Origin of the sequence: Myxococcus sp. AS-1-15 (genome assembly GCF_020037055.1) — a bacterium.
GTDB classification, from domain to species: Bacteria; Myxococcota; Myxococcia; order Myxococcales; family Myxococcaceae; genus Myxococcus; species Myxococcus fulvus.
The window spans coordinates 287,214-402,556 of the sequence record NZ_JAIQDF010000004.1; the positions used below are offsets into that span (position 1 = coordinate 287,214).

A 115,343-nucleotide genomic window follows, 5' to 3' on the forward strand; every position below is an offset into this window, starting at 1 on the left:
CGCGGGGCTGCGTTCAGGGAGCCAGCCCTCCGGCTCGACGACGAGCGGGGTCTCTCGCGGCGCCACCTCCCACGGCCACGGCGCGCCGCGCAGTCCCAGGCGGTGCACGTAGTGGAAGCGGCGTGGACAGGTGATGAAGTCCTGCACGGCGCTCACGGGCGCGCTGAGGGACGCCGCTGACTCGGGCAGGTCCAGCGTGCCGCCGCGCACGCGCAGCAACGCGGCCTCGACACGGGCCTCCGCGCGCGCCAGCGCCTCAGGTCCCGGCGGCTCCGGGTCCCTGGGTGGAGGCAGCTCGTCCACGTCCACGTCCGTGACGAGCTCGCGCGTGGTGACGTCCTCCAGCCGGGCGTCGACGAGGTGCCACCACGAATCCTTGCCCGCACGTGGCTCTTCTCCACCGGAGAGCACCAGCAAGTCCCTGGCGCGGGTGAGCGCCACGTAGAGCAGGCGGCGATACTCGGCGTCCTCGCGGGCCTTGAGCTCCTGGCGCACCGCCTCGAAGCGGTTGGACGTGTAGCCGTCCAGCGAGTCGGGCACCCAGGGGCGCAGGGCGATGCCGTGCGAGCGCTCGAAGTGCGCGCGGGCGGAGGTGCTCCGGCGTCGACCGCCCATGCCGGGCACGACGACGATGGGCCACTCCAGGCCCTTGGCGCGGTGGATGGTGAGCAGTTGCACCGCGCGCGGGTCTCCGGCGTCGAGCAGGTCCGCCTGGGCTTCGTTCGGGGAGGACTCGGCCAGCATGCGCAGCTCGCGGGCGAAGGCCACGCACCCGCCCGAGCCCCGCTCGTCGCGACGCGAGGCCAACGCGAGCAGCTTCTCCACGTTGGCGCTCGCCTGCTCCGCATAGGGAGAGCCCGCGAGCGCCTCGCGGTAGCCCGTCAGGTCCAGCGCGGAGAGCAACAGCTCCCTCACGCCCAACCGGTCCCGCTCCCGGCACAGCGCGGGCAAGGCCTCCAGGAAGGTCTTCAGGCGCTGACGTTCACGCTCCGGCAGGGTGGCGAGCACCTCGTCGTCCGTCAGTCGAGGTGACGCCAGCGACAACGGCTGCTCCCCGGCGAGCAGGAACAAGGTCGCGTCCGACAGGCCCACCAGCGGCGAGCGCAGCACGGCGGCGAAGGCGAGCGCGTCCTCCGTGTCCGCCAGCAGCGCCAGCAGCGAGGCCAGGTCGAGCACCTCCTGCGCGCCGTAGAACCCTCGTCCACGCAGCACCCGATGCGGCACACCGTGGCGGATGAGCGCCTGCCGGTACACCTCCAGGTGCGTGAAGGTCCGGAAGAGCATCGCCACGTCGCCACCGCGCGCGGGACGTGAGCCCTCGCCATCCTCGCGAGCCACCGTGGGGAGCGCACCGGGCGCGAGCAGGATGCGCAGCCGCCTCGCGGTGCAGTCCGCGTCCAGCCATCGCAGGTCTCCGGCGGTCTCCTGCTCCTCCAGGTGGAGTCGCTCCACCACGGGGGCCTCGGTGAGCGAGGCGCGCACGGGTGACAGGTCGTCCTCCTCGGGGACGTAGACGACCTCGAACGGACGGGGCGCGTGCGCATCCGCCGCCACCAGCACCCCGGCGAAGGCGTGGTTGAAGAAGGACAACAGGCCCGGCACCGAGCGGCGGTTGTGCTGGAGGAAGCCGCGCGTGCCGCCCTCCTCCTCCACCTTCTTCGACAGCAGCGTGAAGACGGAGACGTCCGCGCCACGGAACTCGTAGATGGACTGCTTGCGATCTCCCACCGCGCAGAGGAACGCGGGCTCCAGCGGCAGCGCGGACGGCAGGTCCATCTCCGGCGTCAGCTCGCGAGGCCCCCCCTCGCGCTTCTCCGCGAGCAGCAGCACCAGCTCCAACTGGAGCCGGTTGGTGTCCTGGAACTCGTCCACCAGGAGGGCGCCCACGCGCTCCTGCACCTGCCGGCGGAACTCGGGATGGTCTCGCAGCAGGTCGCGCGCCTTGACGAGCAGCGAGGTGAAGTCGAACACGTTGCGGCGGGCGAACTCCGCGTCGTGCCGGGTCTCCACGCGCCCCAGCAGCTCGCGGAAGGTCTCCTCGAAGGGCGCGGTGTGCCACGCGGCCCACGCATCGACGAGCATGCGCACCGAGCCGTCCGTCTTGCCCTTGTAGATGCGCCAGTACAGCTCGCGCACCGGCCCCGCGGCGCCCTTGCTGAGCCGCGCGATGTTGCGCGTGTCCGTCGCGAAGCAGGCGCGCAGCCACGGGTAGCGGTCTCCCTTCTGGAAGTTCTCCGCCGTCATCCCGTTGAGCGCCTTCTCCAGCGCACCCACCAACTGGCTCCACTCGCCCTTGGCGTCCAGCGCTCGCACTTCCATGCACAGGCGCAGGCACTCCTTCAGCGCGTCGTCGAACTCCTCGCGGGCCTGCGCCACGTCGGCCACCGCCGCGGAGGCCGCGCGCAGCCCTTCCTCGCGCAGCTTGCCGTAGACCGACACCAGCGCGGCGACCAGACCATCCGAGAACCCGGAGCCGGAGAACCCCAGCTCCTGACACAGCTCACGCACGCGCGCGTCGCCCGCCTCCAGCGCATCGAGCACGACGCGCTCGCACACGTCCTGCACGAGACTGGACGCCTCGAGTTCGTCGAGCACCTCGAAGCTCGGGTCGATGCCCACCGCCGGTGGCGCGCGTCGCAGCAACTGACCGCAGAGCGAGTGGAACGTGCCCACCGTGGCCGCGCCCATCTCCTCGCGCAGCTGGCGCCACGCCTCGGGCAACGGGAACGGGCGGTCCAGCCGGGAGAGCGAGGCGCGCAGCTCCACCTCCTGGTCCAGCTTCGCCTCGCCCTGCGCCAGCCCGTCCAGACGCATCCTCAGGCGCGCGCGCATCTCCGCCGCGGCCTTGTCGGTGAAGGTCAGCATGCACAACCGCGCGGGGCGTAAGGGGCCCCCCGCCTCGCGCGCGCCCGCGAGCAGGTGCAGCGTCATCGTCACCAGGCTGTACGTCTTGCCCGCGCCGGCGCCCGCCATGAGCGCCAGGTTGCGCTCCAGCGCGAGGATGGAAGGGGCCGTGCTCAACTCCCCTCCTCCGTCATCCGCCGCTCGGTGATGCGGCACACGGCGCGGAAGCCGCAAGAGCCACAGTCCTGCGGCCGCGCGGCGAACTGGCCCTCGCGCAGCGTGCGCACCAGCGACTCCACGGCGTTGGGCAGGTTGCGCCCGCCTTCCTTCTCCGCCACCTTCGCGCGCACCTCGGGGTCCGTGGACAACAGCTCGTCCAGCTCCTGCGCGGGGACCACCTCCGACAGGTGGATGGTGTTGCCCGTGCGCAGCGAGAACCACGCGGCCTGGCTCGCGTTCTGGTGGCCGCTCTCGCGCGCGGCGAAGAGGTACAGCGGCAGCTGGAAGTCGGATGTGAGCAGCCGCTTCTTCAGCTCGTTCTTGTCCAGGCGCCCGGACTTGTAGTCGATGACACCCACCTCCGAGCCGGACACGTCGAGCCGGTCGATCTTCCCCTCGAAGACGATGGCGTCACCGTCGATGGGCAACATGACGTGGCGCCACCGGTCGTCCTCGGCGGCGGGGCCGAACTGGAGCTCGAAGCCCTCCGGCACCATCCGCTCGAAGGGCAGCCCGCGCCGCTCATCCACCAGGATTCGACGCGCCATCGCCCGCGCGCGCTCGTGCGCCAGCTTCCACAGCGCGGGGTGCCCCACGTGGTGGAACTTCTCGAAGTGCGCCACCGCGGACTGGAGCGCGGAGTCCAGCACCTCCTCGGGGATCTCCTCCGGAGCCTTGCCAAGCAGTTGGTGCTGCTTGAGCGATTGGAAGACCTCCTCCACGACGCGGTGCCAGAAGGTGCCGCGCCCGCGCGCGTCGAACTCCTCGCCCGGGCGGTCCGGCTCCGTCACCTTCAGGCCGTACGTGAGGAAGCCCTGGAAGCCGCAGTTGCCGAAGCGCGCGAGCGCGGACGCGGACAGGGGCCGCGTCAGGTCGAAGCGGAAGGCCTCGCGCAACGACGCGCGCATCGTGTTGGCATCCACCGAGCCCGTGTACTTCCCGGGCTTGCGGTCCGGCTCCCCGAAGAAGTGCAGCCGCTCCACCTCCACCAGCGATAGCTCATGTGCGCCCGAGTACCAGGCCTCCCGGTCGAAGCGATGCTTGAGCCGAGACGCCGCCGGGTCCGGCTCGGTGACGCGCAGCTTTGGATGCGCCAGGACCTCGAGCGCCACGCAGCGCCGCAGCTCCGACTCGGTAAGCACCTCGTCTAGCGGCGGGATGGGCGGCAACGAGCGCGGCGTCCACTTCAGCGCGGTGAGCCGGCGCACCTCCTCCAGGAACGAGGACGGCACCTGCTCCTGTCCACCCGCTCCCTCCACCGCGAAGGACAGGCTCAGCGTCTCCTCCGCCGCGGCGAGCGCGCTGGCGAACAACAGGCGGTCCTCGGTGAGCCGCCACGCCGCGCGGTCCTCGAACTCGCCGCCGGTCAGTCGGAACACGTCACGGCCCAGGTGCTGATTGAGCGCCGAGCGCTCCGCGTCCGCGAGCAACGGCGAGGGCACATCCCGTCCCGGGAAGCGTCCCTCGGTGAGCCCCGCGATGAAGAGATGACGGAAGGAGCGTCCAGGAACCTCCGCCGCCTCCAGCACCTCCACCGCAGCGCCCCTGGGGCCTCGCGCGGGCAGGTACGCCTCCGACATCGCATCGCGCAGCCATCGACCGAACGTGCGCCGACGCAGCACCGGGCCACCGCCCACCGCCTTCATCGTCCGCAGCAGTCCCTGGACGCGCTGCCGCAGCGCCTCGCGCGCGGCCTCGTCTCGCGACCGCGCATCCAGCGCCCGCTCCGCCAGTCCACCTTCCGCGCGGGACTCCAAGGGCCCCTCGGAGTCCATCAACCCCAACTGCTCCACCACGTGCCACCACGCGGCCAACTGTTCAGCAACGGGCGCCTTCTCGGGAATGCGCCGGCAGGCATTCAGCAACAGGCCGCAGCGTTCACGCAGCACCCGCACCGACTGGATGCGCGCGCTGCCGTCCTTCTTCTGTGCGCCCTGGAGCGCCTGGAGACGACGCGCGAGGCCTTCGAGGCGCACGTCGTAGGCACCGCGTCCTCGCAGCGCGCCCAGGCGGTCGTCCCGCACGGCGGCCAGCGCGAAGAGGCTCGCCGGCGACTCCGGACCTCCGCGCGACAGGAGGTGCGCGTAGCGACTGCCCACCAGCTCCGCCACGCGCTCGGCGGGGAAGCCGTCCTCCACCAGCAGCGGCAGGTCCAACGCCAGACGCACCGGCCCGGCCAACGAGAGCGGCTCGCCCCAGGGCAGTCGCACCGGCACGCCCAGCTCACCGAGCGACTCGGCGAGCCACCCCGCCTCCGCCCCCAGCTCACGGTATGCAATCGCGATGTCCGACGGCGCGGCCCCTTCCGCGATGAGCCGGCGCACGTCCCTGGCCACCAGTCGCGCCTCCTCGCGCGCCGTGGCCGCGCTCCACACGCGAGGCTGGGTCTTCGCGTCCTCGAGCACATTGCGCGGCGCCCGGGGCGAGAAGGCGAAGCGCCCCAGGTCGATGAACGGCCGGGACTCGAAGGTGACGTCCGCCTTGAAGAGGTCCACGTGCGGCATGGACTCGCCGCGGTTCTCGAAGGCGCGGAACAGCGAGGCCAGGGCCGCGTCCGCGACCGGCGAGCCACCCACCGGCGTCTCCACCCGGAGCGTCACGCGTCGCGACTCACACGCCGCCGCCAACGCCAGCAGGAGCTCCAGGCCGGACGGGCGCACGTCGTAGACCCCGTGCAGCACCAGCGTCCCCACGCCGTCCCAGCTCACCGGCCATGCACCCCGGCCCAGCGCCTCGCGAGCCCCGCGCAGCACGTCCTCGCGGTCCGCGAGCCCCAGCTCCGCCAGCTTCTGCTCGTACAGGTGATACAGCCGGGCGAGCACCCGCACGTGCTTCTGCCGCTCGGGCGGGAGGACCTCCACCGCGTCCTGGAGCTCCCGGGGTGACAGGCGCCCGGCCTTCAGGTCCAGCACCACCTCCAGCCCCGCGCGCGCGAAGGCCGGCTCCCGGACGTACTCTCCGAAGTGCGTGTTGCCCAGCTGCGGCCCCAGCGAGGACATCACCGCGCGCGCCAGCACCGCCGGGCACGGACGCCGGTTCAGCTCGCGAGCCCCGCCCAGCGCGACGAGCAGCTCCTCCCAGGTGAGCAGGTCCCGGCCCACCGCCAGCCCCCGGGCGTTCCCTTCCGCGCGCAACGCGGCCTGACGCCGGCCGGCGTCGGGGAACACATGGAGGGTACGGACGGGGCGGGCCATGGATGCGTGGAGTCTAGAACGACCGGACGGGTCGCTTTCATGCTCGATTCCTCACTCCGCGCCCAGTGTGTTCGTGAGCCCGCCTGCCTGCCCACCTGTTTCCCACGGTTGGCCCGCGAACCGGACCTCCTTGACCGGCTTACCCAGAAGCCCTGGAGCTTCCGGGTGGCCCTTGCGCCCTGGAGCGGGTGCGCGTCAGAAGGTGTGCGCCAGTTCGAGCTGCGAGAGCGCCGGGTAGGTGAAGCCCTCGCCCAGGAAGAAGCGGTCACACAGGCCCTCGGGGACGATGGCGCTCACCGCCAGGGGCTTGCCGGGATGCGCGGCGGCCAGGGCCCTCAGCAGCCTCCTCCCGGCGCCCTTTCCTCGGGCCGAGGGCTCCACCACCAGCGAGCGCAGACCGAGCGTGGGCGCGGCGACATCCGCCACCACCGCGAAGGCGGGACCGAGTCGGAAGGCCTTCGCCGGGGACGACAAGCCCATCACCGTCGCCGCGTCGAGCTGCCATGGCAGGCCCGCGGGCAGGAGCTTCGCACACTCGCGCGGGTCCACTTCCTCCAGCGCTCCGGGCTCAGGCGTCGGCGTCCCCGTGAAGCCCACCAGTCGCCGCATGCGTCGGAAGCCCAGGCGCTCGTAGAGCTTCACCGCGGGCGCGTTCTGCTCGATGACCTCCAGCACCATCCGCGCATCTCCGCGCGCTCGTGCGGAGTCCAGCAAGGGACGCAGCATCTCCCCGCCCAGTCCCTGCCCTCTCCGGCTGGGAACGATGCCCATGCCCGCGACCCGGCTGACGTTGCCCCGTCGCGCCATCAGCACGAGCCCCACCGCCTCACCACCCACGCGAGCGACCCGGCTCTCCGTCAACGAGATGTGCTCGCTTCGCACGCGCGCATCGAAGGCTTGCGGCGCATCGGGCACCGGGACGAAGTAGCCCTCGAAGGCGCGCGCGAACAGCGTGGACAGCGACAGGAAAGACCCCTCGGACGCGGGAACGAGGTCCATGGCAATCGGCTCCGAAGCCTGAGGCTCGCGATTCATTCCACGCCACGCTGCCGCAGCGACACCCCGCCGGCAACCCCTTGCTTCCGCGCCCGACGGGGCCTCTTTGCTCCCGAGCGCTCCCAGGGTTCACCCGCCAGTCGCTCCGCGAGGAAGTCGACGAACACACGCGCCTTGGGCGCCACCAGTCTGCTGGGAGGATGCACGGCGAACAGGCCCACCTCCGGCAGGGCCCAGTCCTCCAGCATGCGGATGAGCCGGCCCGTCCGCAGGTCCTCATCCACCAGGAACGTGGCGAGCGCCGCGACACCACAACCGCCGAGCGCGGCCAGCCGCAGCGCCTCCGCGTTGTCCGTGCGCAAGACGGGATGGATGCGCACGGTGGTCCGCTCCACGCCACGCACCAGGGTCCACGTCTCTCCGTCCTGGAAATGGGAGAACTGGAGACACGGATGCGACGCGAGGTCAGCGGGCTGGGCCAGCGCCTCGCGGCCCCTCGGATAGCGCGGAGCCGCCACCAGGAATCGACGAATCGTCGCCAGCCGTCGAGCCACGAGGCTCGAGTCCGGCAGCGCGCCAATCCGAATGGCCACATCGAACTCCTCCTCGACGAGGTTGACGTAGCGGTCCTGGAAGGAGAGCTCCAACGTGATGCGCGGATAGCGGCGCATGAAGTCCGGAACGAGCGGCGCGATTTGACGCTGACCGAAGAGATTGGGCACGGCCACGCGCAGTCGCCCTCTCGGCGCTCCTCCGTAGCCGGACACCAGGGCATCCGCCTCTTCGAGGCGCTGGAGGACATCCGTGCATCGCTCCAGATACAGGGCGCCCGCCTCCGTGAGGGAGACCCGGCGCGTCGTGCGTCTCAACAACGCGGCGCCGAGCGCGGCCTCCAACCGAGCGACCCGTCGACTCAGCGTGGACGCGCTCACCCGCAGCTCCCGCGCCGCGTCCGCGAAGCTCAGCGCGCGCGCCACGGCCGAAAAGGCCAGCATGTCCTCCAGCCGATCTCTCAACTCCAAGCGCTCCACGCCTCCCTCCGATTGTTGCATCTCGCGCACGAGTGTCGTGCCCGGCGCCCCGATGATGCCGGGTCGCTCGCGGGCTATGCACCACGCGTCCTCCTGGGAGTCCATCTCATGTGCCCACTGCCGCTCGCGAGTGTCTTGTCGACGCTGCTGCTCACCACCTCCCCCGCGACCCCGCCGCACTCGAAGGCCCGCGCTTCGGGTGCCGTGACACCCGCCTCCGCGAGCACCACGCCCGGCCCGCATGGCTTCGAGCGCATGTCGCTCCCCTCGGGCTTCACGGTGCCCAACGGCATCGCCGTGGATGACCAGGGGACGCTCTATGTCGGCTCCGTGGCGGATGGCCGGGTGCTCCGACGTGTCGCTGGCGGTGACTGGACGGAGTTCTTTCCGGGCTCCGAGCAGGTGTTCTCCGTGACGAGCCTCCGTCTGGACGCGCCTCGAAACCTGCTGTGGGGGACGTCTCCCGACGCCATGGGACTGCTGAGACCCCAGGGCGTCGCGGGTGGACGGGGGGCTCGCGTCTTCGCGCTCGACGCTCGCTCGGGCGCGCTGCTCAAGGTCATCCCGCTTCCCGCGGGCACGCTCGGCAATGACCTCGCCGTGGCTCCGGATGGCGGCCTGTATGTCACGGATAGCCACCGCGCCGCCGTGCTGTACCTCCGGCCCGGCAGCGAGGCGTGGGAGACGTGGGTGATGGATCCACGCTTCAGCGCTCGCGGCCCCGGGATGAGCGCGGTGGGGCCAGCGGGGATCGCGCTCGCGCCCGATGGAAGCACGCTCGCCATCAACACCTTCGGCCCAGGTCGGCTCTTCGTGATTCGTCCTGGAGCCAGGGGACAGGGTCCGAGCGTCCGTGAAGTCTCGCTGCCGCGCCGCCTGGAGAATCCGGACGGCATGCGCTTCGCGCCAGACGGACGCCTGCTGCTCGTCGAGGGCGCGACACAGAGCGGCGACGGGCGGCTCGTCCGTATCGACGTCCTGGGCAAGTCCCGGGGCGCGAAGGTCCTGGAGGTGCTCGCATCGGGGATGGAGTCCCCGGTGAATCTCACCGTGTCCGACGAGGGGACGGTCTGGGTCACCGAAGCGAGACTCCGCGACCGCATCCTTCGAGGTCCGGAGGCCGCATTGCCCCAGGTCTTCTGGGTCGCCTCGCTGCCCCTTCCCCGCTGACACCGCCTCCACGGACGTGACGTCCGTGGAGGCGGAGAGGGGCCGCGTTACGACTCGGTGGTCAGCGAGAAGGTGATGCGGATGCCGCCCAGCAGGTACTCCTCGCCATCGGAGACCTGACGGCGCGCGATGCGCGTGTTGTCGAACCAGGTGCCGTTCGAGGACTTGAGGTCCTCGATGAAGACCTCGTCGCCGTCGCGCAGGATCACCGCGTGCTCACGCGAGACCCTGGCGGACTTCACCATCAGGTCCGCGCTGGGACCCCGGCCGATGATGAACCGCTCGCGAGCGACCAGCACCGGCTCGCCATCGTCGAGCTTCACGTGCACCTTCAGCTCCGGCGGAGCCTGCACGATGATGGTCTTGTCCGGCTTGCCCGCCGGCGCCTTCGGCTCGGGCTTCGCCTCCGTCACCAGGTCGGAGGAGTCTTCGTCCACGAACGCTGGCTCGGCGGAAGCTGCTGCCGCCTTGCCGACGGCGGGCTTGCCGACCGCGGCCTTGCCTGCGATTGCATTGGCTGGGATTGGCTTGCCTGCCGCCGCCTTGCCTGCGGCCGGCTTCGCATCCTCGTCTGCATCGGAATCGTCGTCCGAATCCCCGTCCGCATCGGAATCGTCGTCCGAGTCCTCGTCGGAATCGTCGTCGCCGGAGTCCTTCTCATCCGCGTCGCCATCCGAGTCCTCGTCGGAATCGTCGTCGCCGGAGTCCTTCTCATCCGCGTCGCCATCCGAGTCCTCGTCATCGTCCGAGTCCTCATCGGAATCGTCGTCCGAGTCGTCATCGGAACCATCGTCCGAGTCCTCGTCGGCATCGTCATCGGAATCGTCGTCCGAGTCCTCGTCGGCATCGTCATCCGAGTCGTCATCGGGCTTCGCGTCGACGGGCTCGACCAGACGGTCGACGTCACCCACGATGTCTCGGACGCGCGCGGCGACAGCTTCGCGCAGTTCGGCCTCGTCGACCGTGGGCTCCTTCTCCGTGGCGGGCTCGTCCTCGGAGTCCTCGGAACCCTCCGCTTCCTCGTCGTCGGAGTCCTTGGCGCTTCCGGCGGCCTTCGCCTCGGCACCCTCCGCGTCGTCGGCCCCGGGAGTTCCTTCGTGCTCCCCGGTCTTGGACTCTTCTTCGTCGGTGTCCGCGAGCGCGACGACCGGAGGCGGCTGAACCTCCACCGACTGGTCCACGGCGCGCACTACTTCGCGAACACGCTCGGCGACCGCTTCGGACTCGGCGCCCTTCGGAGCCTCTACCTCAGCGGACTCATTGGCCACGTCCGCGACCTTCGCGGAGGCAGGTGCCTTCATCGGAGGCACCGTCGCGGGAGGTGTGGCCACCGGCTCCGCTGCCGCTGGAGCAGCAGTCACCGCGGGCACTGAGACGGGGGCGCTGACCGCGGGCGTCGCCACTGCCGCTGGCGTCGCCACGGGCGTCCGCGCGACCACAGGCGCGGCCACCACGGCCGGCGCGCTGCCCGTCTCGGTGAGGCTCACCTGCGTGGGCTGGATGAACCCGAACTGCCGCGCGAGCGAGAAGAGCGCCTGATTGACGAGGACATCGCGGTCCACGCCCATCTCGCGGCTCATCGTCTCCAGCGCCTTCCACAGCGGGTCGGCGATCTCGACCTGTCGAGGCGTGCGGTTCATGGCTCAGCTCCCCCTCAGGTTGTCCTGCCAGGGCGAAACGTTGTGGCTGTCCGTCAGCCAATAGAACATCGCCTGCATCTCCGCATAGTGCTGCTCCGCGATGCCCAGGAGGTTCGGGTGCAGGGCGTCGATCTCCACGCCCGCGAACTCGAAGCCCGCCGCGCCCGACGCCTGCGCGCCACGGCCGCCCGTCACCTTGCGGTCCCGCACCCGCCAGTGTCGCTGGCTCGACATGCCCGCCGCCTGTCCGAAGTCCGCCGGAGGCGCCACCTTCTTCGGCAGCACCACCTTCGACTCCCCACAGGCCCACAACAGCCACGTGAGCGCGTTCCAGTCTCCACGCGCCAGCCGGATGAGGTCCGGCAGGCCCATGCCCGCCACGCTCAGCGTCTCGTCGACGGAGACCGAGTCCTCCCCAACCTCCACCTCCTCCTCGGCCAGCTCCACCGGCCCCGCCGGCAACAGGGCGGACACGTCCGGCGGCATCCACGGCAGCACGGCGCCGGGCTTGAAGCGCCCCAGCAGCGCGGCGCGGACGAGCTGCAGCCGCGTGGCGTACTTCTGGACGATGCGCACGATGGCGTCGAGCGTCTGCGCGGGCTTCTCCGGCAGGTCCTCGTAGGTCGACACCGGCTTCTGCTTCGCCGGCCAGAAGTCGAACACCGGGAACAGCGCCCGCGCGTAGGTCCCCAGGAACGTGGCCGTCCCCGGCTCCGCCTTCGCCAGCGCCTCCGCGTCCTTCAACGCGTGTGCGTCCATGCCCATGTTCAACAGGACGAGGCCTCGGGTGAAGAGGAACGCCGTGCGCTCCGGAGCGACCAGCAGCGCCGCGTTCACGAAGTCCAGCGCCGCCCTCGGCCGGTCCAGCTGGTCCAGCCGCACCGCATGGGCCCGCAGCAGCATGCCCGCGTCACCACCGCGCACCAGCGTCTCCGCCAGCGCCGAGCTGGAGTCCGCCGCGTTCTGCAGCGCCTCGCCCGCCGTGGCCTTCGCGTTGTCCGGCGTCCTCGGCAGCGCCACGCGCTCCATCAACTCGAGGAACGGCGCCACCTGCTGGTCCATCGCCACCGAGCGCGCCAGCGCCAGGAGCGCCTCGCGGTGCTTGCGCGCCGCCACGCACGTGGCCGCGTACTCACGCCAGGCCTCCGCGCTCCGGGGCACGTTGGAGAAGACCGGCGACGCCGACAGCTCCGCCTCCTCCTGCGCGACGCCCAGGTCCCGCGTCAACACCACCTGCCGGTCCGCGTCCAGCAGCGTCCACGTCCCACAGGCCACGTCCTGCTCGTACCGGCCCTCGTCGAACCTGACACGCGGGTCCAGGTACTCGTCCTTCGCCAGCGAGCGATAGGCGCCGTGGCGCTGCCCCTCGACGAACTCGCCCTCCCACAACAGCTGGCCGTCCTGGAGCCAGAAGCGCGCGAGCCCGTGGCGCTCGCCGTCGGTGTTCAGCTCGACGTGGGACCACTGGTTCAGGTCCTCGCGAAGCTCCGCCTCCAGCGGGATTCCCTCGGGACGGTCGGGGTACGGCTCGCCGGTGGACGGCACCACGCGGCGGTCCTGGCCGTCATAGTGCGTCACGCCGGTGACGCGGCCGTGCTCGTACACCATCACCGTCTTGCGAACGAGCGTGGAGACCCCGTTCTCGTGCATGCGCTCCGTGGTGAACTTCTCGGACGCGTACCAGGTGCGCGGCCCGTGAAGCTCCCCCTTCACGAAGTCGCCGTCCTGGGAGACCTCACCGCTCTCGTGGAAGCGCTTGAAGGGGCCGTGGGGCTTGTCGTTCTCGAAGCTGCACTCGTTGCAGAGCGTGCCGTCCGCGCGCCAGTACTTGTAGGGCCCCTGCTTGCGCCCCTTGGGGTCCGTGGCGCCGTACACCCATTCGCTGTCGCCCTCGTCCCACGTCGCCTCGGGGTGCACGCCGGGCGGGACGATGCCCTGCTCGGTCAGCTTCTTGTTCTCCTCGGCCTGCTTCGCGTAGGCGACGTCCAGCGTCTTGAGCGACTTGACCAGCGCGTCCAGCCGGCCCGGCGACATGGCTCCACTGGAGCGGTGCACCACCGTGCCATCCTTGAACGCCATCAGCGTGGGGATGGACTGGATCTGGAACCGGCCCGACAGCTCCTGCTGCGCCTCCGTGTCCACCTTGCCGAACACGACGTCCGGGTGCTTCTCCGCGGTGGTGGCATAGGTCGGCGCGAAGTTGCGGCACGGGCCACACCACTCCGCCCAGAAGTCCACCAGGACCAACCCTGGCTTGCCAGTCATCTGTTCGAAGGTCTCGGCCGTCAGGTCGACGGGGTGCGTACTCACGATGAAGCCTCGGATGCGAATGGGAGTCGGACGCTTGTAGTCAAACCCTTCGCGCCGCGCCAGCGTCGCCCTATGCTGCGCGCCGTGCGCCCGTCCTTTCCCATTCTCGCACTCACTGCGATCCTCGCGCTCTTTCCGCTGACTCCGGCCCTGGCCCAGCCCGCGGAGGACGCCCCTCGTCTGCACGAGCTGAAGTTCGACTGGGCTCGCGACGGCGTCATCACCGGCTCGGCCGCCGTGCTCTGGATTTCGAGCGAGGTGCTCTTCAAGAGCGACCTGGCGCCCGCGACATGCCGCTGGTGTGACCGGGCGCCGGACGGGACGGACCGACTCAACCGATTGGACCGCTGGGGCCGGGGACTCGCGGGGAACACGGAGGCGTCCCGGCACCGCGCGGGGCACTGGAGCAACATCATCGGCTTCGGCGTGCTGCCCGCCGGGGTCATGGGTCTGCAGTACGCGGTGGGGCGAGGCTCGGACAGCCCGAACCGGTTCTTCGCGCAGGACGCGACCATCATCCTGGAGAGCGCCATGCTGGCGACGCTCGCGAACCAGACGGTGAAGTTCCTGGTCGGCCGTGAGCGCCCCTTCGTCCACGTGCTGCCCGAGGACCAGAAGCGCCTCACCGACCAACCCAGCGACAACAACCTGTCCTTCTACAGCGGGCACACCAACCTGGCCTTCTCGCTGGTGGTGTCCGCGGGCACGGTGGCCGCGCTGCGCGGCTACGAGAACCAGGCGTGGATCTGGGCCGTGGGACTGCCGCTCGCCACCTCCGTGGGACTGCTGCGCATGGGCGCCGACAAGCACTACCTCACCGACGTGGCCACGGGCGCCGTGATGGGCGCGGCCTTCGGCGTCGCGGTGCCCCTGCTGTTGCATGGCCGGACCGGCGGCGTGGAGTCCAGCGCCGCGCGCCGCTCCCCGACCGCCGCCCGGCTGATGCCCGTCGCCGGCGCGCGCATGGCTGGCTTCTCGGGCGTGTTCTGAGGCCCGCCATCCGCGGGCGTCTCGGGCGGGCGTGGCGCGCGGGCGTGCTGGCGCTGGTGCTCGTCGCCGGCTGCAACTCCGCGAGCCGCTTCGCGCCCAGCTACCTGCTCGTGCCGCCCCAACCCTTCATCACCGCGCCGCCCATCTGGGGCCCGGTGGAGGCGGGGCATTGGAGCGTCGGGATGCGCGTGCAGGCCATCGCCGCCACGCCGGAGGACCCCTCGGCGCTCCAGCTCACGGTCTGGTACCCGACGCGGGAGAGCGACGCGGCGACGCGCCTGCACTATCGCGACTACGTGGGACTCATGGGCTTCGAGTCCGAACCCGAGACGCCTCGCGACGAGGCGCGCGCCACCCAGGCCGTCACCCTCTACGAGCAGCAGCTCATCGACCTGGGCGTGCCCGAGGAGAGCACCGCCGCGTGGCTCGACACGCCCATGACGGCCACGCCCCACGCGCCGCCCGCGCCGGGACGCTTCCCGCTCGTGCTGGTGGCGCAGGGCCGGCACCACTCCGCCCACCATCAGGCCGTGCTGGCCGAGTACCTGGCGAGCCACGGCTACGTGGTGGCCACCACGCCCTCGCCCACTCGCGCAGAGCCGCCCGGGCCGCTCGTCGACGTGCTCGCCACCGCGAGACGGCAGGCGCGGGAGCTGGAGCGCGCGCTGCGCGTGCTCCGCGCGGATGCGCGCATCGACACCTCGCGCGTGGCCGTCATCGGGCACAGCCTGGGTGCTCGCGCGGCCTTCCTGTTCGCGCTCGCGCATCCCGAGGCGGGCGCGCTGGTGAGCCTGGATGGGGGCATCGGGACCCGGCGCGGCAAGGGGTGGTTGAAGGGCCTGCCGGACTTCCAGCCGGAGCGGGTCCAGGTCCCCCTGCTGCACCTGTTCCAGGAGGACGACGCCGTGGTGGTGCCCGACTTCGAGCTGCTCGAGTCGCTGCGCGGCGCGCATCGGTGGATGGTTCGAATCCCCGGCATGCGCCACGTGGGCTTCACCAGCGTGGGCGCCGCCGCCACGCTGGCGCCGGGGGTGGTGTCGGCGGAGACGGCGAAGGCGGTGGCCCGGGGCTGGGCCACGACGGCGGACGTGACGCGCAGGTTCCTGGACGCCACCGTGCGACGCAGGCTCGTGCGGCCCACCGCGCCGCCTCCGTCCGCCAGCGCCCTGCTCACACCGGACGCGGACGCGCTGCTCGAGCACTGGGAGCCCGGCCAGCCCTGAGCCGCGCTACATCACGCCCGCGGGAGCCTCGTCGCCGTCGTGACCTCCCTCCACGACGGGCAGCCGGGACAAATCCCAGCGGCGCCCCGGCTCCCAGGCGACGGCGCCGGACACCCCCCAGCCGACGCGCACGACCTCCCGGCCCTCGTACTCCAGCCAGAAGACGGACTCCTCGGGGCGCGTGGCCTGGTCCAGGCAGGCGATGCGCGTCGCGGGGCGGCCCGCGCCCTCCAGCGTCACCGCGAAGGCCTTGTGCGAGTGTCCACACAAGAGCCACTTCGGCTGCACCGTGTCCACCAGGCGGCGCGTCACGCCATTGCCAATCCAGTACGAGGGCAAGGGCCGGGGCGGCGAGGGGTTCTCCTCCCGCGCGCGCTGGACGATGCCCCGGGGCCACTCGTGCACGAGCATCAGGTCCACGTCCCTGAGCGACATCACCCGCTCCACCTCCGCGGTGCGAAAGTAGCCCGCCTGCTTCATCAGGTCCTGCGTGACGGGGCGCTTCAAGGGCTGGTCGATGAAGCGCGGCGCGTGGATGCCGGACAGGAAGCCCACGCGCAGCCCGGAGAGTTCGCGCACGCCGGCGCGGCCCAGGTAGGTGACGCCCGGCGCCAGCTCGCCCCCGTCCTGGAAGTCGTGCAGCGCCTCGAAGTCCTCGTTGTTGCCGCCGATGAAGTACAGCGGCCGCTTCACGCGGCGGACGCCGTCCGCGTACTCGGCGAACTCCGCGGGCATGGTCCGCTTGGCGGCCTTGCGCCGATGGTCATCCGCGCGGCGGAACGCCTCCACGTCCCCCACCGCGAGCACCATCGACACCGGCCGACCACGCGACTGCTCCAGCGCGTCCAACCACGTCTCCACGCGGTGGAAGCGACCGTGGACGTCACCCAGGGCGGCAACCAGGAGGGGCTCCGGCATCACCCCGGAAGGCTGCACCCGCGCATCCACCCTGTCGAGTCATCCCTGTCCCATGGGACGCAAGGCTGACAGAAAACCCACACTTCAGCTCAACGCAGCCATGAAGGAAGCACTCGCCAGAATCAATCACAGACAAACGCCGCGCCCCTCCGAGGAGAAGCGCGGCGCCGTCACACCTTGGACTCACGTGAGCGCTAGTTGCAGCCCAGCGGGTACGTCACCTCCACCAGCGAGCCCGGCGCGGGAGCGGAGTCCCGGTCGAAGATGATGCTGTTGGTGCGCGCGTCGTACTCCCAGCCCGACAGCACCTGCACGCCGTCCACGTGGACCACGATTCGCGTGGTGTCCGCGGGCTCCTCGGACAGGGGGAACTTGCGGTTGGGGCCGAAGGCGCTGTTGGAGAGCTTCTCCAGGGACGCGGCCCAGTTGGGCGTGCAGATGCTCTCCACCACGCCGCCCGTGGTGTTCGCCAGCTGGATGTAGCGGCTGCCGGCGCTGCTCGACGTGGGGCAGGTGGCCAGGTCCATGGGGCCCACAATCGCGTTGATGCTGAGCTTCGCCTTGTCGTTGCCCTTCAGCGCCAGGAAGTACGTCTCGTAGAAGGACACCGGCTGCGAGCTGAAGTCCTCCTCGTCCGACAGGAAGATGATGGCCAGCTTCGCGTCCTCGCGCAGGAACCCGCCGTTGCCGTCGTTGGGCAGCGGCGTGCGGGTGTCATCCAGGTTGTAGAGCAGCGGGTCCGACAGGGCGCGGTGCGCCGCGTCCAGGCCCTGCTCGTTCCAGTGACACACGCCCACGCGGGTGTTGTCCGCGAACACCGCGGCCGCGTTGGGCGTGTCCGGCGTGATGATGCGGGGGCGCGAGCCGTCCACCGGGAACAGGCGGCCGTTCTCGCCGCCCTGCGCGCCGCCCGGGCACTCGGACCAGCCGCCCGGGGACTCATCCAGGCCCGTCGTGGTGACGCCGATGCGGTAGTCCACCGCCGCCGCGCTCGCCGCGCTCAGGAAGGCCGCGAAGTTCTGCCCCAGGCTCTGCTGCTCCTCCATCATCGAGCCCGAGTTATCCACCACGAAGAGCACGTCCACCTTCGCCTTCGACTCCTGGAAGAAGCGGTCCGTCTGCTCCGCCTTCGTCACGCCCCGGCCCAACAGGCCCGCCGTGTACTCGCTCCCATCCTCCAGCCGGAAGCGCACCGCCGCCGCGTCGTCGCCGTCGTCCGTCGGCGTGTAGCGCGCCGTCAGCTTTACCCGCCCGCCCGCGGCAATCGAGGACGGGAAGGCGCTCGCCGACTCCACCGAGAACTCCTCGCCCGCCTGCTCCAGCGTCATCCCGGCCACCTTCACCGGGCCGATGCACTCGTTGATGGCGACCAGCTCCCGGGTGCGAGGTCCACACGACAGCTTGGTGACGCCGAAGTCCACCGTCGTCGGCTGCAGCGCGAAGCAGCCCTTCACGCCCTCGCCCACGAGCGACACCAGCGGGTGCCCCAGCGTCGGGTGGTTCACCCACGCCTCCGCGAGGCCCTCGAAGGGCCCCTCCTCCTCCGGCTTGAAGCGCACCACCAGCGTGGCCTTCTGGCCCGGCTCGAGCACGTGGTTGGGCACCGACTGCCCGAGGAAGGACGGGTCCGAGCCCGCCACCAGCTGCATGGACGCCAGGTAGCACGCCTCCGTGCCGGTGTTGCGCAACGTCACCCCCAGCCCCACCTCCGCGCCCACCGGCACCTTCCCGAACTTCAGCTGCTGCGGCAGCGAGTACTGGCACGGCTTGAAGGCGCGCCCCTCGCCCTTGAGCGTCACGCCCTCCGTGGACGTGGTGCTCCCGGCGCGCACGCTCACCGCGAGCTGCCCCTCGCTCCGACCCGCCGCGCCCACGCGCGGGCTGAAGGTGATGCCCACGAAGGCGGACTGGCCCGCGGGCACCGTCACGCTGGCCGGCGCCTGCGCCAGGGTGAAGTAGCCCCCCTGCGCCGTCGTCAGGTTCAGGTTGTTGACGAGCACGCTGTCACGGCAGCGGTTGATGACCTCCACCGGCCGCGTCGCCGTCATGCCCTCGGCCACCACGCCGAAGTCCAAGTCACGCGGCTTCACCGCCACGCAGGACGTGCCGCCCTCGCCCGCGAGCGACACCTTGGGGCCCGGCGCCGAGGAGCCCTGCTCGCGCACGCCCACCTCCACGCGCCCCTCGCCCGCGCGCCCCAGCACCACCGGGGTGAAGGCCACGCGCACCTCCACGCTCGCGCCCGCCGCCAGGAGGCCGCCGCTGAGCACGGGCTCGCTCACCACGCGGTACACGCCGCCCGGGTTGAGCTGCAGCTCCACGCCGGACCAGCGCAGGGACTCGGTGCCCTGGTTGCGCACGGTGATGGACTGCTCCGCGCTGGCGCCCAGCGCCACGCGCCCGAAGTCCAGCCGCAGCGGCGTCACCTCCAGCTTGGACGCCACGCCCATGCCCTTGAGCGGCACCACCGCCGGCTCGCAGCCGTCGCACACGGCGATGTGCAGCTCCGCCGCGGCCGCGCCCAGCCGCCGGGGCGCGAAGGCCACCGACAGCACCCGCTCCTCGCCCGGCGCCAGCGTGGGCGCCTCGCCATGCTCCGCGGTGAACTGGTCCAGGTCCGCGCCCTGCACCGACACCGCCAGCGGCGTCTCCACGTCGGAGGGGTTCTTCACCGTCACCTGGCGCATCTCCACGAAGCCCATGGCCACGTTGCCGAAGTCCAGCTCCGTCAGCGGCACCTCCACGAAGGCCTTCACGCCCCGGCCCGACACCGGCACCTGCCCCTGGGCGTCCGCGTCCGTGATGAGCTCCAGCGAGCCCTGCACCGAGCCCTCGACCTCGGGCTTGAAGTGCACCTCGATTTCGCGCTCGGCGCCGGCGCCCAGCGTGAAGGGCTCGAACGGCGGCACCGTGACATTGGGGATGGTGGAGGTGGCGCCCTCCACGCGGTAGGACGCGCGGCCGCCGTTGGTCACCTTCAGCTTGAAGCTCTTGGTGCGGCCCAGCGCGGCGGGGCCGAAGTCGATGGTCTCGGGGCGCACCACGAAGGCGCTCTTCGCCCGCTGCGACGACGGGCGCTCACATCCCGTCCCCACCACCAACGCCACCGCCACCCACGCCACCCAGAACAGACGTCTCATCGTTGCTGCCTCCCCACGACTCCCGAGCCCGGATTCCGCACGGCCTCGCACCCGCGCGATTCCGGCGGAGGGGGCGCTTTGCAACCCAGGTGCCCGACGCATGGCGGCGACAGACGTCCACCGGCCAACGTGGCAACTCTTGGGCGTGGCTGGGAAAAGGGGTTCTCCGCCGTGGGAAGAACGTTTCCCTGGGGGCGGGTGGGACTGGAATTACTTCAGGAACGCCAGGTGACAGTCGGGACAAACCACCAGCCCGCCGTGGGCACCCGAGCGCCTCAGGGCGCGGGCTTCGACTGCGGGGCGCGCAGGCGCTCCAGCACGCCCGTTCCCCAGAGGACGCCCACCATGCACACCAGGGCGCCCGTCACGGCCAGGGGCGAGACGGCCTCATCCAACAGCACCGCCGCCAGCACCCACGAGAAGACCGGCGTCGACTGGGTGGCGACCCCGCCGGCCACCGCGGTGACGTAGCCCAGGGCATACGTGAAGGCCATCTGCGCCACCACGGAGGAAACCCCCACGCCCAACAGCGGAAGCACGACATCCCAGCCGAGCGGCCTCCAGTCCGCGAGCGCGAAGGGCAGGCTGAAGAGCAGGCCGAACAGACAGAAGGAGAGGAACACCGTGGCCGCGTCCGTCTCGTGCCTGAGCGCGCGGATGACCACCACGGCCGCGCCGCCCAGCACCGCCGACGCCATGCCCGCCCACGCGCCCAGCCCCAGGGTCAGCGACACGTCCTGGGCCACCGTGCTCCACATGACCAGCCCCGCGCCCGCCGTGGTGAGCACGAGGCCCGCCAGCAGCGCCCCCGTCACGCGCTCGCCCAGGAACATCCAACCGATGATGGCCGCGTAGATGGGCCAGCACGCGTTGAGCAGCACCGCGGGCCCCACCGACATCCGGTCCAGCGCCACGAAGTAGAGGTAGACGGCCGCGCCGCCGAAGATGCCGCGCAGCGCCCACAGGTGGACGCGCCCGAAGCGGGGCCTGCGCCGCATCAGCGGGAAGAACAGCGCGAGGAACAGCAGGCCGATGGCGAAGCGCCCGGACGCCACCTGCCCCGGGGACAGGCGGCCGGCCAGCAGGCGGGTGCACAGCGCCATGACCGCGAACAGCACGCTCGCGAACACGAGCAGCGGCGTGCCGCGGTAGCGCACGGGGAGGACCCAGCGAGAGGACATAGGAGGAGGCGCCCCTCTACCGGAATCCCGGTCGGGGCTCCAGCGGCCCCGGGTCGCCCGCTCGGGCGGCCGGCGCGGGTGGGAGTGGGCGCGCAACGCCACGCGTTGAGGACCATCCACCCTCCTCTCCAGGTTTTTCCACTACCGGAACACCTATTCAGTGGTAGATCGCCCGCCCATCATGTCCGAGCCCGACGTCATCTCCCTCCGAGGCGCCAAGGAGCACAACCTCAAGAACGTCTCCCTGGACATCCCCAAGAAGAAGCTGGTCGTCTTCACGGGGGTCTCCGGGTCCGGCAAGAGCTCGCTCGCCTTCGACACGCTCTACGCGGAAGGCCAGCGCCGCTACGTCGAGAGCCTCTCCGCCTACGCCCGTCAGTTCCTGGGGCAGATGGAGAAGCCCAAGTACGACACCATCCGGGGCCTGTCGCCCACCATCTCCATCGAGCAGAAGGCGGCCAGCAACAACCCCCGCTCGACGGTGGGCACCGTAACCGAGGTGCACGACTACCTGCGCGTGCTCTACGCCTCCATCGGCGTGCAGCACTGCCCCAACTGCGGCCGCAAGGTCGGCAAGCAGAGCGCGCAACAGATTGTCGACGAAATCCTGAAGATGCCCTCGGGCAGCAAGCTCCAGGTGCTGGCGCCGCTGGTGACGAACCGCAAGGGCGAGCACAAGGACCTGCTCACCGAGGCGCAGAAGCGCGGCTTCTCCCGCGCGCGCATCGACGGGGCGCTCAAGAGCCTGGAGGAGCGCATCGAGCTGGACAAGAAGTCCAAGCACGACATCGAGCTGGTCATCGACCGGCTGGTGCTCAAGGCGGACATCAAGACGCGGCTGACGGACTCGGTGGAGACCGCGCTGCGCGAGGGCAAGGGCACGCTCATCATCACCAACGAGACGGGCGCGGCGAGCGCGGACCGGGTGATGAGCGAGCTCAACGCGTGCCCCGCCTGCGGCATCTCCTTCGGGGATTTGACGCCCGCGTCGTTCTCCTTCAACAACCCGCTGGGCATGTGCACGGACTGCAACGGCCTGGGCACCCGGCCGGAGATGGACCCGGACCTCATCGTGCCGGACCCATCGCGCAGCATCCGCGACGGCGCGATTGAACCCTGGGCCAACGGGATGAACCGCGGCGAGGGCTGGACGGCGGACTTCGTGGAGAGCCTGTCCAAGGCGTTCAAGATTGATCTGGACGTGCCCTACGGGAAGCTGTCGAAGCGCGAGCGCGACACGCTGATGAACGGCGCCAAGGGCAAGAGCTTCACCGTCGAGTGGGGCGACAACGGCAAGTACAAGATGGAGTGGGAGGGACTCGTCGAGCGCATGATGCGCAACTTCAAGACGACGACGTCCGAGGCCCGCCGCACCGAGCTGCAGAAGTACTTCAGCAACAAGCCCTGCCCCACCTGCAAGGGCGAGCGCCTGCGCCCCGAGAGCCGCGCGGTGAAGGTCCACGCGCACTCGATTGTCGAGCTGAGCCGGCTGACCATCGCGGACGCGCTCGCGTTCCTGGGCGCGCTGGCGCTGTCCGAGCACGAGCGGAAGATCGCCACCGAACTGCTCAAGGAGATCCGCAGCCGCCTGTCGTTCCTGGTCGACGTGGGCCTGGGCTACCTGATGCTGGACCGCACCGCGTCCACGCTGTCGGGCGGTGAGAGCCAGCGCATCCGGCTGGCGTCGCAGATGGGCAGCGAGCTGACGGGCGTCATCTACATCCTGGACGAGCCCTCCATCGGCCTGCACCAGCGCGACAACGGCAAGCTGCTCACCACGCTCAAGCGCCTGAGGGATTTGGGCAACTCCGTCATCGTCGTGGAGCACGACGAGGAGACGATGGAGGACGCGGACTGGCTGGTGGACTTCGGCCCGGGCGCGGGGGAGCTGGGCGGCCAGGTGGTGTCCCAGGGCACGCCCAAGCAGGTGATGGCGGACGAGAACAGCCTCACCGGCGGCTACCTCTCCGGGCGGCTGGAGATTGAGGTCCCCGAGCAGCGCCGCGCGCCCAACCCCAAGCACCAGCTGGTGATTCAAGGCGCGAAGGAGAACAACCTCCGGGACGTGGACGCGGTGATTCCGCTGGGCATCTTCACCGCCGTCACCGGCGTGTCCGGCGCGGGCAAGTCCACGCTCATCAACGAGATCCTCTACCCCGCCCTGGCCAGGCACCTGTACGACAGCCGCGAGTCGCCCGGGAAGCACAAGGCGGTGCTGGGCTTCGAGCACCTGGACAAGGTCATCGACATCGACCAGCGGCCCATCGGCCGCACGCCGCGCAGCAACCCCGCCACGTACACCAAGGTGTTCGACTCCATCCGCGAGGTGTTCGCGATGACGCCGGAGGCGCGCGCGTTCGGCTACGGGCCGGGCCGCTTCAGCTTCAACATCAAGGGCGGCCGCTGCGAGTCGTGCGAGGGCGACGGCGTCAAGCTGGTGGAGATGCACTTCCTGGCGGACGTGTACGTGCCCTGCGAGGTCTGCAACGGCAAGCGCTTCAACGAGGCGACGCTGCGCGTGCGCTACAAGGGCAAGAACATCGCGGAGACGCTCGACATGAGCGTGCGCGAGGCCCAGGAGCACTTCGGCGCGCACAAGGACATCATGCGCGTGCTGCAGACGCTGGGCGACGTGGGCCTGGGCTACATCCGCTTGGGACAGCCCTCCCCCACCCTGTCCGGCGGCGAGGCCCAGCGCATCAAGCTGGCGCGCGAGCTGGCGCGCGTGGCCACGGGCCGCACGCTCTACATCCTGGACGAGCCCACCACGGGTCTGCATTTCGAGGACATCCGCAAGCTGTTGTCCGTGCTCAACCGGCTGGTGGCCGCCGGCAACAGCGTGCTCGTCATCGAGCACAACCTGGATGTCATCAAGAGCGCGGACTGGCTCATCGACATGGGGCCCGAGGGCGGCGCCGGCGGAGGCCAGGTGCTGGCCGTGGGCACCCCGGAGAGCGTGGCCAAGGTGCAGGCCAGCCACACCGGCCGCTACCTGGCGCACGTGCTGGGCAAGTCCCGGCGCGCCCGCGTGGGCAAGCGCGTGGCGGACCCGCGGCCCGCGCAACCCGGCGCGACGGGCTGATTACACACACACCGGCCGCTTCCAGAACATGGAGCGGGGGGCGGGGGTGCCTTCATTCACCCCCTACCCCCCGTCCACCTTGGAGGAAGACTTCACAGGTGGGGTGTGAGACGCGAAATCAGTTTCAGCCGCGTGTCACATGATAGGGCCTCATCAATTCCTGTCAAACAGGCCCAGCCCGCTTAAGTTGCATCAATAAACACGCACTCGCATCGGAACGCACGGGGCAAGCTCGCGCGAGAATTCCGGTGCGGCTGCGCCGAGGGCGTGGGGCGCGTGCCGCACGCCGCATCGCGGCAGGGGCAAGGCAGGCAGGCCGAGCCCGGGCCGCCCCACCGTGTGGGGAGGGGCCGCCCGGGGTAGCGGAGTGACGTGGGACGCGGGCCTTCGGTGGAGTCCGGCGCGCGCGTTGGGTAGGGTTGGGCCCCTTGCCTTCCAGGCGCCCCCACCTTTCGCCACCAGGGAGCACCCCGACTCATGGCTGAGAGTCCCGCGGTACCGCAGAACAACAAGTTCCCGCCGCAGATACCCTTCATCATCGGCAACGAGGCGTGTGAGCGCTTCAGCTTCTACGGGATGCGGAACATCCTCACGGTGTTCCTCATCGACTACCTGCTGCGCAACGCGGTGCCCGACGCGGGGCTGCGCGAGGCCCAGGGCAAGAGCCTGATGCACACCTTCATGGCGGGGGTGTACTTCTTCCCGCTCATCGGTGGGTACCTGGCGGACCGCTTCTTCGGGAAGTACCGCACCATCCTCTGGCTGAGCATCGTCTACTGCATCGGCCACGCGCTGCTCGCCGTCTTCGAGAACAACGCCACGGGCTTCTACACGGGCCTGGCGCTCATCGCCGTGGGCAGCGGCGGCATCAAGCCGTGCGTCGCGGCCATGGCGGGAGACCAGTTCAACGAGTCCAACAGCCACCTGGTGAAGAAGCTCTTCGCCATCTTCTACTGGACCATCAACTTCGGCTCGTTCTTCGCGTCGCTGTTCATCCCGCTGTTGCTCAAGAACTTCGGCCCGTCGGTCGCCTTCGGAATCCCGGGCGTGCTGATGTTCATCGCGACGGTCATCTTCTGGGCGGGCCGGCGCCACTACGTGATGGTGCCGCCGACGGGGGCCAACCCGCACTCGTTCCTCAAGGTGGTGAGCAGCGCGCTGAAGAACCGGGGCCAGGGCGGCCACTGGCTGGACGGCGCCAAGTCCACGCACCCCGACGAGGCCGTGGAGGGGGCCAAGGCGGTGTTCCGGGTGAGCGGGCTGATGCTGCCCTTCGTGCCCTTCTTCTGGATGCTGTTCGACCAGAAGGCGTCCACGTGGGTGGTCCAGGCGCGCTCCATGGACCTGAACGTGGCCGGGTACGAGTTCCAGCCCAGCCAGATGCAGTTCGTCAACCCCATGCTGGTGATGCTGCTCATCCCCTTCCTGACGGCGGTGGTGTACCCGCTGTTCCAGCGCTCGGGGTGGGAGCTGACGCCGCTGCGGCGCATGCCGCTGGGGCTCGTCTTCGGGGCGGTGTCGTTCATCATCGCCGGCTTCTTCCAGGTGGCGATGGAGGGCGGCACGACGCTGAACATCGCGTGGCAGATTCTGCCGTACGTGGTGCTGACGCTCGGCGAAATCCTGATGTCCACCACGGGCCTGGAGTTCGCGTACACGCAGGCGCCCCGGCAGATGAAGGGCACCATCCAGAGCGTGTGGCTGGTGACGAACACGCTGGCCAACGTGGCGGTGGCCATCGCCGCGGCGCTCAACGTCTTCTCCGGCTCCGGGCAGTTCTTCTTCTACGCGGGCATGGCCCTGGTCGCCGCCGTGGGCATGGCGCTGGTGGCCCGCCGCTACGTGGTGCGCGACTGGTACCAGACGTCCGCGCCGCTCCCCACCGAGGAGCGCAGCGCGGCGGGAATCACGGCGAAGTCGGCCTGAGAAAAACAGCGACGCCGGAGCCCTCCACCTGAGAGGCGCTCCGGCGTCGGGTGCATCGTCGAAGCCAAGGGGCGCGCTTCTCCTTTCCAGGGAGGCGCGCCCCTCGTCGTTTCCGGACTCAGGCCGCGGCCACCGAGGAGCCGCCCTGGGCCTGCTCGTGGGTGGCGGAGGCGGGCTTCACCTCGTCGGTGCCGTGCATCATCTTCTTCAGCACCGGCGAGACGACCAGGAGGATGAGGCCGGCGATGCCCGTGCCGATGGAGATGTAGAGGAACACGTCGAACTCGCCCAGCTTCTCCGAGTAGCCGCCGATGACGCCGGACAGCTTGTTGGCCGCCGCGTTCGCCAGGAACCACACGCCCATCATCGCGGAGACGATGCGCTGGGGCGCGACCTTGGTCACCATGGAGAGGCCCACCGGGGACAGGCACAGCTCGCCCATGGTGTGGAACAGGTACGCCAGGATGACCCAGTACGCGGCCGCCTTGCCTGCGTCCGCGCTCTGGTTGGAGGCGCCCAGCATGAAGACGAAGCCGACGGAGAGGAACACCAGCCCCATGCCCATCTTCACCGGGATGCTCGGGTCCTTGCCGCGCGCGGCCAGCCACCCCCACAGCCCCGCGAACACCGGCGCCAGCGCGACGATGAAGAGCGAGTTGAAGTTCTGGAACCAGGTGGTGGGGACCTCGGCGCCGAACAGGTGACGGTCCACCTTCTCGTTCGTGTAGAGGTTCATCAGACCGCCGGCCTGCTCGAAGCCCGCCCAGAAGGCGACGACGAAGAGGGCGATGATGAAGATGACGATGATGCGGTCGATTTCATCGCGGCTGAAGCCCTTCTTCTCCCCGCCGCCCTGCGCCGCCTGCGCCTGCGGCGTGGGCTTCACGGGCGCCAGGCCCACGTCGCCCAGCAGCTTCTTCTGCAGCGCGAGGAAGGCGATGAGGCCCAGGAACATGCCCACGCCCGCGGAGCCGAAGCCCCAGTGCCAGCCGACCTTCTCACCCAGCGTGCCGCAGATGAAGTTGCCGAGCATCGCGCCCAGGTTGATGCCCATGTAGAAGATGGTGAAGGCACCATCCCGACGGCCGTCACCCGGCGCGTACAGCCCGCCCACCATGGTGGAGATGTTCGGCTTGAAGAAGCCGTTGCCGATGATGAGGAAGCCCAGGCCCACGTAGAACATCATCACGCTGGGGAGCGCGAGGACCAGGTGGCCTATCATCATCAACACGCCACCGAGCACCACCGCCCGGCGCTGCCCCATGAAGCGGTCCGCGATGAAGCCGCCGACGATGGGCGTCAGGTACACCAGGCCGGTGTACGTTCCGTAGAGGCTGAGCGCTTCGCTCTTGGTCCACCCGAAGCCCCCGTTGACCTGGCTCGTGAGGAATAGGACGAGCAGGCCGCGCATGCCGTAATACGACATGCGCTCCCACATTTCGGTGAAGAACAGGAGGTACAACCCTCGCGGGTGCCCCTGACGGGCAGCGCCCGCGGCTACGGTTCCTTGCATGCCGAGGTTTCCTTCGGTGGGTGGATGGGGGTGTGACGTAAAGAGCACTTGACTGTAGCAGACCCAACGACAGCCGTGCGTGAGTGGACAACGGGGACGGCCGAGAATTCCCCCGCCCCCCGCCCCGCCCTCCGGACGTCACGCCGCGCCGAGTCGAGCCTCCGCCCGTGAAGGGGCTCAGCCCAGCCGGCCCACGCGGGGCTCGGACTGTCCCTCGGCGCCGCCGTTCGACGAGGAGCGCCCCGGCGGACGCAGGGGCAGTCGCACCTCCACCTGGGTGCCCTTGCCCGGCGCGCTGCTCAAGTGGATGCGGCCGCCGTGGCGCACGACGATGCGCCGGCTCAGGGCCAGCCCCAGCCCCGTGCCCTCCCCCGCGGCACGGGTGGAGAAGAAGGGCTGGAACAGCCGCTCCATGTCCTCCTGGCGGATGCCCACGCCGTTGTCGCTGATGGTGACGACGGCCTCGTCCCCCTGGCAGGAGGTGGCCACGCGCACCCGGCCGTGCTCGCCCACCGCGCGCAGCGCGTTGTCCAGCAGGTTGAGCCACACCTGGTTGAGCGAGCCCGGGTCTCCCTGCACCGGCAGCGTGCACTCGTAGGCGCGCTCCACCGTCACGCCCGAAGGCACGCGCCACATGAGCACGCCCAGCGTGGAGTCCAGCAGCGTGTCCAGGGACAGCATCACCGGCGTGTCGGTGGTGCGGGTGAAGGACAGCAGCGACTCGGCGAGGTGGCGGATGCGCTGGCCGCACTCCTCCATCACCTCCACCATGGCGCGGCTCATCTGCGCGTCCGGCGTGTCGGCCACCAGCACCTCTTTCAGCGGCGTCAGCGCGTTCATCAGCCCGTTGAGCGGGTTTCTGACCTCGTGCGCGAAGCCGGAGGTGAGCAGGCCGATGGCCGCCAGCCGCTCGTTCTCCGCGGAGCGGATGGCCGCCTCGCGCAGGCGCAGCTGCGTCTCGATTCGCGCCAGGAGCTCGCGCGGGCTGAAGGGCTTGCCCAGGTAGTCGTTGGCGCCCGTGCCCAGGGCCTCCACCTTCGCGGAGACCTCCTGGCGCGCGGTGAGGAGGATGACGGGGATGTCCACCGTCTGCGGATGCGAGCGCAGGGCCTCGAGCATCTGCAGCCCCGAGAGCACCGGCATCATCACGTCCGACACGATGAGCTCCGGCCGCTCGGCCAGCGCGCGCTGGCGGCCCTCCTCGCCGTTGACGGCCTCCATCACCCGGTAGTGCTGCTTGAGCAGCCCCGCGATGAAGCCGCGAATCTCCGCGTCGTCCTCCACCACCAGGATGCGGGGCGCGTCCGGCCCCGGCCCGGCGTGATCCCTGGCCGGCAGCGCGGAGGCGTTGCGCCCGTTGTCCGGCACGCCCGCGTCCAGCGAGGGGTACGAGCCCGAGATTCGCCGCTCGCGCCGCACCGGCATCTCCGCGCGGCGCCGCTCGCGCAGCTCCTCGCGGATGTGCGCTCTCCCCTTGGGCAGGCGCACGTGGAAGGTGGAGCCCTGGCCCAGCTCGCTCGTCACGTGGATGCCGCCCTCGTGCAGCTCCAGCGTCTCCTTCACCAGCGCCAGGCCGATGCCCGTGCCGCCGAAGCGGCGGGTGCCGCTGTTGTCCGCCTGGGCGAAGCGGTCGAAGATGACCTTCGTGTCCGGGGCGGAGATGCCCTGGCCGGTGTCCACCACGTCCACCCAGACGTCCTTCTCGTCCTCGTGCACGCGCACCGTCACCCCGCCGGCCTGGGTGAACTTCAGCGCGTTGGACAACAGGTTCTGGAAGACGATGTCCATGCGCTCGTGGTCCACCTCCACGGGCGTCACCGTCTGGCCCTCCAGCTTCAGCCACACGCCCTGCCGCTCCGCCATGGCGAGGAACGGGGGCAGCACGGTGCTCAGGAAGGCGTGCAGCTCCAGGGGCTGGTAGCGCAGCCGCGCCTTGCCCGACTCGAGCTGGGCCAGGTCGAGCAGGTTGTTGATGAGGCGCAGCAGGCGCTGCGCGCTGCGCTCCATGGTGGCCACGTGCTGCATGACCACCTCCGGGTTGTTCTCCTCGCCCCGGCGCTCCAGCGACTCGAGCGTCAGCAGGATGAGCGTGAGCGGCGTGCGCAGCTCGTGGCTGACGTTGTCGAAGAACTCGCTCTTGAGCCGGTCCAGCTCCTGCTGGCGCACCAGCGCGTCACCCAGCTTGCCGTTGGCCTCCTTCAGCTCCTGGGTGCGCTCGGCCACGCGGTCCTCGAGGGCCACGTTGGCGCGGAAGATCTCGTCGTAGCGCTGCTGCAGCTCCGACAGCGAGCCCATGATGGCCTGGTTCTGCGAGCGCAGCGCCTCGTCCTTGCCCTTCAGCTCGCGCCGCCCGTCCAGCCAGCCGCCCACCGCGAAGCCCGCCGTGGCGAGCGCCCCCACGCAGAACACCGGGTGGCCCAGCCCCACCGCCGTCGCGGCCAGGCCACACACCGTGCCCAGCACCAGGCCCAGGTGGTGCCCCCACAGCGACGGAGGGTCCGTCCACGTCAGGTGGTAGCGGCACGCGGGCGCGCCGTGCACCTGGCACTCCAGCTCCCGCACCTCCGCGGGCGCCAGCCCCCAGATGGTGGGGAACGACGCGAACTGGCCCATGCGCAGCTCGCAGATGTTGCGGTCCTGCTCGACGATGCTGCTGCGGTACGTCAGGTCCAGCCGCTCGCGCTCCAGCCGCTCCACGGTGAAGTGGCCCACGCGGTTGTAGCTGGGGGAGAACTCAATGGTCTGCCGGTAGCACATGCGCGGCGAGCCGACCGCGCGCAGCATGTAGAAGACGAAGCCGAGCGCCTGGGGCGACGCGGTGAACAACCCCGCCTGCCGCATGAACTGCGGGTCCCCCGACTCCTGCTGGAGCATCGCCGCCACGCGCTCCAGGAAGCGCAGCGAGACGAAGTTCGTCGGCGTGCGCATGTACTCCAGCGGCAGGCCGAAGCCGTGGCGCGCCCAGGCGCGCTGCAGCCGCTCACCGCCATAGCGCTGCTCGAAGTACAAGAGCAGCGTGGAGGTGGCGCGGGTCCCCACCTCGGGCGCGTTGTCGGGCGTCTGCGCATCCTCCCGCTGTGGGGCACTGTCACTCAAGGCCGGGTTCCCTCCGTCACCAGCGTCACCGCATACTTGAGTCCGGCGGGGTCCGCCAACATGGCCAGGAAGTCGCGGCAGTGGGCCTGGTACGGCTCCAGGCCTCCGAAGGCGGGCGCGGCCACCGGGGCCAGCGCGGCGAAGCGCACCTCCCAGTCCCGCATCAGCCGGGCGTCCGCGGCCCCGGCCACCAGGTAGAACGGCAGCAGGTGCACCTTCACGTCCACGAGCCCCGCCTCGCGGAACTCCGAGAAGAGCTTGCGCCCGACGTGCAGATCGAACCCCCTCGTGGCCAGCGCGTCGACGATGCGCTGGGTGCCGTCACGCAGCGCGTCGGAGAAGGGCCAGTTCTGGAAGCCCAGCCCGTCGATGTCCGACACCACCACCTTGCCGCCCGGCCGGGTGACGCGCATCAGCTCCGCGAGCGCCACGGGCCGGTCCGGCAGGTACTCGAAGACGTACTGGCTCCAGACGTAGTCCACCGACGCGTCCGGCAGCCCGGTGCGGCGGATGTCCGCCTGATGGAAGCGCAGCCAGGGACGGTGGGCGTTGCGCAGGGAGGCCTCGCGCAGCCGGTCCTCGTTGAGGTCCACGCCCGTCACGTGGCCGGTGGGGCCGACCAGGTCCGCCATCGTCTCGGAGATGCCGCCGGGGCCGCAGCCCGCGTCGAGCGCGCGCGCCCCGGTGCCAAGCCCCGTGGCGCCCAGGAGGGTCCGCATGTTGTCGGACGCGCCTTCCTGCGCGAGCAGCCGACGTCCCTCTTCCGTGGACTCCATCAAGTACATGAAGGGTCCTCGGGTGACGGCTGGGCGGAGGCGCGGCGCGGGCGGCTGAGCCGCTCGAAGAGCGAGCGCCACAAGTCACACCAGCGGCGGACCATGGAGCGGTGGAAGATCCACTCGCAGAAGCGCCCCTGCCCCACGAAGCCCATCGACGCGAGCAGCGGCGCGTCCTCGTCCGCCACCAGGCCCACCGCCGAGGGCCGGCCCCGCGCGCGGGCGTGGGCGATGCACCGGTGGACCAGGGCCTCCAGCGCCTGCTTCGCCAGCGGATGCGAGCGGTCCGCCACCTCCAGCCAGAAGCCGTTGGTGACCTCGATGTAGCTCAGGCCCGGCGAGGCCTCCTCCACCAGCGCCAGCGCCAGGGGGCCGTGCTCCCCGTCCACCACGAACATGCGCCGGTCCCGGTACAGCCCCGCGGCCGCGAAGCGCGCGCGCATCTGGTCCTCCGCGTCCGGCTCCGCCTGGAGGTCCTCCGCCAGCACGCGGACCACCTCACCCCGGGCGCGCAGGTGCGCCTCCAGCCAGGCGCGGTCCGCCTGCGTCCCCTCGCGCACCGTCAGCGTCGTCGCCGGGGCCTGGGGCGCCAGCTCCAGGGGCAGCCGCATGTAGTGGAAGGCGCGCAGCATGCTGAAGCCGCGGTTCTCCATGACGCGGGCCAGCCACGTGCCCAGCCGGTTGGGCCACCGGTTGTCGCTGCGCCACATGTAGCGCAGGAACTCCACGTCCTCGATGGCCTCGCCCATCTCCACCGCGAGCGCCGTCAGGTCGTTGGCGATCTGCTCGTGCCGGTGGTAGCCGGGCCGCACCGCCAGGTGCTGCACCAGCCACGAGCGCGAGTGCATCCTCAAGCCGCCCACGTGGCCCATGATGGCGCCCGCGTCCGCGTAGAGGATGGAGCGGCCCAGGTCCTTGGCCTCCGCGAGCCGCCGGTGGGTGTGCTCCAGCGCGTCCAGGTAGCCCGCCTCGCCGCCGAAGGGGTAGTCCGGATGGAAGGTGTAGTGGGACTCCTCCATCATCTTCCAGATGTCCGCCAGCTTCTCCTGGCCGCCGTCGCGCGAGGCCCCGCTGCGCGACGCCATGAAGGCGTCATGGATGGCGTCGCGAATCTTCGTCGGCACCTCGAGCAGCCGCACGCCGCAGCGGTACGGACGCAGGCTCCGGTCGAACCGGCTGTCGGTGTTGACCGCGTCCACCGAGCGGACCTCCGCGCGGCACGGCACCTCCGAGCCGTCCGGCAACAGGAGCGACACGTCCAGCTGGGAGCCGGCGGGCAGCACCTCGCAGGACGCGTCGAACGGGAACGCGAAGCCGCGGCCGCTCAGGTCCAGCACCGAGCGGGTGATGCGCTCGCCGTTGATGGGCGCGTGGAAGGTGACGAGGAAGCGGTGGTCGGGCCCCAGCCGGAAGCGCTGCAGGCCGCGGCGGTTCTGCAGCCCCACCGAGCGCGGCACGCTCAGCGCCACGTCGTTGTCGCCCCGGCGCAGCACGCTGGTGGCGCCCGAGTAGCTCTGCCCGCCGACCTCGAAGGAGAGCTGCAGCACGTCCCCCACGTCCGCGGGGAACGCGCCGTCATTGAAGCCGCGCAGCACCGCGCGCCCGTCCTGCAGCTCCACCACGGGCGCGTCCAGGCGGAAGTGCGAGGACGGGGTGTCCAGGTAGTGCAGCCAGATGGGCGTCTCGCGGCGCACCGCCTTGCGCAGGAGCGCCAGGACGATGACCGGGTCCCTCATGCGCGAGGACGGCGCCGTCACCGGCTCGTCCAGGCCCTCGCCCCAGGTGATGCCCAGGCGCAGGTAGGGCTGCTGGGTGGCGTGGACCTGCTGGGCGTGGCGGATGAACGCGCGCGGGACCTGGAGCACCGTCTTGCCGTGGCGCTCGAAGACCAGGTCCTCCAGCGCGGTGCCCTGGATGAACGCGCCGATGGACGCGGTGAGCGGCACGCGCAGCGCGGCGCCGAAGTTGCCCACGTCCAGGCAGCCGGCGGGGTACGTCACGCCGTTGAGCCGGAAGCGCACCGCCAGGGTGCTGGCGGGCGTCACCCGGGCCGAGGAGCGGTGCTGGAGGATGCTGGTGAGCCGGCGGCCCAGCTCCGACACGGTGAGGCTGTCATCCAGCGTATTGAAGACATGCCCTTCGGCCGCGGTCTCCACGAGCTCCTCGAGCCCCTGGCGGTCCGACTGCGAACAGACGAAGACGCGCACGGCCTCGGGCGCGGCCCGGTCGACATGTCTCAAGAAGCGCCGCGCGTTCTCCGGAGGAGCGATGATGAGGGTGGGCGCCGTGGACTCCATGCGCCGCGTGGCTTCCACCTGGGACTCCACCGCGACAACCCGGTGGACGCCCAGGACCTCGGCCAGCGCGGCGCGCCGGCCCTCGTTCGGATGCACAATCAGGACGTCCTGAGTGGGGACACTCATGCTCTCTCCTCGACGGGAAAGGCGTTCAAATGGAGAAGGGGCAGGGCCATTGCCTGCCCACGGCCACGGGTCCGGTGCCGCCCCCTCTCCACCAGCCGATCGCGTGTTCTCGACCCCGAATGTGTGGCTTGTCCAAGCTCGACAGCAAGGCGACTGCTCCCCCGGGCCGACCCGGAGGATTGCGCGCAGTCTACCCTCTCCGCGCCGTCAGGTGATGCGGGCATGCGCCTCGCTTGCACGAAGTGGGACGGTGGCAGAGTCGACCCAGGGAACGCCAGCGCCGGCCATCCGTCCGCCCGGCAGCCAACTTCCGACGATGTGGCCCAACCCCGCCGGGCGAGTTAAGTGTCGACCAGGCAAGGAGGTGCCATGGGCACCGAGGTGGATTACGCGCGGGAAATCGAGGAGCTCAAGCGTTCCATGAACGCTGTGATTCTTGCGCACTACTACCAGGAGAGCGAAGTCCAGGACGTGGCGGACTTCGTCGGGGACAGCCTCGCGTTGGCGCAGGCGGCGGAGCGCACCCAGGCGGACGTCATCGTCTTCTGTGGCGTGCACTTCATGGCGGAGACCGCGAAAATCCTGAATCCCTCGCGGCAGGTGCTGTTGCCGGACCTGAAGGCGGGCTGTTCGCTGTCGGACCGGTGTCCGCCGGCGGCCTTCAAGGTCTTCAAGGAGAAGCATCCGGGCGCCTTCGTGGTGAGCTACGTGAACAGCTCCGCCGCGGTGAAGGCGATGAGCGACGTCATCTGCACGTCCTCCAACGCGGTGAAAATCGTCAACCAGGTCCCCCGCGACCGGCAGATCCTCTTCGCGCCGGACCAGCACCTGGGCCGCCACGTCATGAAGCAGACGGGGCGGGACATGGTGCTGTGGCCGGGCAGCTGCATCGTCCACGAAATCTTCAGCGAAAAGAAGCTGGTGGAGCTGAAGGTCCTCCACCCGGACGCGGAGGTGGTGGCCCATCCGGAGTGCGAGGCGCCGGTGCTGCGGCACGCGGACTTCATCGGCTCGACGAAGGGCATCCTCGACCACGTCATCAAGAGCCCGAAAGAGAAGTTCATCGTCGTGACGGAGGCGGGCATCCTCCATCAGATGAAGAAGGGCGCGCCGCACAAGCACTTCATCCCCGCGCCGCCGGACAACGGCTGCGCGTGCAACGAGTGCCCGTACATGCGGCTCAACACGATGGAGAAGCTCTGGAAGTGCATGAAGGAGCGCACGCCGGAGCTGACGATGCCGGAGGACCTGCGGGAGGCGGCCCGCGCTCCGTTGCAGCTCATGCTGGAGTGGTCCAGATAGAGCGGAATCTGTCGTCACAGCGGACATTTGCCAACTCGCGTCTTGCGCCGGGAAGGCCAGGGTGCAATGGAGCATCCGTGGCCTTCCGATTTCTCGCAGTTCCGTCGCACCGACTGGTGGAGCATCCCCAGTCGCTGCCGGTCGATGAGCGCCTCGAGCCGGACCTGCCGCCGGTCCATGAGGCGGTGGAGCGCGCCCTGTCAGGCGCCGAGTTCCGTGACATGCGCGCGAAGGACCGCCTGCGCGCCCTGCTGCAGGGCGACAAGCCTCCGAAGCTGGGCGCGCCCGAGGCGGGGTTCGGCGCCTCGGCGGTGTTCGCGCAGCCTCCCCAGGATCTGCCGGCGCTCTTGCGTCTGGCGGATGAGCTGGAGGGCCTGGCGCGGCGCGAGGCCGGTGAGCGCGCGCTGGTGTGGAAGTGCGGCGACTGCGGCGCCCGGTACGCGGTGCCGGTGGCGCTGGTGCGCCAGGTGTCCATCCGCTGCGAGCGGTGCGGCACCCCGGTGGAGCTCAACGCCACGCGCAGCCTCGGCGAGGAGTCCCTCATCGACCCCTTCCAGGGCGCGGTGAACGACAGCCGCAGGGAGCTGGCCGCCTTCTTCCGCGAGGCGATGGCGCGGGGCTGGCCGGTGCTCGTGGCCGAGGACCGGCGCGTCACCCCTCCGCCGCCCCAGGCCTGACGTCCGGGTGCGGCACGCGCTCGTCCAGCTCCTTCGATGCCCCCGCTGTCGCAAGGGCGCGCTGCGTCCCGAGGCGCCCGCGCCGGTGTTGCTCTTCGGCCCGCTGCGTTGTCCGGAGTGCCGCACCAGCTACCCGGTGGCCGAGGGCGTCGCGGACCTGGTGCTGGAGCCTCCCGCCTCCGCCGGCCTGCAGCGCGGGCTGGAGAACCGCTGGGTGGCGCGCTCCTACGAGCGCTACGTGCGCCCCACCCTCCAACGCGCGCTCCTGCGTCAGCCGCTCGACGCGGACAGCGAGTACCTGCTCTACCGCAGCCTGCTGGGCACGCCCGACGGCCCGGTGCTGGATCTGGGCTGCGGCACGGGGCTGGTGGCGCGCAGGCTCGCGCGTGAGCCGGGCTTCCCGCCCGTCGCCGGACAGGACGTGAGCCCCGCGATGCTGGAGGAAGGCATGGCGCAGGCGCGCGAGGCGGGCGCGACGGTGGACTTCCTGCGAGCCCAGGCGCCCTACCTCCCCTTCCAGGACGGAGCGCTGGGGGCGGTGTTGATGGTGGACTCGCTCCACTACGTGGAGGACCTGGGCCGGCTGATGCTGGAGGTGGCGCGGGCGCTGCGGCCCGGGGGACGCTGGGTGGCGAGCACGTATGCGCCGCCGGGGTCCGCGTCGGGGCTGCTTCACCGTCGCGCGGGGCTCCACCCCAGGACCGAGGCCACGCTGCGCGCGGCGGCCGGGGCGGCGGGGCTGGTGCGCTTCGAGCGCGTGGAGCTGCCGCCGCTGCTGGTGCTCAAGGCGGAGAGGGCCTCCGCCGAGACGCTCAGATGAAGATGCCGGCGGACGCGTCGGTGCGGCGCGCCTCGTCCAGCTTCAGCTCCGCGGGCTGGCCGCGCAGCGCGTCCATCACCTGCCGCTTGGGCTTGCAGCGGGCGCACTCACACGTGCCCTTCTTGCACGTGCAGTCCGCCTTGCTGCCGCACTGACACTTCGCGGCCATCAGCGAGTCGAGCGCGTCGAGCGGCCGCTCCTGCTCGCCCGTGGCCGGACGGGCCTCGGCGGCCTTCGTGTCCGGGGCGGGCGTCCGGGCCTTCTCGGCCTTGGCTCGCGCGGCCTGGGCGTGGGCCTCGCAGGCGCTCGCCGCTCGGGGCGCGAGCATCAGCAGACCGCTGGCCAGCGCCGCAACCATCATCGTCGCGTTGCGTGTCATGTGCGCGCTCCTCGAGGGGCCCTCGCCCCCCGTGCTCCGGCGCCTATAGCGCAGGCCCCAACGACTGCCAAGGTCGACGGCCATACCTTTGTCTACCTCGCCGCGTCACGTCGAGCGGCTCTGTTGGCTGCTCGCCGGGCAGGGAAGCGGCGCGTACAGTCCTGCCCCTCTCGTGACGAACTCCAACGCTCGCTTTATTCACGTGACGGCCCTGGTGCTCGGCGCCCTGCCCCTGTGGGTGTCCCGCCACCTGCCCATGGTGGACCTGCCGCAGCACCTGTACCTCATCTCGGTGCTCCACCGGCTGGATGACCCGAGCACGCTGTACCCGCAGCTCTTCGAGGCGCGGCACGCCCTGACCCCGTACCTGGGGTACTACTACCTGGTCAGCGCGCTGAACTGGCTGCTGCCGCTGGATTTGGCCAACCGCGTCTTCCTCACCGCCTACGTGGTGGGCCTGCCGCTGAGCCTGGGCTTCCTGCTGCGCTCGCTGGGCAGGCCCACGTGGCCGTCGCTGCTCGCGCTGCCCTTCGCGTACGGAGACAGCTTCGGCTGGGGCTTCATCAACTACTGCGCCGCGCTGCCGCTGACGTTGCTGTGCTGTGGCTTCTTCGTGCGCGCGCTGGAGGACGCGCCCCGGCGCAGACGCTGGGCGGCGTGGCTGGCCGGGTGCCTGGTCGCGGTGCTGCTGTTCCATGTGCAGGCCTTCGGGTTCCTCGCCTTCGGGCTGCCCTGGCTGCTCGTCACCACGGCGGTGCCGGAGGACGCCACGGCGCGGGGACTCGTCGCGAGGCTGAAGCCCCGGGTGCCGGCGCTCCTGGGCGTGGTGCCCGGGGTCGCGCTGTTCCTCGGCTGGGTGGTGCTGCGCTTCGGTGAGCCGCCCGACATCCAGCCGGGGGCGCCGTGGAAGGCGTGGGGGCCGACGTTCTCGCCGCAGAACCTGGGGTGGAAGAGCTTCGCGCAGAACCGCGCGGAGCTGTTCGACGTGCTCGCCAACACCCTGCGGGATGGCTCGGACCGGTGGGCGATGTACGCGGTGGGCGCGGTGGCGCTGGCGGGTTGGGTGGCGGGGCTGGTGCGGCCGGAGGCTGGGAGCTCTCGGGGCTGGGTGACGCGCTCGCGGCTGCTGGGGTTGGGCGGGCTGGCGCTGGCCCTCTACTTCCTGCTGCCGTTCGACATCCGGGGATACGTCTACTACCTGAACACGCGCTATGCGCACCTGGCGGCCGCGCTGCTGGTGGCCACCGCGCCGGCGACGGTGGCGTCGTGGCGGGTGCCGCTGCGATGGGCCGCGGGGGCGTGCGCGCTGGTGCTGGCCGTCACGCTGGGCCGGGGCTTCCGCGCGTTCTCACGCGAGGCGGCGGAGTGGGAGGGGCTGGTGTCGGCGACGGCGTCGAAGCCCCGGGTCATGGGGCTCGTCTACGACCCGGGCTCGCGCGTGGTCCGCTTTCCGGTGTTCATCCACTCGGCGGCGGTGCTCGCGCGTGAGCGCGGGGGTGTGCCCAACTTCACGTTCGCGTCCACGCCGCACTCGCCGCTGAAGTATCGCGGCGAGGTGCCGCCCACCTTCCCTTCCGAGTGGCGGCCCCAGGACGTGGATTGGGACAGGCAGGGCGCCTGGTACGACACCTTCGTGGTGCGCGGCGCCCACCCGTCCCAGGTGTTCGGCGCGAGGCTCCAGTCGGAGTTCGCCATCGTCGGGCAGTCGGGCCGCAGCTGGCTGGTGCGCAGGCGCTGAGCGCGGGGTCCGAGGTGTTCGGCGCGAGGCTCCAGGTGAGGCGCGCCACCACCAGGTCGCGGCCCACAGGTGCGCTGGCGCGAAGCGCGGATTTCGAGTTGGTTGGCAGAGGGCTCCGCCTCGTGCTCACGCGCATCAGCTCGACGGGCCGCAGTCGGCGGGTGCGCAGATGCTGAGCATGGCTTCCCAGGTGGGTGGCAGAAGGCTCCGCCTGGCGCTCACGCGCATCAGCTCGACGGGCCGCAGTCGGCGGGTGCGCAGATGCTGAGCACGCCTTCCGAGGCGTTCAGAGCAAGGCTCCGCTCGACGCTCACCGACGTCGGCCCGGCGTCGGGCGTCGACACCACCACGACACTCGCACCCGAGCGCCGCGTCCCGCGCCGTCCCGAGTGTGGGCCAGTGGTCGCGCGCCCCGCACGGGCGATGCCCCGAGACACACGGCGCGCGGTACAAGGCCCCCATGAAATCCCCCGCCTCGGACCCTCGCTCCCTGCTGGACGCACTTCGCGCCGGCACCGCCCTGCCGGACCTCCCCGCCGACAAGGTGGAGGCCGCCCGCGCCCTCGCGCGCGAGGGCCACGTCGCCACGCCCGCCGAGGTGGAGGCCCTGCCCGAGCCCCTCGCCGCCGCCCTCCTCGAAGCCTCCGTGCTCGCAGGCCAGCCCGCGCTCGCGGAAGCCCTGTCCGCCTCCTCGGTGAAGCCGCTGGCCAAGCTCGCCAAGAAGGCCCTGTACCGCCTGCGCTCGCGCGGTGTCGCGGTGGCCGAGGCCCCGCGCGCCGCCCCCACCGAGTCCCCCACCCCCGCTCCCGCGAGCGACGCCCTCCCCGCCCTCGCCAGCATCATCACCGGCCGGGGCGAGCGGGCCCTCGTCCTGGGCCGCGCCATTCGCGGCGGCGGCATCGAGGTGGTGCAAGCCCTGCTCACCGACGAGCACGGCGTCATCCAGCTCCAGTTGGGCGAGAAGGGCCGGGGCGCGTGGCGCCGCGTCATCAAGGAGGGCCTGGAGCAGGGGGGCACCATGGAGCTGCCCGTGGATGAGGCCGCCGCCCTGCTCGCCGAGGCCGCCGGACTCAACCTGCGCACCCACACCCCGTTCCCCGAAGGCCTGGACGTCGCCTTGCGCCACTTCGGCGTCCAGCCGCAGCTCGAGCCCACCACCCTCCCCGCTCCCGAGCCCGACGATGTCCGCCGCTCGCGCGAGGGCGACCTCCTGCACGAGACGGCCGAGATGGCCGCGTGGCTTCCGCCCGAGCCCGTGGTGAAGCGCCTGCTGGCGAAGCTGGACGAAGTCGTCGTCAGCCCCCTGGCCCTCAGCGACGTGCAGCGACAGGACCAGCTCCAGTCCGCCGTGGCCTCCGTGGCGCGGGACTTCTTCTCCCCGGACATGGCCCGGCGCTACGCCCTGCGACTGTGGAGGATGGCGGACTTCTTCGAGCGCACCGAGCGGACCCGGGAGGCCGACGTGGCCCGGGGAGAGGCGCGGCGCCTGTTCCACGGCGCCGACCAGCCCTTCTCCCGCTTCGCCGAGCGCCTCTTCGAGAAGGTCGTCGGCCTGGTGGCGGCCGCGGGAGCCCGCGCCGAGACCGCCACCCAGCGAGCCCCCGGAGCCCGGGAGCCCACCGCGTCCGCCGAGGCCGCCCCCTCTCAGGAGCGGCGCAGTCCAGGCGGACTCATCCTCCCCTGAAGCCCCGGGGAGGCCCCGCGCCTCACTCCGGTGAGACGCGGGCGCGCAGCAGCAGGTCCAGGTTCTCCTGCTCCCAGGCCTGGGCCCGCGAGTAGTCGTGGAAGCGCTTCTCGTGCTCCATGAGCTCGGGCGGATGGATGCACCGCCGCCCGTCCTCACCCCGCCGGGTCCGGTAGATGTGGTGGAGCATCTCGTGGAAGACGATCCACTCCACGAAGTAGCGGGGCACCACCGGCTGGTCCAACGCCGGGTGGATGCGGATGACCTTCGAGTCCGCCGAGTAGGAGCCCATCTTGATGCTCTTGCGCGGCCCCTTCACCCGGGGCGCCGGCCCGTAGGTGATGGCCGCGTCGATGCGCCGGCCGAAGTACCGCTCGTTGAGCCGGTCGAAGATGCGCTCCAGATCGTGCGTCCGCCCCGTCGGCTCCAGCCGGATGCGCTTGCGCATCTGCGCCGGGGACAGCCGCCGGATGTAGCTGCGGTTGCGCTCGATGTAGCGGTCCAACAACGCGCTCGCCTCCGGGTCCCCCTTGCGCACGAAGCTGGCGAGCGCCTGCACCACGTCGTCGGGCGCCGCCAGGAACATGTGGTGCAGCCGAAGCCGCCACATCGCTCGCTGACGTTGGAAGGTCAGCATCGTGTGCGTGTTGTCGTGGACCTCCACCGCCACCTTCGCGCGCAGACGCGTGCGGAGGCGGCGTTCGAGCACGCGTCTCCAGACCTTCAAGAGCCGGTTCGGTTCCGGCGCGACAGGAAGCTGTCGCACTACCCGCCCGGCCGTGTAACTCCTCTTCGTCACGATGTTTTTCTGCTTCTTGAGGCGCGCCATGGAGCGCCGGATTCTACGGCCCCGTCTGACATGCGCAATGCGCTCGCCAAGCGGAAAACCTAGGAAATCCAACGACTTAATGGCACTCAAGCCCACCCGGTCCCACTTGTCCGCTCCTGGGGGAGGCCCGCCCATACGGGCAAATGCCCGTCCCGACTAGCGACGCGGTTTGCAGGGCACCGGGAGGACGAGCGGACCCGGGTTCGCCTGCTCGATGAGGTAGGATTTCGTCCCCCGTCCGGTCCTCCGGCCGGGGCAGTCAAAATCGACCCGGAGTGGGCCGGGGGGCAGGCTGACGAGCCGATTGACGGGCAGCCGCTCGCCCCCCTCCTGGCGCAGGACCGTCTTCGGGGGCCCCTCGAAGCGGACCTCCACCAGCGAAGGCGGTGCGGGCTCGACCTTCGCGGGGAGCTCGGGCGCGGCGGCGACGCCCGGTGTCGGGGCCGGCGCCTCGGGCGTCGAGGGCGCGGGGGCGATGCCCGCGGCGGGATGCGCGGTGACCACCGGGGCGGCGGCTACGGGCGGCGGATTCGCGGAGCGCACCGGCACCGTGACGGCCGACGGCTTCTCCTCGAGCGCCTTGTGGGAGAGGTCCCGCGGCGGGATGGACAGGGGCGTGGGGCCCTTGAGCCGGGTGTAGAGGCCCCAGCACACCAGGCTCAGCAGCACCAGCACCAGCAGCCCACCGACGACGACCAGCACCAGTCCTCGCGAGCCGGTGCGCGCGGGGGTCGCGCTCGTGTCGGAGTAGTCGTAGCCGCCGCCGTACCCCATGGTGGACTCGTCGTCCTCGCCATCGCGCAGCGAGGCCGTGGGGCTGGTGAGCGCGCCCGACATGCTGGAGTCGGTGTGGAAGTGGTCGTCGTCGTCCCCCACGGCCACGGCCGAGGCGCGCGCCGCGGGCATCAGCGGCCGGGAGGCGGCGCGGTGGCTCACCGTCGCCGGGGTGATGGACACCGACGGCTCCAGCTCCACCGAGGACATGCGCCGCATGGGCGTCGTCAGCGACACCGACTCGGACGTCTCCACGTCCACGGAGGACATGCGCCGCATGGGCGTCGTCAGCGACACCGACTGCGAGGCCTCTTCGTCCAGGGGCGACAAGCGCCGCATGGGCGTGGTGAGCGACACCGAGGCCTCCGCGTCCACCACCGACTGACGGCGGATGGGCATCGTCATGTCGCCGGGGCCGTCATCCAGGTCCCGCGGAACCGGCGTGGGCGAGCGGCGCGGCGGCGCGGCCACGGGCGGGGAGGACAGGCGACGCGCGCGCGCGTCCGTGGGCGTGCGGGGGACGGGCCCTTCCGCGAGCGCCGCCGCGCGCGGCGAGGGAGGAGGCTCCAGCGGCGCGACGGCGCGAGGCGGCGGCTCCACCGGCAGCGGCCCCGACGCCGCGCGCCTGGCGGGCGTGGGCGGCGCGGTGAGCGGCTCCGGGGTGATGGGGCCTCGCTGCGCGGAGGACACCTCCGAGTGCGTGCTGGAGCGCCGCGCGGGAGGAGGCGGCGTGCGGCCCCGGCTGCGCTGGGGAATGGTGGACTCGCCGTCACCGGCGTCCTCGTCCTCCTCGTCCCGGAGCTGCGACAGCACCGAGTACCCCGTGGGCGCCGTGCGCACGGCGGTGGACATCTCCGAGTCCACGTCCTCGTCCACGGGAGGCGCGCTCCGGGCGCCGCTCGGCAGCTCGCGCGGGCGCGCCATCTGCGTGGCCGGCTCGGGCTCGTCCCGGTAGCTGGCGGCGGGCAGCCCGTCCGCGGAGTTGCGACGCGGCGTGGGGCGCGCGGTGAGCCCAGGCGCGGAAGCAGGCGCCGGCTCCGCCATGGGCGTGGTGGAGGACAGCGTGGGCCCGGTGACCTCCAGCGGCGGCAGGCGCTGGGGCATGGACGAATCCAGCACCCGGTTGCCCGCCATGGGCACGGTGGCGTTCATGCGGCCCGCGGGCTTGGACACCGGGATGTGGAGGATGGTGCGCTCCTCCTCCTCGCCCATCAGCCGCGCGATGTAGTCGGCCACGTCCAGGCTCTGCTGCAGCGAGCCCGACGCGAGGAACGCCTCCAGCTCCGCGTGCACCACCGACGCGCGCGGGTAGCGCTGGTTGCGGTCCTTCGTCAGGCACCGCATGACGATGCGCGACAGCTCCAGCGGATAGTCCGGGCGCAAGAGGTGCGGCGGCGTCGGGTCCTCGAAGCGGATGGCGTAGAGGATTCCCTCCGTCGTCGGCTTGGAGAAGGGCTGCTTGCCGGTGGTGATTTCGTACAGCATGGTCCCCAGCGCGAAGATGTCCGCGCGGTGATCCAACCGCTCCTGCGACACCTGCTCCGGCGCCAGGTAGAGGAACTTGCCCTTGATGACGCCCGGCTTGCTGCGCTCCATGAACGCGCCGGCCTTGGCGATGCCGAAGTCGACCAGCTTGACGCGCCCGTCGTAGCCGATCATCACGTTCTGCGGGCTGACGTCCCGGTGGATGAGCTCCAGCGGGCGGCCGTCCACGCCCCGGCTCTGGTGCGCGTAGTCCAGCCCCGACGCCACCAGCGAGCAGATGCGCGCCGCCACGCCGCACGGCACCGTCGCCCCGAACTTGAACTCCTCCAGCACCACGTGGCGGAGGTCCACGCCCTCCACGAACTCCATGGCGATGAAGATGTTGTCGCCCTCCTTCCCCAGCTCGTGCACCTGCACGATGTTGGGGTGGTGCAACTGGGCGGCGATGCGCGCCTCGTCCAGGAACATCTGGACGAACTCCGGCTCCTCCGACAGGTACGGGAGGATGCGCTTGAGGACCACGAGCTCCGGATCCGGCGGACGCTGCGCCAGGAACAGCTCCGCCATCCCACCCACGGCGAGCCGCTTGATCAGCAGGTACTTTCCGAACGGGATGGCCGTCTGGGGCGAGCTCACGGAGGGAACGAGGCGTCTGACAGGGTGGGACAGGTTGGACTTTTCCCGAGCTTACCCACAATCAAAGGGTTGGGGGAGCCGGGGGCCCACATCGACCGGTAGCGGACACCGTCCTGGGGCGCCCGTCCAAAAAGAAGCCGCCCCTCCCGGCACGGGCGAGGGGCGGCGACTGCGCGGATCATCCCCGGGGGGATGGGCCTGGAACTACGGCGCCGCGACGGTGCCGACCATGTCCGGGTCGCAGTTCATCGGGTACAGCACGTAGGTGAACTTGTTCTCCGTGCCGGGGATGACGCCGTCGCCGTAGTCGTTGCACGTGAAGCGGGTGCCGGCGTCGGTGGTGGTCGTGCCGCCGTCCACGCACGGGGTGTTGGTGAAGGTCTCCCAGACGCCGCGGATGCCGTTGGGGAACGTCACCGTGCCGCCGTCATCCGCGGACACGCGCAGGTCGCAGGTCTGGTAGGTCTTGTAGTTCGCCACCAGCACGCCGCCGGTCACCTCGAAGCCCAGGTAGTTGTCGTTCGTCGGATCATCCGGGTACTGACGGAAGGCCGGGGGACGGGCGTTGGTGATGGTGATGGGGCCCGGGATGTGGACGCGCGAGCCGGCGTACTCGGGGTTGGGCTGGGCGGTGCCGCCCTCGGCGTTGCCGAAGTTCGCGGGCGCCTCGTTGTCCGCCAGCACCTGGCCGGAGCCGCGCTTGTTGAAGGCGATCTTCCCGGTCGCGCCACTCACGTTGAGGCGGAAGTCGTTCTTGATGACCGGACGGTACGCGTCACGGCCGGCGGGCACGTTGTCGTCCCCGTCCGGGAGGAACTCACGGTACAGGCCCGTGATGTCCAGCACGTCGCCGACCACGGGCTCGTACTTGCCCGCGACGGTGGTCTCGTGGTCGGTGTAGTACTTGTCGACGTAGATGCCCTCCTTCGGGAAGCACGGGCTCACCACCCAGAAGCGGGCGATGATGTCACCGGAGCTGCCCTTCTGGATGTTGCTCACCGCCGTCACCACCACGTTGTTCAGCGAGACCCGGTCGCCACGCTCCGCGGTGGTGCGCAGCACGCCGATGGGGCCCATGCCATTGACCGGGGCCGGACACGAGGACGGGCCCGCGTCAGGAGGGCCCGCGTCAGGGGGGCCCGCGTCGCCACATGCCCCCGTGCAGCCAGGACCGGAGTCGGGCGTACCGTTGTCGTCATCGTCACGACCAGAGCAGCCCGCCACGGAGGCCAGTACAGCCGTGGCGACCAGCGCCGCCGCGCCAAGCGTCTTGCGCAGTTGCATTTCTCGTTTCTCCATTCTTGTCGCGGCGCCAGGGGTTGATGTCGACGCCGGTCGGTCCGAGGATGTCGGCCTTATACCGGCGCCCGGAGGGGGCCGGCAAGGAACCCCCTCCCCCGCAGGTGACACCCGCGTGAAATCAGGGAACAACCCATGAGAGCCCCGCCCGCTTTTCTCCGAGGACTGCGGCCCACGCTGCACATCTCGCACCGCGGCGGCGCGCTGCTCGCGCCCGAGAACACGTTGGAAGCCTTCCGTCAGGCCGTGGAACGGTTCCGCACGGACATGCTGGAATTGGATGTGCACGTGACGCGCGACGGCGAAATCGTCGTGGCGCATGACGACACATTGCAGCGCTGCACGGATGGCATCGGACAACTGGCCGCGCTCTCGCTCTCCGAGCTGAAGCGATTGGACGCGGGGTATGGCTTTACCCCGGATGAAGGCCAGACGTTCCCGTTCCGGGGTCGGGGCGTGCGCATCCCCACACTCAGAGAGGTGCTGCGGGCCTTCCCGGGCCTGCGCCTCAACGTGGAGCTCAAGCCGGACGTGCCCGGGCAGGAGGAGCTGCTCGCCCGGTTGCTCGAGGACGAGGGCGCCGTGGACCGCGTCTGCCTGGGCAGCGAGCAGGACGCCGTGGGGGAGCGGCTCGCGGCGCGGCTGCCGGACGCGTGTCACTTCTATCCGCGTGAAGCGCTGGCCGCGCTGGTCATCGGGATGCGGAGCGGCGAGCCGCCGCCGGAGGACCCGCGCTACACGGTGCTCGACATGCCGCTGTACTTCGGCGAGGTGCGGCTGGTGGACGCGCAATTCCTGCGCGAGTGCGCCGAGCGCGGCAAGTGGGTCAACGTCTGGACGGTGGACGATGCGGCGGAGATGACCCGCCTCATCGAAGAAGGGGTCGGCGGCATCATGACCGACCGGCCGGACCTGCTGAGGCAGCGAATGGACGCCACCACCAAGCCGGGTTAAGCCCCGGTTCCATGCCTCGTTCCAGCTCGCGCCCGTCCCCCTCCCCGGCCGCTGCCCCGAAGCCCTCCGCCCCCCCCGCCGAGACGTCCGCGCCGCGCGCGCGCAACGCGGTGAAGACGGCGGCGAAGACGAAGGTGAAGGCGCCCAAGGGGCGGCGCTTCGTGGCGCTCGCGGGCAACATCGGCGCGGGCAAGACGACGGCGGCGAAGATGCTCAGCCAGAGCTTCGGCTACGAGCTGTTCGACGAGCCCGTCATCGACAACCGCTTCCTGCGTGACTACTACGCGGACATGTCGCGCTGGTCCTTCACGCTCCAGCTCGAGTTCCTCATCCGCCGCGTGGAGCACCACGAGCTCATCCACTCGTACCGCCGCAGCTGCGTGCAGGACCGCACGCTGTACGAGGACCCCGAAATCTTCGCCAAGTACCTGCACGGCCTGGGGCACATGACGAACGCGGAGCTGGACCTGTACTACGAGTACTTCCAGCGGCTGTCGCGCCACATCATCCGCCCGGACAAGGTCATCTGCTTCGAGGTGGGCAGCGTGGACGTGCTGCTCGAGCGCATCCGCACCCGGGGCCGCGAGGAGGAGAAGGGCATCCGTCCGCAGTTCCTGCGAGGGCTCAACGGCTACTACGCCTCCTTCCCCCAGGTGCTGCAGGAGAAGTACGGCGTGGAGACCCTGGTGATGGATGTCTCACGCCAGGACATCCGCAAGGGCCGCGGGCGCGAGGAGTTCCTGGACCGCATCTCCACCTTCCTGGCATGAGACGCGGCGGGGCCTTCGTCATGGGCCCGTCGTCTCTGTCTGGAAGGTGTGAGTGATGTCGGATTTGACGCCCAAGCGAGCCAAGGACACCGAGGTGGTGATGACACAGCTCATCCTGCCTCCTGACGCCAACAACCTGAACGCCGCGTTCGGCGGGAAGGTGATGGAGTGGATCGACATCTGCGGCGCGGTGGCCGCCCAGCGCCACTGCCGGCAGGTGGTGGTGACGGCCTCCATGGATGACCTGCACTTCCACGCGCCCATCAAGGTGGGCTGGGTGGCGCTGCTGCACTCGCGCGTGCTGGCCGCCTTCCGCACGTCCATGGAGGTGGGCGTCACGGTGCACGCGGAGAACCCGCTCACCGGCGAGCGCACGCTCACCACCAGCGCGCTGCTCACCTTCGTGGCCATCGACAAGGACGGCAAGCGCGTCCCCGTGCCGCCGCTCCTGATGGAGTCGGACACGGAGAAGGAGGCCTTCCGCGAGGCCGAGGCCCGCCGCGCGCAGCGGCTCGCGCGTCAGAAGGAGAACCAGTCCTGGTTGAAGGTGATGCAGCCCATCGCCGGGGCCTGAGGGCCCGCTCGGCGAAGCGGCGGACTCGACGAGGGCGGCGGTGCTGCCACCGCCCTCGCCGTGAGGACGTCGAGCAACGGATGCGGCTCAGGTCGTGAACGACGTGCCGCAGCCGCAGGAGGACTTCGCGTTCGGGTTGTTGAACTTGAAGCCCGCGCCCGTGATCGCGGAGACGTAGTCGATCTCCGTGCCGGCCAGGTACTGGCTGCTCATGCCGTCGGTGGCGAGCTTCACGCCGTCCTGCTCCCAGACGCTGTCGCCGGCCTTGGTCTCCTTGACCAGGTTCAGGTCGTAGCCCAGGCCGCTGCAGCCGGCGGGGACGACGCGGATGGAGAAGAAGTAGCCCTCGAAGCCCTGGGCCTTGATGACCTCCTTCACCTGCCGGACGGCGGCCTCCGTCAAACGCACCGCCGTCGGGGGCGCGGACTGGGGGGCCGTCGAGGTGGCGGAAGCGGGGGTCGTGGTCGTCGTATCCATGTCGGAAAAATCTCCTCTCGAACCGACCTTTATAACGCCCGGGGCCGGAAAATCCATGGGAGCGGCCGCTCGTCCGCCCCGGGACACTTCATCCCGCACGGGCCCGCCCCCGGGCCTCGGGTTATACCGGCCCCATGGCGCCCACCTTCCGAGAGCTGCTGGCCGGAGTGAAACAGGAGATTCGCGAAGTCACCGTGGACGAGGTGAAGCGCCTCCTGGACGCCCGGGCCCCGGTGAAGCTCGTGGACGTGAGGGAGGCGGACGAGTACGCGGGCGGCCGGCTGCCGGGCGCGGTGCACATCCCCCGGGGCTACCTGGAGCTGCGCATCGAGGAGCGCGCGGGCCGGGACGAGGACCTCATCGTCTACTGCGCGGGCGGCACCCGCTCGGCGCTGGCGGTGAGGACGCTCAAGGAGCTGGGCTACACGCGCGTGGCGTCGCTCGCGGGCGGCTACAACCGCTGGAGCGACGCGGCCCTGCCCGTGGAGAAGCCCTTCGTGCTCTCAGCTGAACAGAAGGAGCGCTACCGCCGCCACCTCATCCTCCCGGAGGTGGGCGAGGAGGGTCAGGCGCGCCTCTTGAAGTCCCGGGTGCTGCTGATGGGGGCGGGGGGCCTGGGCTCCCCGGCGGCGCTGTACCTGGCGGCCGCGGGCGTGGGGACCCTGGGCATCGTCGACTCGGACGTGGTGGACCTGAGCAACCTGCAGCGGCAGGTGCTGCACACCCAGGAGCGCCGGGGCCAGCCCAAGGTGGTCAGCGCCCGCGCCGCGATTGAAGCCCTCAACCCGGACGTGAAGGTGGTGCCCTTCCAGGAGCGCCTGACGTCGCAGAACGTGCTGCGCGTGCTGGACGGCTTCGACCTGGTCCTCGACGGCGGCGACAACTTCCCCACCCGCTACCTGCTCAACGACGCGTGCCTCATGCGCGGGCTGCCCAACATCCACGGCTCGGTGTTCCGCTTCGAGGGCCAGGTGACGACCTTCGTGCCGGGACAGGGCCCCTGCTACCGCTGCCTCTACCCCGCCCCGCCGCCGCCGGAGCTCGCGCCCTCGTGCGCGGAGGCGGGCGTGCTCGGCGTGTTGCCGGGCCTCATCGGCCTGCTCCAGGCCAACGAGGCCCTCAAGCTCATCCTCGGGAAGGGAGAGCCGCTCGTCGGCCGGCTGCTGACGTTCGACGCGCTGGGCACCCGCTTCCAGGAGCTCAAGCTGCGCCGCGACGCGCAGTGCCCCGTGTGCTCGCCCGGCGCGAAGGTGGAGCTCATCGACTACGAGCGCTTCTGCGCCACCGCCCACTGACACCCGCCATGCCCATCCCCGAAATCACCCCCGCCCGTCTCGCCCAGCTCCTCGAAGGCCCTGTCGAGACCCGCCCCGCCCTGCTGGACGTGCGCTTCCCGCATGAGCACGAGTACGTGGCGCTCCCCGACTCCGTGCTCATCCCGCTGCCGGAGCTGGACGAGCGCGCCGATGAGCTGGAGGCGCTGCGAGGCCGCCCCGTCGTCGTCTACTGCCACCACGGCGTGCGCAGCCTGGATGGCGCCGCGTACCTGCTGTCACGGGGACTGGAGGCGGTGTCGCTGCGCGGGGGCATCGACCTGTACTCGCTCCAGGTCGACCCTTCCCTGCCGCGCTACTGAAGTCCGGGGGCGCCCGCGAGCGAGCCGCTACCCGATGAAGGCCGACAGGTCCTGCGTCTCCTTCTGGACCGAGTTCGGCTTGATGTCGACCTCGAACAGGAAGGGCTCCTTGAGCGGCCCGCCGATGAGCTCGAGCTTGTGCTTGCCCTCCATGAGGTCGATCTTCAGGCCCTTGCCGCCGCCGCCCTGGTACAGGCCCACGTCCTGCCCCCGGCGGCGCACGGTGATGCCGCGCACCGTCTCGGGCTTGAGGAGCAGCTGCAGCGAGCCGCGACGGAACTCCTGGGTGAGCACCTTGGCCTCGCCCGGCACGCCGAAGGCCAGCGTGTCCGTGTCCTCGGTGTAGATGCCCTGCTGCTCGTTCTCCAGGATGAGCGTGTCCTGCAGGTGCGCGCCCGACACCAGCGTCAGCGGCGTCAGGCCCAGCTCGGTGACGGGCTGCGAGCTGCCGCAGCGCTCCGTGTGCCGCACGGACACCTTCACCCGCTCGTTGGTGTTGACGGTGAGCCGCACGCCCTGCCCGTCCGACGCCGTGGCGCTGAGCACCGCGAGGATGGGCTTGTGGAAGATGGCCACCACCGCGAGCATGCCCACGATGAAGCCCAGCATGGCGATGTTACGCCGGGCCACCGGCTGACCCGCGTGGCGGCGCGCGTCCTTCGCCAGCGCGCGGTCCACCTCGTCCTCCTCCCGCACCGCGGGCGCGGAGGCGAGCGAGACGCGGGAGCGTGACGGCGGCGGCGGCGAGGGCATCTCCGCGCGGCTGGAGGTGCGCCGACGCGGCGGGGCCTCCGGCGCGGACACCTGCGACTGCATCCCCGTGCGGCGGCGCGGCGGCGGCGAGGGCTCCGGCGGCGGCAGCATGGTCCGCTCGTCGTCGTCCTCGTCCTCCATCCGCGTGCGCTCGTCCAGGTCCAGCGACGCGGAGGTGCGCGAGCGGCGCGGCGCGGGCGGCTCCACGTCCACCACGGGCGCGGCGCGCGTCATGGAGCGGCGAGGCGGAGGCGGCGCGGGCTCGGGGGGCTCTCCCGGATTCGTCGTGGCGCTGCGCAGGTCCGAGCGCGAGCTGGTGCGGGCCACCTGCGTCACGTTGGCGCTGCTCGGCCGGCGCATCGAGTCCGACGTCCCACCCCGGCGGCGGTTCGGCGCCTCCATGACGCCGGACGGCGCATCCCACTCGCCCGGGTCCTCCTCCACCACCGGCTGCGGCACCGCGCCCGTGCGACGCGCGGGAGGCGGCGGCGCGGAGCGGGACGGCGCGGCGCGGCCCCGCTCGCGCGGAGAGGACGACTCACCCGGAGGCGCCTCCCAGCTCATGTCCGACGACGACGCGCGCCCCCGGCCCCGCTCCTGCTGCGGCGGGGGCGGCGCGGACGGGCCCGAGCTGCCGGACTCCTCGTCCGCCAGCACCACCTGGCCCTGGGCCTTCTCCTCGTTCAGGCGGTCCGCGAACAGCGTCTCCATCAGCTCGGAGATCTGCACCGAGCCCGCCACCCAGCGCTGGCCGACGAGGATCTCCTCGAGCGCCGTCTGGAACTGGCGCGCGTCCCGGTAGCGGTCATCCGAGCTCTTGGCGACGGCCCGCATCACCACCGGGTCCATCTCCTCCGGCACGTCCGCCACCTGCGACGGCGGCTGGATGGCGCACTCCATGGCGGCCTGGAGCGTGGCCAGCTCCGACTCCCGCTTCAGGGGACGCACGCCGGTGAGCAGCTCGTACAGCACCAGGCCGATGGCGAAGATGTCCGCGCGCCCGTCCAGGGGCTTTCCGGCCGCCTGCTCCGGCGCCATGTACGCGAACTTGCCCTTGATGGCGCCCGACTTGGTGAGCGACGCCTGATCCGCCGCCTTGGCGATGCCGAAGTCCACCAGCTTCACCGAGCCGTCGAAGCTGATGAGGATGTTCTGCGGCGAGATGTCCCGGTGCACCACGCGCAGCGGCCGGCCCGCGTCGTCCGTGCGGCTGTGCGCGTAGTGCAGGCCCTCGCACGCCGCGGCGACGATGCGGATGGCCAGGGGCCGGGCGATCCACTGCCCCGCGCTGGCCGCCTTGCGCATCACCCGGCCCAGGTCCTCGCCGTGGATGAACTCCATGGCGATGTAGTAGGTGCCGTTCGCCTCGCCGAACTCGTAGACCTGGGCGATGTTCGGATGGTTGAAGCGCGCCGCGATGAGCGCCTCGTTCCGGAACATCTCCACGAACTCACGGTCCTCCGCCAGGTGCGGGAGGATGCGCTTGACGACGAGGTTCTTGTGGAAGCCCTCGATGCCCGTCTGGCGCGCAAGCCACACCTCGGCCATGCCGCCGGTGGCAAGCTTCTTCAGGAGCTGATATTTCCCGAAAGATTGAGGGTTCATCCCGGGTCTCTGGCCGGGGGAGTTGGCTCAGGTGGAATGCGTCAGGGCTCGGCATCCTAGAGGACAGCGGTCGCCGAGGCAAAGGTGGCATGTGTGGAGATCGACTGGCGCGCTGATTGCCTGCCTGCTCACGACGGGTGCGGTCGCGGCCACTCCGGGTGCGGATCAACTCCGCACCGAGCGCCGCGGTGACGTCCTGGAGCTGCGCTGGGCGGACGCCGAGGAGCGGCTGCAGGGTACGCTTCACCCCGCCATGCCCCGCGAGGGCGAGCCCGCGATGCTGTCCCTGCACGTGGGCGCCTTCCAGGGCGCGGAGTTCACCGGGCCGCTGACGCTGACCCTGCACCTGAAGGACTCCCCCTCGCAGCTGACGCGCACGCTGACATACGACGGGGTCAACTGGCACACGCCGCTGGAGTTCGACGAGCCGGGCCTCTACGAACTGGAGGTCCGCTACCAGAACACGCGGCTCAAGGTCCTCACGGGCCACATCACCGTGGCCTCCACGCCCCTGCCCCGCGGCCTGAGCTGGGCGCTGGTCATCGGCGGCTCGGGCCTGGTGCTCGCGATGGGCGTGAGGGGCGCGCTCCAGCGCCTGCGGGGCACACCCCCGCCCACCGGAACGTCCGACGTCGGCGCTCCTCCCGCCGTCATCCCACCGGTGGAGGCGTCCTCGTCCACCGAGCCCCCCGACGCCACCGCACCGGCGCCGGATGCGGCGTCCAACCGGTAACTCCTTCCACCGGCTGATCGACATTCGTACAGGGATGGGTGCCCACGAAGTGGAACTTTCGTTCCCACCGAGGGCTTCGTAACGCCCGCGTCACGACGTTTTCGAGCCCTCTGACGGGCTTGCGTCGCCCACCGCCGTCCGCCACCCGACGTTGTCCAGTCGGGCACCGCTGTTGCACAAGCGCTCTGCCGGCTGCGACGGGGAGGCGGGGACATGGGTGGGTGGCGGTTGGATGAGCTGGGGAGGCGGGGTCTCCTCGTCGCGGTCCTCGTGGGTGGACCGGCGTTGGCGACCCCGGCACCCGAGGGTGGCGTGGAGGCAGCGGCCTCCGGTTCCGCCGCCTCGGTGGACTCGCTCTCGGGCGGCGTGGTGGATGGCGTGGAGCCCGTGGACGCGGGGCCCCCCGAGGGTTCCGAGCCGCTGGAGCCCACGCCGGGCCTGACGGAGGGCGCGCTGGCGCAGGCGCTGCCGCCGCGCATCCAACCCGGTGACTCACCGGACGCGGCGCCCCCGACGCCGACCACGAGCGCGGCGCCCACCGTCGAGCCCGCCAAGACGGCGGCGGAGCAGAAGAAGAAAAAGAAGAGGAAGCCCGGCGCGCAGCAGGAGGACTCCATCGGCGAGGACGCCACCGCGCTGGACGACACGCCGGACGACGAAATCCAGACGGTGCGCGTGTTCGGCCGCGTCTATGCGCAGGCCAGCGCGGACCAGCGCGAGAAGTACGCGCGCACGCTGAGCATCAACTCGGCGCGCGTGGGCGTGGCGACGTCGCTGCCCAACCTGGAGGCCGAGGTGAGCGCGGACCTGGCCGACTCGAACATGCTCAAGGACGCCTTCGTGCGGCTGTCCGACGACAACAAGCGCTTCCGCCTCTATGGCGGCCAGTTCAAGTCGCCCTTCCTCCAGCGCCGGCTGGAGGGCGCGTGGAGCCTGCCCATCCAGGGGCGCGGACTCGTGGAGGACTACCTGGGGGACGTGCATGAGCTGGGCGGCCGTCGGCTGGGGCTGATGGGCGAGGTGCGCTTGAAGGGCCTGTGGGACCTGCGCGTCTCCGCTGGCGCGTTCCAGGGCTCGCGCGACGAGCTGGGCGTGCGCACCAAGGAGGACCTGGCCGGACGCATCACCGTGCGTCCGCTCAAGAAGATGCTCACCCTGGGCGTCAGCACGTACGTGGCGGAGGCGCTGGACCGCGCGCGCAGGCACGCGATGGCGGCCGACGCGGAGCTGAAGTTCGGCGCGTTCCACGTCACGGGGGAGGTCGTCACGGGCCGGCTGCCGGTGGGGCCGTTCACCGCGCAACTGCTGCTGGCGAGCTGGACGCTCCCGGTGACGACGGAGTGGGCCCTCCAGCCGGTGGTGGGCGCGGAGGGACTGCAGCTGCGGGGGGATGTGGAGGGCAGGGGCCACTCGTTGCTCGGGGGTCTCAACCTGTTGTTGGGGAGTCGGTTCCGGGGGCAGTTCCAGGTGGAGCGCGCGCTGCGGCCGGGGGACGAGGCGCCGGGCCTCGAGTACTCGCTGCAGCTCGCCACCCGCTTCTAATCACGGAGACACGCCATGCTCTCGTTCGCCGAGGGGGAAGTGACCAGGCTCCGGCGTGAGTTCAAGCTGGTGCTGGAGGAGGAGACGGCGCTCGCGCTGTGCGCGCGCCTGACGCGGGAGTTGGAGGGACAGGTGCCCGAGCCCACGCGCATCGTGTCCGTCTACTTCGACCGGCCGGGCTGTCCTTTGGCGTCGCGCGCGCTGCGCACGCCAGAGGACTGCCTCAAGGTCCGCACGAAGGAGTACTCACCGGACGTGGGCGCGGGGGGCGTGGAGCGCGTGGTGCTGGAGGTGAAGCGCGAGCGCCATGGCCTCACACAGAAGCGGCGCGTCTGGGTGCCGCGCTCGGACCTGGGGCGTGTGCTCAGGGGCGGCGCGCGGCTGTTGCCGCTCATCACCGGAGGCAGCCTGCAGCCGGTGCTGGCGGTGACGTATCAGCGCCACGTGTATCAGGCGTCGCAGGCGTGGCGGGTGACGGTGGACCGGGACATCGGCTACCACCAGATTGCCCCGGAGCTGGCCATGTCCCAGCTTGCGCTGACGAGCGAGCGGCTGGGGCCGCCCTTCTTCCGCGAGGGCCGCGTGGTGGTGGAGGTGAAGCACCTGGGGGAGGAGCTGCCCGACTGGCTGTCGTCGCTCAATCCGGGCGGCGCGCCGACGTACAGCAAGTTCGCAGAGGGGATGGCGAGGGCACATGCCTTCGCCGTGGATGGGGTCGCGAGGGGATAGGCACCGTGTTCATCGACTTCGAGGGGATTGACGGCAGCGGCAAGACGACGCTCTCCAACCTGTTGGCCGGGAGGTTGAAGAAGCTCGGCTACCGGGTGGCGCACGCACGGGAAGGAGGCGAGCTGCGCTCGTCCACGGCCCGGCGCGTGCGGGAGCTGACGCGGGACGCTCGCCTGTTGGAGATGTCACCGCGCGCGGAGTTCTTCCTCAACCTGGCGCGCGACGCGCAGCAGTTGGAGGAGGTCGTGGCGCCCGCGCTGTCGCGGGGCGAGGTGTGCATCACGGACCGCTACCTGTACTCGCAGCTGGCGCTGAGCGGGGGAGGCCGGGGGCTGCCCATGTCGGAGCTCAGGCCCGCGTGCGAGCTGGCCTCGCAGGGCCTGTGGCCTGATTTGGTCATCCTGGTGGACGTGGACCCGGACCTGGCCCGCTGGCGCAAGCGGCTGGGCAAGGCGCTGACGAACAAGAGCGAGGCGGGCGACAGCCGCAAGGGCATGGTGGGCGCGGGCCTGGCGGTGCGCGTGCGCGAGTCCTTCCTCGCGCTGGCGAAGGAGGACCCGCGGCGCTGGCTCATCATCGAGAACAACGACGCGCCGCTGCACGTGCTGGAGCAGCGCCTGGTGGACGCGGTGGTGGCGCGGCTGGAGGGTCGGGACACGCCCGTGCAGCGCATCGTCCCCGCCCCCGCGTCGGTGCCCATGGGCCCCGTCGAGGTGGAGAACGTCGAGGCCCGCTTCTTCCAGGCGCTCGACACGGTGGAGCCGCGCGAGCCGGCGCTGGCGGTGTGGATGCTGGGCGGCCTGCCCGGGCTCGCCGCGCATCAGCGACGACTGGACTTCGTGGAGCGCTTCCCCGCCCTCACGGCGCGGGGCCTCCAGGGCCTGGATGACGCGCCCGCGTGGACGCTGCGCGAGGTGCTCGCGCCGCTGGCGCCGGCCCAGGTGGCGGCGAGCCTCCTGGGCCAGACGGGCGCCCGCGCGGCGATGCTGCGGGAGCGGCTGTATGCCCAGGCGCCCGCGGAGGCGCTGCAGGGCCTCAAGGGCGACAGCTCGCCCCAGGCGTGGAGCCTGCGCGAGCGCGGCGTGCGCGACGGGAAGCTGAGCGACGTGCTGCTGGGCCTCTCCGGCGTGGACGGCGAGGAGTCCTGGGTGGTGCGCGAGGCGGGCATGCAGCGGGGGCTGTACGCGGAGGTGGCCCGCAGCCTGGGGGGACTCTCCGACGCCCGCGCGGACGCGCTGCGCGAGGCGCTGCTGCCCCACGACAGGCTCGCGGTGCTGCGCGGGACGCAGGGACTGGACACGCCGGTGGCCCGCGGCCTGCGCGAGGCGCTGGCGGACAAGGCCACCAAGCTGGTGATGCGCTCCCTGACGGGGCTCTCCACCGAGGAGGCCTGGGCGCTGCGCGAGCGCGCCGCGCCGAAGACGAAGGAGGCGCTGGACTCGGTGGACGGGATGAACGACCCGCGGGCGTGGCGCCTGCGGGTGACGCACGCGAGCCGCTGGCCGGCCACCGTGCTCTCCTCGCTCAAGGGCCTGCCCGTGGGACCCGAGGCGCGCGTGCTCATCCAGCGCGTGCTGGAGGCCCATCCCCGGAAGCTGCCCGCGCTGCGCAACGCCTACGCCGTCATCGCCACCGCGGCGGCGCTCGATACCCGGGCCACGCAGGCCCGCGCGAGCCGCCCGGCGGTGGATGCACCCACGCAGCAGGTCGAGCTCTGAGGGAACACACACACCATGGAGGCCTCCATTCCGGCGTTCCTCGAGAGCGCCAAGTCGGAGCTGAACAGCCTGTCCATCACCGTGATGCTGCCGCGGATGCTCGCGGCGGCGCTCATCGGCACGGTGCTGTCGCTGCGGCCCTGGCGGCTGGTCATGCGCCGGGCCCTGCCGAAGGCGGACATGATTCAAGCGCAGGTGCTGCTGTGCGCGGCGGCGGCGGTCATCACCGCCGTCATCGGTGACAGCGTGGCCAAGGCCTTCGGCCTGGTGGGCCTGGGCGGCTTCGTGCGCTTCCGCTCCGGCCTCAAGGATCCGCGCGACGCGGCCATCCTGTTCCTGATGATTGGCCTGGGCATGGCGTGCGGCCACGGCAGCCTGGGGCTGGCGGGCGTGGGCACCGTGTTCGTGGCGGCGCTGCTGTTCGTGCTGGACCTGTTCAACCGCGAGGCGCCCTCGGCGCCGAAGCAGCGGCTGCTGGTGTCCGCCCAGGCCGATGACCTGGTGGGCGCGGAGGCGTCGCTGAGGAGCGCGCTCGGGGAGCGCAACGTGATGGTGAAGAGCTGCGCGCTCGACTTCGACGGGCGGCGGCTGGAGCTGGAAGTGGAGGAGCCCGTGCCCGGCTCGCTGACGGCGGCGCTGGGACGGACGGAGGGCATGCCCCTGCGGGGGCTGCGGTGGACGGCGGTAGGCCCCAAGGGGACACGGGAGGAGCTGACATGACGCGCAGGTGGGTGGTCGCGCTCGCGGCCGGATGGTTGCTCGTGGGATGTGGTGGTGGAGGGAGCCTGCCGGGCGCCGGCCCTGGTGCGTCCAACCCGGACGGAGACGTGGGCCTGCCGGGGGACTCGCAGAACCCCGACCCGTCGAACCCGGACCCGGCGGCCACCACGCTGTGGCCGCTGTCGACGGGCTCCGTCTGGGTCTACGACATCCAGGACCCGGTGCACGGCAGGTTCCAGAAGCGGGTGGAGGTGCTCGGCCCGCGCGACGTGCCGGGCGCCCCGGCGGGGACGACGGGCGTGCTGGTGCACAGCCGGCAGGACCGCGTGGCCACGGGCATCCTCTACGAGGAGTACTCGTGGCAGCTCGAGCAGAGCAACGGCCTCGTCGTGCGCCTGCGCGAGGAGGACCACCGCGACGGCGTCCAGGTGCGCACCACCACGTGGAGCCCGGCGACGGTGAAGTCGCTGGCGCGCGCGCCCACGACGGTGCCCTGGGCCTACACCAGCGCCGTGCAGGAGTTCACGGTGCTGGGTGACGGCAGCAAGGACGACAGCGACCCGACCTACACGTGGCGCGTCCTGGAGGTGGGCGTGACGGTGCAGACGCGCGCCGGCACCTTCACCAACGCCGTGAAGGTCCGCCGCGACAAGCTCAACGACGCGGGCGAGGTGAAGGAGGGCAAGGAGCGCACGTACTGGCTGGTGCCGGGCATCGGCAAGGTGCGCGAGGAGGGCGAGCGCACCGAGGACCTGGCCTCCTACGACATCAAGAAGTAGCGCCTGTCCGCTGTCCCAGTGACGGGCGTGCGAGGGCTCGCCTCGCCGCCCGCTCCTTAACGGGAAGGTTGGATGAAGGTCGCGGAGTGAACGGTTGGGCCTCCGTCCCGAGATGGTTCGGGAGGAGGCTGCATGCATCGGAAGAACCGCTTCACCCCACTTCCCCTCGCCGTGGCCCTGACGTTGGTGTCGGGCATGGCCTCCGCGGGCGTCCTCGCCCGCGACCCTTATCTGCAGAAAGTCGGTCCCGACACGGCCCTGGTGGCGTTCCGCCTGGCGGCCAACTGCTCGCCCGAGGTGCGCTATGGCGTGGGAGCGACCAACGAGGTCGCCCGCTCGGTGGACTCGGGCAAGGTCCACGCGGTGGTGCTCACGGGGCTCAAGCCCGGCACCGAGTACACCTATGAGGTCAGCGCCTGCGGCCTGAAGACGCCGGCCAAGAGCTTCAGGACGGCGCCCGTGCCCGGCACGCGCCGCGTGCACTTCGCCGCCATGGGTGACTTCGGCACGGGCGGCTCGGACCAGCGGCGCGTGACGGCCCGGATGGTCCAGACGAAGCCCGAGCTCTTCGTCGCCCTGGGCGACAACGCCTACCCGGACGGCACCGAGGCCGACTTCCAGGAGCACCTCTTCGTGCCCATGGCGGAGCTGCTCTCGCAGGTGCCGCTGTTCGCCTCGCCCGGCAATCACGAGTACGTGACGAACCAGGGTCAGCCGTACCTGGACAACCTCTACATGCCCACCAACAACCCGGAGGGCACGGAGCGCTACTACTCGTTCGACTGGGGGCACGTGCACTTCGTGTCGCTCGACTCCAACTGCGCCATCGGCCTGTCGTCCGCGGAGCGCTGCTCGCTGGCCAAGCAGAAGGCGTGGCTGGAGACGGACCTGGCCGGCACCACGCAGCCGTGGAAGGTCGTCTTCTTCCACCACCCGCCCTGGTCCAGCGGCGAGCACGGCTCGCAGCTCACCATGCGCCGCCAGTTCGCCCCCCTGTTCGAGAAGTACGGCGTGGACCTGGTGCTCACCGGGCATGACCACAACTACGAGCGCAGCAAGCCGATGAAGGGCGACGACGTGGCATCCTCGGGCGGCATCCCCTACCTGGTGGTGGGTGGCGGCGGCGCGACACTGCGCGCGTTCGACACCAGCCAGCCGGCCTGGAGCGCCATGCGCGACAACAAGGCGTATGGCTTCCTGGACGTGGAGGTGGTCGACGGGCTGCTCACCGCGAACCTCCTGACGACGGACGGCAAGGTGCTCGACAGCCTCACGCTGCGCAAGGACCTGCCGCCCGTGGAAGAGCCGCCCCCGGCGGACGCGCTGAGCGTCACCGTGGAGGGCGAGCGCGGCGTGGCCCCCCACCGCGCGCTCTTCCTGGCGACCACGACTCCGGACGTCCCGGTGAGCTGGGACTTCGGCGACGGCGGCTCGGCCCAGGGCCGCTCCGCGGAGCACACCTACGCCAAGGCGGGCCAGTACACCGTGACGGCCACCGCCACGTTCGGCGCGGTGACGCGCACCGCCACGTCCGTGGTGACCGTCACCTCCGCGTCCGGCGGCGGAGGCGGGGGCACCGACGCGGGCACGCCCGACGAGCGCCCCACGCCCACCCTGCCCGGCACGCCCGGCACCGAGGATGAGCCCGGCGGCGGCTCCGGAGGCTGCGCCGCGGGCCCCGCCGCCACCCTCCTCCCCCTGGCGGGGCTGCTGTTCGCCGGGCTGATGCGTCGGCGCCGGCCCGGCCGCTCCGACTGAAATCCCCCCGCCCTCCCCCCAGGCGCGGGCATCCCCGGGTGTGTCGGCGGGCGCGAAGGGCGTCCGGCGGCCACCCGGGTTTGCTTTCCCCGCTTGTCAACCCGCCCCGGGGATGCAAAGGCCCCTGCACGTCATGGCTCCCCCATCCAAGTCCCGCCGCTTCGCGCGGCCGTCCACGAAGAAGAAGTCCCCCTCCCCTTCGTCCGGAAAGAAGAAGCTCACGGCCGCCGAGCGCGAGCGCTCCACGCGTCCGCTGCGCGAGGACCTGGTGCTCCAGGCCTGCCTGGAGGCGTACGCGCTGGTGCGCCACGAAGGCCGGCTGTCGGACCGGGCGCTGGACTTCACCCTGCGCCGCAAGGCCAACCTCTACTCGTCGGAGCGCCGCGCCGTCGCCGAGCGCGTCTATGCCCTGCTGCGCCGCCAGCGCACCGTGGACTTCCTCCTGTCGCGCGCCCACCCGCGCTTCGACTCGCTGGACGCGACGCGGCAGGACGTGCTGCGCCTGGCCACCTCGCGCGTGCTGCACGGCGAGCCCCTCGCCGACGTGGCGCGCACCTCCTCGCTGGCGCCCGGTGACGCACAGGCCCTCTCCGCCCTGCCCCAGGCCGCCGCGGCGCTGGAGGCCCTGCCGGAGAAGAAGCGCTTCCCCATCGCCGCGTCGCTGCCGGACTTCCTCGCCGAGCGCTTCCTCGCGCTGTACGGCAAGGACGCCGCCCGCGCCGCCGAGGCGATGAACGAGCGCGCCCCGCTCACCGTGCGCGCCAACCTCCTGAAGGAGGACCGGGACGCCTTGGCGAAGCGACTCGCCGCCGCGGAGGTGGAGTCGAAGCCCACGGCCCTGTCGCCCATGGGCCTGCACCTGGAGACGCGCCTCAACGTCTTCGCGCTGGAGAGCTTCCGCGAGGGCTTCCTGGAGATCCAGGACGAGGGCAGCCAGCTGCTCGGCATGCTGGTGGACGCGCCGCCCACGCGCGTCGTCGATGCGTGCGCGGGCGCGGGCGGCAAGACGCTCCAGCTGGCCGCGCAGATGAAGAACCGCGGTGACCTCCACGCGCTCGACATCGACGAGCGGCGGATGGAGGACCTCAAGAAGCGCGCGCGCCGCGCGGGGGTGCACAACGTGCGCGCCCAGCTCATCCCCGCGGAGGGGCCGGAGGTGGACACCGCGCTGGAGGCGCTGGTGGGCAAGGCGGACCGGGTGCTGGTGGACGCGCCCTGCAGCGGCACCGGGACGTTCCGCCGCAAGCCGGACGCGCGCTACCGCCTGACGCCGGAGGATTTGGAGACCCACGCCGCCCGGCAGAAGGCGCTGCTGGAGCGCTTCTCGCGGATGGTGAAGCCCGGCGGCCGGCTCATCTACGGCACGTGCAGCGTGCTGCGCGAGGAGAACGAGGCCGTCGTCGAGGACTTCCTCGCCCGCCACCCCGAGTACAGCGTGCGCCCCGTCGCGGAGCTGTTGGGCGCGGAGCTGGGAGCAAAGCTCGGCCCCGGCCCGTTCCTCAGGCTGGCGCCCCACACCCACGGCACCGACGGCTTCTTCGCGGCCGTCCTCGTCCGGGCGAAGTAGCCTGCCCGGGAAGAAAGGCCCGGCCATGTCCCCCACCGTCGTCCGCTACCGCGTCAGCCTGCCCCGGCCCCACACCCACCTGCTTGAGGTGGAGGCCACCTTCCCCGAGGGCGCAGCCTCCCTCGACGCGCGGATGCCGGTGTGGACGCCGGGCAGCTACCTGGTGCGCGAGTTCGCGCGGCACGTCCAGGACGTCACCGCGTCGACGGGGGACGGGACGCCCCTGCCGGTGCGGCGGGTGGACAAGCAGACGTGGCGGGTGGACGCCCAGGGCCAGGCCGTCACGCTGCGCTACCGCGTCTACTGCAACGAGCTGACGGTGCGCACCAGCCACGTGGACGGCACGCACGCGTACCTCAACGGCGCCTGCGTGTTCCTCTACACGGACGCGACGCGCGAGCTGGAGCACCACGTCACGGTGGAGGCGCCGGCGGGCTGGACGTCGTTCTGCGCCCTGGGCCAGCGCGACGGGGCCTTCGTGGCGAACGACTACGACACGCTGGTGGACAGCCCCATCGAGGTGGGTCCGCACACGCCGCTGACCTTCACCGTGGCGGGCGTGTCCCACGAAGTCGTCGTCTGGGGCGACACGCCGGCGGACCCGGAGCGGTTGTGCTCGGACTTCCAGCGGCTGTGCGAGGTGCAGGCGCGGCTGTTCGGCGGGCTGCCCATGCCGCGCTACCTGTTCCTCCTGTACCTGACGGACAAGGGCCGCGGCGGCCTGGAGCACCAGGCCAGCACCGCCCTGCTCTTCCCGCGCACGGGCCTGTCCACGGGGCGCGGCTGGGAGGACCTGCTCACGCTGGCCGCGCACGAGTACTTCCACCTGTGGATGGTGAAGCGGGTGAAGCCCCGAGCGCTGGTGCCCTTCGACTACTCGAGGGAGAACTACACCGCGCTCCTGTGGGCCTTCGAGGGCACCACCGCGTACTACGACAACCTCATCGTCCGCCGCGCGGGGCTGATGTCCGCGCAGCGCTACCTCACGCGCCTGGGCGAGACGCTCACGGCGCTGCACTCCACGCCGGGCCGACGCACGCAGACGCTCGCGGAGGCGTCGCTGGTGAGCTGGGTGAAGCACTACCGGCCGGACGAGAACTCGCCCAACAGCGCCATCTCCTACTACCTGAAGGGCGAGGTGGTGTCGGCGCTGCTGGACCTGGAGATTCGCCGCGCCACCCGCGACGCGCGCGGGCTGGATGACGTGATGAGGCTGTTGTGGGAGCGCCACGGCGACGGCTCCGGAGTGGGCGAGGACGGCGTGGAGGCGGCCGCGAGCGAGGTGGCGGGCGTGGACCTGTCGACCTTCTTCGAGCGGGCGCTGCGCACGACGGAGGAGCTGGACTACTCGGTCCTCTCGCACGTGGGCCTGGAGGCGAACTTCCGCCCGCGAGAGTCCGCCAGTGACAGAGGCGGCACGCCGCCCAAGGGCAAGGCCACGGAGGCGCGCCCCAAGGGGTGGCTGGGCCTGACGCTCAAGGGGAGCGCCACGGTGGCCACGGTGCTGGACGGCTCACCGGCGCAGGACGCGGGGCTGTACGCGGAGGACGACGTGGTGGCGCTGGACGGCTGGAAGGCGGACGGCGCCGCGCTCGTCGCCCGGTGCGAGGACAAGCGCCCCGGCGAGACGGTGCGCGTGACGGTGTTCCGCCGGGACAGGCTCCTGGAGGTGCCGGTGGTGCTGGGCGCCAAGCCCGCGGAGGCGGTGTGGCTGTCGCGCGTGGACAGGCCCACCGAGGCCCAGAAGGCCGCGTACCAGTCCTGGCTCGGCGCCCCCTGGGACGAGGCCCCCGGCGCGGCATAGGCTGCGGGGGACATGTCCTCCGCCTCCATCGCCTGTCGCCAACATCCCCGGGAGCTCGCCGGTTGGCAGTGCCAGTCCTGCGGCGCATCCCTGTGCCCGGAGTGCGCGGTGGGGCGCCGCGTCCAGACGGTGGAGCTGGTGGGGTGCGGCCTGTGCGGAGGCGACACGGAGGTGCTCCACCTCCACCGCGACGTGGTGCCCTTCACCCGTCGGCTGCGCAAGGCCTGGCGCTACCCCTTCTCCGCCGCGGGCCTGCAGCTGCTCGTCGCGCTGAGCATCTTCCTGGGCATGGTGGGGTGGCTGGCGGAGAACTCCTTCCTCGTCATGCGGCCGCCGCTCATCGCCTTCTATGGCGGCCTGTTCTGGGCGACCTTCTTCGGGCTCGTGCGCGAGACGGCGCGCGGCGACACGTCGCTCGACATCCCTGACTTCAGCGACATCTTCCGGGACGCGCTGCTGCCCGGCCTGCGCGGCCTGCTGGTGTTCCTGGTGGCCGGGTTGCCGTCGCTCGTCTACGGGCTGTGGGCACACCCGGGTGGCAGCGCGAAGCTGGACATGTTCGCCTGGTTCATCCAGTGGCGGATGCCGCCGGGGCTGACGGCGGACCCCGTGTTCTGGCTGCTCGTGGGGGTGGGCGGTCTGTGGCTGCCCATGGGGCTGTTGCTCGCGGCGTCGGAGCACCCCGTCTCGCACATGCTCAACCCGGCCATGGTGCTGCGGCTGGCGCGCGGCCTGGGCTCCGACTACCTGGTGGCCTGCGCCGCGCTCGCGGGGCTGCTCGTCGTCCATGGCGCCGCGCACGTGCTCGCGGCGGCCGTGCGCGCGCTGGGCCTGGTCTTCATCTCCCGCTTCCTCGCGGAGGCCATCACGCTGGTGGTGCCCTTCCTGGCGGCGCACGTACTGGGCCTCTTGCTGTACGTGCGCGGAGACCGCGTGGGCTACGGCGAGCCGAGCGACTACGTGGCGCCCGTGCTGGGGAACGCCCAGCCCACCCGGGGGTCCGCCCCGCTGGGGGGAGCCGGCGTGCAGCGGGACACTCCCGCGCGGGAAGCGGAGTCCCCCGGAGAGGAAACACCCGGCGCACCCGTGGGCGCCGACGAGCGGCTCGCCGCCCTCGCGCTGGCGGTGGGTGGGCGCGACGTGGCCCGGGCGCTGGAGCTGTATGCCGCGCTGGAGCAACTGCCCGCCGCGAGGGTGCCCTCCGAGCACCACCTGTTCATCGGCCAGGCCGCGGCGGTGGAAGGAAACTTCCCACTGGCTGTCACCGCGCTGGAACGCGCCGCGGACGTGGCACCGGATTCGCCCACCGCGCCCAGGGCGCTCGTCATGCTGGCGCGCGTGCTGGGTGAGCGGATGAATGACGCGGCGCGCGCGGAGGAGGTCTACCAGTACGTGCAACACCGCTATCCGGATACCCAGGCCGCGAGATTCGCGAGCGAGCGCAGCCGGCCCCGGCCTGATTGAACCGGGCATTGCCGCGCGCGGGCATCGGCATCACCTTCCCGTGCATGATTCGGGCGTGTGGATGGGTGGGTGGGCTCCTCGGACTCGGCATGTTGCTGTCCGGCTGTGACGACGCGCCTCGCATGTCGCGAGGCCATGACGAGTGCGAGACGACGCTGATGGCCGTGCGCGTGGCCGTCGTCTCCGCGGACGGCGCCCGCGTGCGCGGCGCCACCGTCACCGCCACCAACGTGGCCTCCAACGTCAGCATCTCCGGCGTCACCGGCTCCGACGGCGTCACCACCGCCGTCAACGAGACGCTGGCGCCCAGCCCGGTGCGAGTCACGGCCACCGCCGGCTCCAAGGTGTCCCCCGCCTCCCACGTGGAGTGGGTGTGTGACACCTGCAACTGCGTCCCCGAGCCGTCCGAATTGACCCTGGAGTTGAGCCCCTGACAGGCCCTCGGGCCTCCAACTTCCCGGACATCTCACGGATTTCCATGTGAGATGGCACCGCAGAGGTTGTGTTCGGCCGGTCCGATGCGGTACGGCTTGGAGCCATGCGTCAGACCCGCATGCTCGCCACCTCCCCCCTCTTCCTCGTCCTCGGAGCCTCCCAGCGTGCGGGCGCTCCCGTGTGTACGGCGGTGGGGACGTGTTGTGGCGGGAGCCGCGTTCCCCCCCTGGGGAGCCCCGCGTGGCGTCCTACCGTTCCGGTAGCTCTTCGGGTCCGCCAGCATGTCCATCGATAGCCGGGAGCAGTGGCTCCAGTGCGCGCTCGGCGAGCTGACCGAGCGCTTCGTCAACCAGGCACACCCCATCCCCTCGGGCCTGCTGGAGGCGCTGGACGCGGACCCGCGTCGAGGCGCCCAGTCCCTGGCGCGGCGCATTCGCGCGAGGCAGGAGCGCAACCGCTCGGAGGGCCAGCGGCTGCGGCACCTGCTGCGCTTCGAGACGGAGCTGTGGGAGCAGGGGCTCGTGCACGTGGCGGGGGTGGACGAGGCGGGCATGGCGCCGCTCGCGGGCCCCGTCGTGGCGGCCGCCGCGGTGCTGCCCAGGAGCTACCGGCTCAAGGGCCTGGACGACTCCAAGAAGGTGCTGGACGCGCAGAAGCGCGAGGCGCTGGCGGAGTCGCTCAAGCGCGACGTCGTCGCCTGGGCGGTGGGCCGGGCGGAGGTCGAGGAGATCGACCAGCTCAACATCTACCACGCGGGGCTGTTGGCCATGCGCCGCGCGGTGGAGGGGCTGGGGCTCAAGCCCGACTACGTGTTGGTGGATGCGCGGACGATTCCGCAGTGCCCGGCGCCGCAGCGAGGAATCATCAAGGGTGACTCGCTCTCGATGAGCATCGCCGCGGCGTCCATCCTGGCCAAGACGACGCGCGACCGGCTGATGGCGGAGCTGGACCAACGCTACCCGGGCTACGGCCTGGCCGACCACAAGGGTTACCCGACGGCGCGCCACGTCCAGGCGCTGCGGGAGAAGGGAGTGCTGCCCATCCACCGACGCAGCTTCGGTCCGGTGAAGGAGGTGCTCGGGCTGGTGGAGCCCGGTGAGCCGTCCCCTGCTCAGGCGGAGCTGTTCCGCGTGGAGCCCATCGCGACGACGAGGCGCAAGTCATGAGCACGGACCGAGACATCGACGGTTGGCTGTCGGAGCGGGGCATCACCCTCACGGACGCGAAGCTGCGCGCGCGAGCGGTGCTGGAGGAGGCGGGCCTCACCCGTCCCGGCAAGGCGCGGATGAGCGAGCCCAAGCTGCTCAAGGCGGCCCAGGTGCTGGACGGGCGGTTCTTCCCCGTGTGCTCGGATGGGGCGTGCGTGAAGGTGGCCCAGGCGAGCGGCCGGGAGCCCTTGCGCGTGGAGCCTCGCAGCCACTGCGCCAGGTGCGGAGGTTCGGCGAACCACCGGGCGGAGGTGGCCTTCGTGGAGACGTGTCACCGGCTCGGCGTGAGCAAGGTGGTGGTGGTGGGAGGCTCGCCCGCGGTGCGCGAGGAGCTGGAGTCGAAGCTCGGGCCGCACATCGACCTGCGCATGGTGGACGGCACGGAGCGGCGCACGTCGGACCGGGCCCGCAGTGACTTGGAGTGGGCGGACCTGGTGCTGGTGTGGGGCGCCACGGAGCTGCACCACAAGGTGAGCGGGCACTACACGCATGGAGGCCCGGCCTACAGTCGCAAGGTCGTCCACGTGGTGCGTCGGGGAGTGGCCGCGCTGCTCGAGGAGGGCATGACGCACCTGGAGCGGGCACGCTGAACCGCCAACAGTGCCGCACGGAGCCCTTGCCCCGTGCGGCCGGCGCCGTCAGTCTTCCGGGATGAAGACCGAGCTCATCCTGCTGCGGCACGGCGAGACGGAGTGGAACGCGAAGGGGCTCTTGCAGGGCCACCAGGACAGCCCGCTGAGCCCCGAGGGCGTGCGGCAGGCGGACGCGCTCGCGGCGCGGCTGGTGACGGTGTCCTTCAGCGCGCTGTATTGCAGTGATCTGGGCCGGGCGGTGCAGACGGCGAGGCGCATCGCCGCGCGCACGGGACACGACGTGCGCCCGGATGCCCGGCTGCGCGAGCGGGGGCTGGGCGTCCTGGAGGGACTCACCCGCGAGGAGGCGAGCCGCCGTCACCCGGAGGTCTTCGGCGCGTACGCCACCAACGCACCGGACTTCGTCGTCCCCGGTGGGGAGAGCACGTCCCAGCGGCTGGGCCACGCGGTGGAGTGCCTGGGCGAGGTCGGCACCCGCCATGCGGGCGAGCGCGTGGTGGTGGTGATGCATGGCGGCGTGCTGAGCAGCTTCTTCCGCCACAGCCTGGGCATTCCGCCGGCCACGCCCCGCGCATTCTCGGTGCTCAACGCGTGTTGGAACCAGTTCGACTACCACCAGGGCGCGTTCCGCCTGGTGACGTGGGGCGACATCACCCACCTCAAGGAGCTGAGCGCGGACGACTCCTCCGCGCGCTGAGGAGATCTCCGCACGCCTCGGAGGTGCCGCGCGACCTGACCGCCACGCGGCACCCGGACGCAGTGGAAGGCGCGCGGCGCCTCATCAGCACGAGGCCTCGCGCCCTCCACACGCAACGACGCGGGCTCTCGACGAGGGGAGCGTCAGCCCAGGACCGCGCCCCGCGCCCTCCAACTGGAACGGCGCGGGGCCTCGTTGACGCGTCAGACCTCGGCGCGCTTGCCCGACTCGGCGCGCGCGGTGCGCAGGGGGCTCTGCTGCGGCGCCTCCACGAACTCGCGCGCCTCCGCCACCGCGCGCAGCACCACCTCGGCGCCGAGCTTCATCTGCTCCACCGAGTGCGACGACATCACCTGCATGCGGAAGCGAGACTCGCGGATGCGCACCGCGGGGTACTCCACCATGTTGGGGAACACGCCGCGCTCGAACACGAGCCTGCCCGCGACCCTCGCGACCTTCGGGTCGCCCACCGGTACGGGCACCACGTTGGAGGGCTCCCCCAGACACTTCACCCCGCCCTCGGCGAACGCGGCGCGCAGCGCGAGGATGTTCTCCATCGCCTTCGCGCGCAGCACCTCGCCCTCGTCCGAGCGGACGATGCGCAATGACTCGAGCGCCACCGCCGCCTGCACCGGAAGGATGGCATTGGAGAAGATGTGCGGCCCGCCCATGACCCGCACGAACTGGCGCACCGCCGGCGAGCGCGTCGCCACGAAGCCACCGTTCGACGAGAACGTCTTGGAGAACGAGCCCACCACCAGGTCCACCTTCCCCAACAGCCCCTGCGCTCCCAGGCTGCCCGTGCCGCGAGGGCCCAGCGCGCCCAGATCATGCGCCACGTCCACCAGCAGCGTCGCGCCGAACTCGTGACAGAGGTTCTGCAGCTCCTCGATGCGAGGAATGTCCGAGTCCATGGAGAACAGGCCCTCGGTGACCACGAGGATGCCATTGGCCGTGTCGTGGGCGCGCAGCTCCTGGAGCTTGCGGCGCATCGCGCGGTTGCTCAGGTGCGGCACCCGGCTCACCTTCTGCGTCGCCGCGCTGGCGCCCTGCTGGAGGCTCGCGTGCGACAGCGCGTCCAGCACCACGTGGTCCTCCGGACGCACCAGCCCCGCGATGGCGCCGAAGCCCGCGCCCCACCCCGTCGCGAACAGCGCCACGTACGGCATCTCCAGATGCTCTCCGAGCGCCTGCTCCAGCTGGAGTCCCGGCGTCGTGTTGCCACCGAACATCCCGGAGCCGGCGCTGTGCACGCCGTAGTCCCGGATGGACCGATGCGCCGCCTCGACCACCGCTGGATGCGTGGACAATGACAGATAGTCCTGCGAGCCGAAGTTCACCCCGTGCCGCGCCACCCCACCCTCGCTGCGCACGCCACACTCAGCGGTCGGCGCGCCCTCCAGGCTGCGCGAGTACGGCCACAATCCTGTCTGTCGCCGTGACTCCTGCCATTGGAAGAACGCCTCCGTCCGAGCCAGCAGATCAGGGCCGGTCGGATGCGTGTAATTGGCGATGAAATGGGTGAACAACGGCGAATCGAGCTGATCGCGTAGATTCATGAACACATCCGAGGGGGAGGGGGAACGACGCTGGAACAGGACCTGGCACGTCGCGCTCGGGGGGGTGAGCGCGGCCTTTAATGCCCCTGCATCTTTCCAGTGTCAACAACTCCTCAACACCCGGATATTTCGAATTATGAGTGCGGACCAACCTTCATACGTTGGGTGAAATCCGATTGCGTTTCAAACCCTTGGAGTCCTGTCGTTGTAGCACGACGTGACACATCCATCTTGAGAAGCGGAGGGCCCAGGGGACCCTCCGCGCCTCCATGCGCTACTCGTCGTTCTGCTGGAGCGCCGCGAGGACATTGAGGTCCTCGAGCGTGGTGGTGTCTCCCGATGCCTGCTTGCCCGCGGCGACGTCGCGCAGGAGCCGCCGCATGATCTTCCCGGAGCGTGTCTTGGGTAGCGCCTCCGCGAAGCGGATCTCATCCGGCCGCGCGATGGCGCCAATCTCCTTGGAGACGTGCTGGGCCAATTCCTTCTTCAGCTCCGGTGAGGGCACGTTGCCCTGCTTGAGCGTGACGAAGGCCACGAGCGCTGTGCCCTTGAGGTCATCGGGGCGGCCCACGACGGCGGCCTCGGACACGAGCTTGTGGGCGACGAGCGCGCTCTCCACCTCGGCGGTGCCAAGCCGGTGGCCCGCGACATTGACGACGTCGTCCACGCGACCCATCAGCCAGAAGTAGCCGTCCATGTCCGTGCGCGCGCCATCGCCGGTGAAGTACTTGCCGGGCAGCTCGCTGAAGTACGTGCGTACGTAGCGGTCCGGGTCGCCGTACACGGTGCGCAGCATGGAGGGCCACGGCCTCGTGACGAAGAGCAGGCCGCCCTGCCCCTTCGGCACCGCGTTGCCCGCGCGGTCCAGGATCTCCGCGTGGATGCCGGGCAGCGGCAGCGTGGCCGAGCCGGGCTTGGTGGGCGTCGCGCCCGGCAGCGGCGAAATCATGATGCCGCCCGTCTCCGTCTGCCACCACGTGTCCACGACGGGGCAGCGGCCCTGACCGATGACGTCGCGGTACCACATCCACGCCTCGGGGTTGATGGGCTCGCCCACGCTGCCCAGCAGGCGCAGCGAGGACAGGTTCTTCTTGCGCGGGTGCTCGTCGCCCAATCGCATGAAGGCGCGGATGGCCGTGGGCGCGGTGTAGAGGATGGTGGCCCTGTAGCGCTCGATGATGTCCCAGAAGCGGTCCGGCCCCGGGTGCGTGGGCGCGCCCTCGTAGATGACGGTGGTGGCGCCGTTCATCAGCGGCCCGTAGACGACGTAGCTGTGGCCCGTCACCCAGCCCACGTCGGCGGTGCACCAGTAGACGTCATCCTCGCGCAAGTCGAACACCCAGCGCGTGGTGAGCGAGGCGACCACCGCGTAGCCCGCCGTGGTGTGCAGCACGCCCTTGGGCTTCCCGGTGGAGCCGGACGTGTAGAGGATGAACAGCGGGTGCTCGCTCTCCACCCACTCCGGCTCGCACGTGTCGGACTGGCCGTTGACCAGCACGTCCCACGCCACCATGCGCGGGTCGGTGAGCGCCAGCGCGTCTCCCGTGCGGCGCGCCACCACCACCTTCTCCACGCTGGGCATGTTCTTCAGCGCGGCCTCCACGTTCTTGAGCAGCGGCACCACCGCGCCCTTGCGCCAGCCGCCGTCCGCGGTGAGCACCACCTTGGCGCCCGCGTCCTTCATGCGCTCCTGGAGCGCCTCCGCGGAGAAGCCGCCGAACACCACCGAGTGCACCGCGCCGATGCGCGCGCACGCCAGCATCGCCACCGCGGCCTCGGGCACCATGGGCAGGTAGATGCCCACGCGGTCCCCCTTCTTGACGCCCAGGGACTTCAGCCCGTTGGCCAGCCGGTTCACCTCGATGGCGAGCTGCCCGTACGTGAGGGTGCGCCGGTCTCCGGGCTCACCCTCGAAGAGGATGGCGGGCTTGTCGCGGCGCGTGGCCAGGTGCCGGTCCAGACAGTTGTAGGCCAGGTTGGTGCGCCCCTCGACGAACCAGCGCGCGTGTGGCGGCTTCCAGTCGAGCACCGTCTGGAAGGGCTCCTTCCAGTAGAGCTCCTCGCGAGCGCGCTCGCCCCAGTACTTGTCCGGATCTCGGGCGGCCTCGTCCCACAGACGCTGGTAGTCCTCCATGCTCTTCAGGTGAGCACGCTGGGAGAACTCCTGGGGCGGTGGGAAGACGCGGGTCTCGGTCAGGACCGAGGAGATTTCTTGCTGCGTTTCAGCCATGGGCTCCTCCGCAGAGTGGGCGACAACCCCTCTGTTCTAGGAACCCCGGAGGCCGGGCTCAAGCACGCTATTCGCAGCGGTTCGCTTCCTTGACGGCTTCAAAACGCATCCACAGCTCGCACGCGCACTCGGCGGGCCGCTGCTCGGAGGCGTAGCGCACCCGCATCGCCCCGTCGAAGCGCGTCTCGCACTGCGTCGTCGCGTCGATGTGGATGCTGGCTTCATCCAGCAGACAGTCCACCCCGCGCACGGGCGTGGCGGCGTTGATGGTGGTGCCGTCGATGGCGAAGTCGTCGCCCTCGGCGAGGAAGTAGCCGATGAGCTGCGTGTCGAGCAGCCCGAAGTTCAGGCGCACCACGCGGCCGGTGACCTGCAGGCTGCCGCGGAACAAGTCGCGGTTGGCGTCGTAGAGGCCGCAGTCGTCGCGGAAGATCTCCACGGGAGTGAACTCGTAGTCGCCCGCTTCCTGGACGAAGGGCAGGCAGCCCGACATGGCGCTCACGAGGAGGGCGGGCACGAGCAGGCGGAAGCGTCTCGGGGTGGACACGGGGCGCACCATACCCCACGAATGCATCGAGTGCAGTGCGCTCGTGGCGGTCGGGGTTAGAGTGGCCCCCATGCCCGAATACCGCAACCCCAAGCCCACCGTGGACTGCATCATCGAGCTGGCCGGTGGACGCATCGTCCTCATCCGCCGCGCGAACCCGCCCATCGGCTGGGCGCTGCCGGGGGGATTCGTGGACGAGGGCGAGCCCCTGGACGCGGCGGCCATCCGGGAGGTCAAGGAGGAGACGGGGCTGGAGGTGAAGCTGGTGGAGCAGTTCTTCACGTACTCGGACCCGAAGAGGGACCCGCGGCAGCACACGCTGTCGACGGTGTACATCGGCACGGCGGACGGTGAGCCGAAGGGCTCGGATGACGCGGCGGAGGCGCGCACGTTCGCGCTGGACGCGCTGCCGTCGGACCTGTGCTTCGACCACGGCACCATCCTCTCCGACTACCGGACGTACAAGCAGACCGGGCAGCGGCGGAAGCTGTAGGGAGCGCCGTCCAGGATGCACTACGCGCTCGTCCTGCTGGCCCTCGGAGGGCTGTTGGCCCTGCATGAGCTGGGGCACCTCGTCGCCGCGCGGCTGCTCGGGGTGCGGGTGCCCCGCTTCGTGTTCGGCTTCGGTCCACCCATGGCGTCCTTCCGGTTGGGGGGGACGCAGTTCGTCGTGGGGGCGGTGCCGCTGGGCGCCACGGTGCACATCCAGGGGATGAATCCCCACCGCTCGGAGGTCGCGGAGGCCGCGAGCTTCCGGACGCTGGGGCCCCTGCGGCGCGCGCTCATCATCCTGGCGGGGCCGCTGTCCAACTACCTGTTCGCGCTGGGCGTGCTGTTCGCGCTCTACACGTCGGGCACCCACGTCGTGGTGCCGCTGACGGTGGGCACGGTGCGGCCGGGCTCGGAGGCGGCGCGGGCGCAGTTGCTGCCCGGAGACCGCATCGACTCGGTGAACGGTCAGGCGCTGCGCAGCTGGACGGAGTTCGTGGAGAAGGTGGCGGTGGGCGTGGGCAGCACGCTGGAGCTGCGGGTGGACCGGCACGGCGAGCAGCGCACGGTGACGGTGCGACCGCGCGCGGACGAGCGTGGCGAGGGACGCATCGGCGTGAGCCAGCAGTACGTGTACCGCACGCATGCGCCGGGCGAGGCGCTGAGGCACGCGACGGTGCACACGATGAACCTCGCGGCCGAGGGCGTGACGATGTTCACGCGGCTGGCGAAGGGAGAACAGGCGCGGGGTGGACCGACGGGCCCCGGGGCGCTGGTGCGGCAGGAGTCGTCCGATGCGGCGTCGTCGGGGCTGGACTCGGTGCTGCGAGCGCTGGTGGCCGCGTCGCTGGCGCTCGCGCTGCTGACCTTGCTGCCGATTCCGGGGCTGGATGGCGGGCGCGTCGTGCTGTTGCTGGTGGAGGCGGTGAGTGGTCGCAAGCTGCCGCCTCGCGTGGAGACGGTGGCGCAGACGGTGGGGTTCCTCGCGAGCGCGACGGTCATCGTCGCGGTGGCGTTCGCGGAGATTCGCGGGGCGCTCCCCGAGCGGTTCAAGTCGGAGTCCGCGTCACCCGCGACGACGGGACCCGGTGGCACCACGGCCGGAGCGCCCCCCACGACGGGAGCGAGTGCACCTCCCATCGGAGCGTCCTCGGGAGCGACGGCCCCTGGCGGCGGCGCACCCGCGGGAACGGCGCTTCCCACGACCGCGACACCGGGCGGCACGGGCCCTGGAGGACCTGTGGCTCCGCCTGTCGCCAGCTCGGGAGCAGCAGCTGCGACGGGAACCAAGGCAGCACCCGCTGCGCCAACGCCAGTGACAGGCGCACCGGCAGGAGTTGATTCGCGCGGCGTGACGGTCCCCGCCTCCGGAGCGGCGAGCGCGCTCAATCCAGCCGGGAGCAGCGGCGGGGGCGCATCCCCCACAACGAGCGCGCCGCCATCCACGGGCTCCGCGACGCCCACGAACGTGGGAGCCACGGCAACGCCCGCCACGGCAGCCGGGGCGACGGACGCACCCGCGAACAGCGCGGCGCCAGCAGGTGCGCCGTCGGGCCTTCCGACAACCACGCCTGCGCCACACGGCGCGGACACACAAACACCCGCGGCGAGCCCATCGTCCACGCCGCCTCCCGCGAGCGCTCCACCCGCGACGCCACCTCCGCTACCCGCCGAGTCCGGGACGAAGGACACCCCCTCATCCGGCGGTCCCTCGGTGATGGGCAGGACGACGGCCTGAAATCCCCTGCCCCGGAACCCGCGAGGGGAACCGCGAGCCTCCCCTGGTTGTCGGGCAAGCGGGCGGACGCTTCCTGTCCACCTGTGGGCTTCCGGCCCCGATGATGCGGCCGACAGGCGGCGGGACGCATATGCTTACGCGCGAGATGAGCACCAAGGCCAAGGCGGACGGCGGGCTGTACTTCGAGCTGTACTGGGGCGAGAACCTGGCCGAGGCCTGGAGCTACGGGCGCGAGCAGACGCGGGTCCACGCCGCGCCGGATGAGAAGGCGCCCCTGCCCCTCTACGGCTTCACCCTCCCGGAAGAGCCGTTCCTCATGGCCGAGCGCACCGAGCGCGGCTGGCGCATCCACCTGCCCCCCAAGGTCCAGGTCGAGCACAAGCAGCGCGGAGACGCCTTCGCCGCCCTCCCCGGCTCCCAGCTCGTCCAGGACCAGGGCCGCGCCTCCGTGACGCTCTCGGACGGCATGACGCTGCGCCTCACCGAGGGACAGCTGTCCCTGCTCGTCCAGGCCTCCGTCGTGAAGGAGCGCGTCGGCCCCCTCCAGTGGAAGGACATGGGCTGGCTCGCCATCGTCGGCCTGCTCTTCCTGAGCCTGCCCGTGGGCTTCCTCATCGCGGGCCCCACGCCCGAGCGCGCCGCCGAGTCCAACGCCCGCGCCCTCCAGCTCGCCGCCGAGAAGGAGGCCGCGCGTCGCAAGGCCATGGGCCTGGACACGCCCATGCGCCCCATCACCGACGCCGAGCGCGAGCAGCAGCAACCGGCGGACGCGGGCCCCGAGGTCAACATCCCCGCCAGCTTCCGGATGCGCTGACGAAGGCCTCACGGCCCCAGGCCGACCCACACCTCCCCATCCTCGAAGAACTCCTTCTTCCAGATGGGCACGTCCTGCTTGAGCCGCTCGATGGCGTGCTCACAGCCCCGGAAGGCCTCCTTGCGATGCGGCGCCGCGGCGGCGATGACCACCGCCAGCTCCCCCGGCACCAGCACGCCCACGCGGTGCACGATGGCCAGCCGCACGCCCGGCCATGACGTCGCGGCCTCCGCGCCAATCTCCGCCAGCTTCTTCTCGGCCATCGGCGCGTAGGCCTCGTACTCCAGCCGCAACACGCGCCGCCCCTTCGTCGCGTCGCGCACCGAGCCGCTGAAGGTGACGAGCCCGCCGTACGCCTCGCCCCCCACCGCCTCCACCACCTCCTCCAACCGCAGCGGCCGCTCCACCACGCGGAACAGCCCCGGCGAGCCACCCGCCACGGGAGGAATCAACGCCATCTCCGCGCCCGCCCGCACCGGCGCCTCCGCGCCCACGAACTCCTGGTCCACCGCCACGCGCAGGTGCGGCAGCAACGGAGCAAGCCCCGGATGCGCCGCCGCGAGCAGTTGGAGAACCACCTCCACCGTCGCGCCCTCGGGCACCTCCACGCGCTCCCGGGCCGTCCCCGCGCGCTCCCTCGCGGCGGCGAAGTACAGCACGGTGACAGCGCCGCCCGGGCTCACTTCCACTCCTGTCCCGCGCGAGCGTTCTCCCTCAATCGCAGACTCCCCTTCAGCCTCGCGCCGCCCTCGGCCAGCGAGAAGTCCAGGAAGCCCGAGTCCAGCGGCGTGAAGCCCTCCAGCACCGCCTTGATGAGCGCCTGCGCCGACGCCAGTCGCTCCGCGGGCACGCCCGGCAGCGACTCCTGCGCATCCAGCTCCGCGCGCAGCCGCCCCAGGTCCGCCATCACCGACAGGTGCCCCGCGCCGAACGCCTCACCGCCGAAGCGCTCGCGCAGCGACTTGCCGACATCGCCGCGAGGACGCCCCTCCAAAGGCTCACCGGCGATCAACGTGGCGCGCTCGGGGCCGATGCGCAGCTGCACCGGCTGCCCCCACAGGAGCGTCTTGTAGAGGCGGCCTCCGGGAATCTTCTCCATCGCGAAGCGCAGCGACGAGCCCTGCGCGCGCTCATCGAGCAGCCGCAGCACCGGCTCCACGGAGGTGAGGCCCGCGTCGATGAGGACGGTGCCCCGAGGCTCGGGCCGCTGGTTGCGCACGAAGTTCCGCAGGAAGCCCGGTGCATCGAAGTACACCAGCATCGCGACGTCACCACGCAGCGCCTTCAACAGCGCCTCCGCGTCCAGTCCCCGCGCGCGCCACCGCTCCACCATCCGCTCGCGACGCGGCGAGCCCGGCGCACCGAACGCCAGCTTCGCCAGCTCCTCGGGGGGCACGGAGAGCTGCGCGGCGGCCACCGGCCCCAACCCGCTCTCCGCCATCAGCGCGGACGGAGGCGCGCTCGCCCCCTGCAACAGCGGCCGCGTGGACGACAGGAACCCATCCAGCGACACGTGCTCGGGGCGCACCGTCATCGAGGCGAAGAAGCCCCGCACCGGCCCCTCCTCCTCCCCCTCGTCGAGCCTCGGTGCGCCCGTGTACAGGTAGACATTCCCCTCGCCCACCTTGGGACGCAGCTCGTTGAGCAGCGCCACCTCGGACATCCCGGGCCCCGTCAGCTCCGTCACCGCCCGACGCACCAGCTGCACGTCCGCGACGGCCGGCCGCGGCGGCTCCACCGCGAGCACCTCCAGCGGCACGCCCTCTTCCCCCTCCTCGTCGTCCTCCGCCTCCGGCCCGTCGGGAATCGCCAGGTACAGGTAGCCCCGATCAACGAACAGCAGCATCGGCTCGCTGCCATCCTGCGGCACCACGCGCATGGCGCCATCATCGGTGGGCATCACCTGGTGGCCGGAGCTCTCCAGCTCGCTCGCCACCGCGGACATCGCCGCGTCGGGCTCCGTGATGCCCAGCACCGCCACCACGCCGTCGAACTCCGGCAGGATGAACAGGCCGAAGCCCTCCTCGGGGTCCACGACGCTCGAGCCCTGCGTCAGGCTCTGCAACACGAGCGACACCAGGGGCGCCTCGCGCAGCGCCTCCTCCGCCTCCTCGGGGCCGATGAGTCGCTCGTGGAAGTCCACCAGCGGCTCCACGTTGCCCTGGAGCCGGGGCATCCACAGCACCGTCTGCGCGTCTCCCGGCACCGCGCGCAGCAACGGGCGCGGCACCACGGTGAGCCGCACGCGCCCCACCTCCTGGCCCTCGTGCAGCGCGCGCACGGTGTACGCGCCGGGCCGGGCGAAGGCGTGCGACAGCTGGGCGCCCTGCTTCGTGGGAGTGCCGTCGCCGACGTCCCAGGAGAGGGCCTGCGCGCCCTTCTCCCCGGAGCCCAGCGTCACGGGCACGCCCGCCTCCACCGTGCGGTCCTCACCCAGGTCCGCGCGCACCGCGCGCCGACAGCCGGGGCCCGACAGGCCCACGGCGGTCAACAGGAGGAACAGCGTGACGGACCGAAGGACGGAGCGCGGGGAGTGCGGCATGAGCCGCTAATAGTCCAGCGCGAGTCCGAACATCCAGCGCCGGCTGGACAAGTTCAGACCCTTCCCTCCGAAATCGTCCACATCCGCGTAGGTGTACTCAGCGAACAGGTAGCTGTGGTTCACCCCCAGCCCCGAGTCGAAGTCACGAGCGAAGCGCGGCTGCAGCACGTCCAGCAGGAACGCCAGGCCCGCCGTACCGCCCCAGCCCCACTTGCCGCCCTTGCCGGTGACGCCGCCGGAGACCTCGGTGTCGCTGCCCTTCGTCACCCACCAGGGCGAATAGATGAGGCCCAGCTTGCCGTACGGCACCAGCGGGATGCCCCACTCGAAGGCCGCGTAGTCGAACTTGTAGAAGAGGTTGAACGCGAGCGGCACCACCTTGATGGCCGTTCGCTCCGCCGCGTCCCCACCGCCGTCCGCCAGCTTCGCCGCGCCGTACTTCTCGCCGTAGCCCGCCGACACGCCGACGCCCGCGGTGCCGATGCCCTGGTAGAAGTAGCGCTGGAACTCCAGCTCCACGAGCAGCAGCGACGAGTCACCGAAGGTGTCCTTGTAGGGCGTGCCGCCCAGGCCCTTCTCCTCGTCGATGAGCGGCTTGTAGCCCCCCAGGCGGAAGATGATGCCGCCGGTGCGGGGGGACTCGACCAGATCCGGAGACACCACGCCTGCGTCCTGCGCCCACGCGGGCAGCGCGGCGAACGCCACGGCCACACCCAGGCCCCATGCCCGACTCATGACTGCTTCCTCCTCGACACCGTCCAGAAGCCCAGGGCCGCCACCACGGCGCCCACGGCAAGTCCGCCACCTCCCGCCCCACACCCGCCCGTCTCCGCGCCCTGCGCGCCCCGGTACGCCGCCCAGAAGCCATTGCTCGCGATGGGGGTCCCCGTCGCCAGCGGCGACGGCTCGCTCTGGTTGCCCGCCTTGTCCAGCGCGAACACCCGCACGCCGTACTCCACGCCGTTCTCCAGGTTGTCCATGCGGAACAGCGTGTTCGACGACGTCTGCTCCTTGGAGCGCACCACGTCGCCCGCGGTGGTGCTGCCACCATCCTCACCCGCCACCAGCTTCACCACCTCCACCTTCATCTGCGACGAGTCGCTCGGCGCCGTCACGTCCACGCTCAGCGCGGTGTCCAGGCCCGTCACCGTCGGCAGGATGGGCGCCGCGGGAGGCTTGGGGTCCAAGGTCAGGGTGATGGCCGGCGTGCCCACGCTCGTCGCGGTCGCCTCGCACGTCGTCCCGGTGCTGTTGAACGGCCGCACGGACGCGCACAGCTTGAAGCTCTTGTTCTCCGTCTGGGCCTCGCACGTCTGGCCCGCCTTGGTGAGCGCCTCGCTGACGTTCAGGCTCACCGTGCCCGTCGTCACCGACGAGGACCGCTCGATCTCCTCCAGCGTCACCTCGCTCGAGCTCGGTGTGTCCGAGCACGTGTCCGGGGACAGCCAGATGTAGAGCGTGTCGCACTGGTTGGTCGCCTGACGGGTCCAGGTGACCTGGGTGACCTTGGCGCAGTCGGCTTTGGAGACGACGATTTCGTTGCCCTGGTTGCCCGAGACCGAGAAGGTCACGGTCTGCCCCAGGGCGGTCGACGCGGAGAGCAAGAGCAAGGCGAGTGTGAGGCGCATGGGTAGCCGGACGCTAGCAAGCGGGGGGCCACACACAACGCCTTCCGACAGGCCCTTTTTCGGACGTTTCGAGCCGCCCTGGCGCGCCAAACAGGCAGGACGGCCCCCGGGGCCGTGCCAATTTGTCAGACGGGACGCTCGACCAGCTTCAGGCCGGCCTCCACCAGGTTGAGGGCGGCGCCCCGGGTGGCGTTGTCCACGGCGGCGAAGAGCGTCACCCACTCGGGGGCCTGGGGGAAGGCGCGCACCCGGCCCACGTGCACCGTGGGGTCCGACGTGACGAGCATGGGCATGGGGTAGATGCGCTCGCCGGGGGCATCCAGCACCTTGAGGGCCGGGGACGTCTTGAGCGCGGCGCGCACCTGCTCCACCGGGCCCGCCTTCTTGAGCTGCACGTGGAGCGACAGGCCGTGGCCGTAGAAGCTGGGCACCTGCACCGCGGTGCCGGCCAGCACCGGCGCCTCGCCCCGGGACGCGAACAGGCGCGCGGCCTCCAGCGTCCAGCCCGCCTCCTCCTCCGTCCAGGGCGAGTTCACCATGAAGCCGCCCACCTGCGGCACCAGGTTGAAGCCCACGCGGTGGGGGAACGCGTGCGGCTCCGGCTCGCGCCCGGACAACAGGTCCGCGGTCTGCTTCTCCAGCTCCGCCACGCCGCGCACGCCCGCGCTGGACACCCCCATCATCGCCGTCACCTGCGCGCGCACCACGCCGAAGGCCCGGCGCAAGGGCTCCACCACGTGCACCGCCGCGGTGGTGACGGCGCCCGGCAGGCATACCACCCGCCCCTTCGTCACCTGCGCCAGCGCCTCCGTGTTGAAGCCCGGCAGCACCAGGGGCACGTTGCCGTCGCTCCGGAACGCGGAGCTGATGTCCACCACCCACGCGCCGGAGGCCTGCGCCGCGGGCGCCAGCGTGCGCGACACCTCCGCGGGCGTGGCCAGCAGCACCAGCCCCACGCCGCGGAAGACGTCCGGCGCGGCGCGCTCCACCTCGATGGAGTCCTCGCCGTACTCCACCTCCAGGCCCTTCGAGCGCTCGGAGCCGAAGGCGCGCACCTGCTCGGCGGGCACGTCCCGCGCGTACAACGCGGCCAGCACCTCGCGGCCCACCACGCCGGTGGCACCCACCACGGCAATCTGCAAGTCGTTCTTCATGACGCGTCCTCGTGCGTGCGTGACTCCTCCAGGCGCAAGCAGCGTCCCGGAAGGAGGGCCTCAGTCGTCCTTCAGCCGCGCCGTGGGCACCGGCCCCGGCAGCGGAGGGAACTTCGGATTGCGCTCCGGCTCGGAGGCGCGCACGTAGTGCGGCTCCATGGAGAAGAGCGCCTCCAGCGAGAAGGTCTCCGGCATGCGGGCAAGCCGCACCAGCTCCACCGCCGACGGGAAGTCGTGCCCGGACAGGAGCCGCTCGGGCGCCACGCCGTGGGACTCGAGCGCCGCGCGGTAGTCCACCAGCGCGGGCCCCAGCGCCACCGCGCGGGGCTCGGCGGCCATGCGCTGGGCCACCTCCTGGGGCGACATGGCGGTCTCCGGCTCCAGCGCCTCCACCGTCCCGCCGCGCCGCACGTAGGCGCCCAGGTACAAGTCATCCTTGCGCGCCACGGCCAGCACGTGGAGCGGCACGTCCTCGGGCCCCTCCATCGCCACCGCCGCCAGCGACGACGCGCCCGCCACCTTGAGGCCCGCCGCGTACGCCAGCGACTTCACCGTGGCCAGGCCGATGCGCAGGCCCGTGAACGAGCCGGGCCCCAGGCCCACCACCAGCCCCTCCAGCGCCGCGAGCTTCACGTCGTGCCGCGCGAGCAGCTCCCCCACCACGCCGGGCAGGGCCTCGCTCTGCTTGATGGGCGGACGCACCACCTGGTGCTCCACGACGCGCACGCCGTCCGGCCCCCGCTCCACCAGGGCGAGCGACATCGTCAGCGTGGAGGTGTCCAGCGCGAGGAACATGGGCGCTCCCTACACCGGCGCGGCCCACATTGCTTGGGGAATCTCCGACACGGTGTCATCGGGGCAGCGATACAGCCGCACGCGCACCACGCCCTTGTCCAGCATCCCCAGCTTGGACGCGGCGGCCTTGGACACGTCGATGATGCGGCCCTCGACGTAGGGCCCCCGGTCGTTGATGCGCACCTGCACGGAGCGGCCGTTCTCCATGTTGACCACCTTCATGCAGGAGCCGAAGCGCGCCTTCTTGTGCGCGGCCGTGAGCGCGTTCTGGTTGAAGCGCTCCCCGCTCGCGGTGGGCCGGCCGTGCAGCCCGGGGCCGTAGAACGACGCCAGCCCCTCGCCCAGGTAGGAGCGCGGCATCTGCTCGCGCCGAGTCACGCCCGGAGTCGAACCGGAGCGCGTCCGGGTCTCCTCGTCGCGAGAGTCCGGCTTCGCCGCGCGCGAGGCGCACGCGGTGGAGCAGCCCAGCGCCAGCAGGAGGACGACGGTGCTCGCGCGCATGGGGCCTCTATCGGGTGATGTCGTTGGTGAAGACCAGCAGCATGAGCAGGAAGAGCAGCGCCAGGCCCACCATGTTCGCGGCCTCGCGGACCCGCGTGGGGATGGGGCGGCGGCGGATGCCCTCCCACGCCGCGGACAGCAGCGCGAAGCCATCCAGCACGGGGATGGGCAGCAGGTTCATCACGCCCAGGTTGATGGAGATGATGGCCATCAGGTGCAGGAACGAGTCGAGCCCCTGCTCGGCGCTCTTCGCCGCCAGCTGGTACATCATGATGGGACCGCCCACCGAGGACAGCGGCACGTCGCGCGTGAACAGCCCCGCGAGCACCTTCACCATCTGCCCGACAATCTTCGGCACCACGACGGCCGCCTGCTTGAACGCGGCGGCGGGCCCCAGGTGCACCGTCACCTCGTCCACCTTCGGCGCGTCCGCGTCCATCAGCGCCCAGCCGCGCGCCCCCAGCGCCAGCCGCGAGGTCTCCTGCCCCATCGCGTCCTCGCTCTTGAGCGGCGCCTGCGCCAGCTTCTCGGTGTGCTCGCCGCCCTTCGCGTCGCGCCACGTCAGCGTGAAGGGCTGGTCCTTCAGCTCGGTGAGCTCGTTCTCCATCATCCGCAGCGACTGCACGGGCTTGCCGTTGAACGCGACGATGAGGTCTCCGGGCGCAAGGCCCGCCTTCTGCGCCACGCTGCCAGGGGCCACCGTCGCGACGTACGTGTCCGCGGCCTCCGCGCCCACCGCCGCCAGGCCCACGCCCGGCTGCCGGGGCACCGTCACCTCGACGAGGGCGGGCACCTGGCCCATCACCACGCCGGCCTCCACCGTGGACATGCGCCGCACCACCAGCTTCAGCGGCTCACCCTCCGGATGCCGGCCCAGCTCCTGGTACAGCCGCGCCTCGTCCGGCACGTGCACGCCGTTGACGCTCAGCACCCGGTCGAAGGTGCGCAGGCCCGCGGCCTCCGCCGGCGAGCCCGCTCGCACGCCCACCAAGGGCGGCTTGGACACCGGCGCCACGCCGATGAGGCCCCGCTCCACCGTGTCGATGGGCGACGTCTCCGTGCTCTTCTTCGGCGTCACCGTCAGCGTCACCGGCTGGCCGCCCCGGTCCACGACGATGGGGATGGGCCGCTCGAAGCGCCCCACGAAGGTCTCCCGCATGTCGTCGAAGGTGCGAACCGACTCGCCCTCCACCGACAGGACGCGGTCGCCGGGGCGCATGCCGGACAGCTCCGCCGGGCTGCCGGGCTCCACGAAGCCCACCAGGGTGGACGTGGCCTGGTGCGGGCCCAGGAAGACGAAGAAATAGACCAGCACCGGGAAGATGAGGTTGAAGGCCGGCCCCGCCAGGACGATGAGCCCCCGCTTCCAGGGCGGCTGCGCCAGGAAGCCCCGCTTCGCCTCGTCCGGGCTGAGCTCCTCGTGGGGCAGGTCCCCCGCCATCTTCACGTACCCGCCCAGCGGCAGGATGGCGATCTGATACTCCGTCTCACCCTTGATGAAGCCGATGAGCTTGGGCCCGAAGCCGATGGAGAACTTGAGGACCTTCACCCCGCAGGCCTTCGCCACGAGGAAATGGCCGAGCTCGTGCACTGTCACGAGCACGCCGAGCAGCAGGATGAAGAACCCCAGGTTCTGAAGTGAGGGCATGGCGGCAAGAGTAATCGTGTACCCCCGGACGGACAACGCACATCCGGGGCCGCCAGCCAGCCAGCCGAGCGAAATCTCACGCTTCTACGGCAGGAGCCCTCGCACGAACTGCACGTAGACGAACACCAGGGGTGCGTTGAAGAGCAAGGCGTCGATGCGGTCCAACACCCCGCCGTGCCCCGGGATGAGGAACCCCGAGTCCTTCACGCCGTACGCCCGTTTGAGCATGGACTCGCACAAGTCACCGACGGGGCCCAGCAGGCCACCGGCGATGCCCAGGATGACGCAGTCCCACACGGTGAAGACGGGGAAGAAGAAGCCCCGGGCGATGAACATGCCGCCCACCGAGCCGAGCATGCCGCCGAAGAAGCCCTCCCACGTCTTGTTCGGGCTCACCTCGGGGTAGAGCTTGTGGCGCCCCATGAAGCGGCCGAAGAAGTAGGCGGCGGTGTCGTTGGCCCAGGTGATGGTCAGCGCGCAGATGACCCACGCGAGGCCATGGTCGGGCAGCAGGCGCAGCGCGGACAGCGCGGTGAGGCCCACGGCGCCATACAGGAAGCCGTTGACCAGGTGGGCCGTGCGCGTGGGGGCCTCGGCGAGCGGGCCCTTGAACAGGTGGAAGATCCACGCGAAGAAGGCGAAGACGATGGTGAGCCAGAAGGCCGTCTCACCCGTGCGCGCCGCGTCCCGCAGGGGCAGGAAGGGCAGCACCGCCGCGAAGGCCATGCCCACCCACGCGGCCGCGTTCAGCCGCTTCTGCACGATGAGGTAGTACTCGCCCACGCACGCGGCGGCGGCGAGGCCGAGCAGGCCCGCGCTCCACACACCGCCCAGGAAGAGCAGCACCAGCACCAACGGCAGGAGCGTCAGCGCCGTCACGATGCGGATGACGAGGTTCTTGTTCTTGTCGTTCACGCCTTGGCCCGCTGAGGGGGGTCTTCCCGCTTCACCTGCGCCGTCGTCAACCCGAAGCGCCGCTCACGCTGCTGGTACTGAGACACGCAGCGCAGGAACTCGTCGGTGCGGAAGTCCGGCCAGAGCGCGTCGGTGAAGCACAGCTCCGCGTACGCCATCTGCCAGAGCAGGAAGTTGGACACGCGCAGCTCGCCGCTGGTCCGCACCATCAGGTCCAGGGGCGGCAGGCCGTTGGTCCAGAGGAAGGACTCGAAGTCGGCCTCCTCGACGCGGTCCGCCGCCAGCTCCCCCCGGGTGATGGCCTGGGCCATCCGCTGGGCGGCGCGGAGGATCTCCTCCCGGCCGCCGTAGGACAGCGCCAGCGACAGCACCATCCCCGTGTTGTGGCGGGAGTCGGCGATGAGCCGCTCCAGCGGGTCCTTCACGAACCGGGGCAGCCGGTCCACGTCACCCACCGCGTTGAGTCGGATGCCGTTGTCGAGGATCTCGGCGCGCTCGCGCTCCAGGTAGTCGCGCAGCAGGTCCATCAGGCCCGCGACCTCCTCGGCGGGGCGGGCCCAGTTCTGCGAGGAGAAGGCGTAGAGGGTCAGGGCCTGGATGCCCAGGCGGCGGGCGGTGCGGGTCACCTCACGCACACTGGCGCTGCCCTCGCGGTGCCCCTCCAGTCGGTCCAGACCCCGCGACTCCGCCCACCGACCGTTGCCATCCATGATGATGCCCACGTGGCGCGGCATGGGCCGGGCCTTGACCTGATTTTCGAGGGCGGAAACCACTAGGGGGCGTTCCATTCGAGCCGCGCACCCTACCGGCGACACCGCGCCGCGTCCACGCCAGCGTGGTCCAACCGTCACCCCCGGCCCCTGGTCGGTCGCCCGGCCCCGGTGAGCGGCCTCGGGGCTCGCGCGCATGTGGGCACAGGTGCGCGAGCCCGGGGATGGGGGCTCAGGATTCGGGCCAGTTCGGGCGGAGGGCCTCGATGGGGCTCTGTCCCCAGGTGGCGTACCGGGCCTCGTCGGCGACGGGGTAAGGCAGCCCGTGGGTGCGAGTGAAGTGATCCACCCAGTGCGGCTGGGAGCCGTCCACATCGGTGAAGCCGTACTCGCGGGCCAGGGCCCAGGAGCTGTGGACGCGGCCGGCCTTGGAGGCGACGTTGGGGTCGGCGGCGAGCGCGGCGACGGCGCGCCCCACGTAGGCGGGCGTCTCGGAGGCGATGAAGTCCGGGTCCACCTTCGTGCCGTCGCGCCAGTTGGCCTCGGTGACGCCGAAGTGCTCGAGCATCTCCTCGGAGCGCAGGAAGCCCGGCGTCACGGCGAGCGCGGTGAGGCCCGTGCGGCGCAAGTCCCGGGACATGGCGAAGGCGAGCCGGATGACGGCCATCTTCAGCACGTCATAGAGGACGTGGCCCCGGTAGGCGAAGTGGTCTCCGTCGGTGATTTCGACGATGAGCCCCTGGTTGCGCGGGAGCATGAGGGGGACGGCGTGGCGGCTGGTGATGACGTGCGTGAGCACGGCGCGCTCCAGCATGGTGCGTGCGTCCGGGATGGACTGCTTCCAGAAGGGCTGGCCGAAGTGGGTGAGCCGGTCGCAGCCCCAGATGTCGTTGACCAGGATGTCCAGGCGGCCCTGCTCCTGCTGGATGCGCTCGCACAGGGAGATGACCTCCTCCTCCACGGTGTGGTCGCAGCGCACGGAGATGCCGTGGCCACCGAGCGCCGTGACCTGCTCGGCGGTCTCCTCGAGGGTCTCCGGGCGGGAGTCGCCCGAGGCGGGACGGCCCCGGACGCTGCGGCCGGTGCAGTAGACGGTGGCGCCGGCCTCGCCCAGTCGGGTGGCGATTCCGCGGCCCGCGCCTCGGGTGGCGCCGGCGACCAGGGCGATGCGGCCTACGAGTGGCTTCTTCATGGGGTGTCTCCTCACGGACCGACCGGGGTGGCCGGCGATGGGGCGCACCGTACGGGGGGTAATATGACAACCTCTGTCATGTTGGTTCCGTACCGTTCACGGCGGAGGTTCCGAGATGCGCGCCGACCGACTCGTCAGCCTGATGATGCTGTTGCAGAGTCGCCCGAAGCTGACCGCAGGCGAGCTGGCGCGTGAGCTCCAGGTCTCCGCGCGGACCATCCATCGAGACCTCGACGCCCTGTCTGCCTCGGGCGTGCCGGTCTACGCGACGCGCGGCTCGGAGGGCGGCGTGGCGCTGCTCGAGGGATGGAAGACGCAGCTGACGGGCCTGACGCGCGCGGAGCTGCACGCGCTGGCGGCGATGAGCGCGACACCGGGGGGCTTGGGGGACATCGGGTTGAGCGCGCCGCTGCGCAGCGGGTTGGTGAAGCTGGCGGCGGCGCTGCCCGCGTTGCAGCAGCCGGCGCTGGAGTACGCGCGGCAGCGGCTGCATGTGGACGCATCGGGTTGGTTCGCGGAACGGGAGTCCGTGCCCCATCTGGAGGATCTGCGCGAGGCGGCGTGGGAGAACCGGCGGGTGTCGCTGAGGTACCGGGACTTCGATGGGAAGCGTGGCCGGCGACAGGTGGAGCCGTACGCGCTCGTGTTGAAGGCGGACCGTTGGTACCTGGTCGCGGGGACGGAGGCCGGTACTCGGGTGTACCGGGGCTCGCGCATCGACGGGGTGAAGGTGCGTGCGGAGACCTTCGAGCGCCCCGCGCGGTTCGACCTGCCCGCGTTCTGGAAGGAGTGGTGCGCGCGCTTCGCGCAGAAGCGGGCACAGTACGAGGTGACGCTGCGATTGACGCCGGAGGCGGAAGGCCTGCTGCGGCGGATGCGCCCTCCGGTGGATGGCGTCCGGTTCGACGCGGGGGATGCTACCCACGGACGAAAGACAGTCACCCTCGACTTCGAGCGTGAGGCCATCGCGATGGACCAGTTGTGCGCGGTGGGCCAGGGATTCGAGGTCATCGAGCCCCGGGCGCTCCGGGTGCGGTTCATTGCCTTGGCCAAGGCGGTCCTGGAAAACCATCACGGCGAGGGATGAGGGCTGGGAGGTATGTTAGCCTCGCAGGGACATGAGCAGTCATTCGGGTCCAGGGGCACCTTCCTGGCATCGGTTGCGCGGGCCTCGCATGTGCCCTCGCGTGGGGAGTCTCACCCGTCCTTCTGAACGTCACGAGGTCTCGCGGCCATGAGATGTGCATCCATCCTGTCCCTGTTGCTCGCCTCTTCCTGCTCCGCGCCGAGCCTTTCCGAACCCAACTCGGACTGCGACAGGAAGCCCGATGTGACCCGAGTGTTCGAGGTAGGCACCACCGAGGCGGTGCTGGGCGACGGCTCGGGTTGTCGAGTGGTGGCCGTCTCCACCGCGCTCCTCGGCTTCACCCCAGGCTGTCTGAGATTGCATGCGAGGGACGCCGCGAGTGACAAGGAGTTCATCGCGGATGTGACCGACCTCCGTGCGCGCCAGGCGAGGGACCTCCGCGTGGCGTTCCTCCCTCCTGACTCGTGGTCCTCCGACATCGGCGTCACGGTCCGCTCGTTCGAACAGCGCTGCGACGGAGTCCAGATCGGCGTCTTCCACCAGGGAGTCACCGTGCGACCCGGGCAGGTGGTCCCAGCGTCCATGACCCTCGATGGCCGGGATGCCGACAATGACGGGTTCGTCGCCAGGAACTTCGGAGGCTCCGACTGCCGGGACGACCTGGCCACCGTCTTCCCCGGCGCCCCCGAGCTGTGCAACGGCCAGGACGACAATTGCGACAGCGTCCAGGACGAGGGTTACCCCAACCTCGGCTCCGCGTGCCTGGATGCCAACACCCAATGCGCGGGCACATACCAATGCTCCCCGGAGCAGGACTCGACCGTCTGCGTCCCTTCGGGTTCGTGCTGACGGAGCGGCCCCAGGACCTCGAAGCGGCGTGAGCCTACTCCGCTTCGAAGTTGTGCTTGATGACCTTGGTCTCCCCTGCCCCCACCTCCACGGTGACATGTTGTGTCTTCTGGAGGTCGGGGTTGTGCAGCTTGATGCGGTGCTTTCCCGCCGGGACTTCCTTGGGGGCGAATGGCGTCGGCCCCAATTCCTGGTCATTCAGCGTGACGACGGCATAGGGCCGGATGCGGAACTCCAGTGTCCCCTTGCCCACGCGCACCGGAGGCTTCACACGGGCCGCGGGCTTCGCTTCGAACACGGGAATCTGCGAGGGCTTCTGCCCCACGGGGCTCGCGGCCCCTTGCGCCGGCCGAGGAGCGACGGCGGCCGGCAATTCCACGTTGGCTCCTCCCGCCTGAGCCACCCTGGGAGGCTTTGCCTGCGCCGGCTCCGTTCCCTTCACGACCTCCACCGGATTCCCAGCAGGCGCGCCGGAGGGCGGAGCGACGTGTGCACGCTCGGGCAGAACCTCCTGCCCATTGGGGGCCTGAACCACCGGGGCCGCCACCTCGGGTGACTTCGCGACCTGGGCCACGCCCTCGCGCTCAGGCGCCGTCACCGACTCGCGCTTCGTCGCGACCGGCAGCGGCGGCGGGTTCACGAACTTCGGAGACTCCTCGCGCGTGGCCAGCACCAGACCGCCGCCCACCACGAGCACCACTCCCGCCGCCATGACTCCGAGCAACCACCCACGCCCCGGGCCCATGGGCGCGGAGACCTGCACCCCCGTGGAGATGTGGTCCTCATCCGACGCCCCCGCGTCCGTCCGCACGCGGTCATTCGCATCCCGCTCGGCCTCGGCGCCCTGGGCCACGTCCGTGGCTCCCGCGAGCGACGCGGCCTTCCACCCGTCATCCGCCCCACGAACCTGCCCCGCCATCCCCGCCTGCGCCGGCAAGGCATGCCGCGAGCTCCCCCGCTTCCCCTTCTCCCGCGCCTCCACCGGAACAGGCCGGGCCTGCGCCACCTCGCCGCCCATCACCCCGCGCACCGACAGCGGCATGGGCGTGGTCGGCGACGTCGAATCCACCACCGCCGGCAGCGGCGTGGTCTTCATCGGCCGCTCCTCCACGGGCGCGGACATCGACCGGGGCGCGCTCGCGGGCTTCGGCGGCGTCATGCCCACGGGCGCCACCACCCCCGCGGCGGGCGTGCCCCCGACCTCCGCCATCACCTTCGCCACGAACTGCGAGAGCTGGTACGCCCCCACCGGCTCGCCCGACGACAGCAGATAGCGCTCCAGGTCCGACTGGAGCGCGCGGCAGTCCGGATAGCGCGCGTCGCGCTCCTTCATCAACGCCAGCTCGAGAATCCTGCGCAGCGGCTCGGGCACATCGGCCCGGCGCGCCTCCACCGGCACGAAGGGCTCGAACAGGATGGCCTGCATCGTGCTCGCCTCGGTGGTGGCCTCGAACGGGCGCTTGCCCGTGAGCAGCTCGTACAGCACCACCCCCAGCGCATACACATCCACGCGGCGGTCCAGGGGACTGGCGCGCAGCTGCTCCGGCGGCATGTACGCCACCTTCCCCTTCACCACGCCCGTCTGCGTGCGATGCCCCTGCCCCGCCACCTTCGCCACGCCGAAGTCCACCACCTTCACCGCGCCCTGCCGAGACACCAGGATGTTGTCCGGGCTCACGTCGCGGTGGATGAGCCCCAACGGCTCCCCCGTCGCCGCGTCACTGAACTCGTGCGCGAACGCCAGCCCCTCCGCCGCCTGCGCCACCAGCTTCGCGCACACCACCGGCGGCAACGGCTGCTCCGACGCGCGCTTCACCAGCCGCCGCAACGTGGGCCCGTCGATGAACTCCATCGCCAGGAAGTAGCTGCCGTCCGCCTCGCCGAAGTCGAAGATTTGAACGATGTTCGGGTGCTCGAGCTGCGCGGCCAGCCGCGCCTCGCCCAGGAACATCTCCACGAACGCGGGGTCCTCCGCCAGATGCGGGAGGATGCGCTTCAAGACGAGCGTCTTCTCGAACCCCATGGGGCCAGCGGCCTTCGCGAGGAAGACCTCCGCCATGCCCCCCGAGGCAAGCTTCCGGACGAGTTGATACTTCCCGACTTGCATTGGGCTGAAGGTTCTCCCAGGTTTTCCTGGAAAAGTGAAATCCCTCCCCGAGTGTTCTGCCCAGGACCATGCAGCCGAGCGTCAACGAGTTTGCCCTGGCGCGACCGGCTCCGTAGGATCCGCGCCACGCATGCCCCCGAAGCTCATCGGTCCCTACCGCGTCCTGGAGACGCTCGGCAGCGGCGGGGCTGGCACCGTGTACCGGGCCCTGGACCGCCGCAGCAACGACGAAGTCGCCCTGAAGCTGCTCTCGGCCGGCCCGACGCTGGACGAGCGCGCGGCGCGGCGGCTCGCGCGCGAATTCGAGACGCTGGCGGACCTGTCCCACCCCAACGTGGTGAAGGTCTTCGAGGCGGGGGTCCACCAGGGCTGGCCCTACCTGGCCATGGAGCTCATCGAGGGGCTCACGCTGCGCCACTACCTGGAGATTCGCGGGGACGACCTCTTGTCGCCCAGCAGCTCCAGCGCGCCCCGGAGCCTGTTGTCCGTGCGGCGCACGGCGGACGACGACTTCGGGGTGGGCAGCGACTCGGACCTGGACCTGCCGGGGGACTCGCGCTCGGGGCACGAGGGCCTGTTCAGCATGGACGCCTTCAACGAGGAGCCCCCGAGCGAGGATTTGCGCAGCTACGGCGCGGAGGACAACCAGGACGCGCTGGACTCGGACGACTCGCTGGAGGGGTTCGACGTGCCCGCCCCCGCGCCCCGCAAGCCCGCGGACGACGCCCGGGCGCCGCGCGTGGAGGACCTCAACCGGCCCGAGCGCATGGGGCGGCTGAAGGACACCATGCTCCAGCTGTGCGAGGCGCTGGCCTACATCCACGGGCACGGGCTGGTGCACCGCGACCTCAAGCCCTCCAACGTCATGGTGGACGAGGACCGGCAGGTGCGGCTGATGGACTTCGGCCTGGCGAAGTTCCTCGCGGACGACGTGGCGATTACAGAGGCCGGCAAGATGGTGGGCACGTACCGCTACATGGCGCCGGAGCAGATTCTCGGAGAGCCGCTGGATGGACGCTCGGACCTGTACAGCCTGGGCGTCATCCTCTATGAGCTGCTGAGCGGGCGGCCCCCCTTCGACGCGAAGACGCCGCACGAGTTGTGGCGGCAGGTGTTGGAGACGGAGCCTCCGCCCGTATTGGCGTTGAACCTTCATGGGGACCCGCAGTTCGCGCGGGTGGCCCACCGCCTCATCCGCAAGGAGCCGGACGACCGGTTCCAGACGGCCGAGGAAGTCTACGAGGCACTTTCCGAGTGAGCACCTCCCAGCTTCACACCTTCACGGTGGCCGCCGACAAGGCGGGCCAGCGCGTGGACCTCTTCGTGGGCGAGGCGCTGAGCCTGTCGCGTGCCCGCCTCAAGCGACTCTTCGAGTCCGGCGCGGTGAAGGTGAACGGCCGCGCGGCGAAGAAGGGCCTGACGTTGGTGGAGGGCCAGGCCGTGGCCGTCGTCCTCGAGGAGGAGACGCGCGAGGCGGTGCCGGACCAGGACTTCCCGCTCACGGTGCTGCACGAGGACGCGGAGCTGGTGTTCGTGGACAAGCCCGCGGGCCGGCCCTCGCACCCGCTGCAGTCGGGGGAGACGGGCACGGTGGCCAACGCGCTCGTGGCGCGCTACCCCGAGTGCGCGCAGGCGTCGGTGGACCCGCGCGAGGGCGGGCTGTGCCACCGGCTGGACGTGGAGACGTCGGGCGTTGTGGTGGCGGCGCGCACGAGAGCGGCCTGGAACACGGTGCGCGAGGCGTTTGGTGAGCGCGCGGTGGACAAGCGCTATCTGGCGCTGGTGACGGGGCCGCTGGTGGACGAGGGCGACATCGAGCTGCCGCTGCGTCACCACCCGCGCCATCCGGACCGGGTGGAGCCCGCGCCGTACGGTGCCGAGGACGCGCGCGAGGCGGTGTCTCGCTTCCGGGTGCTGTCGCGCGCCGGAGAGCACAGCGTGGTGGAGGTGCGCATCCTCACGGGCGTGCTGCACCAGGTGCGCGCGCATCTGGCGGGCATCGGCGCGCCCATCGTCGGGGACACGCTGTATGGCGGGCGCGAGGCGCCGGAGCTGGGGCGCTTCTTCCTGCACGCGCGGGCGCTGGGGCTGTCGCATCCGGTGACGAAGAAGCCCCTGCATGTGACCAGTCCCCTGCCCCCGGAGCTGCGCGCGGAGCTGGAGCGGCTGGGATTGCCGCTGCCGCGTGGCGAGCACGGCGACGCGAGCGTCAGTTCCCCAGCGACTTGAGCATCGCCCTGACTTCATTGGCGGAGGCCCCGGAGGGCTCCAGCTTCAAGTACTGGTTGTAGGCCCGTGCCGCCTCGGAGTTCTTGCCGATGGACTGGTACGCCATGCCGAGCGACAGCCAGGCCCGGGCGTTCTTCTCGTCGTCCCGGACCACGTCCGCCAGCAGCTTCGTGGCCTCGCGGAAGGCGGACTCGGACTCGAAGCCGTTCGTCAGGGCGATTCCCAGTCCGGCCTTGGCCTCCGTGGAGTCGGGCTTGAGGCCCAGCGCCTTGCGGTAGCTCGCGGCCGCGGACTTGAAGCGATTGCCCACCGTGGCGCTCTTCGCCTGCTTGATGAGGTTGGCGTATTCGCCCTCCGAGTCCACGGAAGCCTGGGCGACCGCGGGGAGCGGCACCGCAGGCGCCTCCGCGACGGGGGCCTCCGTGGCCCGGGGCTTCACAGGACGAGCCTCCACGACGCGAATGGGCGCCGTCGGCGTCACCGGCATGGACGCTGGCGCTCGTTCGGACAGACGCCAGACCGCGAACCCGAGCCCTCCCAGGAGCAGACAGGCCGCGCCGAGCCCGATGCCCGACAGACGTCGGACACCCCGAGGAGCCTGGGTGGATGCCCCCGTCTCCATCAAGGCCTCCGGCGCGGTGTTGATGGCTCGCGGAGATGTGGGGCGGGCCAGCGCTTCGCTGAATGCGGCGGGAACCTGGGGCGGGCGCCCCTCCTCACGCAACTCCCGTGCGAACAGCGTCTGGACGAGCCACGCCACGGACATCGGGGAGAAGCGAGGTGTGGTGGCATAGAGAAAGCCGGAGAGCGCTTCCGCGAAGGCGTGCGCTGACTCGAAGCGCTCCTCACGATGCACCGCGAGGGCCTTCTGGAGGATCTCCTCCAACTCGACTGGCAGCTCCGGCCGCAGAGAGCGCGGCGACGGGAACCGGCCCTCCTGGAGCTGGTGCATGACGACGTACGAGGGCCCTTCGAGCGGAAGCCGACCGCACAGCAATTGATAGAGCACGACTCCGGTCGCCCAGACATCCGTGCGAGCGTCGACCTCCTCTCCGCGCGCCTGTTCCGGGGAGAAGAAGAGGTACTTGCCCTTCACGACGCCGGGCTCCGTGTTGAAGCCTCTCAGCTCCCGCGCCTTGGCGATACCGAAGTCGACGACCTTCACCTGCCCTTCGTAGCTGACCAGGATGTTCTCGGGAGAGATGTCGCGGTGCACCAGGTCCAGGCTGACGCCGCGATTGTCCACACGGGTGTGCGCGTAATGCAGCCCCCGACAGACCTCCAGCGTGATGAAGACAGCCTGGGCGATGGGGATGGACGCCAGTCCCGGCTGATGCGAACGCTTGAGGATCCGGTCGAGGGGCTGACCATCCACCAACTCCATCGCCAGGAAGTGCTCGCCGTCCGCCTGACCGAAGTCGAAGACCTGGGCGATGTTGCCATGAGAGAGCGAGGCGGAGATGCGCGCCTCGCTGATGAACATCTGGAGGAAACCCTCATCCTGCGCGTACTCGGGCAGCACCTTCTTGATGAGCACCGACTTCGTCACGCCGGCCTCGCCCACCAGACGCGCACGCCACGTCTCCGCCATGCCGCCCTTGCCCAATCTCGACACCAACGTATAGCGCCCCAACGCCTTGGCAGTCACGGAGTCCATGGGAAGGCAATGTAGTCGTTGAGCGCGCGTCCTCCCAGTCCCCGCAATGGAATACAGCTCAGAACGGAGACTCGCGGGAGCCGCGCGCCAAGAGGCATCTTCTCCGGGCTGCGCGACCGGATGCGCGACAACCAGGCCCACCCCCACTACTCGCCCATCACCTTGACGATGACGCGCTTGCGCCGCTGTCCATCGAACTCCGCGTAGAAGACCTGCTGCCACGGGCCCAGGTCCAGCTTGCCCGCGGTGACGGGGATGATGACCTGGTGGTGGACGAGCATCGACTTGAGGTGCGCGTCACCATTGTCCTCGCCCGTCCCGTGGTGGCGATAATCCGGTCCGAAGGGCGCGAGCTTCTGGAGCCACTCCCAGATGTCCTCGTGCAGCCCGGACTCGTCGTCGTTGACGAAGACTCCCGCCGTGATGTGCATGGCGGAGACCAGCACCATTCCCTCCTGGATGCCGCTCTTGCGCACCAGCGAGGCCACGGTGTCCGTCAGGCGCACCAGCTCCCGGCGCTGCTTCGTCTCGAACCACAGGTACTCGGTCAGGGTCTTCATGCGCCACACGATAGCCGAGCCCCCCAGGCTTCGCTGCGGGGAGCACCCCGGCCCGCAGCACGAAGCAAACTTCCCCGCAGCCTCCTCGCTCCGCCCGAGAAGCATGCAACACATTGCGAATCATTCAAACCATCCTCATACTGACGACACCCCGCCTCAAACCCTCCCTTTTCCAGGAACGCACGCGCGCCCCTTCCGCGTCCCTGCGAATGGGTCGCTGAAGCGGCCTGGAGGGCAAGCAGGGTCTGCGAAGCGGGATTCCAACAGTCCGTCCGTCCTGCACGAACTCACGAGGCCCCGCGACGGCACGTCACGTGCGAAAGGATGAACACCGTGAACGAGAACCTCGCCGCTCAACTGGAGCACATCCAGTACCCCACCTTCACCTTTCCGTGGTCTGGCGCGTGCGCGCCATTCGCCGAGGCCGTTGATCAGGAGGCGCTGCGCTGGGCACAGACGCAGGGGCTCATCATCTCCGAGAAACAGCTGGCCCGGCACGCCCGGGGGAAGTACGGCTGGCTCATGGCCCGCTGCTATCCGCATGCGGACCGCGAGCTGGTGCAACTCCTCACGGACTTCGTCCTTTGGTACTTCATCGTGGACGACCTCTTCGTGGACAGGGTGGACGCCGTCGCTCAGGAGACACTCCCCAATCTCACGGCGATTCTGGACATCATCGATTTCGACCACGCGTCCGCGACACCTCGCTTCGGAGAGATGGCGTTCCTGGGTATCTGCCAGCGGATGCGAGCACGGCTCGACCCAGAGCACTTCGAGCGCTTCGCTCACGGGATTCGGCTGTGGGGCTCCGCCGCAGGACTCCAGATTCTATGCAACATCATGAAGGAGCCCTTGGCCCAACGCTCTTATGAGGCGCTCCGCCGATACGTCGGCGGCGTGTTGCCCTGCCTCGCCTTGTGCGATGCGGCGAACGCCGGGAAGGTCTCCGCCGCCGAGTACCATCAGTTCGGCGTCCAGCGACTCATCCACCACACCATCAACACCATCATCTGGAACAATGACATCCACAGCATGGCCGTGGAGACGCTGCACCCAAGCCAGGTCCGGAACATGGTCAGCCTCCACGTTGCCCGAGGACATACGCTCCAGGAGGGCGTCGACTTCACCGCCCGAAAGGTCCGCGAGGAAATGCTTCTGTTCCAACAGCGGGCAAACCAGCTGGAGCAAGGGGCGAGCAGACAACTCCAGGGCTTCATCTCCGGCTTGCGCGATTGGCTCCACGGCTACAACGAATGGGCGGACGTCGACACCCAGCGCTATTCATTGCACCACGCGGAGCAGGACCCCGACGACAACGGCGTCCTGCTCGCGGCCCGCTGACACGCCGCTACGGGCTCAGAGACAATCGAACACGAGCGTATCGGGCAACAGCCTACCCCAGATGACGCTCGCCTTCATTCGACTCTCCAACAGGCTTCGGGTTGAGCAACACGACAACGGCCCGCCCAGGAATCACCGGACGGACCGCCTTCGACTCACACGCGCTTCCTCAGTCTTCCGGGATGCTGACCGGCGGGATGCAGGCATTCGTGGACTGGGAGTAGGTCGAGGTCGTGCCCCAGCTCGTCCAGGAGCCACAACCGCATCCCCGGTAGCCCACGATGCGCAAGCGCGTCGAGGAGGTGTAATAGACGGTCCCCGCCGACGTGATGCTGCAGTCGGGAACCAGGCCCTCACGTGACGTGGACTCCTGCTCCCCGAGGTCTTCCTCCAAGGGGCCACCACAACCCGCCAGCATCAACCCCACCGCAAGCAACGCACCGCTGACGAACCTTCCAGCCTGCATTCGTCCCTCCAGGGACTGTTTTTCGGGGGGTACGGCCCTCTACCCCAACACACCCTGAGTGCGCCCTGCCCATGCGGGCCCACGGAGCCAGACACCCCGCGGGCCCACCTCCTGCGTCAGTAGGCGTAGTAGACGGGCGGCGTCGTGCTGGTGAAGTAGTTGTAGTACGTGGCCACGTAGTTGCTGCCGCTGCCCGTCTCCCCCGGGAGCGGGCCCGTCTTCGTCCCGTAGACCACCAGCGTGGCGCCGGCGTCCGTCTTGTCCAGGTTGCAGACATTGACGTTGCCCGCGCCGAAGTTCACCACGATGGTGTCGTCGCGCACCTTCCCGAGCGTCGCCACGTCGATGTGATTGACGCGGCACTGCGTGTTGGCACTGCCGCTCGGGGAGCCCTTCGTCGAGTAGGCCGTCGCCAGCCCCACGCCCGTGCCCAGCACGGCGATGTGCGGCGTGTTGTAGGAGCGACCCAGCTCCACGCTGCCCGCCGCGTAGGGACACGTGCCGGACGCGGCGCGCGTCAGGGTGATGGCGTAGCGCGGAGGCAGCTCCCCGGGAATCACCGCCGAGGAGATGGTGAAGCTACAGCCCCCGAAGGAGCTGGTCGTCAGCGCGTCCTCACGCGCGCCCAACGACTCCTCGGGCGAGGACTGCTCGGGACCACCACAGGCGGACAGGGACACGACGGCGCAAGCCCAGACAAGCTTCTTGAAGACAGTCATTTCTTGAGTCTCTCCGGGAAAGGGAGGACCGCGACTCTATGCCCTTCCCGCAACCCCTCACAACACAGGCCGCTGCAACCCGTTCCGACACACCCGCGTCAAGAATGACCAACCCCACGCAAATCGCAAGACACGGTGTCTCGACGGACCACCCGTCCGCTGTCCTCGAAAACCTCTACAAAGGCAGACACGTCTCGCGGCAGCCCGCATCAAGACCGGGTCAACCGCAACCACGGCGCCACCCGCCAACCTCGGCGAATCCGCCGGCACCACCGCCCAACCCGCCACGCCCCACGCCGCACGCCCTCCCCTCCACATCCTCCGCGAAGCGCCCCACACACGGAGTCCACGCCCCCCCTTGACCCACGGACCGGTTTCACGGTACTGATCTTGATATTGATACTGATTATCAAAATCAACTGAGCCTGACAGCATCGGGCCGGACGTGGAGGACACGACGTGGCGCGTGACTTGGGACCAAGGGGCAAGATGTGCCGGCGACTGGGGATTCCCCTGTCGCGAATCACCGCGAAGGATCCGGACAAGGACCCGGTGCTGCGCAGGCCCTACCCGCCCGGCCAGCACGGCGCCACGGCGCGCATGGGCAACAGCGACTTCGCGCGCCGCCTGCGTGAGAAGCAGAAGCTGAAGCTCTACTACGGCCTCCTGGAGAAGCAGTGCCGGCGCGCGTTCATGGAGGCGCGCCGCTCGCCCGGCAACACGGGCACGGTGCTGCTGCAGCTGCTCGAGAGCCGGCTGGACTCGCTCATCCTGCGCGCGGGGCTGGCCACCAGCATCCGCCAGGCGCGCCAGTTCGTGCGCCACGGCTACTTCCAGGTCAACGGCGCCGCGACGGACATCCCCAGCTTCCGCGTCAAGCCGGGCAGCGAGGTGAAGTACCACGCCGCGCACCTGAAGCTGGCCATCGTCCGGGAGTCGTTCGAGCGCATGAAGGGCCGCAACGTGCCGCCCTACGTGCAGGTGCTCGGCGATGGCGAGGGCGTGCGCTACGTGCGCCTGCCCGAGCGCGAGGAGATCCCCGTCGACGTGAACGAGCCGTTCATCGTCGAGTTCTACGCGCAGCGCAGCTAACCGGCGCAATCCCCGAGCGGAGGGCGGGCCCCGCGGGCCGCCCCACCGCCCGTGTGTTTCAGCCCAGGAGCGCGGCGCGCAGCTCGTCCAGGGTGCGGAACAGCCGGTCCGGCGAGTGCCGGGCCAGCGCCTCCGGCAGCGTGTAGCCCCACGCCACCGCCGCCGCGGGGATGCCCGCCTCCCGGGCCGCGTCGAGGTCGCGAATCTCGTCGCCCACGGAGAGGACCTCCCCGGGGCTGACCTTCACGCGCTTCACCATGCGGCGGAACTTGGCGGCCTTCCCGAAGAGGGCGGCGCCACAGTCGAAGTGCGCCACGGCCCGGGTGCACTCCCCCAGCACCGCGCGCACGGAGGCCTCGCTGTCGGAGCTGATGATGGCCACCGTGACGCCCGCGGCCTGCAGGTCCGCGAGCAGCTCCGGCACCCCGGGGAACAGCGGCGTCGACGAAGCGGCCGCCAGCTTCTCCTTGCGCATGTGGTTGACGATGGAGGGCAGCCGCCACAGGGGCACCTTCGCCTTCGCCAGGATGTCGTGGCCGGACAGCCCCCGGAGCGCCTCCAGCTCCTCGGGCGACAGGCGCTTGAACCCGAAGCGGTCGGCCACGTCGTTCAAGATGGAGCGGAACCACGGCAGCGAGTCCGCCAGGGTGCCGTCGAAGTCGAAGATGACCAGTCGAAAGGGCGTCATGCGGGGCGCTCCGTCGGTGGGCGGGGGTCCACCGGGGAGCGACGCGAAGTCATAGCAGAACCGCTCAGGTCGAGGGCCCCTGGCTCCGGGCAATCCGGACCACGTGTTCGCGGATGAAGCGCAGGGCCTCGTCGTCCTCGGACGTGACGCGCCAGAACAGCTCCAGGGGCGAGCCCTCCACCGAGAAGGGAAGCTTCACCGTCCGCAGCGCCGGGCGCAACGCCACCACCTGGCGCGCCACCCTCCCCGGCACCGTGGCCAGCAGCGCGCTCCCCTCCACCAGCTCCCCCACCCCGTGGAACGAGGGAATCGACACGCGCACCTTGCGCTGGAGTCCCAGCGCGTCCTCCACCACGCCGCGCAAGTCGCCGTTGTACGAGACGATGACGTGCTCGTGCTCCAGGTAGCGCTCCAGCGTGAAGCGCTTGCCGGGCCGAGCGTGGCGTGGGTCGTAGAGACAGACGAAGCCCTCGTGGAAGAGCTTCAGCCTGCGGATGTTCGGCGGCAGCTCGTCCGCCACCGTCATCGCCACGTCCACCGCGGACGTGCTCAACAGCGCCCCCACGTTCCGGAACTGCGCGGGCAGCACCACCAGCCGCATCCTCGGCGCCTCGCGCGCGAGGACCGCCAGCAGCCGGGGGAGCAGCCACGCCTCGCTCGCGTCGGAGAGCCCCAGGCGCACGGTGCGCTCGCTCGTGCCGGGGTCGAACGCCGCCGGGGATAAGGCCGCCTCCACCAGTGCCTCCAGGTGGGGCCTCGCCGTGGCGAGCAGCTTCCGGCCCCGCGCGCTCAACGCCAGTCCCCGTCCACTGCGCACGAACAAGGGAGCTCCCACGGCCTCCGTCAGCCGCCGGAGCGCCGCGCTCACCGCCGGCTGGGTGAGGTACAGCCGAGCGGCCGCCGCCGTGACACTGCCCGCCTCCGCCACCACGACGAAGACTCGGAGAAGGTTGAGGTCGAGCGACTTCTCATAGAGCGCGTTCATGTGAGGAATCCATCCTATTGATTGGATTGAATCATGGCGATGCCTCACCTTTGCCGTGTCGCAACGAACCAGGAGGCGCACATGGACACGAAGCACACGGTGAAGCTGGGGAGCACGGGACCGGAGGTCTTCCGGCTCGGACTGGGCTGCATGGGCATGTCCGGGATGTACGGAGCGGCGGATGAAGCGGAGAGCCTCCGCACCATCCACGCGGCCCTGGAGCGCGGCGTGACGCTGCTCGACACCGGGGACTTCTACGGCATGGGCCACAACGAGCTGCTCGTGGGCCGCGCCATCGCCGGACGCCGCGAGAAGGTGCAGCTCTCCGTCAAGTTCGGCGCGATGCGTGGACCGGACGGCAGCTGGGGCGGCATGGACCTGCGCCCCGTGGCCGTGAAGAACTTCGCCGCCTACTCACTCAAGCGCCTGGGCGTGGACGTCATCGACATCTACCGGCCCGCCCGCCTGGACCCGAACGTCCCCATCGAGGAGACCGTCGGCGCCATCGCCGAGCTGGTGAAGGCCGGCTACGTGCGGCACATCGCCCTGTCGGAGGTCGGCGCGGAGACGGTGCGGCGCGCCCAGCGCGTGCATCCCATCGTCGACGTGCAGCTCGAGTACTCGCTCGCCAGCCGAGGCCCGGAGGCGAACCTCTTCCCCGCGCTCAGGGAGCTGGGCGTGGGCGCCACGCTCTACGGCGTCCTCTCGCGCGGCCTGCTCACCGGCAGCAAGCCCACCGGCGCGGGAGACTTCCGCGCGCACCTGCCCCGCTTCAGCGGCGAGCACCGCGCGACGAACGAGGCCTCGGTGCAGGCGCTGCATCGCTTCGCCCAGGAGCGGGACCTGTCGCCCGCACAGCTCGCCATCGCCTGGGTCCTCGCGCGTCAGCCCGGCTTCGTCCCCATCATCGGCGCCCGGCGCGTCGCCCAGGTCGAGGACGCGCTCGCCGCCCTGGCACGTCCGCTGTCCCGTGAGGACGTCTCCGCCCTCGAGTCTCTGGTGGCTTTCACCGGCGAGCGGTATGGGGCCGAGCAGATGCACATGCTCGACAGCGAGCGCCCCTGACCTGGAGCGTCCTACGAGTCCGGAAACGTCAGACAGAGCCGGTAGAGTGGCTCCTGCAATGAGAGCCATCATCCACGTGGACATGGACGCTTTCTATGCGTCCGTGGAGCAGCGGGACAACCCGGCCCTGAAGGGCAAACCGCTCATCGTGGGCGGGCATGCGCAGCGGGGCGTCGTCGTCGCCGCGTCCTACGAAGTCAGGCCCTTCGGCGTGCGCAGCGCCATGCCCATGGCCCGCGCGGTGAAGGCCGCGCCGCACGCCATCGTGGTGAAGCCTCGCTTCCCCGCGTACGCGGAGGCCAGCGAGCAGGTCTTCGCCATCTTCGAGCGCTACACGCCGCTCATCGAGCCCTTGTCGCTGGACGAGGCCTTCCTGGACGTCACCGCCTCGGTGGGCCTGTTCGGCGCGCCCTCGGACATCGCGCGGCGCATCCGCAAGGACATCGCGGACGAGCTCCAGCTGCCCTCCTCCGCGGGCATCGCCACGGTGAAGTTCGTGGCGAAGATCGCCTCCGACCTGGCCAAGCCCAACGGCCAGCGGGAGGTGCGCGCCGAGGAGACGGTGGCCTTCCTCGCGGGGCTGCCGGTGTCGCGGCTGTGGGGCGTGGGGCCCAAGACGGAGGAGGCGCTCCAGCGCGCGGGGCTGAAGACCATCGGCGACGTGTCCACGAAGGACGTGGCCTGGCTGGAGCAGCGGCTGGGCACCAGCGGCCGGCACCTGTGGGAGCTGGCCCAGGGCATCGACGCGCGCGACGTCGTGCCGGACCGCGCCGCCAAGAGCGTGGGCGCCGAGGACACCTTCGAGGAGGACCTCGTCGGCGTGGAGGCCTTGAAGCCACACATCCACGCGCAGGCCCTGCGGGTGGCGCGGCGGCTGAGGCGCGCGGGCGTGCAGGGGCGCGTGGTGCAGCTCAAGCTGAAGCTGTCCGACTTCACCCTGCTCACCCGCCGCACCACGCTGCGCGAGGTGACGGATGATGGGCAGACGCTCTACCGCGCGGCGCTGGAGCTGCTGGAGCGCGCGCACGAGGGCAAGCCCATCCGCCTCACCGGGGTGAGCGTGCAGCTCGACGAGGCCCCACCGCAGCTGGGCCTCTTCCCGGCCGCGCCGCCGCGCACCGCCAAGCTCAACGCGGCGATGGACCGCATCGCGGAGCGCTTCGGCAGCAAGGCCATCACCATGGCGGACATCGCGGGCAGCGACGCCCCGAGCGACGACGCGCACCGCTCCGAGCGCCCCGTGGACAAGACGCCCCCGAAGCGCTGAGGCCTCGCCTCAGTCCGCCGCGGGCACCATGTCCGGAGGAGGCGGCTGCCGCGCGGCCTCGTCCCGCGACATCACCAGCACGCCCACCAGCGCGAGCCCTCCGCCCACGAGCTGCACCCAGTCCGGCGTCTCGCCGAGCAGCGGCACCGCCCACAGCGTGGACAGCACGGGCTCCCCCAGCGACGCCACCGCCACGAAGGGCGCGGACAGGTGGCGCACGGAGGCGTTGAGCAGCGAGTGGCCGATGAGCTGCGGCACCAGCGCCAGCCCCAGCAACACCCACCACGTGCGCGACGAGAAGCCCGTCAGCGGCGAGTCGACGAAGCCGTGCGCCAGCATCAGCGCCGCCGCCGCCACCGCGTAGACGACGCCCACGTACGTGCCCAGCGACATGGACTCGCGCACGCGGCGGCCCACGACGAAGTACACCGCCGCCAGGATGGCCCCGGCCACGGCGAGCAAATCCCCCCACAGCGCCGTGCCGCCGGCCGCGAAGTCCCGCGCGCCGATGAGCACGCTGCCCGACAGGCACAGCACCAGCGCCGCCACGCCCCGCGAGCCCACGCGCTCCGACAGCGCGAGCCACGCGAACAGCGTCACCCACACCGGCTGCGTGGTGACGAGCGCCACGGAGCTGGCCACGGTGGTGTACTGGAGCGACGCAATCCACGTCGCGAAGTGCAGCGCCAGCGCGAGCCCCGACACCAGGAGCCAGCCCCAAGTGCGCACGGAGAAGGACGCCAGCTCCGGGCGCCCTCGCACCAACGCCAGCGCCAGGAGCGGCGCCGCGGCGAAGGTGAGGCGCCACGCGGAGATGGCCAGCGACGGGGCCTCGGCGAAGCGGATGAGCGGCGCGGCCCAGGACACGGCCACGACGCCCAGCACCAACCCGCCGTAGACGCGCGCACGGGACACGTCCGCGCGCGGCGCCTGGATGCTCACGCCTCGCCGGCGCCCGAGCCGGAAGAACCCGCCGAGGCGGCCCCTTCACCGGAGGAACGACGGCGACGACGACGGCGGCGGCGCTTGCGCTGACCACCAGGCTCCGAGCCACCCTCGCCCTCCGAGGACTCGGCGCGCGGCGGCGGCACCTCGCCAGCCTTCCACGCCTCCAGTTGCTCACGGCCCTCGCCAGTGGCCTCCACCGACATCTCGAACACGGTGAGCGCCTCACCGAACAGCGGGTGCCGACGGAAGGCCGCGCTCTTGCGACGGCGCTCCCCCGACAGCGTGCGCTGGGCGAGCAGCAGCATGCGGCAGCGCTCGGCGATGCGGCGCGGCAGCCGGGCCGACTGCACGAAGCCCGCGAGCAGTTCCTCCACCACCTGCGACACCGACGGGCGGCCCCCATCCTGCGGCTCGGCCGGAGGCCCGGAGTGGCTGATGGGCACCAGCAGCGCGGCCAGGAGGATGGCGTCGTCGAGCGGCTCGCCCGCGGCCACCCGGCGGTCCAGCGCCTGGGCGAAGGCGTAGAAGGTCTTCTCGCCCTCCTTGCCGTGCTGCTTGAGGTACGCGTTGACGGGCGGCAACAGCAGCTTCAGCGCGTCGAGCGCGTCCAGCAGCTTGAGCGCGGGCGCGGACACCCCGCCGCGGATGAGGCGGAAGGTCTCCTCCAACAGGCGCGCGGGCGCGCAGCGCGGCAGGTCCTCCACCGCGCCCTCCATCGCCGCGTACGTGCGCGACTCGATGTCCAGGTCCAGCTTCGCCGCGAAGCGCACGGCGCGGAGGATTCGCACCGGGTCCTCGCGCATGCGCACCTCGGGGTCGCCGATGGTGCGGATGAAGCGCTCGTCCAAATCACGCCGGCCGCGGACGTAGTCGATGACCCGCCCCTCGCTCACGTCGTAGAACAGGCCGTTGATGGTGAAGTCGCGGCGGCGCGCGTCCTGCTGCGCGGTGCCGAAGACGTTGTCGTGGGTGATGAGCAGGTCATCCCCGCCGTTGTCGCCCTCGTCCTCCGGCGCGGCCGGCGAGGCGGCCTCCAGCTCCGTGGGGTTCGCGCGGAAGGTGGAGACCTCGATGATCTTCCCACCCTTGAAGTAGACGTGCGCCAGCCGGAAGCGCCGGCCGATGAGCCGGCAGTTGCGGAAGATGGCGCGCACCTCGTTCGGGTGCGCGCTGGTGGCCACGTCGAAGTCCTTGGGCTTGCGGCCCAGGAGCAGATCGCGCACGCAGCCGCCCACCAGGTACGCCTGGTGCCCGTGCTGATGCAGCCGCAGCACCACCTTGAGCGCGTCCGGGTCCAGCTCGTCCGGGTCGATCTCCGCCGGCTCGCCGGTGGAGCGCACGTGGGGCGCGTGCAGCTCGCGCTCGTAGGGGGTCGGCTCGGGCTCGGGCTCGAGCACGGTGGGCACCTGCTCCACCTCTTCGTCGGCGGCGGCCTCGGCCGCGTCCTGCGCCTCGGCGGCGGCGAGCACCTCCTCGACGGCGCCCAGGCCCGTGTCGTCGAGCGCGTCCGCCTCGTCGTCGTCATCCTCGTCGTCGTCCGCCTCGTCCTCCGACGGGGGCTCCGGCGCGCGGGCGGTGGGGGCCGACTGGGCCAGCAGGGGGGATGGGGACTCGACCTCGGAAGGGGCTGAAGCAGTGGCCTCGTTCTCGGGGGCGGTCGCCTGTTCCGAGGGGGCCGCCGTCAGCTCCAGATTGGAAGACATGTAGGAAACCTCTTGGTCGCCGCGCCTGGAGCCCACTGCCGCCTCGAAGGAGGCAACCTCGCGCGCGTCAAAATCGGGCGCAGGTGACAGTGGACCGCCGGCAGGCGGCGTCTCAGTCAAAACTCGCGTCATCGCCTTGGACACCCCGCATGGGGCGCTTCAGGGGCAGCCGTCTATAGCGCATCCGCCCCGGGAGGGAGTAGCGCCCTTTCAGCGAGCCCACCGGGCAGGTGGAGCGACAGTGCCCCACCCTCCGCTCGTCCGGCGAGAAGGGGCTCATCCGCGCATTCGAAGCAGCGTCGAAGGACATCCGGTTCCAGTTCGCTCCAGGCCGTCAATAGGGTCCGCCACGAGTATCGACCTGGGAGCCGGACACCGGCCCCCGGCCCGAGGCCCGCCCACGGACTCTGCCTGGGTATCAACACTGGTACGGACCGAAACGTTCTGGAAACGTCCCAAGCACCGGGCGCCCGGCCCCCTGGACAGAGGGCGGGCGGGCGACCCGGGCGGCCCTACCCACCAGGTGAGGGCCGGGTGCGCCCCTTGTGGTTGCGGGGCAGCGCGTGGTGGATGAGGGACACGTAGTCCACCGCCTGCACCGGCGGCGGGGGCGGCGGGGTCCCCAGGGCGGCCAGCCGCTTGCTGAAGGCGGACAGGATGTCCGGCATCGGACGCATGGCGGCCAGGAGCTTGTTGGGCCCCTCCAGCGCCTGGGACAGCGCCACCGCCGCCTGCTGCAGCGGCAGGCCCCGGCGCAAGAGGTCCTGGAAGGAGTTGGAGAGGGTGATGATGTTGTGCCCGGCCGTCTGCACCATCTCCACGGCGATTTTCAGCACCTGGGGCGCGGACAGGTGGCCGTCCGCCAGCAGCACCAGGGCCGCCTGGAAGTAGTTGAAGATGGGCACCACGCGTGGCCCGTAGGGCGTGAAGTGCGCGGGCGGCGTCAGCTTGTCCAGGTGGATGAAGATGCGCCGCACCGGGTCCGCCACCGGAATCTGCTTCCACGCCGCGCGCACCCGCTCCGCGTCGTCCGGGTACACCCCGCCCGCCTCCAGCACCTGGGACAGCACCCGCTCGTCCACGCGCCCCGCGATGAGGTCCGCGAAGAGCGAGTAGATGAACGCGTCCGCCTCCGCGTCGTCCCCGAAGAGGACCTCCTCCGCCTCCGCGGGCGCCTTCACGCGGCTCTCGAGGATGGCCGGCAGCTTGTAGCCCACCTGCCCGCGCAGGGCCCGGAAGCGGCCGCGCAGGAGGTTGCCCACGTTGTCCTTGAGGACGAACTCGTCCCAGCGCACGCCGTCCAGCTTGAGCTTCTCCTCCAGCACCGCGCGCATCTGCTTGGGGCTGCCGGAGACGATGCACAGCCGCGAGTCGCCGCTCTCCGACAGCTCGCGGATGAGCGCGCTCGCCCCCGGGACGGCGACCTTCTCGTGCGCCTTCTGGAACGCGGTGCGCAGCAGGTCGCGGAGCGAGTCGAAGTCGGTCTGGAGGTACGTCTTGTCCAGGTCCCAGCGGTAGATGCGCCGCGGAGGCCGCGGATCGATACGGTCCGGCAGACTCACTTCTGGAGGCCTTCCCGGATGGCGTTGCCCAGGTTGTTGGCCACCACCTTGGCGGCCACCTTGCCCGCGTTGGCGATGGCGTGCGCCTTGGAGCGCCCGTGCGCCTTGATGAAGATGCGGTCGAACCCGAGGATGGGCGCGCCCCCGTACTGGTTCCAGTCGGTGATGTCCTTGATGCGCTGGATGCCGCTGGACAGCATGGCCAGGCCCGCGCGCCAGCGCAGGCTCTCCTTGTAGGCGTACTGGGCCAGCTCCACCACGGTCTCGTGCACGCCCTCCAGCATCTTCAGGCACACGTTGCCCACGAAGCCGTCCGTGACGATGACGTCCGCGGTGCCCTTCGGGATGTCGATGCCCTCCACGTTGCCGATGAAGTGGATGTCCTTCATCTCCGACAGCCGCGCGTGCGCCTCCACCACCCGGGGCGGGCCCTTCTGGGGCTCCACGCCGTTGGACAGGAGCGCCACCTTGGGCCGCTCGTTGCGGGAGATGATGCGCGCGTAGTTCGAGCCCATGACGGCGAACGTCACCAGGTCATCCGCGGTGGCCTCCACCGTCGCGCCCACGTCGAGGATGAGGGAGAACGGGTCCTCCTTCGCGCCGCGCACCGAGCGCGTGGGGTACACCGTGGCGAGCGCCGCGCGGCGCACCCCGGGGATGAGCTGGAAGTGACGCGCGCACGCGAGCACGCCCGCGCCCGTGTTGCCCGCGGACACCAGCGCCTGCGCCTCGCCCTCGGCGACGAGCCGGGCCGCCACCGCCACCGAGGCGTTGGGCTTGCGCGCCAGCGCCTCGCCGGGCTTCTCGTCCATGCCCACGAAGTCCGAGGCGTGCTGGACGGAGATGCGCTCGCCGTTGTGCTTCGTCTCCGCGAGCGCGTTGTCGATGAGGGTGCGGTCCCCCACCAGCAACGCATGGATGTGCGGTGAGTCCAGGGAGAGCTGCGCGGCGCCGCGCACCACCTCCGCGGGCCCATGGTCCGTCCCCATCACGTCGAAGGCAATCGTCACGGGCTGCGGCTGCTTGACCACCATGGCCTCCATCTTACGACCTTTGTTGGGCCCTCGCGCCTGCCATTCTTGCCTGCCCCACCAACGAGGCGGCCACCAGGGCCCCCACGACGAGCATTCCCGCCGCCGTGCCGTACGGCGCCCCGGGCCCCAAACGGGTGAAGAGCCACCCGCCCAGCGCCGGGCCCACGATTCTCCCCAGCGAGCCCGCCGCCTGGAAGCCCCCCAGGGCCGCGCCCAGCCGGTCCGCCGGCGCGTGGAGCGACACCAGCGCGGACAGGCACGGGTTCGTCAGGGCCGAGCCCACCGCCAACAGCCCCATCACGGGGAACAGCCACCCGTACGTGGGCGCCACCGGCAACAGCGCCAGTCCCATCGCCGTCACCGCGAAGCCCGCCAGGGCCACCCGCGCCTCCCGCCCGGAGCCGCCCCCCTCCTTGCCCACCAGCCGGCGCACCACCCCACCCTGCACCAGCGCGCTCAGGATCCCCACCACGGCGAAGAGCCAGCCGGCGCGAAGGCTCGCCTCCCTCAGCACCGCCGCGTCCGTGCGCACCGCGTGCAGGAACAGCCCTCCCTCCTCCAGCGCCACCGGCCCCGAGGAGAGGAAGCGCGTCAGCAGGTAGACGGAGAAGGTGCCCTCCATCTGGGCGAAGGCCGTGGTGAACAGCAGCATCAGCACCAGGCACTTCGCGACGACGGGCAGCCGCAGCGCCTGGGAGACGCCCTTGAGCGTGCGCGCGTGGCCCTCCGGCCCGCCCGGCGCGCGCGACTCCGGCAGGAACAGGTACGTGCAGACCAGGTTCACGGCCACCAGCCCCGCGGCGAACAGGCCGATGGCCAGGTTGCCGCCCCACGCGCCCAGAAAGCCCCCGAGCGCGGGCCCCAGCACGAAGCCCAGCCCGAAGGCCGCGCCGATGACGCCCATCCCGCGCGCCCGCTCCTCCGGCCTGGTGATGTCCGCCACCACCGCCTGCGCCGTGGCGATGTTGCCGCCGGAGATGCCGTCGATGACGCGCGCCAGGAACAACAGCGGCAGCGAGTGCGCCACGGCGAACAGCAGGTAGCCCAGGAGCGAGCCCACCTGGCTGGCCAGGAGCACGGGCCTGCGGCCGTACCTGTCCGACAGCCGCCCGAGCACCGGCGCCGCGATGAGCTGCATCAACGAGAAGACGGAGATGAGCAGCCCCACCGTGAACGGCGACGCCCCGAACTTCACTCCGTACACGCCCAGCTGCGGAATCAGGATGCCGAACCCGATGAGGTCCAGCGACACGATTCCGAAGACGACGCGCAGTGACGCCGTCCGGCTCACCCGTAGCTCCCTTTGCCTGAAATGAAAAACCGCCGGAGCGCGGAAGATAGCGCTCCGGCGGTCGAAAAGGCGCTCCGTGCGAGCCCCCCGCGACGATTCGACGCGGGGCCTCCCGCTACTGGGCCTCCGCCGACTGGACGTTGCGGTTCGCCGAGTCGCGGTCGATGCAGCCCTTGGTCAGCGTGTACTGGTACGTGCCCAGCTCGTCGCGCCAGTACTCACCCTCGTACGGCCAGTAGAGCTGGTCGTCCGCCACCGCCACGGAGAAGCGGTACTTCTTGACGATGGCCGTGCGGCCGCCCGCCTTGAGCTGCTCCTCCAGGAACTCCTTCTCCTTCGTGGTGGTCTCGAACTTGATGCGCAGGCCGTTGGCGAGCAGCTGCTTGAGCGCCACGAGCTCCGTCTCCAGCTTGCCCTTGGCCATGATGCCGGCCTTGGAGATGAGGCTCAGGCGCTGCACCTTCAGCTCCTCCAGCAGCTGCTTGGACAGCTCGGAGTACTTGAAGGTGTCGCCGCGGCTGGCGAAGGCGTCCATCTCCCCCTCCAGCTCGAGGATGGAGTCGTTCGTCTTGCGCAGGTCCTGGTCCGTGAGGGCCAGGCGGAGGATGCGCTCCAGGATGAGGTCGGTGTCGTTCTTCTCCAGCCCCTCCTTGTTCTTCTTCTGCACGTCCGCCAGCACCGAGTAGTAGGCCGAGGCCTCCATGTCCTTCTTCACCAGGCCCTCGAGCTGGTCATGCACCGGCAGGTACGTGCGCTCGAAGTCCTGGAGGATGATGTTCGACTCGCGGTAGCGGCAGTTCTCGTAATAGATGACCGCCTTGAGGATGAGCGCCTCCGGGAAGTACTCCTCGCGGAAGAAGGGCGACGACAACGTAATCAGGTTGCCCAGCGCCTGCTCGTACTGGCCCACGCGGTAGTTGGCCCAGCTCGACTCGAAGAGCGACTCCAGCCACTGCGTGTTCCCGCGCTCCACCTTGCCCAGGTAGAACAGCGCGTAGCGGTTCTGCTGCATGCCGTAGTGCGTCCGGGCCAGCTGCATGAACGCCAGCTCGCGCAGGGACTTGTCCGCCTTGGCCTGGTCCGCGGACTTGCCGGCCACCGGGCGGGTGAGGCGCACCACCTCCTTCATCGCCTCCACCGACGCGAGCATCTCGCCGTTGCCGCGCTTGGACGCCGCGTCCTTCTGACGGCTGCCGTTGCGGAAACTGGCGATGCCGTCCAGGTAGCGCGCGCGGGGATAGAACGCGTCCGTCTTCGGGATGAGCAGCGTCAGCCGCTTCACCTCGGCGAAGCTCTTGTCCGCGTCCGCCGTCTGGCCCACCTGGTCCAGCGCGCGGCCGCGCACGAAGTGGTAGCGCGCCAGCAGGTACCGGAACTCGTTGCGGTACTTCTCCGGGAACTCCTGGTTCGCGTGCCGGGCAATCTCATCGAGGATGACCGTCTCGTTCTTCGTCTTGCGGCTGATGAAGAACAGCCACTCCAGGCTCGTCTTGAAGAACTTGGTCGAGGGCCCCAGCGAGAGGATCTTCGAGAACTCGCCGAGCGACGAGTGGTACATGCCCATGCGGTAGAGCGACTTGGCCAGCACGTAGCGCGCCTCGGTGTGCAGCCCCGCCAGCTTCGGGTCCGCCAGCAGCTCGTGGGCCGCCATGGAGGCCTTCTCGTACTCGTCGTTCTTGAAGAGGCTGACCGCCACGTCCAGGCGCTGACGGTCCGCCGTCTTGCCCGACACGTCCACCGCGTCGAACGACATGGTGGGCGCCGGAGCCTTGGGAGCCTCCTGCTGCGTCAGGTCCAGCCCGAAGCCACCGGCGCTGTCCTGCGCCGGAGGGGCCGCGGGGGTGGGCGCCGGAGGCGGCGTCGCGGGCGTGGAGGTCGTCGCGGCGGGCGTCGCCGCCGCCGGAGCCGTGACGGCCGAGGGAGCGGCCTCCACCGGCGCGGGGATCGGCTCGTCCTCGGGAGCCTCCACCAACGCGGGAGCGGTCTTGCCGCGCCCGTTCTTCTTCTTGCCCTTGGCGGACTTGGAGCCCTTGGCGGACTTGGAGGAGGTCGCGCCCTTCTTCTTCTTCTTGGACTTGGACTGACCGCCCAGGTCCAGACCCTCGAAGCTCTGGGCGTAGGATGGAGCCGTCCACGCGAGCGCGAGCCCGAGGACGGCGAGACGGATGAGCCTGAAGGAACGCATCATGACTCGGGGTTGGACGAGGGGAAGAAGAAGGACACACCCAGCTCGAACATCAGCTGGTTGCGCAGGTAGCTGTCGGAGGTGCGGCTCTTCTCCACGTAGATGAGGTCGCGCACCTCGGTGCGCAGCGACACCCAGCGGTTGAAGAAGAAGCGCAGGCCCACGCCCACGTTGCCGCCGGGCGTCAGGTAGTCCTTCGCCAAGAGGCCCGTGGTGTCATCCAGGTCCGGGCCCCGGTACTGGACGACGGACGCGCCGACGACGCCGTAGAGGTCGAAGTGGACGAACTTCTCGGCGAGCAGCGACAGCTTGCCGTAGATGGGCGCCCACTGGAGGTCCACGCCCCCCATGAGCTTGAGCTGCCCGGGCGCCTGACCGTCCAGGTCCTTCATCGTCGGAGACGAGCAGCCCCGCGTGGAGCCGTCCGTGCCGTCGGAAAAGGTGCAGATCTGCGCCGCGCCCGCCACCGACGTCAACGCGTAGCCCAGCCGCAGGCTGACGCCGAGCGTCTCCATGGGGTGGTAGGTGAGCGTGCCGCCGAAGATGTACTTGGTGAAGAAGGCGTCGCGCAGCGACACCGTCGCGGACGGGCTGAACTCGAAGCGCCCCTTCTTCAGGAACACGTGACCGGACACCGGACGCACCCGCTCACGCAGGGGCCCCAGGCGGTCCTTGTCCACTTCCGACACGTCGCCGGCCTCCTCCTCCTCGGAGGCCTGCGCGTGCGCGAGCACCGGCGCCGTCAGACACAGCGCGAGCAGCCAACGGAAGACGGGCTTCATTCCGCGTCCCTCCCCGTCGAACGGAAGGGCAGGAACAGCGAGATGCCGGCGTTGAGGGTCATGACGTTCTGCACGGCGCCCTTGGCGCTACCCAGGGGCTGATCCACGTAGGAGGTGTTGATGAGCGCCACGTTCACCGCGATCCAGTCCTGGGCGACGAAGCGCATGCCCAGGCCCAGGTCCGCGGCCGGGTTGAGCCCGCGGCCCGGCAGGGACGAGGTCTCCGTGTTCACCACGCCCGCGCCCGCCAGCAGGTAGCCGTCGAAGTGGAGGATGGAGTTGAGGAACGCCACCTTGCCGTACAGCGGGCTCCACTCCACGTCGCCCATGGCGGACCACTGGGGCACCGAGTTGTAGATCTTGCTGTTGAAGGTGCGCTTGGCGGTGCGCACGTCGTCGGACGGCACCACCTGCATCACCGAGCCGCGCGCGGAGATGGCCAGCGTGTCCGCCAGGTAGTACGCGCCTCGCACCGACGCGCCCACCTTCGAATAGAACGGATCGTTGACGGAGATGCTGATGAGCGGCGTCAGCTCGAACCGGCCCTTCTTCCGGTACACCTTGCGCTGGACGCTCTTCACCCGGTCCTCCTGGGTGATGTCCGTCAGCGGCATCAAGGCCTCGGGAGGCGGGGCCTCCTCCTCGACGGGGCGCGTGGCCGTGCTCGCGGGCGCGGCCTCCTCCGCCGGCGGTGGCGTGGTGGACTCTTCCGACTTGGGCTGGGTCTCTTCCGTGAGGTCGAGTCCCATGCCCTCCTGGCTCTGCGCGGATGCCAGACCAGGCACCAGGCACAGCGCGAGCAGCAACGTGTGGCGATTCAAACCGGGGGCTCCGTGGGGGAGGGGGGGAAAGACTCCACCGGGGGGTTCAGCGCGACTCTTTCTGCTTCGCCATCCTATCGGTCGTATTCCCGAGCGGCAACCGCCCTTGTGATGCCTGTCTGCCCTGTATCTCTCCGGTATTCCTGCACAATTCCAGGGCGGACAGTGCGACTCGAGGGTCGTTGGCACGGGGAGGTGCTGTGCTACCCTGGGGAGCGCTGAGCGTGGCCCCTCCACGCCCCTCCCCCCTTTTGAAGAGGTCTCATGAAGATGTCCGTCCGAGCCGCGTTCCTCGCGACCACCGTGTTCGTGCTGGCGGGATGCAAGGTCAGCAGCGAAATCGGCAAGCCCTGCACCCTGGTGCGCAAGGCGGCCACGCCGCAGGAGGAGGCCGAGTATCCGACGGGTGCGGTGCCGGTCCTGGAGAGCGAGGTGGCGGATCGCCAGGACTTCATCTCCTTCGGCTCCGTGGAGTGCGAGGACCTCATCTGCGTGCGGGATCAGGAGTACCCGCGAGCCCGCACGGAGGAAGGTGAAGTGAACCTGACGGCGCCGGCGCGCGGCTACTGCAGCAAGCCCTGCATCGACGGGGCGAGCGCCAGCGCGTGTGAGGTGAAGGACACCACGGACGTGGAGCCCAACCTCCCCAAGCGCATGACGTGCCGCTCGCTGCTGCTGGACCAGGAGACGCTGGAGGCGCTTCGCTCCGCGGACGAGGACTTCTATCGGAACACCTTCGGCGAGAACAACTCGCCCTTCTTCTGCGCCGGGCGCCTGGGCACCTCGCAGGGTGGGTGACACTTTCCGGCGCGGGGGATAGACCTTTTCCCCGCGCTGGTTCGTAAAGGCAGGGCCCGCGTCCTCACGCCCAGGAGCCCTGCCACATGAATCGAACGGTCCTCTTCCTCTCCCTGGCCGGAGTCCTGGCCCTCACCGCGCTGGTGTTGGGCCTCCCCCAGGTGGGCGCTCCGAAGACGCAGCCCGTGGTGGTGGTGGAGCCGCCGCCCAGGCCCCCTCCCCTGACGGGCGCGCCCGGCTCGCTGACGATGACCAGCCGCCTGTCGCACCCGTACGTCCCCGCGGGCAGCTCGGAGCTGTTCGCCACGGTGGACCTGATGGGCGCGGAGGTGCCGGGGGCGAAGCGCAGCCCGGTGAACCTGGCGCTGGTCATCGACCGGTCGGGCTCCATGAGCGGCTACAAGCTGGCGCAGGCGAAGCAGGCCGCGCGGCACCTCATCGGGCTGATGCGGGAGGAGGACCGGCTGGCCATCGTCCACTACGGCTCGGACGTGAAGAGCCTGCCGGCGGCGCTCGCCACGCCCGCGCAGCGCGAGCGGATGCTCCAGTACGTGGACGGCATCTGGGATGACGGCGGCACCAACATCGCCGCGGGCCTGTCCGCGGGCCGCTTCCAGTTGTCCACCGCGCAGTCCTCGTTCCGCGTCAACCGCCTCATCCTGATGAGCGACGGGCAGCCCACGGAGGGAATCACCGACGACGAGGGCCTCGAGCGCCAGGTGCAGGAGCTGCGCGCGTCCGGAATCACGGTGAGCGCCATCGGCGTGGGCACCGACTTCAACGAGGACCTGATGCAGGCCTTCGCCGAGTACGGCGCGGGCGCGTACGGCTTCCTCGAGGACGCAAGCCAGCTGGCCGCCCTCTTCCAGAAGGATTTGCAGCAGGCCTCCACGACGGTGGCGCGCGGCGTGACGCTCACCTTCACGCTGCCGTCCGGCACGTCGCTGGGCGAGGTGATGGGCTACAACGCGCGGCAGTCCGGCAACCAGGTGACGGTGTCGCTGCCGGACTTCTCCGCCGGCCAGCTGGAGCGTGTCGTCGTCAGGCTGGTGACGACGGGCCAGGCCGTGGGCAGCACCGTGCGCGTGACGGACGTGTCCCTGAGCTACTCGGACCTCATCCGCCAGGCCCCGGTGGAGGACAACGCCGCGCTGTCCGCGGTGGTGACGGACCGGCAGGAGGAGGTCCTCGCGCGCCAGGACAAGGACGCCACGGTGTACGCGGTGCGGGCACGCAGCGCGGCGAACCTCCAGAAGGCCGCCGAGGCCCTGCGTGACGGCCGCCGCGAGGAGGCCAAGGGCTACATCCAGCAGAACCAGGTGATGCTGCAGGAGGCCGGCGCGGTGGCCAGCCCCGCCGCGGTGGCCGCGGACCTGGCCGAGCAGCAGGCGACGCTGGACGAGTACAGCAGCGCCGGCAGCGAGGAGGAGCTGCGCTCGGCGGTGAAGAAGTCCAAGGTGAAGGCCCTGAAGGGCTTCGGCAAGGTGGGCTCCACGTACTGAAGGGCCCACGCATCGCCACCCGGGCAAGCACCCCACCCCGTCCCGCCGCGCGCACGTGGCGAGGCGGGGTGTGTCGCTTCAGGGCGATGGACTCAGTAGCAGAGGTACGAGTCCATCCAGTGGGCGTGCGGGTCCGCGCTCTCGTCGAAGGGCACGGAGATCTTGTTGGCGCAGCGGCCCATCGGCGACCAGACGAAGTTCAGGGCGGAGGTCGGCGGCAGGCAGAGGTAGTTGTCGTTCCACCCCGTCGCCACGCCCTCCCCGTTCATCCAGATGCGCGTGCAGCGCATGCCCGAGATGGGCCCGCCCAGGCTCCAGCGAATCCCGACGTC

The 115,343-nt window shown here is 70.7% G+C and carries 91 protein-coding genes (2 of these 91 cut by a window edge); 42 read left to right on the plus strand and 49 right to left on the minus strand.

Features of this window, described 5'->3' with window-relative positions; genetic code table 11:
• The 4 genes from K8625_RS14325 to K8625_RS14340 form a co-directional block, all read right to left on the minus strand.
• On the minus strand, nucleotides 1–3,021 hold the 5' portion of the coding sequence (locus tag K8625_RS14325; RefSeq protein WP_223783035.1) for a UvrD-helicase domain-containing protein. The gene continues 645 nt to the left of window position 1, outside the view; the window shows 3,021 of its 3,666 coding nt (coding positions 1–3,021); the start codon lies at nucleotides 3,019–3,021; its stop codon lies beyond the left edge, outside the window.
• Nucleotides 3,018–6,257 (minus strand): PD-(D/E)XK nuclease family protein, encoded by a 3,240-nt coding sequence (locus K8625_RS14330; RefSeq protein WP_223783036.1) that lies wholly within the window; start codon nucleotides 6,255–6,257, stop codon nucleotides 3,018–3,020. The genes K8625_RS14325 and K8625_RS14330 overlap by 4 nt, the downstream gene beginning before the upstream one ends.
• Nucleotides 6,258–6,452: 195 nt before the next feature.
• The gene (locus K8625_RS14335) at nucleotides 6,453–7,256 is read right to left on the minus strand and encodes a GNAT family N-acetyltransferase (protein WP_223746734.1); all 804 of its coding nucleotides are present in this window, start codon (nucleotides 7,254–7,256) and stop codon (nucleotides 6,453–6,455) included.
• Between the two features lie 32 nt (nucleotides 7,257–7,288).
• Nucleotides 7,289–8,284 (minus strand): LysR family transcriptional regulator, encoded by a 996-nt coding sequence (locus K8625_RS14340; protein WP_223783037.1) that lies wholly within the window; start codon nucleotides 8,282–8,284, stop codon nucleotides 7,289–7,291.
• 108 nt (nucleotides 8,285–8,392) lie between these two features.
• On the opposite strand from K8625_RS14340, the gene K8625_RS14345 reads away from it, so the two are divergent.
• A complete protein-coding gene (locus K8625_RS14345) occupies nucleotides 8,393–9,454 on the plus strand; it encodes an SMP-30/gluconolactonase/LRE family protein (protein WP_223783038.1) in 1,062 nt (353 codons plus the stop codon).
• A gap of 47 nt (nucleotides 9,455–9,501) precedes the next feature.
• On the opposite strand, the gene K8625_RS14350 is transcribed toward K8625_RS14345, so the two are convergent.
• A complete protein-coding gene (locus K8625_RS14350; protein ID WP_223783039.1) occupies nucleotides 9,502–11,094 on the minus strand; it encodes an FHA domain-containing protein in 1,593 nt (530 codons plus the stop codon).
• Nucleotides 11,095–11,097: 3 nt separating this feature from the next.
• Entirely contained in the window at nucleotides 11,098–13,404 is a 2,307-nt protein-coding gene (trxA, locus tag K8625_RS14355; RefSeq protein ID WP_223783040.1) for a thioredoxin, read from the minus strand.
• Between the two features lie 72 nt (nucleotides 13,405–13,476).
• Here trxA and K8625_RS14360 point away from each other — a divergent pair, with 72 nt between their 5' ends.
• Together K8625_RS14360 and K8625_RS14365 are read left to right on the plus strand one after the other, a co-directional pair.
• Nucleotides 13,477–14,394: a phosphatase PAP2 family protein gene (locus K8625_RS14360; protein WP_223783041.1), complete on the plus strand. Its 918-nt coding sequence runs from the start codon at nucleotides 13,477–13,479 to the stop codon at nucleotides 14,392–14,394.
• A gap of 44 nt (nucleotides 14,395–14,438) precedes the next feature.
• Nucleotides 14,439–15,617: a dienelactone hydrolase family protein gene (locus tag K8625_RS14365; protein WP_223746727.1), complete on the plus strand. Its 1,179-nt coding sequence runs from the start codon at nucleotides 14,439–14,441 to the stop codon at nucleotides 15,615–15,617.
• 6 nt (nucleotides 15,618–15,623) lie between these two features.
• Here K8625_RS14365 and K8625_RS14370 read toward each other — a convergent pair whose 3' ends face one another.
• The 3 genes from K8625_RS14370 to K8625_RS14385 all read right to left on the minus strand — a co-directional run bounded on the left by K8625_RS14370 (nucleotide 15,624) and on the right by K8625_RS14385 (nucleotide 20,856).
• Nucleotides 15,624–16,535 carry a metallophosphoesterase gene (locus K8625_RS14370; RefSeq protein WP_223746915.1) on the minus strand — a complete coding sequence of 304 codons (912 nt, stop codon included), beginning with the start codon at nucleotides 16,533–16,535 and terminating at the stop codon, nucleotides 15,624–15,626.
• A 194-nt stretch (nucleotides 16,536–16,729) separates the two neighbouring features.
• The gene (locus K8625_RS14375; protein ID WP_305070892.1) at nucleotides 16,730–19,675 is read right to left on the minus strand and encodes a choice-of-anchor D domain-containing protein; all 2,946 of its coding nucleotides are present in this window, start codon (nucleotides 19,673–19,675) and stop codon (nucleotides 16,730–16,732) included.
• 275 nt (nucleotides 19,676–19,950) lie between these two features.
• Nucleotides 19,951–20,856 carry a DMT family transporter gene (locus K8625_RS14385; RefSeq protein WP_223746726.1) on the minus strand — a complete coding sequence of 302 codons (906 nt, stop codon included), beginning with the start codon at nucleotides 20,854–20,856 and terminating at the stop codon, nucleotides 19,951–19,953.
• A 181-nt stretch (nucleotides 20,857–21,037) separates the two neighbouring features.
• Between K8625_RS14385 and uvrA the strand changes: the two genes are divergently transcribed.
• Both uvrA and K8625_RS14395 read left to right on the plus strand, forming a co-directional pair.
• On the plus strand, nucleotides 21,038–23,938 hold the full coding sequence (uvrA, locus tag K8625_RS14390; RefSeq protein WP_223783042.1) for an excinuclease ABC subunit UvrA: 2,901 nt from the start codon (nucleotides 21,038–21,040) through the stop codon (nucleotides 23,936–23,938).
• A 477-nt stretch (nucleotides 23,939–24,415) separates the two neighbouring features.
• Nucleotides 24,416–25,864, plus strand: a complete 1,449-nt coding sequence (locus K8625_RS14395) for a POT family MFS transporter (RefSeq protein ID WP_223783043.1) — start codon at nucleotides 24,416–24,418, stop codon at nucleotides 25,862–25,864.
• A gap of 118 nt (nucleotides 25,865–25,982) precedes the next feature.
• Here K8625_RS14395 and K8625_RS14400 read toward each other — a convergent pair whose 3' ends face one another.
• The 4 genes from K8625_RS14400 to K8625_RS14415 all read right to left on the minus strand — a co-directional run bounded on the left by K8625_RS14400 (nucleotide 25,983) and on the right by K8625_RS14415 (nucleotide 33,672).
• Nucleotides 25,983–27,377: a peptide MFS transporter gene (locus tag K8625_RS14400; RefSeq protein WP_223746723.1), complete on the minus strand. Its 1,395-nt coding sequence runs from the start codon at nucleotides 27,375–27,377 to the stop codon at nucleotides 25,983–25,985.
• Nucleotides 27,378–27,554: 177 nt separating this feature from the next.
• Complete coding sequence (locus K8625_RS14405; protein WP_255665651.1) at nucleotides 27,555–30,473, minus strand: ATP-binding protein; 2,919 nt, start codon at nucleotides 30,471–30,473, stop codon at nucleotides 27,555–27,557.
• Complete coding sequence (locus K8625_RS14410) at nucleotides 30,470–31,258, minus strand: methyltransferase domain-containing protein (protein ID WP_194869298.1); 789 nt, start codon at nucleotides 31,256–31,258, stop codon at nucleotides 30,470–30,472. Before K8625_RS14410 ends, K8625_RS14405 begins: the two co-directional genes overlap by 4 nt.
• The gene (locus K8625_RS14415; RefSeq protein WP_223746722.1) at nucleotides 31,249–33,672 is read right to left on the minus strand and encodes a PilZ domain-containing protein; all 2,424 of its coding nucleotides are present in this window, start codon (nucleotides 33,670–33,672) and stop codon (nucleotides 31,249–31,251) included. Before K8625_RS14415 ends, K8625_RS14410 begins: the two co-directional genes overlap by 10 nt.
• A gap of 369 nt (nucleotides 33,673–34,041) precedes the next feature.
• Here K8625_RS14415 and nadA point away from each other — a divergent pair, with 369 nt between their 5' ends.
• The 3 genes from nadA to K8625_RS14430 all read left to right on the plus strand — a co-directional run bounded on the left by nadA (nucleotide 34,042) and on the right by K8625_RS14430 (nucleotide 36,471).
• The gene (gene nadA, locus K8625_RS14420) at nucleotides 34,042–34,974 is read left to right on the plus strand and encodes a quinolinate synthase NadA (protein WP_046712852.1); all 933 of its coding nucleotides are present in this window, start codon (nucleotides 34,042–34,044) and stop codon (nucleotides 34,972–34,974) included.
• 77 nt (nucleotides 34,975–35,051) lie between these two features.
• A complete protein-coding gene (locus tag K8625_RS14425; RefSeq protein WP_046712851.1) occupies nucleotides 35,052–35,651 on the plus strand; it encodes a hypothetical protein in 600 nt (199 codons plus the stop codon).
• 7 nt (nucleotides 35,652–35,658) lie between these two features.
• Nucleotides 35,659–36,471, plus strand: a complete 813-nt coding sequence (locus tag K8625_RS14430; protein WP_223783044.1) for a class I SAM-dependent methyltransferase — start codon at nucleotides 35,659–35,661, stop codon at nucleotides 36,469–36,471.
• Here the strand turns inward: K8625_RS14430 and K8625_RS14435 are convergent.
• Nucleotides 36,464–36,850, minus strand: a complete 387-nt coding sequence (locus tag K8625_RS14435; RefSeq protein WP_223783045.1) for a metallothionein — start codon at nucleotides 36,848–36,850, stop codon at nucleotides 36,464–36,466. The two genes, K8625_RS14430 and K8625_RS14435, sit on opposite strands and share 8 nt — an antisense overlap.
• A gap of 202 nt (nucleotides 36,851–37,052) precedes the next feature.
• Between K8625_RS14435 and K8625_RS14440 the strand changes: the two genes are divergently transcribed.
• Together K8625_RS14440 and K8625_RS14445 are read left to right on the plus strand one after the other, a co-directional pair.
• Entirely contained in the window at nucleotides 37,053–38,588 is a 1,536-nt protein-coding gene (locus tag K8625_RS14440; RefSeq protein ID WP_223783046.1) for a hypothetical protein, read from the plus strand.
• A gap of 460 nt (nucleotides 38,589–39,048) precedes the next feature.
• The gene (locus K8625_RS14445; RefSeq protein ID WP_223746718.1) at nucleotides 39,049–40,272 is read left to right on the plus strand and encodes a hypothetical protein; all 1,224 of its coding nucleotides are present in this window, start codon (nucleotides 39,049–39,051) and stop codon (nucleotides 40,270–40,272) included.
• A 22-nt stretch (nucleotides 40,273–40,294) separates the two neighbouring features.
• Here the strand turns inward: K8625_RS14445 and K8625_RS14450 are convergent, their stop codons facing one another.
• The 3 genes from K8625_RS14450 to K8625_RS14460 form a co-directional block, all read right to left on the minus strand.
• Nucleotides 40,295–41,101, minus strand: coding sequence for a hypothetical protein (locus tag K8625_RS14450; protein ID WP_141332795.1), 807 nt, complete (start codon nucleotides 41,099–41,101; stop codon nucleotides 40,295–40,297).
• A gap of 156 nt (nucleotides 41,102–41,257) precedes the next feature.
• The gene (locus K8625_RS14455) at nucleotides 41,258–43,996 is read right to left on the minus strand and encodes a serine/threonine-protein kinase (RefSeq protein WP_223783047.1); all 2,739 of its coding nucleotides are present in this window, start codon (nucleotides 43,994–43,996) and stop codon (nucleotides 41,258–41,260) included.
• 204 nt (nucleotides 43,997–44,200) lie between these two features.
• Complete coding sequence (locus K8625_RS14460) at nucleotides 44,201–45,280, minus strand: hypothetical protein (RefSeq protein WP_141332796.1); 1,080 nt, start codon at nucleotides 45,278–45,280, stop codon at nucleotides 44,201–44,203.
• A 150-nt stretch (nucleotides 45,281–45,430) separates the two neighbouring features.
• Between K8625_RS14460 and K8625_RS14465 the strand changes: the two genes are divergently transcribed.
• From K8625_RS14465 to K8625_RS14475, 3 genes are read left to right on the plus strand one after another with little or no spacing between them, the layout of a single operon-like run.
• Nucleotides 45,431–46,249 carry a glycerophosphodiester phosphodiesterase gene (locus K8625_RS14465; RefSeq protein WP_223783048.1) on the plus strand — a complete coding sequence of 273 codons (819 nt, stop codon included), beginning with the start codon at nucleotides 45,431–45,433 and terminating at the stop codon, nucleotides 46,247–46,249.
• Between the two features lie 11 nt (nucleotides 46,250–46,260).
• Nucleotides 46,261–47,019, plus strand: coding sequence for a deoxynucleoside kinase (locus K8625_RS14470; RefSeq protein WP_223783049.1), 759 nt, complete (start codon nucleotides 46,261–46,263; stop codon nucleotides 47,017–47,019).
• A 55-nt stretch (nucleotides 47,020–47,074) separates the two neighbouring features.
• On the plus strand, nucleotides 47,075–47,593 hold the full coding sequence (locus K8625_RS14475) for an acyl-CoA thioesterase (RefSeq protein WP_046712842.1): 519 nt from the start codon (nucleotides 47,075–47,077) through the stop codon (nucleotides 47,591–47,593).
• An 87-nt stretch (nucleotides 47,594–47,680) separates the two neighbouring features.
• Here the strand turns inward: K8625_RS14475 and K8625_RS14480 are convergent, their stop codons facing one another.
• A complete protein-coding gene (locus K8625_RS14480) occupies nucleotides 47,681–48,070 on the minus strand; it encodes an iron-sulfur cluster assembly accessory protein (protein ID WP_223746714.1) in 390 nt (129 codons plus the stop codon).
• A gap of 134 nt (nucleotides 48,071–48,204) precedes the next feature.
• Between K8625_RS14480 and moeB the strand changes: the two genes are divergently transcribed.
• Together moeB and K8625_RS14490 are read left to right on the plus strand one after the other, a co-directional pair.
• On the plus strand, nucleotides 48,205–49,365 hold the full coding sequence (gene moeB, locus K8625_RS14485; RefSeq protein ID WP_223783050.1) for a molybdopterin-synthase adenylyltransferase MoeB: 1,161 nt from the start codon (nucleotides 48,205–48,207) through the stop codon (nucleotides 49,363–49,365).
• An 8-nt stretch (nucleotides 49,366–49,373) separates the two neighbouring features.
• Entirely contained in the window at nucleotides 49,374–49,706 is a 333-nt protein-coding gene (locus K8625_RS14490) for a rhodanese-like domain-containing protein (protein WP_223746712.1), read from the plus strand.
• A 27-nt stretch (nucleotides 49,707–49,733) separates the two neighbouring features.
• Here the strand turns inward: K8625_RS14490 and K8625_RS14495 are convergent, their stop codons facing one another.
• Nucleotides 49,734–52,064, minus strand: a complete 2,331-nt coding sequence (locus tag K8625_RS14495) for a serine/threonine-protein kinase (protein WP_223783051.1) — start codon at nucleotides 52,062–52,064, stop codon at nucleotides 49,734–49,736.
• Between the two features lie 91 nt (nucleotides 52,065–52,155).
• On the opposite strand from K8625_RS14495, the gene K8625_RS14500 reads away from it, so the two are divergent.
• The 14 genes from K8625_RS14500 (at nucleotide 52,156) to K8625_RS14565 (ending at nucleotide 67,811) form a co-directional block, all read left to right on the plus strand.
• Nucleotides 52,156–52,797 carry a hypothetical protein gene (locus K8625_RS14500; protein ID WP_223746710.1) on the plus strand — a complete coding sequence of 214 codons (642 nt, stop codon included), beginning with the start codon at nucleotides 52,156–52,158 and terminating at the stop codon, nucleotides 52,795–52,797.
• 285 nt (nucleotides 52,798–53,082) lie between these two features.
• Nucleotides 53,083–54,339 (plus strand): hypothetical protein, encoded by a 1,257-nt coding sequence (locus tag K8625_RS14505; protein WP_370640329.1) that lies wholly within the window; start codon nucleotides 53,083–53,085, stop codon nucleotides 54,337–54,339.
• A gap of 15 nt (nucleotides 54,340–54,354) precedes the next feature.
• On the plus strand, nucleotides 54,355–55,068 hold the full coding sequence (locus tag K8625_RS14510) for a VTC domain-containing protein (RefSeq protein WP_223746708.1): 714 nt from the start codon (nucleotides 54,355–54,357) through the stop codon (nucleotides 55,066–55,068).
• Between the two features lie 5 nt (nucleotides 55,069–55,073).
• Entirely contained in the window at nucleotides 55,074–56,786 is a 1,713-nt protein-coding gene (tmk, locus tag K8625_RS14515) for a dTMP kinase (RefSeq protein ID WP_223783052.1), read from the plus strand.
• A gap of 15 nt (nucleotides 56,787–56,801) precedes the next feature.
• On the plus strand, nucleotides 56,802–57,506 hold the full coding sequence (locus K8625_RS14520; RefSeq protein WP_223746706.1) for a DUF4956 domain-containing protein: 705 nt from the start codon (nucleotides 56,802–56,804) through the stop codon (nucleotides 57,504–57,506).
• Entirely contained in the window at nucleotides 57,503–58,285 is a 783-nt protein-coding gene (locus K8625_RS14525; protein ID WP_223746705.1) for a hypothetical protein, read from the plus strand. The genes K8625_RS14520 and K8625_RS14525 overlap by 4 nt, the downstream gene beginning before the upstream one ends.
• A 132-nt stretch (nucleotides 58,286–58,417) precedes the next feature.
• The gene (locus K8625_RS14530; RefSeq protein ID WP_223783053.1) at nucleotides 58,418–60,043 is read left to right on the plus strand and encodes a metallophosphoesterase; all 1,626 of its coding nucleotides are present in this window, start codon (nucleotides 58,418–58,420) and stop codon (nucleotides 60,041–60,043) included.
• Between the two features lie 133 nt (nucleotides 60,044–60,176).
• Entirely contained in the window at nucleotides 60,177–61,610 is a 1,434-nt protein-coding gene (locus K8625_RS14535; RefSeq protein WP_223746703.1) for an RsmB/NOP family class I SAM-dependent RNA methyltransferase, read from the plus strand.
• 25 nt (nucleotides 61,611–61,635) lie between these two features.
• The gene (locus K8625_RS14540) at nucleotides 61,636–63,414 is read left to right on the plus strand and encodes a M61 family metallopeptidase (protein ID WP_223746702.1); all 1,779 of its coding nucleotides are present in this window, start codon (nucleotides 61,636–61,638) and stop codon (nucleotides 63,412–63,414) included.
• A 12-nt stretch (nucleotides 63,415–63,426) separates the two neighbouring features.
• Complete coding sequence (locus K8625_RS14545) at nucleotides 63,427–64,878, plus strand: hypothetical protein (RefSeq protein WP_223746701.1); 1,452 nt, start codon at nucleotides 63,427–63,429, stop codon at nucleotides 64,876–64,878.
• A 65-nt stretch (nucleotides 64,879–64,943) separates the two neighbouring features.
• A complete protein-coding gene (locus K8625_RS14550; RefSeq protein WP_223746700.1) occupies nucleotides 64,944–65,312 on the plus strand; it encodes a carboxypeptidase-like regulatory domain-containing protein in 369 nt (122 codons plus the stop codon).
• A 282-nt stretch (nucleotides 65,313–65,594) separates the two neighbouring features.
• Entirely contained in the window at nucleotides 65,595–66,479 is an 885-nt protein-coding gene (locus K8625_RS14555) for a ribonuclease HII (RefSeq protein ID WP_223746699.1), read from the plus strand.
• A complete protein-coding gene (locus K8625_RS14560; RefSeq protein WP_141326561.1) occupies nucleotides 66,476–67,111 on the plus strand; it encodes a hypothetical protein in 636 nt (211 codons plus the stop codon). The genes K8625_RS14555 and K8625_RS14560 overlap by 4 nt, the downstream gene beginning before the upstream one ends.
• 61 nt (nucleotides 67,112–67,172) lie before the next feature.
• Complete coding sequence (locus K8625_RS14565) at nucleotides 67,173–67,811, plus strand: histidine phosphatase family protein (RefSeq protein ID WP_223783054.1); 639 nt, start codon at nucleotides 67,173–67,175, stop codon at nucleotides 67,809–67,811.
• Nucleotides 67,812–68,014: 203 nt separating this feature from the next.
• Here K8625_RS14565 and K8625_RS14570 read toward each other — a convergent pair whose 3' ends face one another.
• The 3 genes from K8625_RS14570 to K8625_RS14580 all read right to left on the minus strand — a co-directional run bounded on the left by K8625_RS14570 (nucleotide 68,015) and on the right by K8625_RS14580 (nucleotide 72,147).
• A complete protein-coding gene (locus K8625_RS14570) occupies nucleotides 68,015–69,370 on the minus strand; it encodes an aminotransferase class I/II-fold pyridoxal phosphate-dependent enzyme (RefSeq protein ID WP_223746697.1) in 1,356 nt (451 codons plus the stop codon).
• Nucleotides 69,371–69,644: 274 nt separating this feature from the next.
• Nucleotides 69,645–71,600 carry an acetate--CoA ligase gene (gene acs / locus K8625_RS14575; RefSeq protein ID WP_223783055.1) on the minus strand — a complete coding sequence of 652 codons (1,956 nt, stop codon included), beginning with the start codon at nucleotides 71,598–71,600 and terminating at the stop codon, nucleotides 69,645–69,647.
• A 67-nt stretch (nucleotides 71,601–71,667) separates the two neighbouring features.
• On the minus strand, nucleotides 71,668–72,147 hold the full coding sequence (locus tag K8625_RS14580) for a hypothetical protein (protein ID WP_223746695.1): 480 nt from the start codon (nucleotides 72,145–72,147) through the stop codon (nucleotides 71,668–71,670).
• A 70-nt stretch (nucleotides 72,148–72,217) separates the two neighbouring features.
• Between K8625_RS14580 and K8625_RS14585 the strand changes: the two genes are divergently transcribed.
• The 3 genes from K8625_RS14585 (at nucleotide 72,218) to K8625_RS14595 (ending at nucleotide 75,188) form a co-directional block, all read left to right on the plus strand.
• Entirely contained in the window at nucleotides 72,218–72,640 is a 423-nt protein-coding gene (locus K8625_RS14585; protein WP_223746694.1) for an NUDIX hydrolase, read from the plus strand.
• Nucleotides 72,641–72,655: 15 nt separating this feature from the next.
• Nucleotides 72,656–74,374 carry an RIP metalloprotease gene (locus tag K8625_RS14590; protein ID WP_223783056.1) on the plus strand — a complete coding sequence of 573 codons (1,719 nt, stop codon included), beginning with the start codon at nucleotides 72,656–72,658 and terminating at the stop codon, nucleotides 74,372–74,374.
• A 145-nt stretch (nucleotides 74,375–74,519) separates the two neighbouring features.
• Nucleotides 74,520–75,188: a hypothetical protein gene (locus K8625_RS14595; RefSeq protein WP_223783057.1), complete on the plus strand. Its 669-nt coding sequence runs from the start codon at nucleotides 74,520–74,522 to the stop codon at nucleotides 75,186–75,188.
• An 8-nt stretch (nucleotides 75,189–75,196) separates the two neighbouring features.
• Here the strand turns inward: K8625_RS14595 and moaD are convergent, their stop codons facing one another.
• The 11 genes from moaD to K8625_RS14655 form a co-directional block, all read right to left on the minus strand.
• Nucleotides 75,197–75,871 (minus strand): molybdopterin converting factor subunit 1, encoded by a 675-nt coding sequence (gene moaD / locus K8625_RS14600; RefSeq protein ID WP_370641913.1) that lies wholly within the window; start codon nucleotides 75,869–75,871, stop codon nucleotides 75,197–75,199.
• Entirely contained in the window at nucleotides 75,868–77,730 is a 1,863-nt protein-coding gene (locus K8625_RS14610; protein WP_223783058.1) for a PKD domain-containing protein, read from the minus strand. Before K8625_RS14610 ends, moaD begins: the two co-directional genes overlap by 4 nt.
• Nucleotides 77,731–77,736: 6 nt before the next feature.
• Nucleotides 77,737–78,465, minus strand: a complete 729-nt coding sequence (locus tag K8625_RS14615) for an MXAN_2562 family outer membrane beta-barrel protein (protein ID WP_223746690.1) — start codon at nucleotides 78,463–78,465, stop codon at nucleotides 77,737–77,739.
• On the minus strand, nucleotides 78,462–79,358 hold the full coding sequence (locus K8625_RS14620) for an MXAN_2561 family MXYO-CTERM-anchored protein (RefSeq protein ID WP_223783059.1): 897 nt from the start codon (nucleotides 79,356–79,358) through the stop codon (nucleotides 78,462–78,464). The genes K8625_RS14615 and K8625_RS14620 overlap by 4 nt, the downstream gene beginning before the upstream one ends.
• Nucleotides 79,359–79,483: 125 nt before the next feature.
• Nucleotides 79,484–80,512, minus strand: a complete 1,029-nt coding sequence (locus K8625_RS14625; protein WP_141326581.1) for an aspartate-semialdehyde dehydrogenase — start codon at nucleotides 80,510–80,512, stop codon at nucleotides 79,484–79,486.
• Nucleotides 80,513–80,572: 60 nt separating this feature from the next.
• On the minus strand, nucleotides 80,573–81,307 hold the full coding sequence (gene tsaB, locus K8625_RS14630) for a tRNA (adenosine(37)-N6)-threonylcarbamoyltransferase complex dimerization subunit type 1 TsaB (RefSeq protein WP_141326583.1): 735 nt from the start codon (nucleotides 81,305–81,307) through the stop codon (nucleotides 80,573–80,575).
• A 9-nt stretch (nucleotides 81,308–81,316) separates the two neighbouring features.
• Nucleotides 81,317–81,808, minus strand: coding sequence for a septal ring lytic transglycosylase RlpA family protein (locus tag K8625_RS14635; RefSeq protein ID WP_223746687.1), 492 nt, complete (start codon nucleotides 81,806–81,808; stop codon nucleotides 81,317–81,319).
• 7 nt (nucleotides 81,809–81,815) lie between these two features.
• Nucleotides 81,816–83,456: an RIP metalloprotease RseP gene (gene rseP / locus K8625_RS14640; protein WP_223783060.1), complete on the minus strand. Its 1,641-nt coding sequence runs from the start codon at nucleotides 83,454–83,456 to the stop codon at nucleotides 81,816–81,818.
• Nucleotides 83,457–83,540: 84 nt separating this feature from the next.
• Entirely contained in the window at nucleotides 83,541–84,371 is an 831-nt protein-coding gene (locus K8625_RS14645) for a phosphatidate cytidylyltransferase (RefSeq protein ID WP_223746685.1), read from the minus strand.
• Complete coding sequence (locus tag K8625_RS14650) at nucleotides 84,368–85,159, minus strand: isoprenyl transferase (protein ID WP_223746684.1); 792 nt, start codon at nucleotides 85,157–85,159, stop codon at nucleotides 84,368–84,370. The genes K8625_RS14645 and K8625_RS14650 overlap by 4 nt, the downstream gene beginning before the upstream one ends.
• A gap of 154 nt (nucleotides 85,160–85,313) precedes the next feature.
• Nucleotides 85,314–86,273, minus strand: a complete 960-nt coding sequence (locus K8625_RS14655) for an SDR family oxidoreductase (protein ID WP_223783061.1) — start codon at nucleotides 86,271–86,273, stop codon at nucleotides 85,314–85,316.
• 115 nt (nucleotides 86,274–86,388) lie between these two features.
• On the opposite strand from K8625_RS14655, the gene K8625_RS14660 reads away from it, so the two are divergent.
• Nucleotides 86,389–87,360 carry a YafY family protein gene (locus K8625_RS14660; RefSeq protein ID WP_223783062.1) on the plus strand — a complete coding sequence of 324 codons (972 nt, stop codon included), beginning with the start codon at nucleotides 86,389–86,391 and terminating at the stop codon, nucleotides 87,358–87,360.
• Nucleotides 87,361–87,603: 243 nt separating this feature from the next.
• A complete protein-coding gene (locus K8625_RS44450) occupies nucleotides 87,604–88,209 on the plus strand; it encodes a putative metal-binding motif-containing protein (RefSeq protein ID WP_223746681.1) in 606 nt (201 codons plus the stop codon).
• A gap of 34 nt (nucleotides 88,210–88,243) precedes the next feature.
• On the opposite strand, the gene K8625_RS14670 is transcribed toward K8625_RS44450, so the two are convergent.
• The gene (locus K8625_RS14670; RefSeq protein ID WP_223783063.1) at nucleotides 88,244–90,316 is read right to left on the minus strand and encodes a serine/threonine-protein kinase; all 2,073 of its coding nucleotides are present in this window, start codon (nucleotides 90,314–90,316) and stop codon (nucleotides 88,244–88,246) included.
• A gap of 130 nt (nucleotides 90,317–90,446) precedes the next feature.
• Between K8625_RS14670 and K8625_RS14675 the strand changes: the two genes are divergently transcribed.
• Nucleotides 90,447–91,574, plus strand: a complete 1,128-nt coding sequence (locus K8625_RS14675) for a serine/threonine-protein kinase (protein ID WP_223746679.1) — start codon at nucleotides 90,447–90,449, stop codon at nucleotides 91,572–91,574.
• Nucleotides 91,571–92,545 (plus strand): RluA family pseudouridine synthase, encoded by a 975-nt coding sequence (locus K8625_RS14680; RefSeq protein ID WP_141332995.1) that lies wholly within the window; start codon nucleotides 91,571–91,573, stop codon nucleotides 92,543–92,545. Before K8625_RS14675 ends, K8625_RS14680 begins: the two co-directional genes overlap by 4 nt.
• Here the strand turns inward: K8625_RS14680 and K8625_RS14685 are convergent.
• Entirely contained in the window at nucleotides 92,526–94,202 is a 1,677-nt protein-coding gene (locus K8625_RS14685; protein WP_223746678.1) for a serine/threonine-protein kinase, read from the minus strand. The two genes, K8625_RS14680 and K8625_RS14685, sit on opposite strands and share 20 nt — an antisense overlap.
• Nucleotides 94,203–94,348: 146 nt before the next feature.
• Complete coding sequence (locus K8625_RS14690) at nucleotides 94,349–94,762, minus strand: secondary thiamine-phosphate synthase enzyme YjbQ (protein ID WP_223746677.1); 414 nt, start codon at nucleotides 94,760–94,762, stop codon at nucleotides 94,349–94,351.
• A gap of 333 nt (nucleotides 94,763–95,095) precedes the next feature.
• On the opposite strand from K8625_RS14690, the gene K8625_RS14695 reads away from it, so the two are divergent.
• Nucleotides 95,096–96,103: a hypothetical protein gene (locus K8625_RS14695; protein WP_223783064.1), complete on the plus strand. Its 1,008-nt coding sequence runs from the start codon at nucleotides 95,096–95,098 to the stop codon at nucleotides 96,101–96,103.
• 169 nt (nucleotides 96,104–96,272) lie between these two features.
• On the opposite strand, the gene K8625_RS14700 is transcribed toward K8625_RS14695, so the two are convergent.
• Nucleotides 96,273–96,569, minus strand: a complete 297-nt coding sequence (locus tag K8625_RS14700) for a hypothetical protein (protein WP_223746675.1) — start codon at nucleotides 96,567–96,569, stop codon at nucleotides 96,273–96,275.
• A gap of 116 nt (nucleotides 96,570–96,685) precedes the next feature.
• Nucleotides 96,686–97,288, minus strand: coding sequence for a hypothetical protein (locus K8625_RS14705; RefSeq protein WP_223746674.1), 603 nt, complete (start codon nucleotides 97,286–97,288; stop codon nucleotides 96,686–96,688).
• Nucleotides 97,289–97,747: 459 nt separating this feature from the next.
• Here K8625_RS14705 and rpsD point away from each other — a divergent pair, with 459 nt between their 5' ends.
• The gene (gene rpsD, locus K8625_RS14710; RefSeq protein ID WP_223746673.1) at nucleotides 97,748–98,380 is read left to right on the plus strand and encodes a 30S ribosomal protein S4; all 633 of its coding nucleotides are present in this window, start codon (nucleotides 97,748–97,750) and stop codon (nucleotides 98,378–98,380) included.
• Nucleotides 98,381–98,438: 58 nt separating this feature from the next.
• Here rpsD and K8625_RS14715 read toward each other — a convergent pair whose 3' ends face one another.
• Entirely contained in the window at nucleotides 98,439–99,068 is a 630-nt protein-coding gene (locus K8625_RS14715) for an HAD hydrolase-like protein (RefSeq protein ID WP_223783065.1), read from the minus strand.
• Between the two features lie 64 nt (nucleotides 99,069–99,132).
• Nucleotides 99,133–100,053, minus strand: coding sequence for a LysR family transcriptional regulator (locus K8625_RS14720; protein WP_223783066.1), 921 nt, complete (start codon nucleotides 100,051–100,053; stop codon nucleotides 99,133–99,135).
• An 81-nt stretch (nucleotides 100,054–100,134) separates the two neighbouring features.
• On the opposite strand from K8625_RS14720, the gene K8625_RS14725 reads away from it, so the two are divergent.
• Both K8625_RS14725 and dinB read left to right on the plus strand, forming a co-directional pair.
• A complete protein-coding gene (locus tag K8625_RS14725; protein WP_223746670.1) occupies nucleotides 100,135–101,118 on the plus strand; it encodes an aldo/keto reductase in 984 nt (327 codons plus the stop codon).
• Between the two features lie 58 nt (nucleotides 101,119–101,176).
• Nucleotides 101,177–102,385: a DNA polymerase IV gene (dinB, locus tag K8625_RS14730; protein ID WP_223783067.1), complete on the plus strand. Its 1,209-nt coding sequence runs from the start codon at nucleotides 101,177–101,179 to the stop codon at nucleotides 102,383–102,385.
• A gap of 9 nt (nucleotides 102,386–102,394) precedes the next feature.
• Here the strand turns inward: dinB and K8625_RS14735 are convergent, their stop codons facing one another.
• From K8625_RS14735 to K8625_RS14770, 8 genes are all read right to left on the minus strand, one after another.
• Nucleotides 102,395–103,327, minus strand: coding sequence for a DMT family transporter (locus tag K8625_RS14735; protein ID WP_223783068.1), 933 nt, complete (start codon nucleotides 103,325–103,327; stop codon nucleotides 102,395–102,397).
• A complete protein-coding gene (pcnB, locus tag K8625_RS14740) occupies nucleotides 103,324–105,036 on the minus strand; it encodes a polynucleotide adenylyltransferase PcnB (protein ID WP_223746667.1) in 1,713 nt (570 codons plus the stop codon). Before pcnB ends, K8625_RS14735 begins: the two co-directional genes overlap by 4 nt.
• Nucleotides 105,037–105,548: 512 nt before the next feature.
• Entirely contained in the window at nucleotides 105,549–106,598 is a 1,050-nt protein-coding gene (locus K8625_RS14745; protein WP_046712794.1) for a phosphatase domain-containing protein, read from the minus strand.
• Nucleotides 106,595–107,641, minus strand: coding sequence for a phosphate acyltransferase PlsX (gene plsX, locus K8625_RS14750; RefSeq protein WP_194869621.1), 1,047 nt, complete (start codon nucleotides 107,639–107,641; stop codon nucleotides 106,595–106,597). The genes K8625_RS14745 and plsX overlap by 4 nt, the downstream gene beginning before the upstream one ends.
• 1 nt (nucleotide 107,642) lies before the next feature.
• Nucleotides 107,643–108,923 carry an MFS transporter gene (locus K8625_RS14755; protein WP_223746666.1) on the minus strand — a complete coding sequence of 427 codons (1,281 nt, stop codon included), beginning with the start codon at nucleotides 108,921–108,923 and terminating at the stop codon, nucleotides 107,643–107,645.
• A gap of 115 nt (nucleotides 108,924–109,038) precedes the next feature.
• Complete coding sequence (gltC, locus tag K8625_RS14760; protein ID WP_370640327.1) at nucleotides 109,039–111,111, minus strand: adventurous gliding motility protein GltC; 2,073 nt, start codon at nucleotides 111,109–111,111, stop codon at nucleotides 109,039–109,041.
• The gene (locus tag K8625_RS14765; protein WP_223746665.1) at nucleotides 111,108–111,890 is read right to left on the minus strand and encodes an outer membrane beta-barrel domain-containing protein; all 783 of its coding nucleotides are present in this window, start codon (nucleotides 111,888–111,890) and stop codon (nucleotides 111,108–111,110) included. Before K8625_RS14765 ends, gltC begins: the two co-directional genes overlap by 4 nt.
• Complete coding sequence (locus K8625_RS14770; RefSeq protein ID WP_141333108.1) at nucleotides 111,887–112,711, minus strand: outer membrane beta-barrel domain-containing protein; 825 nt, start codon at nucleotides 112,709–112,711, stop codon at nucleotides 111,887–111,889. Before K8625_RS14770 ends, K8625_RS14765 begins: the two co-directional genes overlap by 4 nt.
• A gap of 264 nt (nucleotides 112,712–112,975) precedes the next feature.
• Between K8625_RS14770 and cglC the strand changes: the two genes are divergently transcribed.
• Nucleotides 112,976–113,509, plus strand: coding sequence for an adventurous gliding motility lipoprotein CglC (gene cglC / locus K8625_RS14775; protein WP_141332137.1), 534 nt, complete (start codon nucleotides 112,976–112,978; stop codon nucleotides 113,507–113,509).
• An 86-nt stretch (nucleotides 113,510–113,595) separates the two neighbouring features.
• A complete protein-coding gene (locus K8625_RS14780; RefSeq protein ID WP_223746664.1) occupies nucleotides 113,596–115,011 on the plus strand; it encodes a VWA domain-containing protein in 1,416 nt (471 codons plus the stop codon).
• 92 nt (nucleotides 115,012–115,103) lie between these two features.
• Here K8625_RS14780 and K8625_RS14785 read toward each other — a convergent pair whose 3' ends face one another.
• Nucleotides 115,104–115,343, minus strand: the final stretch of a protein-coding gene (locus tag K8625_RS14785; protein WP_223783069.1) for a hypothetical protein. The gene runs 867 nt beyond the window's last position; only the last 240 of its 1,107 coding nucleotides appear in the window; its start codon lies beyond the right edge, outside the window — the gene reads right to left on this strand; the stop codon is at nucleotides 115,104–115,106.

Bases quoted from the DNA above. Each gene is read 5' to 3' on its own strand.
- K8625_RS14400 (WP_223746723.1), bottom strand. From the start codon at position 27,377: ATGCAAGGAACCGTAGCCGCGGGCGCTGCCCGTCAGGGGCACCCGCGA.
- K8625_RS14635 (WP_223746687.1), bottom strand. From the start codon at position 81,808: ATGCGCGCGAGCACCGTCGTCCTCCTGCTGGCGCTGGGCTGCTCCACC.
- K8625_RS14345 (WP_223783038.1), top strand. From the start codon at position 8,393: ATGTGCCCACTGCCGCTCGCGAGTGTCTTGTCGACGCTGCTGCTCACC.
- K8625_RS14395 (WP_223783043.1), top strand. From the start codon at position 24,416: ATGGCTGAGAGTCCCGCGGTACCGCAGAACAACAAGTTCCCGCCGCAG.
- gltC (WP_370640327.1), bottom strand. From the start codon at position 111,111: ATGATGCGTTCCTTCAGGCTCATCCGTCTCGCCGTCCTCGGGCTCGCG.
- tsaB (WP_141326583.1), bottom strand. From the start codon at position 81,307: ATGTTCCTCGCGCTGGACACCTCCACGCTGACGATGTCGCTCGCCCTG.
- K8625_RS14615 (WP_223746690.1), bottom strand. From the start codon at position 78,465: ATGAGTCGGGCATGGGGCCTGGGTGTGGCCGTGGCGTTCGCCGCGCTG.
- K8625_RS14685 (WP_223746678.1), bottom strand. From the start codon at position 94,202: ATGGACTCCGTGACTGCCAAGGCGTTGGGGCGCTATACGTTGGTGTCG.
- K8625_RS14765 (WP_223746665.1), bottom strand. From the start codon at position 111,890: ATGAAGCCCGTCTTCCGTTGGCTGCTCGCGCTGTGTCTGACGGCGCCG.
- K8625_RS14585 (WP_223746694.1), top strand. From the start codon at position 72,218: ATGCCCGAATACCGCAACCCCAAGCCCACCGTGGACTGCATCATCGAG.
- K8625_RS14445 (WP_223746718.1), top strand. From the start codon at position 39,049: ATGAAATCCCCCGCCTCGGACCCTCGCTCCCTGCTGGACGCACTTCGC.
- K8625_RS14525 (WP_223746705.1), top strand. From the start codon at position 57,503: ATGACGCGCAGGTGGGTGGTCGCGCTCGCGGCCGGATGGTTGCTCGTG.
- K8625_RS14410 (WP_194869298.1), bottom strand. From the start codon at position 31,258: ATGTACTTGATGGAGTCCACGGAAGAGGGACGTCGGCTGCTCGCGCAG.
- K8625_RS14470 (WP_223783049.1), top strand. From the start codon at position 46,261: ATGCCTCGTTCCAGCTCGCGCCCGTCCCCCTCCCCGGCCGCTGCCCCG.
- K8625_RS14545 (WP_223746701.1), top strand. From the start codon at position 63,427: ATGTCCTCCGCCTCCATCGCCTGTCGCCAACATCCCCGGGAGCTCGCC.
- rseP (WP_223783060.1), bottom strand. From the start codon at position 83,456: ATGCCCTCACTTCAGAACCTGGGGTTCTTCATCCTGCTGCTCGGCGTG.
- K8625_RS14540 (WP_223746702.1), top strand. From the start codon at position 61,636: ATGTCCCCCACCGTCGTCCGCTACCGCGTCAGCCTGCCCCGGCCCCAC.
- acs (WP_223783055.1), bottom strand. From the start codon at position 71,600: ATGGCTGAAACGCAGCAAGAAATCTCCTCGGTCCTGACCGAGACCCGC.
- K8625_RS14690 (WP_223746677.1), bottom strand. From the start codon at position 94,762: ATGAAGACCCTGACCGAGTACCTGTGGTTCGAGACGAAGCAGCGCCGG.
- K8625_RS14480 (WP_223746714.1), bottom strand. From the start codon at position 48,070: ATGGATACGACGACCACGACCCCCGCTTCCGCCACCTCGACGGCCCCC.
- K8625_RS14565 (WP_223783054.1), top strand. From the start codon at position 67,173: ATGAAGACCGAGCTCATCCTGCTGCGGCACGGCGAGACGGAGTGGAAC.
- plsX (WP_194869621.1), bottom strand. From the start codon at position 107,641: ATGGAGGCCATGGTGGTCAAGCAGCCGCAGCCCGTGACGATTGCCTTC.
- pcnB (WP_223746667.1), bottom strand. From the start codon at position 105,036: ATGTCTTCCAATCTGGAGCTGACGGCGGCCCCCTCGGAACAGGCGACC.
- K8625_RS14450 (WP_141332795.1), bottom strand. From the start codon at position 41,101: ATGGCGCGCCTCAAGAAGCAGAAAAACATCGTGACGAAGAGGAGTTAC.
- K8625_RS14595 (WP_223783057.1), top strand. From the start codon at position 74,520: ATGAGCACCAAGGCCAAGGCGGACGGCGGGCTGTACTTCGAGCTGTAC.
- K8625_RS14700 (WP_223746675.1), bottom strand. From the start codon at position 96,569: ATGCAGGCTGGAAGGTTCGTCAGCGGTGCGTTGCTTGCGGTGGGGTTG.
- K8625_RS14715 (WP_223783065.1), bottom strand. From the start codon at position 99,068: ATGACGCCCTTTCGACTGGTCATCTTCGACTTCGACGGCACCCTGGCG.
- K8625_RS14375 (WP_305070892.1), bottom strand. From the start codon at position 19,675: ATGAGACGTCTGTTCTGGGTGGCGTGGGTGGCGGTGGCGTTGGTGGTG.
- moeB (WP_223783050.1), top strand. From the start codon at position 48,205: ATGGCGCCCACCTTCCGAGAGCTGCTGGCCGGAGTGAAACAGGAGATT.
- K8625_RS14650 (WP_223746684.1), bottom strand. From the start codon at position 85,159: ATGGAACGCCCCCTAGTGGTTTCCGCCCTCGAAAATCAGGTCAAGGCC.
- K8625_RS14620 (WP_223783059.1), bottom strand. From the start codon at position 79,358: ATGCGCCTCACACTCGCCTTGCTCTTGCTCTCCGCGTCGACCGCCCTG.
- nadA (WP_046712852.1), top strand. From the start codon at position 34,042: ATGGGCACCGAGGTGGATTACGCGCGGGAAATCGAGGAGCTCAAGCGT.
- K8625_RS14655 (WP_223783061.1), bottom strand. From the start codon at position 86,273: ATGAAGAAGCCACTCGTAGGCCGCATCGCCCTGGTCGCCGGCGCCACC.
- K8625_RS14725 (WP_223746670.1), top strand. From the start codon at position 100,135: ATGGACACGAAGCACACGGTGAAGCTGGGGAGCACGGGACCGGAGGTC.
- uvrA (WP_223783042.1), top strand. From the start codon at position 21,038: ATGTCCGAGCCCGACGTCATCTCCCTCCGAGGCGCCAAGGAGCACAAC.
- K8625_RS14560 (WP_141326561.1), top strand. From the start codon at position 66,476: ATGAGCACGGACCGAGACATCGACGGTTGGCTGTCGGAGCGGGGCATC.
- K8625_RS14610 (WP_223783058.1), bottom strand. From the start codon at position 77,730: ATGCCGCACTCCCCGCGCTCCGTCCTTCGGTCCGTCACGCTGTTCCTC.
- dinB (WP_223783067.1), top strand. From the start codon at position 101,177: ATGAGAGCCATCATCCACGTGGACATGGACGCTTTCTATGCGTCCGTG.
- K8625_RS14495 (WP_223783051.1), bottom strand. From the start codon at position 52,064: ATGAACCCTCAATCTTTCGGGAAATATCAGCTCCTGAAGAAGCTTGCC.
- K8625_RS14625 (WP_141326581.1), bottom strand. From the start codon at position 80,512: ATGAAGAACGACTTGCAGATTGCCGTGGTGGGTGCCACCGGCGTGGTG.
- K8625_RS14675 (WP_223746679.1), top strand. From the start codon at position 90,447: ATGCCCCCGAAGCTCATCGGTCCCTACCGCGTCCTGGAGACGCTCGGC.
- K8625_RS14555 (WP_223746699.1), top strand. From the start codon at position 65,595: ATGTCCATCGATAGCCGGGAGCAGTGGCTCCAGTGCGCGCTCGGCGAG.
- K8625_RS14475 (WP_046712842.1), top strand. From the start codon at position 47,075: ATGTCGGATTTGACGCCCAAGCGAGCCAAGGACACCGAGGTGGTGATG.
- K8625_RS14360 (WP_223783041.1), top strand. From the start codon at position 13,477: ATGCTGCGCGCCGTGCGCCCGTCCTTTCCCATTCTCGCACTCACTGCG.
- K8625_RS14670 (WP_223783063.1), bottom strand. From the start codon at position 90,316: ATGCAAGTCGGGAAGTATCAACTCGTCCGGAAGCTTGCCTCGGGGGGC.
- K8625_RS14535 (WP_223746703.1), top strand. From the start codon at position 60,177: ATGGCTCCCCCATCCAAGTCCCGCCGCTTCGCGCGGCCGTCCACGAAG.
- K8625_RS14570 (WP_223746697.1), bottom strand. From the start codon at position 69,370: ATGAATCTACGCGATCAGCTCGATTCGCCGTTGTTCACCCATTTCATC.
- K8625_RS14350 (WP_223783039.1), bottom strand. From the start codon at position 11,094: ATGAACCGCACGCCTCGACAGGTCGAGATCGCCGACCCGCTGTGGAAG.
- K8625_RS14415 (WP_223746722.1), bottom strand. From the start codon at position 33,672: ATGAGTGTCCCCACTCAGGACGTCCTGATTGTGCATCCGAACGAGGGC.
- K8625_RS14490 (WP_223746712.1), top strand. From the start codon at position 49,374: ATGCCCATCCCCGAAATCACCCCCGCCCGTCTCGCCCAGCTCCTCGAA.
- K8625_RS14780 (WP_223746664.1), top strand. From the start codon at position 113,596: ATGAATCGAACGGTCCTCTTCCTCTCCCTGGCCGGAGTCCTGGCCCTC.
- K8625_RS14720 (WP_223783066.1), bottom strand. From the start codon at position 100,053: ATGAACGCGCTCTATGAGAAGTCGCTCGACCTCAACCTTCTCCGAGTC.
- K8625_RS14590 (WP_223783056.1), top strand. From the start codon at position 72,656: ATGCACTACGCGCTCGTCCTGCTGGCCCTCGGAGGGCTGTTGGCCCTG.
- K8625_RS14460 (WP_141332796.1), bottom strand. From the start codon at position 45,280: ATGCAACTGCGCAAGACGCTTGGCGCGGCGGCGCTGGTCGCCACGGCT.
- K8625_RS14510 (WP_223746708.1), top strand. From the start codon at position 54,355: ATGCTCTCGTTCGCCGAGGGGGAAGTGACCAGGCTCCGGCGTGAGTTC.
- K8625_RS14660 (WP_223783062.1), top strand. From the start codon at position 86,389: ATGCGCGCCGACCGACTCGTCAGCCTGATGATGCTGTTGCAGAGTCGC.
- K8625_RS14530 (WP_223783053.1), top strand. From the start codon at position 58,418: ATGCATCGGAAGAACCGCTTCACCCCACTTCCCCTCGCCGTGGCCCTG.
- K8625_RS14520 (WP_223746706.1), top strand. From the start codon at position 56,802: ATGGAGGCCTCCATTCCGGCGTTCCTCGAGAGCGCCAAGTCGGAGCTG.
- cglC (WP_141332137.1), top strand. From the start codon at position 112,976: ATGAAGATGTCCGTCCGAGCCGCGTTCCTCGCGACCACCGTGTTCGTG.
- K8625_RS14705 (WP_223746674.1), bottom strand. From the start codon at position 97,288: ATGACTGTCTTCAAGAAGCTTGTCTGGGCTTGCGCCGTCGTGTCCCTG.
- K8625_RS14385 (WP_223746726.1), bottom strand. From the start codon at position 20,856: ATGTCCTCTCGCTGGGTCCTCCCCGTGCGCTACCGCGGCACGCCGCTG.
- K8625_RS14370 (WP_223746915.1), bottom strand. From the start codon at position 16,535: ATGCCGGAGCCCCTCCTGGTTGCCGCCCTGGGTGACGTCCACGGTCGC.
- K8625_RS14330 (WP_223783036.1), bottom strand. From the start codon at position 6,257: ATGGCCCGCCCCGTCCGTACCCTCCATGTGTTCCCCGACGCCGGCCGG.
- K8625_RS14435 (WP_223783045.1), bottom strand. From the start codon at position 36,850: ATGACACGCAACGCGACGATGATGGTTGCGGCGCTGGCCAGCGGTCTG.
- K8625_RS14465 (WP_223783048.1), top strand. From the start codon at position 45,431: ATGAGAGCCCCGCCCGCTTTTCTCCGAGGACTGCGGCCCACGCTGCAC.
- K8625_RS14335 (WP_223746734.1), bottom strand. From the start codon at position 7,256: ATGGACCTCGTTCCCGCGTCCGAGGGGTCTTTCCTGTCGCTGTCCACG.